Source organism: Actinorectispora metalli (assembly GCF_056323685.1).
Map to the genome: position 1 here is coordinate 2,721,550 of NZ_JBREYE010000001.1, position 115,343 is coordinate 2,836,892.

The 115,343-nt window shown below is 68.2% G+C and carries 101 protein-coding genes, 3 tRNA genes and 1 pseudogene (1 of these 105 running past the window's edge); 79 read left to right on the forward strand and 26 right to left on the reverse strand.

Features of this window, described 5'->3' with window-relative positions; translation table 11 throughout:
- The first annotated feature begins 461 nt into the window (after positions 1-461).
- From ACU6XJ_RS12845 to ACU6XJ_RS12875, 7 genes and pseudogenes are all read left to right on the forward strand, one after another.
- Positions 462-3,100, forward strand: a pseudogene (locus ACU6XJ_RS12845) (EAL domain-containing protein).
- Between the two features lie 95 nt (positions 3,101-3,195).
- Positions 3,196-3,268, forward strand: a tRNA-Thr gene (locus tag ACU6XJ_RS12850).
- A 178-nt stretch (positions 3,269-3,446) separates the two neighbouring features.
- Positions 3,447-3,520: transfer RNA gene (locus ACU6XJ_RS12855), tRNA-Met, on the forward strand.
- A gap of 80 nt (positions 3,521-3,600) precedes the next feature.
- Positions 3,601-3,765 carry a 50S ribosomal protein L33 gene (gene rpmG / locus ACU6XJ_RS12860; RefSeq protein WP_476310205.1) on the forward strand — a complete coding sequence of 55 codons (165 nt, stop codon included), beginning with the start codon at positions 3,601-3,603 and terminating at the stop codon, positions 3,763-3,765.
- 111 nt (positions 3,766-3,876) lie between these two features.
- Positions 3,877-4,341, forward strand: a complete 465-nt coding sequence (locus ACU6XJ_RS12865; RefSeq protein WP_476310208.1) for a MaoC family dehydratase N-terminal domain-containing protein — start codon at positions 3,877-3,879, stop codon at positions 4,339-4,341.
- Complete coding sequence (locus ACU6XJ_RS12870) at positions 4,338-4,775, forward strand: MaoC family dehydratase (RefSeq protein ID WP_476310211.1); 438 nt, start codon at positions 4,338-4,340, stop codon at positions 4,773-4,775. The genes ACU6XJ_RS12865 and ACU6XJ_RS12870 overlap by 4 nt, the downstream gene beginning before the upstream one ends.
- Before the next feature lie 106 nt (positions 4,776-4,881).
- Entirely contained in the window at positions 4,882-7,143 is a 2,262-nt protein-coding gene (locus tag ACU6XJ_RS12875; RefSeq protein WP_476310213.1) for a M64 family metallopeptidase, read from the forward strand.
- A gap of 51 nt (positions 7,144-7,194) precedes the next feature.
- Here ACU6XJ_RS12875 and ACU6XJ_RS12880 read toward each other — a convergent pair whose 3' ends face one another.
- The 4 genes from ACU6XJ_RS12880 to ACU6XJ_RS12895 all read right to left on the reverse strand — a co-directional run bounded on the left by ACU6XJ_RS12880 (position 7,195) and on the right by ACU6XJ_RS12895 (position 11,114).
- Positions 7,195-7,404, reverse strand: a complete 210-nt coding sequence (locus ACU6XJ_RS12880; protein ID WP_476310216.1) for a hypothetical protein — start codon at positions 7,402-7,404, stop codon at positions 7,195-7,197.
- 97 nt (positions 7,405-7,501) lie between these two features.
- Positions 7,502-8,803 (reverse strand): hypothetical protein, encoded by a 1,302-nt coding sequence (locus ACU6XJ_RS12885; RefSeq protein WP_476310219.1) that lies wholly within the window; start codon positions 8,801-8,803, stop codon positions 7,502-7,504.
- Positions 8,800-9,756 carry a carbon-nitrogen hydrolase family protein gene (locus tag ACU6XJ_RS12890; protein ID WP_476310222.1) on the reverse strand — a complete coding sequence of 319 codons (957 nt, stop codon included), beginning with the start codon at positions 9,754-9,756 and terminating at the stop codon, positions 8,800-8,802. The genes ACU6XJ_RS12885 and ACU6XJ_RS12890 overlap by 4 nt, the downstream gene beginning before the upstream one ends.
- Before the next feature lie 116 nt (positions 9,757-9,872).
- Positions 9,873-11,114 (reverse strand): pyridoxal phosphate-dependent aminotransferase, encoded by a 1,242-nt coding sequence (locus ACU6XJ_RS12895; RefSeq protein ID WP_476310224.1) that lies wholly within the window; start codon positions 11,112-11,114, stop codon positions 9,873-9,875.
- A 246-nt stretch (positions 11,115-11,360) separates the two neighbouring features.
- Between ACU6XJ_RS12895 and ACU6XJ_RS12900 the strand changes: the two genes are divergently transcribed.
- From ACU6XJ_RS12900 to rplA, 5 genes are all read left to right on the forward strand, one after another.
- Positions 11,361-11,433: transfer RNA gene (locus ACU6XJ_RS12900), tRNA-Trp, on the forward strand.
- A gap of 38 nt (positions 11,434-11,471) precedes the next feature.
- On the forward strand, positions 11,472-11,840 hold the full coding sequence (secE, locus tag ACU6XJ_RS12905; protein ID WP_476310227.1) for a preprotein translocase subunit SecE: 369 nt from the start codon (positions 11,472-11,474) through the stop codon (positions 11,838-11,840).
- Positions 11,841-11,897: 57 nt separating this feature from the next.
- Positions 11,898-12,716, forward strand: coding sequence for a transcription termination/antitermination protein NusG (gene nusG, locus ACU6XJ_RS12910; RefSeq protein ID WP_476310229.1), 819 nt, complete (start codon positions 11,898-11,900; stop codon positions 12,714-12,716).
- Positions 12,717-12,839: 123 nt separating this feature from the next.
- Entirely contained in the window at positions 12,840-13,271 is a 432-nt protein-coding gene (rplK, locus tag ACU6XJ_RS12915; RefSeq protein ID WP_476310232.1) for a 50S ribosomal protein L11, read from the forward strand.
- An 80-nt stretch (positions 13,272-13,351) separates the two neighbouring features.
- Positions 13,352-14,071, forward strand: a complete 720-nt coding sequence (gene rplA / locus ACU6XJ_RS12920) for a 50S ribosomal protein L1 (protein ID WP_476310235.1) — start codon at positions 13,352-13,354, stop codon at positions 14,069-14,071.
- Positions 14,072-14,127: 56 nt separating this feature from the next.
- Here the strand turns inward: rplA and ACU6XJ_RS12925 are convergent, their stop codons facing one another.
- Complete coding sequence (locus ACU6XJ_RS12925; protein WP_476310238.1) at positions 14,128-14,832, reverse strand: hypothetical protein; 705 nt, start codon at positions 14,830-14,832, stop codon at positions 14,128-14,130.
- A 292-nt stretch (positions 14,833-15,124) separates the two neighbouring features.
- Between ACU6XJ_RS12925 and rplJ the strand changes: the two genes are divergently transcribed.
- The 22 genes from rplJ (at position 15,125) to ACU6XJ_RS13035 (ending at position 43,571) form a co-directional block, all read left to right on the forward strand.
- Positions 15,125-15,676: a 50S ribosomal protein L10 gene (gene rplJ, locus ACU6XJ_RS12930; protein ID WP_476310241.1), complete on the forward strand. Its 552-nt coding sequence runs from the start codon at positions 15,125-15,127 to the stop codon at positions 15,674-15,676.
- Between the two features lie 62 nt (positions 15,677-15,738).
- Entirely contained in the window at positions 15,739-16,125 is a 387-nt protein-coding gene (gene rplL, locus ACU6XJ_RS12935) for a 50S ribosomal protein L7/L12 (protein WP_476310243.1), read from the forward strand.
- Between the two features lie 492 nt (positions 16,126-16,617).
- Positions 16,618-17,790, forward strand: a complete 1,173-nt coding sequence (locus tag ACU6XJ_RS12940) for an ABC transporter ATP-binding protein (protein ID WP_476310246.1) — start codon at positions 16,618-16,620, stop codon at positions 17,788-17,790.
- Complete coding sequence (locus ACU6XJ_RS12945; protein ID WP_476310248.1) at positions 17,787-18,578, forward strand: MlaE family ABC transporter permease; 792 nt, start codon at positions 17,787-17,789, stop codon at positions 18,576-18,578. The genes ACU6XJ_RS12940 and ACU6XJ_RS12945 overlap by 4 nt, the downstream gene beginning before the upstream one ends.
- A gap of 3 nt (positions 18,579-18,581) precedes the next feature.
- Complete coding sequence (locus ACU6XJ_RS12950; RefSeq protein ID WP_476310250.1) at positions 18,582-19,421, forward strand: MlaE family ABC transporter permease; 840 nt, start codon at positions 18,582-18,584, stop codon at positions 19,419-19,421.
- A complete protein-coding gene (locus tag ACU6XJ_RS12955) occupies positions 19,418-20,779 on the forward strand; it encodes an MCE family protein (RefSeq protein WP_476310253.1) in 1,362 nt (453 codons plus the stop codon). Before ACU6XJ_RS12950 ends, ACU6XJ_RS12955 begins: the two co-directional genes overlap by 4 nt.
- Positions 20,776-21,807, forward strand: a complete 1,032-nt coding sequence (locus tag ACU6XJ_RS12960; RefSeq protein ID WP_476310256.1) for an MCE family protein — start codon at positions 20,776-20,778, stop codon at positions 21,805-21,807. Before ACU6XJ_RS12955 ends, ACU6XJ_RS12960 begins: the two co-directional genes overlap by 4 nt.
- Complete coding sequence (locus tag ACU6XJ_RS12965) at positions 21,804-22,787, forward strand: MCE family protein (RefSeq protein WP_476310258.1); 984 nt, start codon at positions 21,804-21,806, stop codon at positions 22,785-22,787. The genes ACU6XJ_RS12960 and ACU6XJ_RS12965 overlap by 4 nt, the downstream gene beginning before the upstream one ends.
- Entirely contained in the window at positions 22,784-23,986 is a 1,203-nt protein-coding gene (locus tag ACU6XJ_RS12970; RefSeq protein WP_476310261.1) for an MCE family protein, read from the forward strand. The genes ACU6XJ_RS12965 and ACU6XJ_RS12970 overlap by 4 nt, the downstream gene beginning before the upstream one ends.
- On the forward strand, positions 23,983-25,197 hold the full coding sequence (locus ACU6XJ_RS12975) for an MCE family protein (RefSeq protein WP_476310264.1): 1,215 nt from the start codon (positions 23,983-23,985) through the stop codon (positions 25,195-25,197). Before ACU6XJ_RS12970 ends, ACU6XJ_RS12975 begins: the two co-directional genes overlap by 4 nt.
- Positions 25,197-26,453 (forward strand): MCE family protein, encoded by a 1,257-nt coding sequence (locus ACU6XJ_RS12980; protein WP_476310266.1) that lies wholly within the window; start codon positions 25,197-25,199, stop codon positions 26,451-26,453. Before ACU6XJ_RS12975 ends, ACU6XJ_RS12980 begins: the two co-directional genes overlap by 1 nt.
- Positions 26,454-26,598: 145 nt before the next feature.
- Positions 26,599-27,174 (forward strand): hypothetical protein, encoded by a 576-nt coding sequence (locus ACU6XJ_RS12985; protein ID WP_476310268.1) that lies wholly within the window; start codon positions 26,599-26,601, stop codon positions 27,172-27,174.
- Positions 27,174-28,088, forward strand: coding sequence for a hypothetical protein (locus ACU6XJ_RS12990; RefSeq protein ID WP_476310271.1), 915 nt, complete (start codon positions 27,174-27,176; stop codon positions 28,086-28,088). Before ACU6XJ_RS12985 ends, ACU6XJ_RS12990 begins: the two co-directional genes overlap by 1 nt.
- 135 nt (positions 28,089-28,223) lie before the next feature.
- On the forward strand, positions 28,224-28,475 hold the full coding sequence (locus ACU6XJ_RS12995) for a hypothetical protein (RefSeq protein ID WP_476310274.1): 252 nt from the start codon (positions 28,224-28,226) through the stop codon (positions 28,473-28,475).
- 604 nt (positions 28,476-29,079) lie between these two features.
- Positions 29,080-32,571, forward strand: coding sequence for a DNA-directed RNA polymerase subunit beta (rpoB, locus tag ACU6XJ_RS13000; RefSeq protein ID WP_476310277.1), 3,492 nt, complete (start codon positions 29,080-29,082; stop codon positions 32,569-32,571).
- A gap of 97 nt (positions 32,572-32,668) precedes the next feature.
- The gene (locus ACU6XJ_RS13005; protein ID WP_476310280.1) at positions 32,669-36,580 is read left to right on the forward strand and encodes a DNA-directed RNA polymerase subunit beta'; all 3,912 of its coding nucleotides are present in this window, start codon (positions 32,669-32,671) and stop codon (positions 36,578-36,580) included.
- Between the two features lie 251 nt (positions 36,581-36,831).
- Positions 36,832-37,551, forward strand: a complete 720-nt coding sequence (locus tag ACU6XJ_RS13010) for a Crp/Fnr family transcriptional regulator (protein ID WP_476310282.1) — start codon at positions 36,832-36,834, stop codon at positions 37,549-37,551.
- 88 nt (positions 37,552-37,639) lie between these two features.
- On the forward strand, positions 37,640-38,353 hold the full coding sequence (locus ACU6XJ_RS13015) for a hypothetical protein (protein WP_476310285.1): 714 nt from the start codon (positions 37,640-37,642) through the stop codon (positions 38,351-38,353).
- Positions 38,353-40,419, forward strand: coding sequence for a hypothetical protein (locus tag ACU6XJ_RS13020; protein ID WP_476310288.1), 2,067 nt, complete (start codon positions 38,353-38,355; stop codon positions 40,417-40,419). Before ACU6XJ_RS13015 ends, ACU6XJ_RS13020 begins: the two co-directional genes overlap by 1 nt.
- The gene (locus ACU6XJ_RS13025) at positions 40,416-41,681 is read left to right on the forward strand and encodes a hypothetical protein (RefSeq protein ID WP_476310290.1); all 1,266 of its coding nucleotides are present in this window, start codon (positions 40,416-40,418) and stop codon (positions 41,679-41,681) included. The genes ACU6XJ_RS13020 and ACU6XJ_RS13025 overlap by 4 nt, the downstream gene beginning before the upstream one ends.
- Positions 41,671-43,053, forward strand: coding sequence for a DUF4407 domain-containing protein (locus tag ACU6XJ_RS13030; protein WP_476310293.1), 1,383 nt, complete (start codon positions 41,671-41,673; stop codon positions 43,051-43,053). Before ACU6XJ_RS13025 ends, ACU6XJ_RS13030 begins: the two co-directional genes overlap by 11 nt.
- Positions 43,050-43,571 (forward strand): Pycsar system effector family protein, encoded by a 522-nt coding sequence (locus ACU6XJ_RS13035; RefSeq protein WP_476310295.1) that lies wholly within the window; start codon positions 43,050-43,052, stop codon positions 43,569-43,571. Before ACU6XJ_RS13030 ends, ACU6XJ_RS13035 begins: the two co-directional genes overlap by 4 nt.
- Positions 43,572-43,622: 51 nt before the next feature.
- On the opposite strand, the gene ACU6XJ_RS13040 is transcribed toward ACU6XJ_RS13035, so the two are convergent.
- From ACU6XJ_RS13040 to ACU6XJ_RS13075, 8 genes are all read right to left on the reverse strand, one after another.
- Positions 43,623-44,066, reverse strand: coding sequence for a hypothetical protein (locus ACU6XJ_RS13040; protein WP_476310297.1), 444 nt, complete (start codon positions 44,064-44,066; stop codon positions 43,623-43,625).
- Positions 44,067-44,233: 167 nt separating this feature from the next.
- Complete coding sequence (locus ACU6XJ_RS13045) at positions 44,234-44,905, reverse strand: dioxygenase family protein (protein WP_476310300.1); 672 nt, start codon at positions 44,903-44,905, stop codon at positions 44,234-44,236.
- A 343-nt stretch (positions 44,906-45,248) separates the two neighbouring features.
- A complete protein-coding gene (locus tag ACU6XJ_RS13050; protein ID WP_476310303.1) occupies positions 45,249-48,473 on the reverse strand; it encodes an ADP-ribosylglycohydrolase family protein in 3,225 nt (1,074 codons plus the stop codon).
- A gap of 96 nt (positions 48,474-48,569) precedes the next feature.
- Positions 48,570-50,309: a TNT domain-containing protein gene (locus ACU6XJ_RS13055; protein WP_476310306.1), complete on the reverse strand. Its 1,740-nt coding sequence runs from the start codon at positions 50,307-50,309 to the stop codon at positions 48,570-48,572.
- 36 nt (positions 50,310-50,345) lie between these two features.
- Positions 50,346-52,853: an ADP-ribosylglycohydrolase family protein gene (locus tag ACU6XJ_RS13060; RefSeq protein WP_476310308.1), complete on the reverse strand. Its 2,508-nt coding sequence runs from the start codon at positions 52,851-52,853 to the stop codon at positions 50,346-50,348.
- On the reverse strand, positions 52,853-57,829 hold the full coding sequence (locus tag ACU6XJ_RS13065; protein ID WP_476310310.1) for a putative T7SS-secreted protein: 4,977 nt from the start codon (positions 57,827-57,829) through the stop codon (positions 52,853-52,855). The genes ACU6XJ_RS13060 and ACU6XJ_RS13065 overlap by 1 nt, the downstream gene beginning before the upstream one ends.
- 3 nt (positions 57,830-57,832) lie before the next feature.
- Positions 57,833-58,399: a hypothetical protein gene (locus tag ACU6XJ_RS13070; protein ID WP_476310313.1), complete on the reverse strand. Its 567-nt coding sequence runs from the start codon at positions 58,397-58,399 to the stop codon at positions 57,833-57,835.
- The gene (locus ACU6XJ_RS13075) at positions 58,396-58,797 is read right to left on the reverse strand and encodes an SseB family protein (RefSeq protein WP_476313989.1); all 402 of its coding nucleotides are present in this window, start codon (positions 58,795-58,797) and stop codon (positions 58,396-58,398) included. Before ACU6XJ_RS13075 ends, ACU6XJ_RS13070 begins: the two co-directional genes overlap by 4 nt.
- A 366-nt stretch (positions 58,798-59,163) precedes the next feature.
- Between ACU6XJ_RS13075 and ACU6XJ_RS13080 the strand changes: the two genes are divergently transcribed.
- The gene (locus tag ACU6XJ_RS13080) at positions 59,164-59,523 is read left to right on the forward strand and encodes a DUF6247 family protein (RefSeq protein WP_476310316.1); all 360 of its coding nucleotides are present in this window, start codon (positions 59,164-59,166) and stop codon (positions 59,521-59,523) included.
- Positions 59,520-59,762 carry a hypothetical protein gene (locus ACU6XJ_RS13085; protein ID WP_476310319.1) on the forward strand — a complete coding sequence of 81 codons (243 nt, stop codon included), beginning with the start codon at positions 59,520-59,522 and terminating at the stop codon, positions 59,760-59,762. Before ACU6XJ_RS13080 ends, ACU6XJ_RS13085 begins: the two co-directional genes overlap by 4 nt.
- Positions 59,763-59,770: 8 nt before the next feature.
- Here the strand turns inward: ACU6XJ_RS13085 and ACU6XJ_RS13090 are convergent, their stop codons facing one another.
- Positions 59,771-60,649, reverse strand: coding sequence for an SDR family oxidoreductase (locus ACU6XJ_RS13090; protein ID WP_476310322.1), 879 nt, complete (start codon positions 60,647-60,649; stop codon positions 59,771-59,773).
- Positions 60,650-60,694: 45 nt separating this feature from the next.
- On the reverse strand, positions 60,695-61,402 hold the full coding sequence (locus tag ACU6XJ_RS13095; RefSeq protein ID WP_476310325.1) for a hypothetical protein: 708 nt from the start codon (positions 61,400-61,402) through the stop codon (positions 60,695-60,697).
- A 613-nt stretch (positions 61,403-62,015) separates the two neighbouring features.
- On the opposite strand from ACU6XJ_RS13095, the gene ACU6XJ_RS13100 reads away from it, so the two are divergent.
- From ACU6XJ_RS13100 to ACU6XJ_RS13145, 10 genes are all read left to right on the forward strand, one after another.
- A complete protein-coding gene (locus ACU6XJ_RS13100; RefSeq protein ID WP_476310327.1) occupies positions 62,016-63,296 on the forward strand; it encodes a 3-phosphoshikimate 1-carboxyvinyltransferase in 1,281 nt (426 codons plus the stop codon).
- 2 nt (positions 63,297-63,298) lie between these two features.
- Positions 63,299-64,567 (forward strand): aspartate aminotransferase family protein, encoded by a 1,269-nt coding sequence (locus tag ACU6XJ_RS13105; RefSeq protein ID WP_476310330.1) that lies wholly within the window; start codon positions 63,299-63,301, stop codon positions 64,565-64,567.
- The gene (locus ACU6XJ_RS13110; RefSeq protein WP_476310333.1) at positions 64,564-65,793 is read left to right on the forward strand and encodes a Coenzyme F420 hydrogenase/dehydrogenase, beta subunit C-terminal domain; all 1,230 of its coding nucleotides are present in this window, start codon (positions 64,564-64,566) and stop codon (positions 65,791-65,793) included. The genes ACU6XJ_RS13105 and ACU6XJ_RS13110 overlap by 4 nt, the downstream gene beginning before the upstream one ends.
- The gene (locus ACU6XJ_RS13115; protein WP_476310335.1) at positions 65,790-66,797 is read left to right on the forward strand and encodes an MDR/zinc-dependent alcohol dehydrogenase-like family protein; all 1,008 of its coding nucleotides are present in this window, start codon (positions 65,790-65,792) and stop codon (positions 66,795-66,797) included. The genes ACU6XJ_RS13110 and ACU6XJ_RS13115 overlap by 4 nt, the downstream gene beginning before the upstream one ends.
- On the forward strand, positions 66,794-68,635 hold the full coding sequence (locus ACU6XJ_RS13120) for a non-ribosomal peptide synthetase (protein WP_476310338.1): 1,842 nt from the start codon (positions 66,794-66,796) through the stop codon (positions 68,633-68,635). Before ACU6XJ_RS13115 ends, ACU6XJ_RS13120 begins: the two co-directional genes overlap by 4 nt.
- Positions 68,635-73,248, forward strand: coding sequence for a type I polyketide synthase (locus ACU6XJ_RS13125; RefSeq protein WP_476310340.1), 4,614 nt, complete (start codon positions 68,635-68,637; stop codon positions 73,246-73,248). The genes ACU6XJ_RS13120 and ACU6XJ_RS13125 overlap by 1 nt, the downstream gene beginning before the upstream one ends.
- Entirely contained in the window at positions 73,245-74,276 is a 1,032-nt protein-coding gene (locus ACU6XJ_RS13130; RefSeq protein ID WP_476310343.1) for a MupA/Atu3671 family FMN-dependent luciferase-like monooxygenase, read from the forward strand. Before ACU6XJ_RS13125 ends, ACU6XJ_RS13130 begins: the two co-directional genes overlap by 4 nt.
- Before the next feature lie 17 nt (positions 74,277-74,293).
- Positions 74,294-75,640: a condensation domain-containing protein gene (locus tag ACU6XJ_RS13135; RefSeq protein ID WP_476310345.1), complete on the forward strand. Its 1,347-nt coding sequence runs from the start codon at positions 74,294-74,296 to the stop codon at positions 75,638-75,640.
- A complete protein-coding gene (locus ACU6XJ_RS13140; protein WP_476310348.1) occupies positions 75,637-76,572 on the forward strand; it encodes a 3-oxoacyl-[acyl-carrier-protein] synthase III C-terminal domain-containing protein in 936 nt (311 codons plus the stop codon). The genes ACU6XJ_RS13135 and ACU6XJ_RS13140 overlap by 4 nt, the downstream gene beginning before the upstream one ends.
- A gap of 74 nt (positions 76,573-76,646) precedes the next feature.
- Complete coding sequence (locus ACU6XJ_RS13145) at positions 76,647-78,296, forward strand: carbamoyltransferase C-terminal domain-containing protein (protein WP_476310351.1); 1,650 nt, start codon at positions 76,647-76,649, stop codon at positions 78,294-78,296.
- Between the two features lie 67 nt (positions 78,297-78,363).
- On the opposite strand, the gene ACU6XJ_RS13150 is transcribed toward ACU6XJ_RS13145, so the two are convergent.
- From ACU6XJ_RS13150 to ACU6XJ_RS13195, 10 genes are all read right to left on the reverse strand, one after another.
- The gene (locus tag ACU6XJ_RS13150) at positions 78,364-79,011 is read right to left on the reverse strand and encodes a class I SAM-dependent methyltransferase (protein WP_476313991.1); all 648 of its coding nucleotides are present in this window, start codon (positions 79,009-79,011) and stop codon (positions 78,364-78,366) included.
- Complete coding sequence (locus ACU6XJ_RS13155) at positions 79,011-80,105, reverse strand: inositol-3-phosphate synthase (protein ID WP_476310354.1); 1,095 nt, start codon at positions 80,103-80,105, stop codon at positions 79,011-79,013. Before ACU6XJ_RS13155 ends, ACU6XJ_RS13150 begins: the two co-directional genes overlap by 1 nt.
- Positions 80,105-80,752 carry an HAD family hydrolase gene (locus ACU6XJ_RS13160; protein ID WP_476310357.1) on the reverse strand — a complete coding sequence of 216 codons (648 nt, stop codon included), beginning with the start codon at positions 80,750-80,752 and terminating at the stop codon, positions 80,105-80,107. The genes ACU6XJ_RS13155 and ACU6XJ_RS13160 overlap by 1 nt, the downstream gene beginning before the upstream one ends.
- Positions 80,753-80,768: 16 nt before the next feature.
- Positions 80,769-82,040, reverse strand: a complete 1,272-nt coding sequence (locus tag ACU6XJ_RS13165; protein WP_476310359.1) for a condensation domain-containing protein — start codon at positions 82,038-82,040, stop codon at positions 80,769-80,771.
- Positions 82,037-83,704, reverse strand: coding sequence for a carbamoyltransferase family protein (locus ACU6XJ_RS13170; RefSeq protein WP_476310362.1), 1,668 nt, complete (start codon positions 83,702-83,704; stop codon positions 82,037-82,039). Before ACU6XJ_RS13170 ends, ACU6XJ_RS13165 begins: the two co-directional genes overlap by 4 nt.
- Positions 83,705-83,721: 17 nt before the next feature.
- On the reverse strand, positions 83,722-84,501 hold the full coding sequence (gene surE, locus ACU6XJ_RS13175) for a 5'/3'-nucleotidase SurE (protein ID WP_476310365.1): 780 nt from the start codon (positions 84,499-84,501) through the stop codon (positions 83,722-83,724).
- Positions 84,502-85,692 (reverse strand): aminotransferase class III-fold pyridoxal phosphate-dependent enzyme, encoded by a 1,191-nt coding sequence (locus tag ACU6XJ_RS13180; protein ID WP_476310368.1) that lies wholly within the window; start codon positions 85,690-85,692, stop codon positions 84,502-84,504.
- Entirely contained in the window at positions 85,685-86,941 is a 1,257-nt protein-coding gene (locus ACU6XJ_RS13185) for a glycosyltransferase (RefSeq protein WP_476310370.1), read from the reverse strand. The genes ACU6XJ_RS13180 and ACU6XJ_RS13185 overlap by 8 nt, the downstream gene beginning before the upstream one ends.
- Positions 86,942-86,972: 31 nt before the next feature.
- Positions 86,973-87,782, reverse strand: coding sequence for a phytanoyl-CoA dioxygenase family protein (locus ACU6XJ_RS13190; RefSeq protein WP_476310373.1), 810 nt, complete (start codon positions 87,780-87,782; stop codon positions 86,973-86,975).
- Between the two features lie 74 nt (positions 87,783-87,856).
- A complete protein-coding gene (locus ACU6XJ_RS13195; RefSeq protein WP_476310376.1) occupies positions 87,857-89,830 on the reverse strand; it encodes a carbamoyltransferase family protein in 1,974 nt (657 codons plus the stop codon).
- Positions 89,831-90,365: 535 nt separating this feature from the next.
- Here ACU6XJ_RS13195 and ACU6XJ_RS13200 point away from each other — a divergent pair.
- Positions 90,366-91,241 carry an aminoglycoside phosphotransferase family protein gene (locus tag ACU6XJ_RS13200; protein WP_476310379.1) on the forward strand — a complete coding sequence of 292 codons (876 nt, stop codon included), beginning with the start codon at positions 90,366-90,368 and terminating at the stop codon, positions 91,239-91,241.
- On the opposite strand, the gene ACU6XJ_RS13205 is transcribed toward ACU6XJ_RS13200, so the two are convergent.
- Positions 91,238-91,516, reverse strand: coding sequence for a hypothetical protein (locus ACU6XJ_RS13205; protein ID WP_476310382.1), 279 nt, complete (start codon positions 91,514-91,516; stop codon positions 91,238-91,240). The two genes, ACU6XJ_RS13200 and ACU6XJ_RS13205, sit on opposite strands and share 4 nt — an antisense overlap.
- Before the next feature lie 370 nt (positions 91,517-91,886).
- Between ACU6XJ_RS13205 and ACU6XJ_RS13210 the strand changes: the two genes are divergently transcribed.
- The 32 genes from ACU6XJ_RS13210 to ACU6XJ_RS13365 all read left to right on the forward strand — a co-directional run.
- The gene (locus tag ACU6XJ_RS13210; protein WP_476310385.1) at positions 91,887-93,458 is read left to right on the forward strand and encodes an AMP-binding protein; all 1,572 of its coding nucleotides are present in this window, start codon (positions 91,887-91,889) and stop codon (positions 93,456-93,458) included.
- 3 nt (positions 93,459-93,461) lie between these two features.
- Positions 93,462-95,081, forward strand: a complete 1,620-nt coding sequence (locus ACU6XJ_RS13215) for an ABC transporter transmembrane domain-containing protein (protein WP_476310388.1) — start codon at positions 93,462-93,464, stop codon at positions 95,079-95,081.
- The gene (locus ACU6XJ_RS13220; RefSeq protein WP_476310391.1) at positions 95,078-96,859 is read left to right on the forward strand and encodes an ABC transporter ATP-binding protein; all 1,782 of its coding nucleotides are present in this window, start codon (positions 95,078-95,080) and stop codon (positions 96,857-96,859) included. The genes ACU6XJ_RS13215 and ACU6XJ_RS13220 overlap by 4 nt, the downstream gene beginning before the upstream one ends.
- Complete coding sequence (locus ACU6XJ_RS13225) at positions 96,859-97,176, forward strand: acyl carrier protein (RefSeq protein WP_476310394.1); 318 nt, start codon at positions 96,859-96,861, stop codon at positions 97,174-97,176. The genes ACU6XJ_RS13220 and ACU6XJ_RS13225 overlap by 1 nt, the downstream gene beginning before the upstream one ends.
- Positions 97,177-97,249: 73 nt before the next feature.
- Positions 97,250-98,695, forward strand: coding sequence for a KamA family radical SAM protein (locus ACU6XJ_RS13230; RefSeq protein WP_476310397.1), 1,446 nt, complete (start codon positions 97,250-97,252; stop codon positions 98,693-98,695).
- Between the two features lie 362 nt (positions 98,696-99,057).
- Complete coding sequence (rpsL, locus tag ACU6XJ_RS13235) at positions 99,058-99,432, forward strand: 30S ribosomal protein S12 (RefSeq protein ID WP_476310400.1); 375 nt, start codon at positions 99,058-99,060, stop codon at positions 99,430-99,432.
- Between the two features lies 1 nt (position 99,433).
- Positions 99,434-99,904 (forward strand): 30S ribosomal protein S7, encoded by a 471-nt coding sequence (rpsG, locus tag ACU6XJ_RS13240; protein WP_476310402.1) that lies wholly within the window; start codon positions 99,434-99,436, stop codon positions 99,902-99,904.
- A gap of 75 nt (positions 99,905-99,979) precedes the next feature.
- Positions 99,980-102,082, forward strand: coding sequence for an elongation factor G (gene fusA, locus ACU6XJ_RS13245; RefSeq protein ID WP_476310405.1), 2,103 nt, complete (start codon positions 99,980-99,982; stop codon positions 102,080-102,082).
- A 142-nt stretch (positions 102,083-102,224) separates the two neighbouring features.
- The gene (gene tuf, locus ACU6XJ_RS13250; protein ID WP_476310408.1) at positions 102,225-103,418 is read left to right on the forward strand and encodes an elongation factor Tu; all 1,194 of its coding nucleotides are present in this window, start codon (positions 102,225-102,227) and stop codon (positions 103,416-103,418) included.
- A gap of 340 nt (positions 103,419-103,758) precedes the next feature.
- Complete coding sequence (gene rpsJ, locus ACU6XJ_RS13255; protein WP_003938093.1) at positions 103,759-104,064, forward strand: 30S ribosomal protein S10; 306 nt, start codon at positions 103,759-103,761, stop codon at positions 104,062-104,064.
- A 24-nt stretch (positions 104,065-104,088) separates the two neighbouring features.
- The gene (gene rplC / locus ACU6XJ_RS13260; RefSeq protein WP_476310446.1) at positions 104,089-104,739 is read left to right on the forward strand and encodes a 50S ribosomal protein L3; all 651 of its coding nucleotides are present in this window, start codon (positions 104,089-104,091) and stop codon (positions 104,737-104,739) included.
- Positions 104,736-105,701 (forward strand): 50S ribosomal protein L4, sunset domain variant, encoded by a 966-nt coding sequence (rplD, locus tag ACU6XJ_RS13265; RefSeq protein ID WP_476310449.1) that lies wholly within the window; start codon positions 104,736-104,738, stop codon positions 105,699-105,701. The genes rplC and rplD overlap by 4 nt, the downstream gene beginning before the upstream one ends.
- Complete coding sequence (gene rplW, locus ACU6XJ_RS13270) at positions 105,698-105,997, forward strand: 50S ribosomal protein L23 (protein WP_476310453.1); 300 nt, start codon at positions 105,698-105,700, stop codon at positions 105,995-105,997. The genes rplD and rplW overlap by 4 nt, the downstream gene beginning before the upstream one ends.
- A 20-nt stretch (positions 105,998-106,017) precedes the next feature.
- Positions 106,018-106,851 carry a 50S ribosomal protein L2 gene (gene rplB, locus ACU6XJ_RS13275; RefSeq protein WP_476310456.1) on the forward strand — a complete coding sequence of 278 codons (834 nt, stop codon included), beginning with the start codon at positions 106,018-106,020 and terminating at the stop codon, positions 106,849-106,851.
- An 18-nt stretch (positions 106,852-106,869) separates the two neighbouring features.
- Positions 106,870-107,151, forward strand: a complete 282-nt coding sequence (rpsS, locus tag ACU6XJ_RS13280) for a 30S ribosomal protein S19 (RefSeq protein ID WP_476310459.1) — start codon at positions 106,870-106,872, stop codon at positions 107,149-107,151.
- A 36-nt stretch (positions 107,152-107,187) separates the two neighbouring features.
- Positions 107,188-107,610: a 50S ribosomal protein L22 gene (rplV, locus tag ACU6XJ_RS13285; RefSeq protein ID WP_476310461.1), complete on the forward strand. Its 423-nt coding sequence runs from the start codon at positions 107,188-107,190 to the stop codon at positions 107,608-107,610.
- 6 nt (positions 107,611-107,616) lie between these two features.
- Entirely contained in the window at positions 107,617-108,444 is an 828-nt protein-coding gene (gene rpsC / locus ACU6XJ_RS13290) for a 30S ribosomal protein S3 (protein WP_476310464.1), read from the forward strand.
- 3 nt (positions 108,445-108,447) lie between these two features.
- A complete protein-coding gene (gene rplP, locus ACU6XJ_RS13295) occupies positions 108,448-108,867 on the forward strand; it encodes a 50S ribosomal protein L16 (protein WP_476310467.1) in 420 nt (139 codons plus the stop codon).
- Positions 108,864-109,127 carry a 50S ribosomal protein L29 gene (gene rpmC / locus ACU6XJ_RS13300; protein ID WP_476313993.1) on the forward strand — a complete coding sequence of 88 codons (264 nt, stop codon included), beginning with the start codon at positions 108,864-108,866 and terminating at the stop codon, positions 109,125-109,127. The genes rplP and rpmC overlap by 4 nt, the downstream gene beginning before the upstream one ends.
- Complete coding sequence (rpsQ, locus tag ACU6XJ_RS13305; RefSeq protein WP_476310469.1) at positions 109,124-109,411, forward strand: 30S ribosomal protein S17; 288 nt, start codon at positions 109,124-109,126, stop codon at positions 109,409-109,411. Before rpmC ends, rpsQ begins: the two co-directional genes overlap by 4 nt.
- A gap of 79 nt (positions 109,412-109,490) precedes the next feature.
- On the forward strand, positions 109,491-109,859 hold the full coding sequence (gene rplN, locus ACU6XJ_RS13310; RefSeq protein WP_476310472.1) for a 50S ribosomal protein L14: 369 nt from the start codon (positions 109,491-109,493) through the stop codon (positions 109,857-109,859).
- A gap of 3 nt (positions 109,860-109,862) precedes the next feature.
- Entirely contained in the window at positions 109,863-110,177 is a 315-nt protein-coding gene (rplX, locus tag ACU6XJ_RS13315) for a 50S ribosomal protein L24 (protein WP_476310475.1), read from the forward strand.
- A gap of 2 nt (positions 110,178-110,179) precedes the next feature.
- On the forward strand, positions 110,180-110,743 hold the full coding sequence (gene rplE, locus ACU6XJ_RS13320; protein ID WP_476310478.1) for a 50S ribosomal protein L5: 564 nt from the start codon (positions 110,180-110,182) through the stop codon (positions 110,741-110,743).
- A 1-nt stretch (position 110,744) separates the two neighbouring features.
- The gene (locus tag ACU6XJ_RS13325; RefSeq protein WP_476310481.1) at positions 110,745-110,930 is read left to right on the forward strand and encodes a type Z 30S ribosomal protein S14; all 186 of its coding nucleotides are present in this window, start codon (positions 110,745-110,747) and stop codon (positions 110,928-110,930) included.
- A gap of 80 nt (positions 110,931-111,010) precedes the next feature.
- The gene (gene rpsH / locus ACU6XJ_RS13330; RefSeq protein ID WP_476310483.1) at positions 111,011-111,409 is read left to right on the forward strand and encodes a 30S ribosomal protein S8; all 399 of its coding nucleotides are present in this window, start codon (positions 111,011-111,013) and stop codon (positions 111,407-111,409) included.
- Positions 111,410-111,425: 16 nt separating this feature from the next.
- Positions 111,426-111,962 carry a 50S ribosomal protein L6 gene (rplF, locus tag ACU6XJ_RS13335; RefSeq protein WP_476310484.1) on the forward strand — a complete coding sequence of 179 codons (537 nt, stop codon included), beginning with the start codon at positions 111,426-111,428 and terminating at the stop codon, positions 111,960-111,962.
- Position 111,963: 1 nt separating this feature from the next.
- Positions 111,964-112,362 (forward strand): 50S ribosomal protein L18, encoded by a 399-nt coding sequence (rplR, locus tag ACU6XJ_RS13340; RefSeq protein ID WP_476310486.1) that lies wholly within the window; start codon positions 111,964-111,966, stop codon positions 112,360-112,362.
- 37 nt (positions 112,363-112,399) lie between these two features.
- The gene (gene rpsE / locus ACU6XJ_RS13345; protein WP_476310489.1) at positions 112,400-113,050 is read left to right on the forward strand and encodes a 30S ribosomal protein S5; all 651 of its coding nucleotides are present in this window, start codon (positions 112,400-112,402) and stop codon (positions 113,048-113,050) included.
- 2 nt (positions 113,051-113,052) lie between these two features.
- Positions 113,053-113,238, forward strand: coding sequence for a 50S ribosomal protein L30 (gene rpmD / locus ACU6XJ_RS13350; RefSeq protein WP_476310492.1), 186 nt, complete (start codon positions 113,053-113,055; stop codon positions 113,236-113,238).
- Positions 113,235-113,678, forward strand: a complete 444-nt coding sequence (rplO, locus tag ACU6XJ_RS13355; RefSeq protein ID WP_476310495.1) for a 50S ribosomal protein L15 — start codon at positions 113,235-113,237, stop codon at positions 113,676-113,678. Before rpmD ends, rplO begins: the two co-directional genes overlap by 4 nt.
- 319 nt (positions 113,679-113,997) lie before the next feature.
- Complete coding sequence (gene secY, locus ACU6XJ_RS13360; RefSeq protein WP_476310497.1) at positions 113,998-115,317, forward strand: preprotein translocase subunit SecY; 1,320 nt, start codon at positions 113,998-114,000, stop codon at positions 115,315-115,317.
- Positions 115,314-115,343 carry the beginning of an adenylate kinase gene (locus tag ACU6XJ_RS13365; protein WP_476313995.1) on the forward strand. It continues 525 nt past the right edge of the window, so the window shows 30 of its 555 coding nt (coding positions 1-30); it begins with the start codon at positions 115,314-115,316; the stop codon falls past the right edge of the window. The genes secY and ACU6XJ_RS13365 overlap by 4 nt, the downstream gene beginning before the upstream one ends.

The following is a 115,343-nucleotide window of genomic DNA, read 5'->3' on the forward strand; positions in this document are numbered from 1 at the left end:
ACTAACGCGTCGGTTTGATAAAGGAACTTAGTCACGTAGCGTCATGGTCACGGGCGTCTCGCAACCCCCTAACGGGTTGCACACGTTTCGCCAGCGGCTCAATGCGGTAAGCGACAACACGACGGTCATCCGGCCGAAATTTCCGTTTCGCCGGACCGGAATCCGAGGCGATATGAATGCTTCTCATATTTCTCTGGAATGTATTTGCTCCGTGAAACGCCTTCCACCTGCGGTGAACCCGAAGTGTTCACTTGCTGTTAGTGCTTTCGGGGTCCGTCCATAGCCCGTACCTCCCAGCGGAGCAACGAAGGCCTGCCGGTAGATGCTGGCCATAGCGCGGTCAAGTGTGCGACGCTCGAATGGGGGATCGGCACGGCCGGGCGGTGCTGCCTTTGTCAAGCGGCATCAGGCGCCCGTCGGAAATGACGCTGGGGCACGGCAGCATCAGACAGGAGGGGTGGATGTCCGCGCAGGGGCGGTCCGCCGATTCGAATCACAGCACCGATTCGCCACGCTCCTCGACCGTACCCGCGCTCGACGCCGCATCCAGCCGCACCTTCTCCCGCTTCTCCTGGCTCGTACTGCTCACCGGCCTCACCGCGGCGGCCATCGTCGGAACCTGGCTCGACGAGCCCGCGTTCGAGAGCCGACACCTGTGGATCGGGCCGCTGCTCGTACTCGGCTTCCTGCTCGCGGAGCGGCTCACGATCAACCTGGATGTCAGCCGAGTCGGCTGGGCGATCTCGTTCACCGAGATCCCGCTCGTGCTCGGCATCCTCACCACGCCATTCGAGATCGTGCTCGCCGCGCACCTCATCGCGGGCGTCGCGGCACCCTGCTCGGTCGCAAGGCGGAGAACCGGACCGTCTACAACGGCGGCGTGATCTGCTTCGAGATCACCGTGCCGTTCGTGGTCGCCAAGCTGATCAACGACATGATCCCCAACCCCGATCTGCACTGGGCCGGTGCGGTCATCGGTGTGGTGATCTCCCCGCTGGTCAGTACGATCCTCGCGCTGGCCGCGCTGCATGTGCTCGGCGGCGAGCGCAGGCTCTCCGGCGCCGCGCGGCTCGCGTTGCGCACCATGGTCGTCGGCCTGCTGAACACCTCCGTCGGCCTGGTCGGCTACAAGGTCTTCAACCAGCCCTACGGCTGGGTGCTCGTGGTGCTCGGCTCCGCCGAGTTGTTCGCGCTCTACCGCGCCTACTCCGGGCTGCTGCGGGAGCAGCACGACCTGGAGACGCTCAGCGAGGTCAGCCTGACCGTGGCCAGATCCGGCCAGCAGGCGGCGAGCCGTCCCAGCAGTGATCTGCCCGACGAGCAGGTACCGGACTTCGAGGAGTGGCAGACCATCGCGGACCGCATCCGCGACCAGCTCAACGCCAGCCGGGTCGTGCTGCACCTGCGGCCGGACCCGCCGTCCATGGTGCGCACGCTGATCGGCGGCGAGCCGCTGCCGCTGCACACCGAGCCCGCCTCGATCCAGGGCTTCCGGGACGACCCGCTGCTCCAGCTGCCCGGCAACAGCGTGCGGATCTTCCGCGCGGGCGACGGCCTTGAGGACGTCCGGGAGGCGCTGTACCGGCGCGGCGCGCACGAGGCGCTGGTGGTGCCGCTGCGCGGAGCCCACCAACTGCTCGGCGCGGTGGAGGTGCACGACCGGCTGTCCCGCTGGCGCGGTTTCGGCGCCGCCGACGTCCGGCTGCTGCGCACGCTGGCCAGCCACCTCGCAACCGCGCTGGACAACCGCAGACTGCTCGCGAGGCTGCGGCACGACGCCTATCACGATCCGCTGACCGGTCTGCTCAACCGCCCCGGCTTCCGGGAGGCCGCGGGCGAGTCGGTGCGTTCCGGCCGCGACTGCGTCGTGCTGCGGATGGACCTGGACATCCTGGCCACCGTCAGCGACGCACTCGGCCACGCCTGGGGCGACCGGATGGTCGTGGTCGCGGGCAGGCGGCTGCGGGAGGTCATGGGCGGCGACGTTCCGCTGGCCCACCTGGAGGGCGGCACCTTCGCCGCGCTGCTGACCGACTGCAACGCCGAACTCGCCCACCAGACCGCCGAGAAGCTGGGCGCCGAACTGGCCGCGCCGTATCCCGTGGACCGGCTGATCGTGGAGGCCAGCGCGGTCGTCGGCTACGTCCCGGTCGAGCCGGACGCGGGCGGCGACCTGCCCGATGTGGACACGCTGCTGCAACGTGCCGATGTCGCCGTGCGCGCGGCCCGCAGCGCGGGCGACGCGGTGCGCGGCTACAAGCCGAGCATGAGCCAGATCTTCCTCCGGCGCTTCCAGCTGGTCACCCAGTTCCGGCAGGCCATGGACGCGGGCCACATCCACGTGCACTACCAGCCGAAGGTGGCGCTGCCCAGCCGCGAGGTGCTCGGTGCCGAGGCGCTGGTCCGCTGGCGGCACCCGGAGTTCGGCCCGGTGGACCCGGACGAGTTCGTGCCCGCCGTGGAGGCCACCGGGCTGGTCAACGCGTTGACCGACTTCGTCATGGAGGACGCGCTGCGCAAGGTGCGGGGCTGGCTGGACCGCGGACTGCGGCTGTCCGCCGCGGTGAACCTGTCGGTGCGCAACCTCGACGACAAGACGTTCCCGGACCGCGTCGCGGAGGCGCTGCAACGGCACAACGTGCCGCCTCGGCTGCTGACGTTCGAACTCACCGAGTCCGGCGTGATGTCCGATCCGGAGAAGGCGCTGCCGGTGCTGCGCAGGCTGCACGCGCTGGGCGTGGTGCTGGCCGTCGACGACTTCGGCACCGGCTACTCCTCGCTGGCCTACCTGCGGCAGCTTCCGGTGGACGAGGTGAAGATCGACAAGAGTTTCGTGCTCGGCATGGGCACCGACCTCGGCGATCTCGCGGTGGTCCGGTCCATCGTGGAACTCGGCCACTCGCTGGGTCTGACGGTGGTCGCCGAGGGCGTCGAGGAGGACGCGGCGCGCGACCAGCTGGTGGAGATGGGCTGTGATGTGGCACAGGGCTACCTGATCTCCAGGCCGCTGTCGGAGGACCGCCTGGAGGCCTGGCTGCGGGCTCGCACGGTGCGCGCGCCGAGCCGTCAGGACGGCACGATCCTGACCTTGCTGCACTGAACCCGCAGGTCGCCAGGAGAAGGACCACCCGATTTCACTAACCGCTGGGCCGCCGTGTAAAGTTCTGCTCGCTCCGCACAAGAGCACAAGAGCACGCCCCAATAGCTCAGTCGGCAGAGCGTCTCCATGGTAAGGAGAAGGTCTACGGTTCGATTCCGTATTGGGGCTCCGCGGTGGGCGTGGTGTGCCCGGCAAAGCCGGGCCGTCCCGCTTCGCTGTGTTTTTCTGGGGGCCAAGCCCCCAGACCCCAGCCGGGGCTCCGCCCCGGACCCCGCGGGGGGCTCACGGAGATTCTTCCTTGGCCGATCGCGGGGTTATGTTTGTTGGGACAACTCGATACGTACATGGCGGTGTAGCTCAGCCAGGTAGAGCAAGCGGCTCATAATCGCTGTGTCGCCGGTTCAAGTCCGGCCACCGCTACGCAGTACTACCCCTACCGGGGGCAAACCCCCGGACCTCCGCCGACGCGGAGGTTCTGAGATGAGAGGAAGGTATCTCTCGTGGCTGCCTCCGACGTTCGCCCGAAGATCACCTTGGCTTGTGAAGAGTGCAAGCACCGCAACTACATCACCAAGAAGAACCGGCGCAACGACCCGGATCGTCTTGAGATGAAGAAGTTCTGCCCGAACTGCGGCTCGCACCGCAACCACAAGGAAACGCGCTAGATCGCGCGTTCCCCGAAAGATCCTCACAGCCGCCTCGGTCCAAACGAGGCGGCTTTTTTCTGTTCGCCGTCACATCACCACCTCGTTCGCCGGGCTGGGTAGCCTTCAGCAGTGGCGCTTGATCAGTCCTTCATCGGCAGGCAGATACCTGCACCCGAGATCTATGAGGTCAGTCGGGAGAAGATCCGCGAGTTCGCCGACTCCATCGGCGACGACAACCCCATCTACCGCGACCCGGAGGCGGCCAGGGCGGCAGGCCATGCGGACGTGATCGCACCGCCGACCTTCGCCATCCTGATCTCCAAGATGGCCAACGACCTGCTCGTGCACCACCCGGACCTCGGTCTGGACTACACCAAGGTCGTGCACGGCGACCAGACCTTCGTGCACCATCGGCCGCTGCGTGCGGGAGACCGCATCGTCGCCACCGGCCACGTCGACGACATCATGTCCAGGGCGGGCAACGACTTCCTCTCGGTGCGGGCCGAACTGGCCACCGAGGACGGCGAGCCGGTGTGCACGTCCAAGGCCACCCTGGTGGCCCGCGGCACGGCCGAGAACGGAGGTGCCGCATGACCACCTCGCTGACCCGGCTGCGAGCCGAGCAGGTGCACAAGGGCGACGAGCTGCCCGCCCTGGACGTCCGGCTCACCAGGGCGGACCTGGTCCGCTACGCGGGTGCCTCGCTGGACTTCAACCCGATCCACTGGAACGAGCGGTTCGCCGTCCAGGTCGGCCTGCCCAACGTGATCGCGCACGGCATGCTCACCATGGCGCTGGGCGGACGCCTGGTGACCGAATGGGTCGGCGACCCCGGCGCCGTCACCAGCTTCGGCGTGCGCTTCACCCGCCCCGTGGTGGTGCCCGATGACGACGATGGCGCTTTGGTCGAGTTGACCGGCAAGGTGGCCGAGAAGCGCGAGGACGGCACCGTGCGCGTCGACATCACCGCCAAGTTCAACGGCCAGACCGTGCTCGGCAAGGCGCAGGCTTTCGTCCGGCTCGGCTGAGGCGTTCATTGAGACGAACACCCGGTGATCTGGTAGGCGGTACCAGCTCATCGGGTGTTCGTGCACCGTTGGCTCATCCCTGCCGCCTCGCCCAGGAGCGCAACCGATGCGCCGACCCCTGCTCTTCACGCTGGCCGCCGCCCTGGTGGCCCTGTTCACGGCCATCCCGCCCGCGGGCTCGGAGCAGCCCGCCGAGGCGACCGTGGTGCCGATCCACGTCTCCGGACCGACCTCCGCCCGCTTCAACCTGGTGATCGTCGGTGACGGCTACACCAAGGCGGAGCTGCCGAAGTTCCGCGGGCACGTCAACAAGCACGTCAACGTGTTGTTCAGCATCGAACCGTTCAAGTCCTACCGCGACTACATGAACGTCTACGCGGTCGAGATCGCCTCCCCGGAAAGCGGCATCGACTGCGATCCGAACCTGAACTCGCCGCGCCGCGACACCCCGCTGGACATGGGCATGTGGGGCGGTTGCCAACCGGGCAGCGTGCAGCGCCTGCTCACCGTGAACGGCACCAAGGCCAACTCCTACGCCGATCTCGTCGCGGGCACCAGCCGAAGCAACCGCCAACTGCTGGCCATCGCCAACAGCGAGACCTACGGCGGGGCAGGCGGCGCCGACGCGACCGCGACCGGCGGCAACGCGTTGTCGGCCCTGATCACCCCGCATGAGCTCGGGCACTCCCTTGGCGGCCTCCAGGACGAGTACGACTACTACCAGCGCGGCGTCCGCGGCGGCGCCTACCAGGGCGGCGAGCCGAACTCGGCGCACCACACGCTGCTCACCGAGGAGCAGATGCGGCAGCGGCAGGCCAAGTGGTTCCGCTGGCTTGGCGAGCCAAGCGACTCGGGCGGCACCATCGGCCGCCACGAGGCAGGCCAGTACAGCAGCACCGGCATCTGGCGGCCGAGCAGGCATTCGATGATGAAGGTGCTCGGTTACTACTTCGACCAGGTGTCCCGCGAGCGCATGACCCAGCGGCTGTCGGCGAAGGCGCCGCTGATCCAGGACGCGACGCCGAACACCACCGCGGTCGGCGCGGACCGCACGCTGTGGCTGGACACCCAGCACCCCCGCAGCCACGAGCTCACCGTGAGCTGGTCGGTGGACGGCAAGATCGTGCCCGGCACCGACAACCGGCGCAGCCTCGACCTGCGCACGCTCGGGCTCACCCCCGGCAAGCACACGGTGCTGGCCACCGTGGTGGACCCGACGCCCTTCGTCCGCGACCCCGCGGTGCGGGCCGCGCTCACCGCGACCCGCTCCTGGTCGGTGGACACCGCGCTGAGCACCCCGGTCCGGCCGGTGGCGGCCGAGTTCACCAACCGCTCCGCGAACCCGGTCAGCGGTGACCAGGTTGTGCACGCCGACACCAGGCACCCGGACGACCGGGCGTTCACCGTGGTCTGGCGGCTGGACGACAAGATCGTCGACAACCCCGGCAACGACCGCGACCTCGACCTCGCGCCGCTGCGCCTCACCGGGCGGCACACGCTCACCGCCACCGTCACCGACCCCGCCGGGGGGCCAGGTCAGCAGATCGGCTGGCAGGTCGACGCCACCGACCCCGCGGTGCGGTTCGCCTTGTCCAAGGCGCTGCTCACCACGAAGAAGGCGACCGGAACGGAGTTCGTCTTCAACGGCCCGTTCACCATGAAGCTCGACCCGTCCGACGACACCGCGGGCCACGTGGTCGGCGAGTTCCAGGTCGACGGCGACGGCTGGTACCACTACTACGGCTGGCCAACGGACGCGGCCAAGCCGTTCCTGTTCACCGCGCACGGCACCGAGATCGACTCGCTGGTCTACGGCAAGCTGGGCGTGCCGCGGGTGGTGCCGTGGGACGACGTGCCGCCGGGCTACGGCAGGCACACCGTCGAGTACCGGGGCATCGACCCGACCGGCAACATCGGCCCCGCCGAGAGCTTCGTGGTGACCCTGCTCAAGGAACCGCCCGCCTGCACTCGCACGGTCGGCAGGCACACCGGACCGCTCACCGTGGACACCGGCGTCACCTGTGTGTCCGGCACCGTCGACGGACCCGTGCGGGTCACCGGTGGAGCGCTGGTGGTCACCGACGGCACCGTGAACGGACCCGTCACGGCCGAGGGCGCCGCGGCCGTGCACCTGCTGCGGTCCACGATCAACGGACCGGTGTCGATCAGCGGAGTCTCCGGCGAGACGACGCTGATCGGCAGCACCCTCCACGGCGGTGTCACACTGCGAGACTCCGGCGCCGCGGTGCTGGCGGGCAACACCGTCAACGGACCGCTGCGCTGTGCTGGCAACCGCACCGCCCCGGACCACCTCCAGGCACCCAACACCGTCACGGGCCCGCGCTCCGGACAGTGCTCGGCACTCTGAGCGTGTCAGCGGCCAAGGCTCTCGGGAGGGAGCCTTGGCCGCCGAACCCGCCTACTTCTCCAACTCGGCCAGCTCGACCAGTGCGCTCGCGCGGCGGACGAACTTCCAGTTCGCGAGGTCGCGGACGGTGCGGATCTTCAGTTCGGCAAGCAATTCGTCGTGCTTGCTGGTCAGGCCTTCCAGCGCCGACGGCGGAGCGTCCAGCAGCTCGGCCATGCTCTTGTCCTCGTACGCCTTGTCCACCAGCTTGTTCAGGTTCATGCCGGGTCCTTCCCTGTTGCTGGGCAGCGACACGAGCATTGAACTCCTCGGCGGCGACGGCAATGCACCGCCGCCAGAGTTCACCTGATCGACCGGTTCAGGGCCGGTACCGCCGTGGATCGGTGGCGAGCATCGTGGTGGACACGTTCTCCTGGTTGAAGCCCTTGAAGCCGCCTCGGCGGGCCAGGTTCTCCAGGTGCGAGCCGACCGCGCCGTCGGCGGCGAAGTGGGCAGCGGTCTCGGCGTCGATGGCGCCGTCGGCGACCAGCGCCGCCAGCCGCTCCGGGGGCACCGGCCAGCGTTCGGCCTCGGTGAAGGCCTGCCGCAGGTGCGGGAAGTCGGAGAACGGTGCCATGTGCTCGACGCCCACCCCGGCCAGGTGCTCGCGCAGCAGGTCGAAGTCGAACTGCCCCTCCAGGTGGTGCATGCCCGCGGCCAGCACCGACTCGCCATGCAGGGCGCACCACAGGCCCACCGTGCCCAGCCTGCCCGACGGCGGCAGCGGCTCGGCGGCGAAGTCGATCTCCAGCTCGTCCGGTTCCAGATCGACATCGGCGAAGATCACGCCGCCGTTCTCCGGATGCTCCAGCACCTGCGCGCCCCAGCCCGCCTGCGCGCCTGCGTAGAACCGCTCCCTCGGCTGGAAACCCAGCGTCAGCCACAGCCTGATCAACGGCTGGAACGCCGCCCTGCTGCTGCGGAAGGTGTGGTGGTCGTTGTTGCCCCAGCCCAGGCCAAGCGCGTCCTGTCGCTGGTGCTGGAGCCGCGCGGCCGAGTTCCGGCGCTGCCAGTACTGCCGCTCGATCTCCAACACGAAGCTGCCCGCGAGCCCGGCGCCCGCCAACTCCACCATCCGCGCGGCGATCCCGATCTGCGCCTCGACACCCTCGGCGCCGGTCAGCTCGCGTGGCCGCCGCTCCCACAGCCGCCAGGCCTCCAGCGCGGGTTCCGTCGCGGTGGGCTGGATACCGGCGGACCACAGCCGACGCTCCACGGCGTCCACGATGACCGGCCCCGCGAACGGTGAGCGGCAGCGGCGCAGTCCGGACAGCGCCGAGCCGTCCACCGAACCGCCATGCACCGCCGCGAAGTCCTCGACGCTGTCCACCCGAAGGGCGACCCGCCACTCGGGAGCGGGCACGATCGCGGGCAGTTGTGCCCGCGGATGCCGCCACACGCCAGGCGCGCTCCGCCAGCCCGGCTCGTACCCGACGGCGCCCAGCTTCTTGATCGGCACCGGTGCCGCGAGGTGGTCCAACCAGTCCTGCAGCCGGGTCGAGGTCTCCGCGCGCAGTCGGTCGGCAAGCTCCGCCAACGGCGGACTGAGCCCCAGCAGCCGATCCACCAGCCCGTCGACCAGGCCCTCCGCCTGCTCGTGCAGACCCCACTGGAAGTTCATCGACCCTCCTCAACGGACGTGACGAAGCTCACCGGCGGTCGGGGCCGCTCATCGACCTGGAGGCTGAACACGTCCGGGCGGGAGTAGTGCCCGACCGCGTCGAACTCGTACTTGGCCTCGACCAGCTCATCGAAGTCCAGTTCCGCGTGCAGGATCGTCTCGCCCTCGGTGTCCGGTCCGGCGAGGATCTCGCCGTAGGGCGAGACGATCACCGAATTGCCCCGCATCAGCACCTCCCGGCCCGCCAACGGCGAGTCGATCGGATAGTCGCCGGGAAAGGCGTCGGCACGGATGAACTGGTTGGCCGACAACACGAAGCAGCGGCCCTCGCGGGCGATGTGCCGCATGCTCGCCACCCAGGCGTCCTCATCGTCGGCGGTGGGCGCGCAGTAGATCTGCACGCCCTTGCCGTACATGGCCATCCGCATCAGGGGCATGTAGTTCTCCCAGCAGAGGACCGTGCCGATCCGCCCGATCGGGGTGTCGAACACCGGCAGCGTCGACCCGTCGCCCTGGCCCCAGACCAGCCGCTCGGCCACGGTGGGCATCAGCTTGCGGTGCTTGCCGAGCAGCGCCCCGTCCGGCGCGAAGGTCAGCACGGTGCAGTACAGCGTGGAGCCCGCGCGTTCGATCACACCGATCACCAGGTACAGCCCGAAATCCCGCGCCAGCCCGCCCAACCGCTGGGTCACGGGCCCCGGCACCTCGATCGCGGCGTTGAAGTACCGCCGAAACCAGGCCTTGCCCTCGGCGGTCCGCCCCCCGACCACCGCCCCGAACCGCGACCCCAGCGGGTAACAGGTCACGAACGCCTCGGGGAACAACACCAGCTTGGCGCCGTTGCCCGCGGCCCGCGCGGTCAGCTCCGCGACACGATCCACAGTGGACTCGACCTGGAACGGCACCGGCGCCGCCTGCACGACGGCGACCCGGACCGGAGTGTGTTGGCTCACAACGCCTAGCTTGCTGCGCGTCCGCCCCCACAGGCAACGGCTTACCGTCTAGTACGCGGACCAAACCGCAGGCGCCTGCCCGAGCGGGTGCGATCCCGCCAGGGCAAGCGCTGCTGTTACTTCGCTTCGCTGAGGAGTTCGCCCATGCGGCCGACGCCGGTGGCGAGGTCCTCGTCGCCAAGGGCGTAGGAGAGGCGGAAGTAGCCGGGGGTGCCGAAGGCCTCGCCGGGGACCACCGCGACCTCCGCGTGCTCCAGGACCAGGGCCGCCAGTTCGACGCTGGTCTGCGGGCGGACGCCGCGCAGCTCCTTGCCGAGCAGGTCACGCACCGCGGGGTAGACGTAGAAGGCGCCCTGCGGGGTCGGGCAGGTCACGCCCGGGATCTCCGAGAGCAGCTTCACGATCGTCTGACGCCTGCGGTCGAAGGCCTTGCGCATCTCGTCGACGGCGTCCAGCGGCCCGGAAACCGCGGCCAGCGCGGCGCGCTGCGCCACGTTGCAGACGTTGGAGCTCAGGTGCGACTGGAGGTTGGTGGCCGCCTTGATCACATCGGTTGGCCCGACCATCCAGCCCACCCGCCAGCCGGTCATGGCGTAGGTCTTGGCGACGCCGTTGAGCACGACGCAGGTGTCGGCCAGCTCGGGCACGGCCACCGGCAGCGAGGTCTGCCGCACGCCGTCGTAGGTCAGGTGCTCGTAGATCTCGTCGGTGATGACCCAGATGCCGTGCTCGACCGCCCAGCGGCCGATGGCCTCGATCTGCTCGCGGGAGTACACCGCGCCGGTCGGGTTGGACGGCGAGCAGAACAGCAGCACCTTGGTGCGGGCGGTGCGGGCGGCCTCCAGCTGCTCGACGCTGACCAGGTAGCCGGTGGTCTCATCCGCGGTCACCTGCACCGGAACGCCACCCGCCAGGGTGATGGCCTCGGGGTAGGTGGTCCAGAACGGGGCGGGCAGCAGCACCTCGTCGCCCGGGTCCACCAGGGTGGCGAAGGCCTGGTAGACGGCCTGCTTGCCACCGTTGGTGATGAGCACGTTGGCGGGCTTCACCTCGTAGGAGGAGTCCCGGAGGGTCTTGGCGGCGATCGCCTCCCGCAGTTCGGGCAGGCCCGCGGCCGGGGTGTAGCGGTGGTTGCGCGACTCCGAGCAGGCCGCGACGGCGGCCTCGACGATATGCGCGGGCGTCGGGAAGTCGGGCTCGCCCGCGCCGAAGCCGATCACCGGGCGACCTGCCGCCTTCAGCGCCTTGGCCTTGGCATCCACCGCGAGCGTTGCGGATTCGCTGATGCCGCCGATCCGTGCCGAGATGCGGGCGTTGGCGGGGCTGCTGACGACGGGTGATGACTCTGCAACGGCCATGGGTCACATGTTTGCAGAGCGGCCGCTACCGTCAACACCTGGCCCGAAAGGATGCCCGACAGGTGATCGTTTCGGGTGCCCCCGTTCGTGCGGACGTGCGCACGGGCTATGCAATTGGAGTCTGAGCGGCCCGGTGCCGTACACTCGCGGCCTGGGATGCCCGATCATCTGGTCCCGCTTGCTTGAGCGGGTGGTTGAATGGCGTCCGCATCGCAGGTCCGCTCCGAGGTCGGGACGGTCACGCGAAGGGGTGTAGCTCAATTGGCAGAGCAGCGGTCTCCAAAACCGCAGGTTGCAGGTTCAAGTCCTGTCACCCCTGCATCAAGCGACGGAGTTGTTGGTTGAGCGGAGGATGGCGTGAGCGACAACCGCGATCACGAGCGGTCGGGTGACGAGACGGCTCGTCCCGTCACCGCTGCCGCGCGGCGTGAGCGCCGTGGGTCCACCAGGCCCGCCGCCGCGGGCAGTGCCCCGGCGACCAAGAAGAGCAAGCCGACTCCGACGCGGGATCGCAAGGAGGGCAAGGGCTCGCCGTTCCGGCGGCTGGGCCGGTTCCTCCGCGAGGTGGTCGCCGAGCTGCGCAAGGTCATCTGGCCGACGCGCAAGCAGCTGGTGACCTACACGATGGTGGTGCTGGTCTTCGTTGTGTTCATGGTGGCGCTGGTGTCGGTTCTGGACCTCGCCTTCGCCAAGGGCGTGCTCTGGCTGTTCGGCGACAACAACTAGCCGAACGGACCGGGCGAGCCCGGCACGCGACGCACTACAGGAAGCGAGACGCAAGAAGTGACCTCCCAGGAAGGCGGTCAGGACGTGAACCGGCCGACCGAGGACGAGTTGGCCGCCGCGGCAGGCGAGAACGACTCGTTGCACCTCGAGTCGGACGCCGGTGACTCGGACGCGCCTGAGACCGCCGACGACACGCTGGGGGATGACGAGGAATCGGCCGATTCCGACGGTTCGGCCGAGCCGGACTCCGCCGACGAGGACGACGAGCCGGACCCGGTCGCCGAGCTGCGCGAGGCACTGCGCAACGCCCCTGGCGACTGGTACGTGGTGCACTCCTACGCCGGTTACGAGAACAAGGTCAAGGCGAACCTGGAGACCCGTACCCAGACGCTGGACGTCGAGGACTACATCTTCCAGATCGAGGTGCCCACCGAGGAGGTCACCGAGATCAAGAACGGCCAGCGCAAGCAGGTGCAGCGCAAGGTGCTGCCCGGCTACATCCTGGTCCGGATGGAGCTCAACGACGCCTCCTGGAGCGCGGTGCGCAACACGCCCGGCGTGACCGGTTTCGTCGGTGCCACCTCCAAGCCATCGCCGCTGTCGCTTGACGACGTGCTGAAGTTCCTCGCTCCGCAGGTGGAGAAGGAAGCCAAGCCCGCGGCGGGCAAGAAGGCCGCCGCCACGGTCACCAAGCCGACGGTCGAGGTCGACTACGAGGTCGGCGAGTCGGTCACCGTCATGGACGGCCCGTTCGCCACGCTGCCCGCCACGATCAACGAGGTCAACGCGGACGCGCAGAAGCTCAAGGTCCTGGTGTCCATCTTCGGCCGGGAGACCCCGGTGGAGCTGTCGTTCAGCCAGGTGTCCAAAATCTAACCGGTGGCCCGGCACCTGCCGGGCGTCCGGAGGAGCCGCGCCCCGGCGCGGCTCGGCAGTGGGAGGACCGCCGTCGTCGCACGGCGCGCGGCCCGAACAAACACCACATCGAGGAAGTACGAGATGCCACCCAAGAAGAAGAAGCTGGCAGCGATCATCAAGCTGCAGATCACCGCGGGCCAGGCCAACCCGGCCCCGCCGGTGGGCCCGGCGCTGGGTCAGCACGGCGTCAACATCATGGAGTTCTGCAAGGCCTACAACGCCGCGACCGAGTCGCAGCGCGGCAACGTGGTGCCGGTCGAGATCTCCGTGTACGAGGACCGGTCGTTCGACTTCAAGCTCAAGACCCCGCCCGCCGCGAAGCTGCTGCTCAAGGTCGCCGGTGTGGACAAGGGCAGCGGCGAGCCGCACCGCCTCAAGGTCGCCAAGGTGACCTGGGACCAGGTGCGCGAGATCGCCGAGACCAAGAAGGCCGACCTCAACGCCAACGACATCGACCAGGCCGCCAAGATCATCGCGGGCACCGCCCGCTCGATGGGCATCACGGTCGAGTAATCCGCCTCCGCGGTGTCCACGTGGGAGAGCTGAGCGCAGCTCGACACCACGACTGATCCAGTCTTGTAGAGGACAGAACCATGAAGCGCAGCAAGGCCTACAACAAGGCCGCCGAGCAGATCGACAAGAGCAAGCTGTACTCGCCGCTCGAGGCGGTCAAGCTCGCCAAGGAGACCAGCGGCAACAAGATGGACCCGACCGTCGAGGTCGCCATGCGCCTGGGTGTCGACCCGCGCAAGGCCGACCAGATGGTGCGTGGCACGGTCAGCCTGCCGCACGGCACCGGCAAGACCGTCCGCGTCATCGTGTTCGCCACCGGTGACAAGGCCGCCGAGGCCGAGGCCGCCGGTGCCGACGCGGTTGGCTCGGACGAGCTCATCCAGCGCATCCAGGGCGGCTGGCTGGAGTTCGACGCCGCCATCGCCACCCCGGACCAGATGGCCAAGGTCGGCCGGATCGCCAGGGTCCTCGGCCCGCGTGGTCTGATGCCGAACCCGAAGACCGGCACCGTGACCCCGGATGTCACCAAGGCCGTCACCGAGATCAAGGGCGGAAAGATCAACTTCCGCGTCGACAAGCAGGCCAACCTGCACCTGATCATCGGCAAGGCGTCCTTCGACACCGAGAAGCTGGTGGAGAACTACGCGGCGGCGCTGGACGAGATCCTGCGCGCCAAGCCGTCCGCGGCGAAGGGCCGGTACGTCAAGAAGGTCACCTTCACGACCACCATGGGCCCCGGCATCCCGGTGGACCCGAACCGGACCCGCAACCTCCTCGCCGACGAGGCCGCGACGGTCTGATCAAGCACGAGCGACACAGGGGCGGTCCCAGCGGGGCCGCCCCTTTCGCATGGGTGTCACCCGGTGACGCAGTCCGGGGCCTCGTTCTCGTGGCCGGAGATGATCCAACCGCCGGGCTGTTTGCGCAGGGTGAAGGCGCCGAGGCGTTGGCCTCCGGTCACGGTCATGGCGCAGGAGCGCACCTCGGCCGCATCGCCCGCGACGACCACGGCCTCCTCTGAGAACTTCGGGTTGGCGTAGCCGCCGGGGTCGGTGACCTTGCCCTTGAGGCCGGTCACCGCCTGCTCGCAGTCGGCAGCGCCCTGGTCGGCCGCGAACTTCGTGGCGGCGTCGGAGGTGAACAACACGCAGGCCAGCTTGGCGTTCCCGGCGCCGGTGTACTGGTAGACCGCGCGCACCGTGTCCTTCGGGGATTGGGGAAGCACCCGGTTGGCCTCGTTGGGTCCGCCGGGGATCGGCTTGCCGTCCGGTCCGAGCACGCGGCCCTCGGAGTCGACCTCCGGGGTGTCCTCGCCGAAGTAGTAGCTGACCGCGGCGTAGGCCAGCACGAGCACCAGCAGCAGCCACAGCAGCTTGCGCACGAACCTGTTGCGCAGCACCCGCTTCCACAGCGGACGCCGCGGCTTGGTGGCGGTGGCGCCGGTCTCGGCACCGCCCTCCCGCTGTGCCTGGAACCGTTGGAACTCCTGGAACTCCTGGAACTGGCGAAGCAGCTCCGGGTCGTAATCGGGCCCGCCCGGCTGCCGACTCTGCTGAGGCACGCCCCACATCATGCCGTACCGCCCGACCCGATTTGGGAGGCCGGGCGGGGCTCGCGTATCGTTGACGAGGTTCTACCGAAGACCGCTGGTCTCCTCACCCCCTCCGGGTGCGGGACGAAGGCTCCACGAGTACGTGGGCGGCCCGCGCAGGAAGGACGAGGCAGCTCATCATCTGCTCGTGCGTGTGAAACGCGAGAGCGGTGCTCTAGGTCCGCCCCGTTGCGCCCTGCGCCGGGGCGTTTTTCGTTTCTCCCCTTCACCAGCGGCATATGACGTGAAGAGAGGAGGCGACATGGCGAGGCCCGACAAGGTCGATGCGGTCGATGAGATCACGGAGCGCTTCCGTGGCAGCACCGCCGTTATCGCGACCGAATACCGTGGCCTGACCATGACGCAGCTGACCCAGCTGCGTCGTGCCCTCGGTAGCGGCACCACCTACCGTGTCGCGAAGAACACGCTGGTCAAGCGGGCCGCCGCGGATGCTTCCGTGGTCGGCATCGACGACCTGCTCTCCGGTCCCACCGCGATCGCCTTCATCCAGGGCGAGCCGGTCGAGGCGGCCAAGGCGCTGCGCAACTTCGCCAAGGACAACAAGGCCTTGGTGATCAAGGGCGGCTACATGGACGGCGTGCCGCTGTCCGAGTCCGAGGTCACCAAGATCGCCGACCTGGAGTCCCGCGAGGTCCTGCTGGCCAAGCTGGCAGGCGCCATGATGGGCAACCTGGCCAAGGCCGCGGGCCTGTTCCAGGCGCCCGCCTCGCAGGTCGCGCGCCTGGCGGCCGCCCTGCAGGAGAAGAAGGCCGCCGAGGGCGGCGAGAGTGCTCCCGCCGAGAGCGCCGAATAACACCCCAGACACCCGCGTTCGCCCGCGTGGCGGAACGGAACCAGTAAGAAAGGAACGCCACCATGGCGAAGCTGTCCACTGACGAGCTGCTCGACGCTTTCAAGGAGATGACCCTCCTGGAGCTGTCCGGTTTCGTGAAGCAGTTCGAGGAGACCTTCGAGGTCACCGCCGCCGCTCCGGTCGCCGTCGCGGCCGCAGGCCCGGCCGGTCCCGCCGCCGAGGCCCCGGAGGAGAAGGACGAGTTCGACGTCGTCCTGGAGTCCGCCGGGGACAAGAAGATCCAGGTCATCAAGGTGGTCCGTGAGGTCGTCTCCGGCCTGGGCCTGAAGGAGGCCAAGGAGCTGGTCGAGGCCGCTCCCAAGGCCGTCTTGGAGAAGGTCGCCAAGGACGCCGCCGAGGCCGCCAAGGAGAAGCTCGAGGCCGCGGGCGCCAAGATCAGCCTGAAGTGAGCCCACGCCCGGCCTGACCGGGCGGGCAAGCGCCAAGGGGTCGTGAGTGCTGCGTTGCGTTCAACGCAACTGCGCACTCACGACCCCTTTCGCATCCCCGGGGGACGGAAGGCCGAGATTCCACCGTGACGTGACTCAGCGTCACCCGATCGGGTTTAAGCAGGGGTTACGGGGCGGTTCCGGGCAGGAACTCGCTCCGTTGTCATTTAGGCGTAGGAATCACTGCTACCGACTGGTAACATCCTGCGCGACTGTGTGGCAGAACACTTCGCTCACATGTCACAGTGGTGTCGAACAGCGGAAGGCAATAGCCCTTCCGGGCGAGGAGAAATCCACTCGACAACGAGGTCGGGACGGTGAGTAACGCAGGCTAATGGGACTCGTTGCATTCGTGAGGCCCCGGCGTTGCGGCACCGTTCAAGAGTCGAAATCCCAGAACAGGCTCTTTCCTAATGCAGGAGAGCCGGTCGGCAGTGAAAGGCAGGAGGCTCCATGGGCGTCGAGGTGGTCGTCGAGGGCCTGTCCAAGTCCTTCGGAAAGCAGACCATCTGGCGTGACGTGACCCTCACGTTGCCGCCGGGGGAGATCTCCGTGCTGCTGGGGCCCTCGGGTACCGGCAAGTCGGTGTTCCTGAAGTCGCTCGTCGGGCTGCTCAAGCCCGAGGAGGGCCGGGTCATCATCGACGGCACCGACATCGTGAGCTGCTCTGAGCACAAGCTGTACGAGATCCGCAAGCTGTTCGGCGTGCTGTTCCAGGACGGCGCCCTGTTCGGCTCGATGGACCTGTTCGACAACATCGCCTTCCCGCTGCGTGAGCACACCCGCAAGGGCGAGGCGGAGATCCGGCGCATCGTGCTGGAGAAGATGGAGATGGTCGGCCTCATCGGGGCGGAGAAGAAGCTGCCCGGTGAGATCTCCGGCGGTATGCGCAAGCGCGCCGGTCTGGCCCGCGCGCTGGTGCTGGACCCCGAGATCATCCTGTTCGACGAGCCCGACTCCGGTCTGGACCCGGTGCGCACGGCGTATCTGAACCAGCTGATCGTGGACCTCAACGCCCAGATCGACGCCACCTTCCTGATCGTCACGCACGACATCGGCACCGCGCGGTCGATCCCGGACAACATCGGCATGCTGTTCCGCCGCGAACTGGTCATGTTCGGCCCCCGCGAGATGCTGCTGACCTCCACCGAGCCGGTGGTGGAGCAGTTCCTCAACGGCCGCCGTCAGGGCCCGATCGGCATGAGCGAGGAGAAGGACGCGACCCAGTTGGCCGCCGAGATGGCCGAACTGGACAACAACCGGGTCGGCGTGCCGCATATCGTGCCGCAGCTTCCGGTCACCCCCGGCCTGCCGGACCGGATGGCGGCGCACCGCCGCCGGGACCGCGTCATGCAGAGCCTGCACACCCTGCCCGCGCCCGCCCAGGACGAGATCATCAAGAGCCTGACGCCGGAGGAGCGCGCCCACTACGGCATCTACGCCGGTGCCTTCGCGGGCACCACCACCGTGCATCCCAACGAGGCAACACAGCAGTTCACAGCCCCCGCGGCGACCCAGCGGCCGAGCCCCCGGCCGCGTAGTCTGAACTCAGACGAGGTCGCCGACCGGCCAGAGTCCCACTGGCACGGCACGGGGCCGCTGGACAATCTCGGTGGTGGTCGATGACCGCGACCAAAGCGGCGACATTTCCCGGTGCGGGAGCTCTCCGGGAAAGCGGGAAGATGTTCGCCCTGGGACTGGATGTCACCAAGGCGATCTTCAAGCCCCCGTTCCAGTGGCGGGAGTTCATTCAGCAGTGCTGGTTCATCGCCAGCGTCGCGATCCTGCCCACGATTCTGGTCGCCATCCCGTTCGGCGCGGTCATCGCACTCCAGCTGGGGTCGCTGACCAAGCAGATCGGGGCCCAGTCCTTCACCGGCGCCGCCAGCGTGCTCGCGGTCATCCAGCAGGCATCGCCGCTGGTCACCGCGCTGCTCATCGCGGGAGCGGGCGGCTCGGCGATCTGCGCGGACCTCGGCTCGCGCAAGATCCGCGACGAGATCGACGCCATGGAGGTGCTGGGCGTCTCGCCGGTGCAGCGCCTGGTGGTGCCGAGGGTGCTCGCCGCGATGTTCATCGGCCTGCTGCTCAACGGCGTGGTGAGCGTCGTCGGCGTGTCGGGCGGCTACTTCTTCAACGTGATCATGCAGGACGGCACCCCCGGTGCCTACATGGCCAGCTTCGCCGCGCTCGCCCAACTTCCGGACCTGTGGGTCGGCGAGATCAAGGCGGTCATCTTCGGGTTCATCGCGGGCATCATCGCGGCGCACCGAGGACTGAACCCTGCGCCCGGTCCCAAGGGCGTCGGCGACGCGGTCAACCAGACCGTGGTCATCACCTTCCTGCTGCTGTTCTTCGTGAACTTCGTTGTCACGACGATCTACCTGCAGATCATTCCGCCGAAGGGGATGTAAGGCGTGGCCACGATTTCCGACACCGCCAAGCAGGTCGTGACCCGGCCGCTGAAGGCCTTGGACGCCCTCGGTGACCAGGCCTCCTTCTACCTGCGCGCACTGGCCTGGGTGCCGAGGGCGATCCACCGCTACTCCAAGGAGATCTTCCGCCTGCTGGCCGAGGTCAGCTTCGGCAGCGGCGCGTTGGCCGTCATCGGCGGCACCATCGGCGTGATGATCGGCCTGACGCTGTTCACCGGCACCGTGGTCGGTTTGCAGGGTTTCCAGGCCCTGAACCAGATCGGCACCTCCGCCTTCGCGGGCTTCGTCTCCGCCTACTTCAACACCAGGGAGATCGCGCCGCTGGTGGCGGGCCTCGCGCTCTCGGCGACGGTCGGCTCCGGCTTCACCGCCCAGCTTGGCGCGATGCGGATCTCCGAGGAGATCGACGCGCTGGAGGTCATGGGCGTGCCCAGCCTGCCGTTCCTGGTGACGACCCGGATCATCGCGGGCTTCATCGCGATCATCCCGCTGTACGTGATCGGCCTGCTCAGCTCCTATCTCGCGGCGAGAACGATCACCGTGGAGTTCTACGGGCAGTCGGCGGGCACCTACGACCACTACTTCAACCTGTTCCTACCGCCGGAGGACGTCATCTGGTCCTTCGGCAAGGTGCTGGTCTTCTCGGTCGTGGTGATCCTGACGCACTGCTACTTCGGCTACCGCGCCACCGGCGGACCCGCGGGCGTCGGCGTTGCGGTCGGCAAGGCCGTGCGCACCGCGATTGTCACCACCGCGGTGCTCAACATCGCGCTGAGCCTGGCCATCTGGGGCAGCACGACGACGGTGAGGGTCGCCGGATGAGCGCACACCAGACCCTGTCCACCGTGCGGCGCCGCACCCTCGGCATCGCGTTGATCGTGGTCGTCGCGTTGTTCTTCTGGCTGACCTTCGAGGCGTACCAGAAGAGCTTCACCAAGGTCGTGTCGGTCACGCTGCACACCGACCGCGCGGGCAACCAGATGTCCACCACCTCGGACGTGAAGATCCGCGGCATGATCGTGGGCGGCGTCCGCAAGATCAGCACCACCGGCGACGGCGTGGACATCGAACTCGCCCTCCAGCCGGAGGCGGCCAAGATGATCCCGGCCAATGTCAGCGCGCGGCTGCTGCCCAAGACGCTGTTCGGCGAGCGCTACGTCGACCTGGTGGTGCCCAAGAACCCCTCCGGTGTGCGGCTGGCCGCGGGCGACAGCATTCGGCAGGACCGCTCCTTCGAGGCCATCGAGCTCGAGAAGGTGCTGGACAACCTGATGCCGCTGCTGCAGGCGGTGGAGCCGCAGAAGCTGGCGATGACGCTGAACTCGGTGGCCACCGCGCTGGACGGACAAGGCGCGGAACTCGGCGACTCGATGGTGCTGCTTGACCGCTACGTCAAGGCGCTCAACACCGCCGTGCCGGACCTCAAGGCCGATATCAGCGGGTTCGCCGACCTCACCGGCCACTACGACAAGATCGCGCCGGACCTGCTCAAGGCGCTCACGGACCTCACCGTGACCAGCAAGACCATCGTCGAGCAGCGGGCTCCGCTGCTGGACGTCTACGGCAGCATGTCCACCACCTCCACCGACCTGACCCGGTTCCTGGAGGCCAACGGGGACAACCTGATCGGCGTGCTGGACACGACCCGGCCGACCTTCGAGATCCTCGCCAAGTACTCCCCGCAGTACCCCTGCATGTTCCAGGACATGGCGGGCATCATCCCCAAGCTGGACCGCTTCTACGGCAAGGGCACCGACAAGCCGGGCATGCACGTGTTCCTGCGCATCGGGCCCAACCGCGGCAAGTACGTCGCGCCGCAGGACCTGCCGGAGTACGCCGACAAGCGCGGACCGCGCTGCTACAACGGCAAGCAGTACAGCCCGGACAACCCGTTCCCGCAGACCCCGCCCAACGGCGGTCCGATCCAGGACGGGTCGACCCCGGTCGGCGGCGGCCCGCTGGCCCGCTCCGCCCCGGCACTCCAGGTGCCCGGCGCCCTGGTGGCGCCCGCCTCGGTGTCCGGGCAGAGCACCCCCTACATCGCCAACTCACCGATGGAGCAGGAGTTGATCGCGGCCTTGCTCGCCGAATCGATGGGCGTCCCGGTCGACCAGGTGCCGACGTGGAGCACGCTGCTGGTCGGACCGCTGCTGCGTGGTGCGGAGGTGAGCTTCCAATGAAGAGCATCGCACCACCGCTGATCAAGCTGATCGCGTTCATCGTGGTCACCGTGACGGCCACCGTGCTGCTCGCGCTGACCATCGCGAACAGCACCATCGGCACGGCCAACCAGTACAGCGCGCGCTTCACCGACGTGACCTCCCTGAACGTGGGTGACGACGTGCGGATCGCAGGTGTGAAGGTCGGCCAGATCGACAAGATCGAGGTCGTCGACCGGCGCTTCGCCAGGATCACCTTCGAGGTGGAGTCCCAACGCAAGCTGCCCGCGTCGACCACGGCCACGCTGAAGTACCGCAACCTGGTCGGGCAGCGCTACCTGGCGCTGGAGGCGGGCACCGGCACCCCGTCGGGCACGCTCGCCGACGGCGAGGAGATCCCGCTGGACCGCACCAAGCCCGCGCTGGACATGACGGTGCTGCTCAACGGCTTCAAGCCGCTGTTCCAGGCGCTCTCGCCCGCGGACGTGAACAAGCTGTCCTTCGAGATCATCCAGGTGCTCCAGGGCGAGGGTGGCACCATCGAAAGCCTGCTGTCCCACACGGCCTCGCTGACCAGCACGATCGCCGATAAGGACAAGGTCATCGGCGAGGTGATCGGCAACCTGAACACGGTGCTGGACACCATCAACTCCCGATCCGACCAGTTCAACTCCCTGATCGCCTCGGTGCAGCAGTTGGTGTCGGGACTGTCCCAGGACCGCGAGCCCATCGGCGAGGCGATCGTCGCGCTGGACAGCCTGGCGGGCACCACGGCGAGCCTGCTCGCCGAGGGCAGGCCCGACATCCAGAAGAACGTGATCGCGCTCAACGCGCTGACCAAGAACCTGGTGGACGGCGAGCAGATCGCCGAGCAGGCCATCCAGAATCTGCCCGGCAAGCTGACCGCGCTGACCCGCACCGCGAGTTACGGCTCCTGGCTGAACATGTACCTGTGCTCGGCGGGCGGCGAGATCAAGGCCAGCCCGATCGTGAACACCCCGGTGGCCCTGCCGCTGGTGCCGGTGACGCAGCCGAGGTGTAAGCCGTGACCCAATTCCGCGAGCGCAACCCCATCACGATCGGCGCGATCTGCCTGACGCTCGGCGCGCTGTTGTTCCTCGCCGCGTTCTACGTGGAGGACCTGCCGATCATCGGCGGCGGCACCACCTACGAGGCGGAGTTCACCGAGGCGGGCGGCATCAAGCCCAACGACGAGGTCCGGGTGGCGGGCGTCAAGGTCGGCACCGTGCGCACCGTCGAACTCGACGGCGACCATGTGGACATCTCCTTCCGGGTGGCCGACGTCTGGCTCGGTGACCGCACCAGCGCGGCGATCCGGATCAAGACGCTGCTTGGCCAGAAGTACCTGGCGCTGGACCCGGTGGGGGACAGCGAACTGGACCCCTCCACCACCATCCCCCGGCAGCGCACGCTGGCGCCGTTCGACGTGACCGACGCCTTCAACGGCCTGGCCGAGACGGTGGAGCAGGTCGACACCGAGCAGCTGGCCAAGAGCTTCCAGGTGATGTCGGAGACCTTCAAGAACACCCCCGACGACCTGAAGAACACGCTGTCCGGGCTGTCGGCGCTGTCCAAGTCGATCGCCTCCCGCGATGACGAACTGGCCAAGCTGTTCGCGGGCACCAACGAGGTGTCCAAGACGCTCGCCGACCGGGACAAGCAGTTCGAGAAGCTGCTCAATGACGGAAACCTCCTGCTGACGGAGATCTCCAAGCGCAAGCAGGCGATCAGCTCGCTGCTGCAAGGCACCCAGCAGCTGTCGGTCCAGCTGCGTGGGCTGATCAAGGACAACCAGGAGCAGATCGCACCCGCGCTGGCCCAGCTGGACAGGGTCGGCGCGATGTTGCTGCGCAACCAGGACTCGCTGTCCCGCGCCCTGCAGGCGGTCGCGCCGTTCGCGCGGATCGTGGGCAACCCGCTGGGCAGCGGCCGCTGGTTCGACATCTACATGTGCGGCCTGCTCCCGCCGTCGATCGGGCCGATCAACCCGGAGGGCTGCCGTCCATGACCCCCACTGGCAACCGTGTTGAGCTCGTCCGCCTCGTCGCGGTCGGAGCGGTGGTGGCGCTGCTGGCCGCCGCGGTGCTCTGGTGGGTCTTCGACCGCCCATCCGGCAAGCACGTCACCGCCTACTTCTCCCAGGCCGTCGGCCTCTACCCCGGTTCGGACGTGCGGGTGCTCGGCGTGGCCGTCGGCGTCATCGACAAGGTCGAGCCCGCGGGCGACTCGGTCAAGGTGGAGATGACCGTCGACAGCGACATCGACGTGCCCGCGCAGGCCAAGGCCGTGGTGTTCGCGCCGAGCGTGGTCGCCGACCGCTACGTCCAGCTCACCCCCGCCTACACCGGCGGCGACAAGCTGGCCTCCGGCACGGTGATCCCCCGCGAGCGCACCGCCACCCCGGTCGAGTTGGACCGGCTGGCGGAGAGCCTCAACAAGCTCACCACCGACCTCGGCCCCAACGGGGTGAACAAGGACGGCGCGCTCTCCGCGTTCCTGGACACCTTGGCGGCCAACAGCAAGGGCAACGGCCAGGCGGTGGCCGACACGATCCGCAATCTCTCCGGCGCCACCAAGACGCTGGCGGGGTCGAAGGAGGACGTGTTCGGCACGGTGGACAACCTGAACAAGTTCACCACCACCCTGGCCGACAACGACGCCCAGATCCGCCGGTTCAGCCAGCAGTCCGCCGAGGTGACGAAGTTCCTGGCGAGCGAGCGCGAGGAACTGGGCGCCGCGCTGAAGGAGCTGGCGGTCGCGCTGGTCGAGGTGGAGAAGTTCGTCCGGGAGAACCGGGCCTCGCTGTCGTCCAACGTGGACAAGCTCGCCGACATCAGCACCCTGCTGGTGAACCAGCGGTCCGCGCTGGCCGAGTTCCTCGACGTCGCCCCGCTCGCGCTGGGCAACCTCGGCAACTCCTACAACGCGGGCAACGCGGCCATCGACGCCCGCGCGAACCTCAACGAGCTGACCAACCCGCCGATCCTGCTGCTGTGCAACCTGGTCAAGCAGACCAGCCCGCAGATACCGCCGCAGCTCAGCAGCGCCTGCCAGTCGCTGTCCGGCGTGATCGACGGCTCCCTGAAGCTGCCGACGGTGGCCCAGACGCTGGAGGCGATCCAGAACGGCACCGCTCCGCCGCTGCCGCTGCCGCTGGCGGCGGTGCTCGGCAACTCGAAGCCGGTGACCCAGGGAGGTGCCAAGTGAGGGCACGCGGATCCCTGATCGTCGCGGCGTTGGCCGCGGTGCTGTCGGTGTTCACGACAAGCTGCGGAAGCGGCGGGTTCGGCGGCGTCTACGAGCTGGACCTGCCGGGCGGCGCCGACGTCGGCGAGAGCCCGTACCGGGTCAAGGTGCAGTTCGCCGACGCCCTGGACCTGGTCCCGCAGGCGGGCGTGAAGGTCAACGACGTGCCGGTGGGCCGGGTCGAGCGCATCGAACTGGCCGAGGACGGTTGGACAGCGCTGGTCACCTTGGTGGTCAACGACGATGTCCGGCTGCCTGCCAACGCGGGCGCCCGGCTGCGGCAGTCGGCGCTGCTTGGTGAGAAGTTCGTCGAGCTTGGCGACCCGGCGGCCGGTCAGCCGCACGGCACGCTGGAAGATGGCGCGTTCATCCCGCTGGCCGCCACCAACCGCAGCCCCGAGGTGGAAGAGGTGCTCGGCGCGCTGTCGCTGGTGCTCAACGGCGGCGGCATCGCGCAGCTTCAGACCATCACCAAGGAGCTCAACAACGCCCTGTCCGGCAACGAGGCCGAGATCCGCTCGCTGCTCACCAACGTGGACAAGCTGGCGGGCCAGCTTGACGGGCACCGCGGCGAGATCGTCCGCGCCATCGACGGCCTGAACAAGCTGTCCGCCACCCTCGCGGGGGAGAAGGACAAGATCGGCGGCGTGATCGAGAACCTCGGCCCCGGTCTGCAGGTGCTCGCTGACCAGCAGAACCAGCTGACCTCGATGCTCCAGTCGCTGGACAGGCTCTCCGGCGTGACCGTCAATGTGGTCAACAAGAGCCGCGACGACCTGCTGGCCGACGTGAAGGCGCTGGCTCCCGCGGTGCAAAAGCTGGCCGAAGCGGGCAGCGCGCTGCCCCGCTCGCTGCAGGTGCTGCTGACATTCCCGTTTACAGACGAGGCGCTCAAGGGCATCAAGGGCGACTACATGAACGCCTACCTGACGCTGGACCTCGACCTCGGCTTCCTGATCAAATCGCTGCCCGCGGCGCTGCCCGGACTGCTGCCCGGCCAGATCCAGCTTCCCGGCGGAGTGCCGCCGCTGCCGCTGCCGCTGCCCGGCGCCGAGAACGGCGGGCTGCTCCCGCTGCCCGGCCTTGGCAAGCCGAACACCTCGACACCGCGCACGACGGAACCGCGTAAACCGGGCGGCATCCTGCCTCCGCTGTTCGGAGGTGGCCGCTGATGCTGTCCAAGACGATCCGCTTCCAGCTCATCGCGTTCATGCTGATCGCGCTGGTGGGCGTGGCCTACACCGGTGCCAAGTACGCGGGCCTCGACCGGCTGGTCGGCTCCCGCGGCTATCTGGTCACCATGCAGGTGCCCGACACCGGCGGGGTATTCGCCAACGCCGAGGTCACCTACCGCGGTGTCGCCATCGGCCGCGTCGGCGACGTGAAGCTGACCGACTCCGGCGTGGACATCGTCCTGGACATCGAGGAGGGCACCCCGCGGGTCCCCGCCGACGCCAGGGCCGTGGTCACCAACCGCTCGGCGGTGGGTGAGCAGTACGTCGACCTGATCCCGGCCAAGGACCAGGGCCCGTTCCTGGAGAACGGTTCGGTGATCCCGAAGGAGCGGACCGCGACCCCGCTGTCCGTGCACGAGTTCCTCACCAACCTCAACGCGTTGACCGCGTCGGTGCCGGTGGAGTCGCTGCGCACCGTGGTGGACGAGCTGGGCACCGCGTTCAACGGCACCGGCCCCGACCTGCGGACGCTGCTGCAGAACACCAACTCCTTCACCGAGGACGCGGTGGCGCACCTGCCGCAGACGCTGGAGCTGATCAAGAACTCCCGCACCGTGATCGAGACGCAGAACGACCAGTCCAGCGCGCTGAAGTCGTTCTCGTCGGATCTGAAGCTGCTGGCGGAGCAGTTCAAGAACTCCGACCCCGACATCCGCAAGCTGATCGCCGCCACCCCGCCCGCCGCGGAGCAGCTTTCCGGCTTCCTCCGCGACTCCGGCCAGGACACCGGCGTGGTGCTGGCGAACCTGCACACGGTCGGCAACCTGACGGTCACCAGGACCGCGGGCCTCGAGCACACGCTGGTGCTCTACCCGGCGCTGGTCGCGGGCGCGTACTCGATCATGCGCCCGGACGGGTCGGCGCAGTTCGGGCTGGCGCTCAACCAGTTCAACCCGCCGCCGTGCACCCAGGGCTATGAGAGCACCAACCGGCGGCCCGGCAATGCCACCGCGCCCACCCCCGCCAACACCAAGGCCTACTGCGCGGAGCCGACCGGCAGCAACATCCTGGTCCGCGGCGCCCAGAACGCGCCGTTCGGCGGGGTGCCCAAAGTCGGCACCGGTGGCGGCGGCACCTCCGGGAAGCCCTCGGACCAAGACCAGACGCCCGCGATGTACCCGGGACTGTTCGGCATGCCGACCCTGCCGCCCGGCCCGATGACGATCGGACAGCTGCTTGGCCTGCGGAACTGACGCACTCCGCCGCGCCGCCGAGGTCGCACCGTGATCGACACAGGGATCACCGCGACCGAGGCGGCGAAACGGCGTGTTTACGCCGATCGGACCGCGAAGTGCGTACGTTCAGGCCCAGCCAGCGGTAAGCACTACCTGGAGCGCAATGAGCAATCGCAATAGGAATGGCCGGACCACGGCGCCCGCCCGAGACGCCAAACAGCTGGCGGTGATCATCACCGCGGTGCTGGCGGTCGTGCTGGGCGGCACCGCCGCCTTCTTCGGCTGGTCGTGGTGGAGCGCGGCCAACGACAGCTCGATCTCGCGGGCTATGCAGCGGGACGAGGCGCTCCAGGCGGGCAGACAGCACCTGACCAACCTGCTCACGCTGAACTACCAGAAGGTCGACGAGGGCCTCGACCGCTGGCAGTCCTCGGCCACCGGCTCCTTCCTTGACGTGCTCGAGCACGACCGCGAGGCCACGAAGAAGGCGATCGTGGACGCCAAGAGCGTGACCGAGGCCCAGGTGCTGGACGCCTCGATCGTCGAGTTGGAGGCGGAGGCGGGCAAGGCCAGGATGATCGCCATGGTGCAGACGACCGGCAAGGCGGGCGAGAACCAGCCGGTGAACAGCAGGCTGCGCCTGGAGACCGAACTGCTGCGCACCGACTCGGGCTGGAAGATCAGCGCCTCCCGCGGCGTCCCGGTGCTCTCCGGCCAGACCCCAGGGGGTGGGAAGTAATGCCGCCGTCCCGTCGCAAGAACGTCGCGGGCATCCGCCGCCCGAAGGTCGCGGGCAGGCTCCACGAGCCCGCCGAGCGCCAAGCAGGCGCGGACGAGCCCGCCGAGCACTCGACCGGTCCGGATCAATCCACCCAGCGCCCGGCCACGGACGAGGCCCCTCGGCACGCGGCCACCACGGACGAGGCCACGGCGCGCGTCACGACTCCCGCCACCAACGGCATCGCTCACGCGGAGGAGACGGCGACCGTCCCCGCCGACCTTCGCGAGGCCGCCGCGCTCTCCTCGGGGGCCACCACCACCGCCGACGCCCCGGCCGAGGACGCGCCGCCGAAGCGGCGACCCGCCCGTAAGGAGACCCGTGAGACCAAGCCCGCCCCCGCCGCCGACGGCACCGGCCGGTTCGGCACGCTGCGGGCGTGGGCGCTGCCGATCGCGCTCGGCCTGCTCGCCGCCGTCTTCGCAGGCCTCGCCACCTGGTTCTACCTGGAGTCCAGCGATCTCCGCGACGACCCCGCGGTGGCCAACGAGGCACTGACGGACGGTCCCGAGAGCAGCAGGGTCGTCGGCCAGCTGACCGCGGGCGTGGAGCAGATCTTCAGCTACAACTATGCCGACGTCGCCCCCACCGAGGCCGCCGCCAAGGACCTCCTCCGCGGTGACGCCGTCAACCAGTACAACCAGCAGTTCGACCTGGTGAAGCAGCAGGCCCCCGGCCAGAAGCTGGTCGTCAAGGTCACCGTCCGCGCCGCGGGCCTGAAGATGCTCCAGGGCGACCTCGCCGAACTGCTGATCTTCGTGGACCAGCAGGCCACCCGCAACGGCGCCGAGAACTTCGGCGGCCCCTCCCAGCTCGCCGTCAAGGCCAAGCGCGAGGGCGACAAGTGGAAGATCATCGAACTCAAGCAGTACTGATCGGCCTGAGCACACCGGCGTGAGTGCGGCACGCGGTCCCACCGGGCCGGGTGCCGCACTCACGCCGTTCAGGGCACTGTGCTCCCAGACACTGTTGTGGGATCTCGGGAGCCGGTCCGCAGTACGGTTTCGGCCGTGGCTGGTGTCGATCCCCTGTTGCTGGTCTCCGCCGAGGAGAAGGAGCGGCTGATCGAGCTCACGCGGCGGATGGACGAGTTGGCCGATTGGGTGGTCGGCACCGACCTTGGCATCGGTTCCGCCGATCGTGGCAGGCTGGTCGACTCGCTCGCCGACGCGGTGCTCGCCGGGGCACAGGTGCGCAGCAGGCTGGAGCGGACGCCCAGTGACGAGGAGCGGATCGCGCACCTCGACTTCCCACCCGGCTGAAACCACCGCCCGCGCAAGCCCTGGACCGGGGCGTTCGTCCATTCGGGAGTGTTCGTCACGGGTCGTGGTCGCGTGGACGCGCTGTGCTGTGGCCAAAAGTTATGTTGTGATAACCGCCACACTTTGCCCGCGCTCCTGGGCGGCTTCCGGTGTCGATTCGGGTCCGAAATGCCCCTACGGAAGGTCTCGGGAAGCGTTTCAAGATCACTACAAAGGGTAGTGTCATCCCCGCATCGGTGATTCCACGGTGATGGCTCCGCTGAATCGTCCGCTCGGGTCTTACCGCAGGTCAAATCCATGGCAGGCACCCGCCGAACGGTCACGGAAGGTGACTTCGGAGTGCGCCAGCGGGGTGATCGAGCGAGAAATTCTTGACTGCGGCGCCGGGTCGGGTCAGGCTGTCCGTGAGCAGTCGCCGGTGTCTTTGCCGGCCGACTCGACAGTCGCCGTTCGCGTGGCTAGACTGCCCCTTTGCGCTGCCCTTTTTCCGTCTGCCCTCCCCCGGGGGCCTTTTGGAACACGGGCACCCGTGCACCCTTGACAGCTGTGTTACCGCTGCCGGCGCAGTGGTTTTCCCAGCTACAAGTCCCTGGAAGGACGCATCTTGGCAGTCTCCCGCGCGACCAAGGCCACTGCTGCGACCAACTCCATGTCGGGGATCCCGGGGGCACCGAGGCGAGTGTCGTTCGCGAAGATTCGCGAACCGCTCGAGGTGCCTGACCTTCTGGACCTCCAGACTCAGTCGTTCGAATGGCTTACCGGATCCGAGGAGTGGTTCCAGCGTCGGATCGACGCTGGGGATGATCTTCCCGTTGGCGGCCTCGAAGAGGTACTCAACGAGATCTCCCCCATCGAGGACTTCTCCGGCTCGATGTCGCTGTCTTTCTCCGACCCACGCTTCGACGAGGTCAAGGCCTCCGTCGAGGAGTGCAAGGACAAGGACATGACCTACGCGGCCCCGCTGTTCGTCACCGCGGAGTTCACCAACCACACCACTGGCGAGATCAAGAGCCAGACGGTGTTCATGGGTGACTTCCCGATGATGACCAATAAGGGCACGTTCATCATCAACGGCACCGAGCGTGTCGTGGTGTCCCAGCTGGTGCGGTCCCCCGGCGTGTACTTCTCGCACGACGTGGACAAGACCACCGACAAGGACATCTTCAGCGTCAGGATCATCCCGAGCCGGGGTGCCTGGCTGGAGTTCGACGTCGACAAGCGCGACACCGTGGGTGTCCGCATCGACCGCAAGCGTCGCCAGCCGGTGACCGTGCTGCTCAAGGCCCTCGGTTGGACCACCGAGGCCATCCGCGAGCGGTTCGGCTTCTCCGAGACGCTGATGGCGACCCTGGAGAAGGACCACACGGCGGGCACCGACGAGGCGCTGCTCGACATCTACCGCAAGCTGCGGCCCGGCGAGCCGCCGACCCGCGAGTCCGCGCAGACCCTGCTGGAGAACCTGTTCTTCAAGGAGAAGCGCTACGACCTGGCCAAGGTCGGCCGGTACAAGGTGAACAAGAAGCTCGGCGTCTCGCTGCCCTACACCACGGGCGTGCTCACCGAGGACGACATCGTCACCACCATCGAGTACCTGGTCCGCCTGCACGCTGGCGAGACCTCGGCGACCTTCGGTGACCACCCGGTTCCGGTCGAGGTCGACGACATCGACCACTTCGGCAACCGGCGCCTGCGCACGGTCGGCGAGCTGATCCAGAACCAGATCCGGGTCGGCCTCTCCCGGATGGAGCGCGTGGTCCGCGAGCGGATGACCACCCAGGACGTCGAGGCGATCACGCCGCAGACCCTGATCAACATCCGCCCCGTTGTCGCGGCGATCAAGGAGTTCTTCGGCACCTCCCAGCTGTCGCAGTTCATGGACCAGACCAACCCCCTGGCGGGCCTGACGCACAAGCGTCGCCTCTCCGCACTGGGCCCCGGTGGTCTGTCCCGTGAGCGCGCGGGCTTCGAGGTCCGCGACGTGCACCCCTCGCACTACGGCCGGATGTGTCCGATCGAGACGCCGGAAGGCCCGAACATCGGCCTGATCGGCTCGCTGTCCTCCTTCGCCAGGGTCAACCCGTTCGGTTTCATCGAGTCCCCGTACCGCAAGGTCGTGGACGGCGTGGTCACCGAGCAGATCGACTACCTGACCGCCCACGAAGAGGACCAGTTCGTCAAGGCGCAGGCCAACACGCCCATCGACGACGACGGCAACTTCCTCGAAGAGCGTGTGCTCGTCCGCAGGAAGGGCGGTGAGCTCGACCTGGTCGGGCACACCGACGTCGACTACATGGACGTCTCGCCGCGTCAGATGGTCTCCGTCGCCACCGCGATGATCCCGTTCCTCGAGCACGACGACGCCAACCGCGCCCTGATGGGCGCGAACATGCAGCGTCAGGCGGTTCCGCTGCTGCGCAGCGAGTCGCCGCTGGTGGGCACCGGCATGGAGTTCCGTGCCGCGGTCGACGCCGGTGACGTCGTGACGGCGGAGAAGGCCGGTGTCGTCGAGGAGCTCTGCGCCGACTACGTGACGGTGATGGCCGACGACGGCACTCGCCGCACCTACCGGATGCACAAGTTCCGCCGCTCCAACCAGGGCACCTGCACCAACCAGCGGCCCATCGTCGCCGAGGGCGACCGGGTCGAGGCAGGCCAGGTCATCGCGGACGGGCCGTGCACCCAGAACGGCGAGATGGCGCTCGGCAAGAACCTGCTCGTGGCGATCATGCCGTGGGAAGGTCACAACTACGAGGACGCCATCATCCTGTCCCAGCGCCTGGTGCAGGACGACGTTCTCACCTCGATCCACATCGAGGAGCACGAGATCGACGCCCGCGACACCAAGCTGGGCGCCGAGGAGATCACCAGGGACATCCCGAACGTCTCCGAGGACGTGCTCGCCGACCTGGACGAGCGGGGCATCATCCGCATCGGTGCCGAGGTGCAGCCGGGCGACATCCTGGTCGGCAAGGTGACGCCGAAGGGCGAGACCGAGCTGACCCCGGAGGAGCGCCTGCTGCGCGCCATCTTCGGTGAGAAGGCCCGCGAGGTCCGCGACACCTCTCTGAAGGTGCCGCACGGTGAGACCGGCAAGGTCATCGGCATCCGGGTGTTCAGCCGGGATGACGACGACGAGCTTCCCCCCGGCGTCAACGAACTGGTCCGCGTCTACGTCGCGCAGAAGCGGAAGATCCAGGACGGCGACAAGCTGGCGGGTCGTCACGGCAACAAGGGCGTCATCGGCAAGATCCTCCCCGCGGAGGACATGCCGTTCCTGCCCGACGGCACCCCGGTCGACATCGTGCTCAACACCCACGGTGTGCCGCGTCGTATGAACATCGGCCAGATCCTGGAGACCCACCTCGGGTGGATCGCCAAGCAGGGCTGGTCGATCGAGGGCGAACCGGACTGGGCCAGCAAGCTCCCCGAGGAGCTGTACACGGCCGAGCCGGGCACGAACACCGCGACGCCGGTGTTCGACGGCGCCAAGGAGGAGGAGATCATCGGTCTCCTCGGCTCGACCAACCCCAACCGGGACGGCGAGCGCATGGTTGGTGAGACCGGCAAGGCCCAGTTGTTCGACGGCCGCAGCGGTGAGCCGTACCCGTACCCGATCGCGGTCGGCTACATGTACATCCTCAAGCTGCTGCACCTGGTCGACGACAAGATCCACGCCCGTTCCACCGGCCCGTACTCGATGATCACCCAGCAGCCGCTGGGTGGTAAGGCCCAGTTCGGTGGTCAGCGCTTCGGTGAGATGGAGTGCTGGGCGATGCAGGCCTACGGCGCGGCATACACGCTGCAGGAGCTGCTCACCATCAAGTCCGACGACGTGCTCGGCCGCGTGAAGGTCTACGAGGCCATCGTCAAGGGCGAAAACATCCCCGAGCCCGGTATCCCGGAGTCGTTCAAGGTGCTTCTCAAGGAGCTCCAGTCGCTGTGCCTCAACGTCGAGGTGCTCTCCAGCGACGGTGCCGCCATCGAGATGCGCGACGGCGACGACGAGGACCTGGAGCGGGCCGCCGCCAACCTTGGCATCAACCTGTCGAGCCGCCCCGGCGCCGACTCGGTCACGGTCGACGACGTCGTGAACTGACTCTCGCCTCCGGTGCCTGCGAGCGAACCTCCCGCTCGCTCGCAGGCACCGGGTACGCGACCACCCGCCTGCACCAACGAAGGGGAGAAGATCAGACGTGCTGGACGTCAACTTCTTCGATGAGCTCCGCATCGGCCTGGCCACGGCCGACGACATCCGCCAGTGGTCATACGGCGAGGTCAAGAAGCCCGAAACGATCAACTACCGCACCCTGAAGCCGGAGAAGGACGGGCTCTTCTGCGAGAAGATCTTCGGTCCTACCCGGGACTGGGAGTGCTACTGCGGCAAGTACAAGCGAGTCCGGTTCAAGGGCATCATCTGTGAGCGCTGCGGCGTCGAGGTCACTCGCGCCAAGGTCCGGCGTGAGCGGATGGGCCACATCGAGCTGGCCGCCGCGGTCACCCACATCTGGTACTTCAAGGGTGTGCCGAGCCGATTGGGCTACCTGCTCGACCTGGCCCCCAAGGACCTGGAAAAGATCATCTACTTCGCAGCATACGTGATCACCTCGGTGAACACCGAACTGCGACACAACGATCTGCCGACGCTCGAGAACGAGATCGGTGTCGAGCGCAAGCGCGTCGCCGACAAGCGTGACGCCGACATCGAGGCCCGCGCGCAGAAGCTGGAGGCCGACCTCGCCGAGCTGGAGGCCGAGGGCGCCAAGAGCGATGTGCGTCGCAAGGTCAAGGAGGGCGGCGAGCGTGAGATGCGCCAGCTCCGTGACCGGGCGCAGCGCGAGCTGGACCGGATCGACGAGATCTGGGACACCTTCACCAAGCTGGACGTCAAGCAGCTGATCGCGGACGAGCTGCTCTACCGCGAGCTCATCGACCGCTACGGCGAGTACTTCACCGGTGCCATGGGTGCCGAGGCGATTCAGCAGCTGCTGAGGACCTTCGACATCGACGCCGAGGCCGACAACCTGCGCGAGACCATCCGCAGCGGCAAGGGGCAGAAGAAGCTCCGCGCCCTCAAGCGGCTCAAGGTCGTCGCGGCGTTCCAGGCCACCCGCAACAACCCGCAGGGCATGGTGCTGGACTGCATTCCGGTGATCCCGCCGGACCTGCGTCCGATGGTGCAGCTCGATGGTGGCCGCTTCGCCACCTCCGACCTGAACGACCTGTACCGTCGGGTCATCAACCGGAACAACCGGTTGAAGCGGCTGATCGACCTCGGCGCGCCCGAGATCATCGTGAACAACGAGAAGCGGATGCTGCAGGAGGCCGTCGACGCGTTGTTCGACAACGGCCGCCGCGGCCGTCCGGTCACCGGGCCGGGCAACCGTCCGCTGAAGTCGCTGTCCGACCTGCTCAAGGGCAAGCAGGGCCGGTTCCGTCAGAACCTGCTCGGCAAGCGCGTCGACTACTCGGGTCGTTCGGTCATCGTGGTCGGCCCGCAGCTCAAGCTGCACCAGTGCGGTCTGCCCAAGCAGATGGCCCTGGAGCTGTTCAAGCCGTTCGTGATGAAGCGGCTGGTCGACCTCAACCACGCCCAGAACATCAAGTCCGCCAAGCGGATGGTCGAGCGTCAGCGCGGCCAGGTGTGGGACGTGCTGGAAGAGGTCATCACCGAGCACCCCGTGCTGCTCAACCGTGCGCCGACGCTGCACCGCCTCGGTATCCAGGCCTTCGAGCCGCAGCTGGTCGAAGGCAAGGCCATCCAGCTGCACCCGCTGGTCTGCGAGGCGTTCAACGCCGACTTCGACGGTGACCAGATGGCGGTGCACCTGCCGCTGTCGGCCGAGGCGCAGGCCGAGGCCCGCATCCTGATGCTGTCCAGCAACAACATCCTCTCGCCCGCCTCCGGGCGGCCGCTGGCGATGCCGCGTCTGGACATGGTCACCGGTCTGTTCCACCTGACCAAGCTGCGCGAGGGCGGTGTCGGCGAGGGCCACGCGTTCTCCTCGCCCGCCGAGGCGATCATGGCCTACGACCGCAAGGCGCTGGACCTTCAGGCCAAGGTCAAGATCCGGGTGCACGACCGCGTCCCGCCGCGGGGCGAGGAACCGGAGGGCTGGGAGCCCGGTCAGGCATGGCTGGCCGAGACCACCTTGGGCCGGGTGCTGTTCAACGACCTGCTCCCGGCGGACTACCCGTTCGTCAACGAGCTGCTGCCCAAGAAGCGCCAGGCCGTGATCGTCAACGATCTGGCCGAGCGGTACCCGATGGTCGCGGTGGCGCAGACGCTGGACAAGTTCAAGGACGCCGGTTTCTACTGGGCGACCCGTTCCGGCGTCACGATCTCCATCTCCGACGTGGTCGTGCCGGAGGCCAAGAAGGAGATTCTCGAGGAGTTCGAGAAGCTGGCCGACCAGGTGGAGAAGCGCTACCAGCGCGGTCTGCTCTCCTACCGGGAGCGCAACGAGGAACTGGTCAAGATCTGGGGCCGGGCGACCGACGAGGTCGCCAAGGCCATGGAGAAGAACTTCCCCGACGACAACCCGATCCCCACGATCGTGCAGTCCGGGGCGGCCGGAAACATGACCCAGGTCCGCCAGCTGGCCGGTATGCGTGGTCTGGTGTCGAACCCGAAGGGTGAGTACATCCCGCGGCCGATCAAGTCCAACTTCCGTGAGGGCCTGTCGGTGCTGGAGTACTTCATCTCCACGCACGGTGCCCGAAAGGGTCTGGCCGACACCGCGCTGCGTACCGCCGACTCGGGTTACCTGACCCGTCGTCTGGTGGACGTCTCGCAGGACGTGATCGTCCGGGAGACCGACTGCGGCACCGACCGCGGCATCCAGATGCCGGTCGTCGAGGAGACCCCCGACGGCAGGTTCGTCCGGCACCAGCACATCGAGACCAGCGTCTACTCCAGGACCGCCGCGGATGAGGTCACCGATGGCGAGGGCAACGTCCTCGTCACCCGTGGCTCCGACATCGGCGACCCGGCTCTGGACGCCATGCTGGCCGCGGGCATCCGCCGGGTGAAGGTCCGCAGCGTGCTGACCTGCGAGGCCGCCGTGGGTGTCTGTGCGACCTGTTACGGCCGCTCGATGGCCACCGGCAAGCTGGTGGACGTCGGCGAGGCCGTCGGCATCGTGGCCGCGCAGTCCATCGGTGAGCCCGGCACCCAGCTGACGATGCGTACCTTCCACACCGGTGGTGTGGCCGGGGACGACATCACCACTGGTCTGCCGCGTGTGCAGGAGCTGTTCGAGGCCCGCGTGCCCAAGGGCAAGGCGCCGATCGCCGACGTCGATGGCCGGATCCGCCTCGAGGAGGGCGACCGGTTCCGCACGATCACCATCGTGCCGGACGACGGTAGCGAAGAGGTCGTCTACGACAAGCTGTCCAAGCGGCAGTGGCTGGCCACGACCATCGTGGATGGCAACGAGCGGCCGCTGCAGGACGGTGACCGCGTCAAGGTGGGTCAGCAGCTGCTGGAAGGCGCTGCCGACCCGCACGAGGTGCTGCGGGTCATGGGTCCGCGTGAGGTGCAGCTCCACCTGGTCCGCGAGGTCCAGCGGGTGTACCGCACGCAGAGCGTGTCGATCCACGACAAGCACATCGAGGTGATCGTCCGGCAGATGCTGCGCCGGGTGACCATCATCGACTCGGGCACCACCGAGTTCCTGCCCGGCTCGCTGCCCGACCGCAGCGAGTTCGAGACCGAGAACCGGCGGATGGTGGCCGAGGGCGGCGAGCCCGCCGCGGGCCGTCCGGTGCTGATGGGTATCACCAAGGCATCGCTGGCCACCGAGTCGTGGCTGTCCGCCGCCTCCTTCCAGGAGACCACGCGTGTCCTCACCGACGCCGCCATCAACGGCAAGAGCGACAAGCTGGTCGGCCTGAAGGAGAACGTGATCATCGGCAAGCTGATCCCGGCAGGCACGGGCATCAACCGCTACCGCAACATTCAGGTGCAGCCGACCGAGGAGGCACGGGCCGCGGCCTACGCGATCCCGTCCTACGACGACGGCTACTACACCCCGGATGTGTTCGGTACCGGCACCGGTGCCGCCGTTCCGCTGGACGACTACGACTTCGGCCGCGACTTCCGCTGAAGTTGAACGCGACAGGGCCCGGTCCACTTCGGTGGGCCGGGCCCTTCGCTGTGCCCGATACTGTCGCGGCTTCGGCCAGGCATGCCGGGCAGTGCACGGTGTCTCCGTTGCGCTGGACGGCTGCGCTGGTTGGGTCATTTCCGCGCACCGGCTCGCTTCCGGCGGTAGGGTGACTGCTGTCACATAATGTGACCGGCGCGCGCTCTGGTCACCCTCGTGACAACCTCGGTCGTTACCTGGGAGGGGAGCCCATGTCGATCGACCCGCAGCTCAACGGAACCCACTGGCCGCCGCGCACCTTCATGGCCCGGCTCACTCCGGAGCACGGCGCCGAACTACTGGCATTGTCGCCCCCGCGCATGCTCACAGAGGGCGAGCAACTGACCTGTCAAGGCGATGAGGGCACCCACGTTTTCCTGCTGCGAGCGGCAAAACCCGACGCGGTCGCCTGCGTGAAGGTCGTCGCCACGTCGCGCAACGGCTGTGAGAGTCTGCTCGGTATCCGCCTCGCAGGAGACATCGTCGGCGAGCTCGCGGCGTTCCGAAACGGCAGGCGCAGCGCTACCGTCACCACCTGTACACCCACCGTGGTGCACAAGATCCCTCGCGAGGCATTCCTCGGTTTCCTCGGCGGCAGGCCGAGGGTGTGGGAGGCGCTGTGCAGGTTGTTGGCGGATCGGCTGGACTGGGCCAACCGTCGCAGGCTGGACTTCATCGGCTACGACGTACCGGTGCGGTTGGCCAGGGTGATGCTGGAGCTCGCCGAGCGGCATGGCAGGCGCAACGGCAACGGCATCGAGCTCGGTGTGCAGCTCTCGCAGATCGAGCTGGGCAAGTTGATCGGAGCGAAGCAGGACGCGGTCGCGGTTGCGATCCGGCAGTTGCGGGAGGGCGGACTGGTCAGGTCGTTCTACCGCGGGGTGGTCATCACGGACCTGCGGGCGCTGCGCGTTTTCGCCGACGTGGATTGATCACAAGGCCGGATTTTTACGGGGTCTGATCATGCACCCGCCGACAGACTCGGCGTCGCATGGTTCCGATACTCCGAAGGCAGATCACGTGACCGCAACCGACAGGGTCAGTCGCCGGATCGTGGTTGCCCTGGACGCCCAGGGCTACAGCACGCGAGACGAAGTACAGCAGGAGGAGATGCAGCGCGCGATCGCTGCTGTCACCGCGGTAGCGGCGTCCCGCGCTGGTCTCGACCGATCGAGGTGGGACGTCCAAGAAGCAGGTGACGGCCTGCTGGCCGTGCTTCCCACCGACGCCCCAGAGCCGCAGGTGATCGACGGCTTCACCCGTGAGCTGGCCAAAGCGCTGCGGGACTACAACCACGACCGCCGCGAGGCCGCCTGGCTGCGCTTGCGGTTGGCGATTCACCAAGGCCTGGTGAAGACCGGCGCGATCGGCTTCTCCGGCCGAGGGGTGGTCGCGGTGAGCAGGCTGGTGAATAGCGACGCGGCACGGGCCGCCTTGGCCGCGTCCGAGACCGTGCAACTCGTCGTTGTGCTGTCCGATTCGCTGTTCGCCGAGGTTGTTTGGCAGCGGCATACCTCGCTCTCGCCTGTCGATTTCCGGGAGGTGGAGGTCAATGTCAAGACCTTCTTTACCAAGGCCTGGCTGCATACCCCCGGCCACGACGTCCGAGCGTTCACCCTTCCCGAACCGACCGCATCGGCATCTCCCGCACAGCCCGGCGCGGCCATCAGCCCGACCATCGGATCGGTGACCGGTGAAAACGTGGTTTTCGGCGTGCAGAACAGGTACGCATGATGAACGCCGCGGAGGAGGCACGGGTCGAGAGCGACGCTGAGGCCCGGTCTGCCGTCGACCCGCCCGTCGAGCAGCAGGCGGGTCGACGGCAGGCCAAATCGAAGTTCGAGCAGGGCACTCTGAACAACGTCCGCAATTCGTTTCACGGCGGCTCTTTCACCATCGAGCACGCAGTGTTCGGGGCGGCAGATGGCTCGGGAGGCACACCGTCGCGCGCGACCGGGCCGGTGGCCGAGGCGGAACTGGCCAAGGTGGTGCGTTGCCACGTGGAAGCGGCCGAGTATCCCGCGGCTCTCGACGCGCTCGCCGAGCATCGCGTTGTGGTGCTTGCCGGGCGGCGTGGACTCGGCAAGCGTACGGCAGCGCTGCGCATGCTGTACGAAGTGTCCGATCGGGTGGTGTGCCTGTCTTCTCAGCTCAGCCTCGCCGAACTAGCCGGACGCGACTACGACACCGAGAGCGGCTACATCATCGAGGACCATCGCGTCGCGCACACTGGCGTGGACGCTGAGATCAACTGGCGGTCGGTCTGCACGCGATTGGTCAAGGCGGACGCCTACCTGGTGATCACTACGACGCTCGCGCAGTGCACGACGGTCGACACAGTGCCGCGTGTCGACTGGAGCCTGCCCGATCCGCTGCGGCTGCTGAGCAAGAGGTTGCGCGAGCAGCCCGAGGCGCGGTTGTGGGACGTGCTCGCCGAGGGCCTCGCGGAAGCCCGGTACACCTCCGACGTGGTGGAGGTCGCGGACAGCCTCAATCGCGGCAGATCGGTCGAGGACGCGTTGCGCCACCTTGACGCCGCCAAGCAGCGGGTTGTCGCCGAATGGTTTGAGCGAGACCCGAGCAGGCGCCAGATCTTGGAAATGACCACCCTGGCATTCGCGCTGGGGGCCGATGAACGCACCTACGAGTCGATGCTCGAGGCGCTCGCCATTCGGCTCGACGAGCAGATGCCCGCGCCCGCGGTGGAGGCCTCGGCGGAGGCGGAGCAAAGCCTGCCCCAGCGCCGACGGGCCTACACCGGCGAGAACAGCCTGATCACACGCGAACCAGTCACCTCCGGACCGGTCACCCGCACGGCGTTGTCCTTCCGGGATGTCGAGGACCGCCATGTCCTCGGCGAGCTGTGGAGCCGCATGGAGGTCGCGTTCTGGGACGCGGTCCGGGAGTGGCTGGACGATATGGTGCTGACCGGCGGCGGACGCATCGACGGCGGCTTGGCCGCGCTCGCCGAGGTTGCCTTCGACGAGGTGCACCACATTCTCGAATCCTGGTCGGCGGGCTCGCAGGGGTGGGCTGGCCAGGAGATGGCCGTGTTCGTGCTGTGGCGGATGTCGTTGTCGCCATTGGCGCCTCTCGCCCAAGAGATCGCGACCGCGTGGATCACCTCCTCCGATCACGCGCGCCAGTGGACAGGGGCGGTGGCGTTCATCGGCGACCTGGCCGCCCGCTATCCCCACGAAGCCACCAATCGGCTGTGGGAGCTCTGCGTCCGAATCAGCCGCGGCGACGACAGCGGTGAGGTCGTACTGGTGTTGGCGGAGCTGTTCGTCACGCTGGTCAGGGATACCCCGGACGCGGGCATCGTGCTGAGCGCGTTGGCCCGCAAGGTGACACGGTTCAGCCGTCCCGGCGGCAACCGAAGGCTGCTGGGACTGGCGATCGAGACCTCGCTCGCGGTGTTGTCCGCTCGTGACCCGGAGACCGGTCGCCGATCGTTCCTGCTTTACCTGGACACGTACCCCGGCAAGCTCAGGCGGGTCGCGCGCCTCTGGGCGGCGGTGTTGTGCAACCGCCCGACGCGGTTGCAAGGGCTCCGCTCGCTGCGGGACGCGTTGGCGGAGTTGAAAAAATACGGCGAGCAGCCCATCGAGCTCGCGCGCAGGCTCGGGGAGGCCTTGGCCGCCGAGCTGCCACCGAACGAGCGGGACCAGCTCCAGCTGGAACTGCGCACCATCGCCACTCACGGCGACCGGGTCAACAACTCGCTCATCGTCGCGATCATCACCGCTCTTGCCCGATACAGGTCCGTTGCTCAGGAAATGGTTGAGGAAATACAGTGAGCCAGGCGTATCCGATTGTTGACGAAAGGTCGTTGCGGCCCGTCAAGCCGCAGGGCTTGCTGCGGCGGCGCAAGCGCGAGGTCAGCGAGGTCCCCGAGGCCAGAGCCCACCACCGGCTCGTGTACCTGGTGCACGGGGAATATGTGCTGGACAACTCCGCGCTCGCGTTGGATGCCGCCGACGTCGTCGATGCCAGTCACGTCAGCTTGGTGGATGTCACCACCGATGCCGAAGTGACGGTGCGGTTGAACATTCCCTCTCGAGACGCGAGCACGTTCACCTTGCAGGTGACTTTCACCTGTACCGTGACCGACCCGGTCGCGGTGGTGCGGGAGGGTCTGCCGCACGCCGAGTCGACGCTGCGGGCCTACCTGCGGGGGCATCACCGGCTGTTCGAACTGGGCTTGGACTACCCGCTGTCGGCGATCAACGAGGCCCGCCGCAAGCTGAACAGTCAGGTCAAGGCATTCGTGACGGTGGTGCCCCCGGTCTTCATCGGGATGACGGCGGAGTTCGCGAGCGTCGAGGTGCTCACCCCGGAGGAACTCGCCAAGTTCGAGAAGTCGCGGCGGGACCAGTCGCAGCAGCTGGCGATCGATGCGGAGCGGCAGCGTGGTACTCAGTCGCTGCGGATGGACCAGACCCAGTACGAGCGGTTGGTGGAGTCCGGCGCGTTGCGCCACCGACTCGACCTGGACGCCGAGCAGCGCGAGTACCAGCGGTTCCAGCACGAGAAGACAGTCGCCGCGCTCACCGACGACCCCAAGAGCGTGCTGACCTACGCGCATGCCACTGGCGACATCACCGCGAAGGATCTCGCCGCCGAGTTGCAGCGGCAGCACCAGGACGCGCTCGAGGCCTCGCGGGAGGAAGCCAAGGAGCGCCGGGCCTGGGAGCGCGACGACAAGCGGATGCGCTGGCAGCAGGAGCAGCACAACCGGGACCAGGACCAGCAGAACCGCTGGCGCACTACGGAGTGGGAGCGGGCGGACCGCCTGCTCGACCGCGAGGAGCGGCAGAAGGAGCTTCAAGCGAAGCTCGATCTGATCAAGGAGCTGGCCGACCACGGCCACCTCAACATGCTCAACCTCCAGCTGGACAAGGTGGTCAGCGCCATGTTCGACACCGGCGCGCAGGCACTCGGCGGGCAGGATCCGGCGGCCTTGCCGAGGTCGGGCGACCGGCCACCTGCCGCAACACGCACATGTCGCGCCGATGATGTTGACGACGACGTGAGGGTGAGGGAAGAAGATGCCGACTGAGGTCGGTGCGGCGCCGCCACGGACAGAGGCCGACGATGGCAGGGCTGTCCGGTCCTCGCTACCCAACGACGCGCCAGTCGGCCTGTACCGGCCGGTGACGCCGGACCTCGGCATCGCGCGCAGGCTGCGGTCCGTCGCGGGCATCAAGGAGGACATCCTCGACTGGGCGCCGGAGGAGCGGCCACGCTATACCCGGCTGGGCGCGATTATCGTGAACACCGGGCTGATGGCGGGCCTGTCGATGGTGGTCGCACTGGCGGGCGTGGTGGACAACGCGTGGTGGCTGTTGGTCCCCTTCGGCGTCCTGTGGGGCTATGTGATCATGACCTTCGACGGGTGGCTGATCGCCAGCACCCACGGTGTGCTCACCAGGTCGAAGCTGGGCATGTTCCTGCCCCGTCTGGTGATCTCTGTCCTGTTGGGCGCCGCCATCGCCGAACCTTTGGTGCTGTGGGTGTTCAGTCCGTCGATCCGCAACGAGATCAGCGAATTTCGCAAGGAGCAGGTGGAGGCCTACGAAGGGCGGCTGAAGGCGTGCAATCCGGTGTCCGGTGAGCTCGTCGCCGGTCCGGACTGCGCGAGTTTCCGGCTCAACCTCGCCGACGGCCCGCAGGTTCTACAGAAGCAGGTATCCGAGGCGACTGCGCTGCGCGAGGAGTCCAAGACGACGCTGACCAGCCTGAACGGGCAGCTTCAGGTACTGGAGAAGCTTGCGCAGGATGAGTGCGCGGGTAGGCCGGGGCCCGGACTGACCGGTCAGCGGGGCGACGGCAACGAGTGCAGGCGCAACCGGCAGCAGGCGGACCAGTTCCGCGCCGACAGCCGGATCGACGCCCGGCAGGCCGAGCTGCTGGCCTTGGACCAGAAGCTCGTCGAGCTCAACCAGAGGCTCGCGCAGGCCAGGCAGCAGGGTGGAACGGAGATCACCGAGGCGATCGCGGGCAAGGTTGACGAGATGCGGAGGAACATGGCGGGCCGGGGCATCCTTGACGAGGTGGACGCGTTGGAGCGGCTGTCCGATGACAGCGCCGCGGTGACGGTGACGAGTTGGGTATTACGACTGTTGCTCATCGCGATCGACACGCTTCCACTGTTGAGCAAGATGATGAGCGGCACCACGACCTACGACGTGATGGTCTCCCGGCAGTTGGCGTCGGCGAGCAGACTGCATGACAAGCACTCCGCGCTGCACGAGCGGCGGGACAGCGTCGACCTGGACATTCTTATGCAGCGCGTGGAGCAGAAGCTACGCAACAAGACCGGGGAGCAGGACCATAAGGAGCGGTCGGAGCGGGCAAAGCAGAAGATGGAGCAGGACCGGCAGATCGACGAACTTGCCGCCGTGCTGGAGAGCCAGGAGGGTCGACCATGAACGAGGCCGTTCTGCCGTCTCAGCCTAATCAGGACGCCTGGGACACCCTTAGCATGGTGGTCGGTTTCGTGCGGCACGCGGAGAACAAAGCGGGCATCGCGCTGGCCTCGGGCGGCGTGATGGGCGGGATGCTCTACAACTTGGTCAAAGACCAGGCGTACCTGCCCGCGGCGATGCGCTGGGCGACCATCTTCTGCGGATTGTTCACGATTCTGACGATCGTCTGCGCGACGGCAGCGCTGTGGCCCCGGCTGAGCGTCGGCGGCGGGAGGCCCAGCCTGCTGCATTTCGAGCGGATCTTCCGCGAGTTCGGCCGGGACAAGGACGCCTACGTGACCAGCTTCGGCGTAATCGTGGCTGATCAGGACCGGATGCGCCGCGAACTCGTCGCCCAGATCTGGGCCAATGCGTTGGTGGCCAGGATCAAGTACTGCTGGAGCAAGTACGCGATGCTCTCGCTGCTGCTGGCTGTGTGCGCTCTTGGTGTCACTGGCACCCTGGCGTTTCGCACCTGGTGATAAGGGGAGGAAGGCCCGGGCTCCGGGGCCCGGGCCTTTCATTCGGCTCGGTCAGTCTTGGACGAGCTTGCCGTCGCGGACCACGTAGTTCGTCGGGCCGGAGCAGCCGATGGACGGGGTGAGGAGCAGGTCCACCGTGAAGCGCTCGGTGGTGCTCGCGGCGCTGAACTGGCAGACGGACTTGCCGCCGGTCAGTGGGAACCAGAACCAGCCCTCGGCGGCGCCGACCTGGATGCGGTCCTGCTCCTTCCAGCGGCCGCTCGCCTGACGGGACAGCACGAGGTGGGTGGTTGCCGCCAGGCTGTCCTTGGTGCCGCGGGTGACGTGCACGGCGACCCGCAGGTCCTTGCCCAGCGTGGTGGTGGCGATCTCCTGCTGCTCGACCTGCCTGGTGGTGGCGGTGGACTGGTCGGCCACGGCGGAGCCCGCGATGCCGGATGCGGCCACGGCAACGGCCAGCGCCGCGATGAAGGTACGAGAGATCGGTTTGCGCATGGTGTTCCCCCAACAGTGCGGCGGACCCGGGCGGACAACCGGGACACCAGTGAAGACGCTCGATCAGCCGCCGGGGTTGTAGTCCAACGGGGTGAGCCGGGGGAATCGGCATAACCAGGGCGGAAAGGGCGCGACGGCACCCTTTCCGCCCCATTTTCCTGCGGAGGTCAGCGGATCACGAAGTCGAAGGTGCCTTCGTAGGTGTTGTTGGTGAGCGGACCCAGCTTGATCGTGCATTTGCGGTTGATCAGCTGGTCACGCCGGTTGTATTCGGCGAATGGCTGGCCATAGGCCTGGGTGTCGTCCGGGAAGAACAACTGACTGGTCAGCACCGGACCATTGGGGCGCTGGACTTTCACGTGAATGTGCGGCGTGCGGAATCCGCCGACATCGTTGTAGTAGCGCGGGATGATGGTCCGCACCCGGAAGGTGCCCTGGGCTCCGGTGAAGAGGTGGCCGCGCAGCCGGTAGCCGGTGTTGTCGTAGCGGCCGTTGCGGTCGGCCTGCCAGAACTCGATCAGCGCCCGCTCGATCGGCTTGCACAGTTCGCTGTAGACCACGCCGGAGAGGTTCAGCAGCACACCGGTGACCCCGTCGGTGACCAGGTCGTTTCGCTCAGGTGTGTTGGGCTTGAAGTACGGGCCCTCCATGACCGGCGGCGTGTAGTCGCGTTCCTTGCACTCCGGGGTCAGCTCGAGGGCGCCCGCCTGCGGCGCGGTGAAGGTGGTGCCCGCGGCCACGCCGCCCGCCGTCACCGCCACCGCGGCGACAGCGCCTGCCTTCAACACATCGCGGCGGGAGCTGGTGTTGTCTTGGTGTTCGGGAAGTTGGTCGCTCATCGGTTGCTCTCTCTAAGGCATCTTTTCAGGGCAGGGAGTTGTCAGGGCCCTACAGATCACGTCTGCACCTAGGTAGCTCGAACACTATGCGGCGCCCGGGGTATTGGAAACCCGGTAATCGAAGGACATCTGTTTTCCAGCTCAACAAAATGGAATTGACGTCCTAATCAGGAAAGCGAGGTGTCGACATCGGTCCGATTCGAGAAAACTCGCTGATCAGTTTCTCGTCCCGCACCCGGAAGCGGACGCCCTCCGAGCAACCGATCGACGGCGTCACCAACAGGCTGACGGCGATCGTCTCACCTGTCGAGAACGTTCTTCGCGTGGGTCAACCGATCGGGCCTCAGCTCGCCGGGTAGCGGGCGTACCACTCCTCGTCCTCGGGCGGCTGTTCGCCGAACTCGCGCAGGGCGTCGGTGGCCAGCGTCTGGACGACCTCGCGCAGCTCCAGATCCCGCAGCCACTCCTGCGGGATCGCGGCGGTGCCGTACATCGCGCCGGTCAGGTTGCCCGCCACGATCGCGGTGGAGTCGCTGTCCCCCGAGTGGTTCGCCGCGACGATCAACGCGTCGCGCAGGTTGTCCGTGCAGAGCGTGGCGCACAGCCCGATCGCCAGCGCCTCCTCGCCGACCCAGCCGCCGCCAAGCTCGGCGGCGATCTCCTCCGGTTCGGGCACCCCCCGCTCCGCCAACGCCATCGCCGCGTTCAGCCGCGAGATCTGCTCCTCGTGCCCTGGCCTGCGCACCAGCAACTCGCGGGCGGTGTCCACCGCGCTGGGCAGCTCGACACCGTCGAGCAGCCGGTGCACGATCACGGCCAGCGCACCGGCGGAAAGGTAGCCGCTGGGGTGGCTGTGGGTCAGCGCCCCGGTGCGCGCGGCCAGCTCGAACACCTCGTTCACGTCATCGGACCACAGCGCGACCGGAGCCGCCCGCATGACCGCGCCGCAGCCCTTGGAGTCGTTGAGCGCGTTGGTCAACGTGCCCTGGTTGCCGGTCTTCCCGAAGGTGGTCAGCGCCGACATGCAGGTCTGCCCTGGCGCCCTGGTCGCGAACAGCCCCCGGTTGCCGATCAGCCACCCGTCAGGCTGCGGGCGGTCGGTGCCGAACACCCCCGCGATGTGCTGCCACTCGGGGCCCTGGGTGTGCAGCCAGCGCTGGTAGGCGTGCTGCACAGCGTTCAGCGGATCGGCCACCCCGTGCCGCCGCTTGGCGATGTGCCCGCGGATCAGGCCTTCCAGCGTGAACAGCATCATCTGCGTGTCGTCGGAGATCTCCCCAAGCCCGCTGTCCGCGCGGTGATAGTCGGTGAGCCCGTCCGCGCCGAAGCGCCGCCGGATGTCCTCGATGCCGCTGAACTCGATCGCGAACCCCAACGCGTCCCCGCACGCGCCCGCCAGCATGCTGCCAAGGAAACGGTCCTGTTTGGACGGCGTGGCCCTGGGCCGCGGCGCCCCGAAGGCCTTGCGCAGCGCGGCCCCGGCCTCCGCGGCCCCGTTCCTGGCCGCCGCGACGAGCTCATCGGCCTTCACCGGCACCCCGATCTCGGGCGGCAGGTGGAAGTACAGCTCGGCCGGGCCCATCGTCGCCAGGATGTCGACCAGCTGGCTGCCGGTCCACCGGAGGTGGACGAACCCATCCGGGGTCTCATCCTCCGAGGGGAAGGCATCCAGCCGGGCCCGACCCTCCTCGCCCTCCCGCACGACGAGCGAGAGCTCATCGCCCGGCCTGCCGAGCAGGATGAACTGCTCGTGCAGGATCGCGGCGAAGGCGGTCTCCGCCGAGGCGTACCCGGTCGCGTACAGATGCAGCACCTGCCCGAGGAACGTGTCCGGCCGCGGCCATCCCCGCCCCATCGGCGAGGGCCGGTAGTTCTCGTTCGCCCGGTATTCGTCGGTGATCTCGCCTGCCTCGTCGACCAGGTAGGCGCCCGCGATGGCATGCGGCGGCGCCTTCTCCGTCGATCCGAACAGCGGATCCACCACGTACACCCACGCCCCCGGCTGCTGCCTGGCCGCCGCCCGCAGCTGCTCGGTGATCGGCGGCCGCGGCACCTCGTCGTCGCCTTCCGGCGCCTCGGTCTCCGCGGGCGCCGCCGAGTTGTCGGGTTCGGCGTGGTGCTCGTCGTCCGCGGGCTGCCTGGGTTCCGGCGGACCCTGCGGTCCGGGCGCCTGGACAGGCTCCTCGGTCTGGTCGTCGCCCGGCCGCCGCGGCTCGGGCGCCGCCGGCTGGTTGACCGAGAAGTCGGCGTCGCCCGGCCGCCTGGGCGCGGGAGGGTCCGTCGGTCCGTCGGGCGCCTCGGGTTCGGGAGGGTAACCGCCAGGAGCGTGCTGCCCTGGCTCGGAAGGCGTCGCCGGTCCTGTCGACTGGGCGGGTACTTCGGGCTCGGGCAGGGGGGTGCGCTGCTCAGACTCGGGGGCCGGTGCCGGTTCTGTCGGCTGGGCCGGTGCTTCGGGCTCGGGTACGGGAGCGTGCCGCTCACAATCAGGAGGCGGCGCCGATTCCACCGGTCGTGCCACTGCCTCGGATTCGGCGAGGTACCCGCGAGCCTGCCGCTCGGGTTCGGCAGGCGTTGCCGGTTCTGCCGGTTGGGCGGGTGCCTCAGGTTCGTGAAAGTAACCGCCGCGGGTGTGCTGACCGGGCTCAGATGCCGGTTCGGCGGGTGCTTCAGGTTCGGGGAGATCTCCGCTGAGAGTGTGCTGCCCGGGCTCCGAAGGTGCTGGTTGCTCCGTTTCCGCAGGACCGGTCGACCAGCTGTTTTCGTCGAACGCCCACGACACGGCCGGTGTGGACACGCCATCAGCGGCCACCGGCTCGTTGATCGGGTCGGGCTCCGCCGGTCCAGCCAGTTCGCGGATCTCGGCGCGAACGTCGAGGTCCTCCGCCCACCCCGGCACAACCTGCCCTGGTCGCGCCGCGCACAGCGCGCCGGTCAGCGCCGCGGTGACCGCCGCGTTGCGCGGCAGTGCCCCGACGAGCGCCAGCAACCGCTCCACATCGGCGGGCCCGGCGAGCACGGCGCAGACCGTGACGGCCAACGCCTCCTCGGCCACCCGCCCGCTGCCCAGCGTGACCAGGTGAGCGGACTCCAATCCGCCGCGAGCGTCCTCGGCGATATACCGCGCCCGCCGCAGCGCCCGCACCACATCGTGATACCCGTCCCGACCCCGCACCTGCGCATCCGCCTCGGCGACCGCCCGCAACGGCTCGTCCCCCGCCAGCAGCCGATGCAGGATCACCGCGAACGCCCCACCCGCCAGCGCCGCCGTCGGATGCCGGTCGGTGGCCGCGACCACCTCGGAGGCGACCAGGAACACCTCGGCAGGCTCCTCGACCCACAGCGCCACCGGCACCGCGGCCACCAGGCTGCTGCCCGACCGACTGGCCCCGGAGGAGAACCCCGGCCGCCGCCCCAGCTCCGCGGCCGCCGCTCTCCCCCCGCGAGCCAGCACCTCCGCGGCCGTCAGCGCCTGCCGCACCTCGACCGTCGTCGCCGTACGTCCGCCGTTGCCCAGCGCGTTCCCTGCCGCCATACCGAGCAGAACCCGCTCGATGCGTTCCCGATCCATGGTTGTTCTGTTTGCCCCGTCCCGATTTCCTTTGACGTCGCAGCCAACTCTCTCGGCCCGCCCACGTCAATGAAACCGCCGACACACCGGACGGTTCTACTCAACCACCTCAACCAACCAGCCACCCTCCACCAACCGCGGGATGGGGGCAGACAGCACATATGCCGTCCCCCCGCCCGTCCGACCCTGATAAGGACTCGCGGTTCCGGTAACCGCGCGGACCTCGCGTTCGACGCGGTAGCGGTGGGTTTCCGACCGGTCCCAGTCGTCCGGCAGCGCCCGCTGCTCGAAGGGGGTGTCTGCCAGATAGACCGAGGCCGTGTCGCGGGGACCGTAGTGGTCGAGTTCGGTGCCGACACTGATCACACAGCTCAGCTTGTCCGTGTAGAGCGACAACGGTGGATCTTCCGGCAGCGGCTGGCACGGCCACTCGTAGTCGGCGAGTTCCTCATCCGGCTGCCGCTGCAGTTTCCGCCAGTCGAGGTAGAGCCGCCCGATGAGGTAGGCCGACGCGGCGTCGACCTCATCGAAGGTGACCGACTTTCCGGACCTCTCGCCATCGGACCAGAACACCCGATACCCGGTGGGCTCCGCGAGCAGGCACCACGCGTTGTCCGCTTGCTCCCAAAAGGCCAGATGGCGGCGGCTGATCGTGTAGTCCGAAGCGAACCACCGCACCCGCCACTCGGCCTTGGAAAGCTCATCCTGCGGCTCGACGTTGCCCACCGGCGTGCTCATCACCACGGCCTTGGCGGCGGTCATCCTCGGTTCGGCCACCGTCGCAGGCAGGCGGTACCCGCGGGCCCTGATGTGGTCGACCAGCCCCGGCGACGGTGCGAGCGCGTTGTGTCGCAGGTAGTGCAGCTCTGCCGCTGACCACACCCATTCGCCGTCGGTGTGGAAGGCCACCGGCACGTTCTCGCCCTTGTCGGGTTCCAGCCAGTTGTCGGTCATCCCGCGCCCGGCCAACACGATCGGCGCCTGTTCCAGGTATGCGGCGATCCGGCCCTGCTCCCAGGGCGTGAGCACCGGTCGGTAGGCGAGGTTGTCCACGTCGAACACCCCGCCTTTCAGCGGCGGACGATTCAACGGGGCACCCGCATCCAGCGTGATGTGGTGCGCCATCGCCTGATCCACCAGCCACGCCGGGCTGGCCTGGGCCGACCTGGGCAGCAGCCGCAGCTCCCAGTAGCACGCCTCGACAAGCTCCGCGGGGCTGGCCGAGGCGAAGCCCGGCGCGTTGCGGTGCTCGACCTCGATCACCGGCGGCGTGCTGCGGCCAAGCCGGAACCGGGCCGAGAACCACGCTCCGGTCAGCGGGCTGTACGTGACCAGCCGGTGCCGCCGAATCCACTGGCCGATCAGCGGCTCCGGCACCCACGGGTGGGTCCCGTCGTCCAACGTGACCGTGCAGACCAGTTCCATCCGAGTCCCCAGGGCGAGGCAGGAGACCTCCGCCGCCCGCCATCCGGCGGGTAACGACCGCCCGACGGCGTCCATCAGCCCGGACACCACGGCTTCCGGCGCGACCAGCGGCGGCGCAGGCCTGCCCGCGGCGGCGGGCGGGGGGAACGGCGGCGTGACCGGCTCCTCGACCGGTTTGTCGATCCTCAGCTGGAACACCCGGTCGCCACCCTGCCCCGGCGCGTACGCGACCGGCGCGCCCTGGGCCGGCGTATTCCAGGTGCTCAGCCCGAAGCGGCTCTCCAACGCCGCTTCGGAGAGGTCCCCGTGGGGTCCGACGCACACGAGGTGATCGGCGGATGCGGGCGTGACCGGGTGCACCCGGCCCTGCCAGGCGGCGAAGTCGCCGTCGACCGGCTGACCGATGATCATCGCTGTCCTTGTTCTCCTGGGTCGCTGCTGCCGGTGTCACCACGTCGGCAGGGGTTCCAGCCTGCTCAGCCAGTCCTCGGGGATGCCCGCGAGACCGGTCCTGGCGCCCACGATTCCTCCCGCGATGGCGCAGGTGGTGTCGACATCACCTTGGCCGGACGCGGTCACCCACAACGTCTCGCGCAGATCGTCGAGGTGGTGCGCCGCTGTCCACAGCGCGAAGGGCACGGTGTGCGCCGCGTGCTGGTCACTTCCGTTGCCCAGCCTGCTTACCGCCTGCTGTACCGGGGCGTCGACCAGCCCGATGGCCTGCTCGATGCGTTGCCGTACCTCACTGGCAGGCGTGCGCTCGGCGACGCCGCGCAGGAATGTGGCAGGCCGCGGTGCCGTGGACCCCCGAGTCAGCGCGGCGTACGCGCCCGCGATGGCGACCGCCACCGTCCCCGCGATCGCCTCCGGATGGCTGTGGGTCACTTCCGCCGACTTCGCCGCCTCGGCCACCACCCGGGTCAGGTCTCCACCGAACCAGGCACCCAGCGGCGCGACCCGCATGGCACCACCGTTGCCCCAACTGCCCGCGCCCGCGAACTGCCCGCGGCTCAACTCCTGCCAGGTCCCGCGGCCAACGGAGAGGCGGTGCAGCAGCGTTTCCATGGCCGCGCCGTAACCACGGTCGACCTGGCTGTTCCGGTAGGACTCGGCGAACTGCGCGGCCAGCGCGTTCTGGTCCACCGCACGGTGCTTCTTCAGCACCGTGAGGAGGTCGAGGGCCATCCGGGTGTCATCGGTCCACGTCAGCTGGGCAGGCCGAGCGGGCAGCGGCCCGTTCTTGGCGGCCTCGGGACCGCCGGGGCCCCACTGGAATTCGAATTGGAACCAGGCCTGTCCGAAGGCGTCGCCAAGCGCGAGCCCGTTCAGGCTGTCCAGCACTTCCGCGGGAACACCGCTGTCTTGGACGGCCGTCAGGGCCGCCATGGCCTGCCGCTGCTCGTCGAGGGTGCCGATGAGCTCGGGTTCGGCCGGGCTGAAGATGAAGAACGACTTGGGCGCCCGTGTCATTCGCGGCGTGATGATCTCGGTGACGGTGGCGCCATTGGACATGTTCCGGCTCCCGCCGATGCAGCAGACATCGGGCCGGGCGCCGTGGACCGCGAGCCGCCACCCGAGCGGATCGAGCTTTTCGCGCAGGTCCTCGAAGGCGGCGAACAGGTCGTAGGACGTCCCGCGGACCTCTCCCCACGGTCCCTGTGCACTGACCCAGCAGTCCTCTGTGTAGGACGACACGTACTCGAGCACGGCGGCAGCCTTGCCCTGCTGGTTGAACGTGGTCACCTCGACGCGTTCCGCCGGGCTCGCTTCCGCCCTGGGCTGCTCGGTCTGAGACACCTGTTCCTCTTCTGAAGTGCTCTGCTCAGGCGTGGCGAACGTGATCGGGTAGCGGTCCAGGTAGGAGCTGTCCCCTGGCGGATTCTGGCCGAACTCCGCGACGGCATCCAGGGCGAGCCGCTCGATGGCGTCGGCTAGTTGGAGATCCTCGAGCCAGTCCCGAGGAAGCGCGGACACCCCGCGCTCCGCGCCCATGATGTTGCCCGCGACGGCGGCGGTCGAGTCGCTGTCGCCGGAGTGGTTCACCGCGGTCCGCAACGCTTCCTCCACTGTGGATGAAGCCAGGCAGGCGCACAGAGCGATGGCCAGGTTGGACTCACCGGTACTGCCGCGGCCGAGTTCGGCGGTGAGCTGTTCCGGATCGGCTCTGCCCCGGTCGGCGAGTCGGAACGCCCGCTGGACCGCCAGCAGCGTCTCCTCGTGCTCCGCCCATTCCGAAAGGATGTCCGCGGCGGTGTCGACGGCGGCCGGGATCGAGCTTCCCACGAAGAGCCGCTGCACGATCACGGCGAGTACGCCCGCGGGCAGGTATCCGCTCGGATGACCGTGCGTGAGCGCCGCCGTCCGCGCGGCCAGCGTGAAGATCTCGCTGGGCGTGCCCGGCCAGAGTGCCACCGGCGCGGCCCGCATCATGCCGCCGCAGCCTTTGGAGTCGTTGACCCGGTCCTCGAAGGTGCCGATACCGCGCTTGCCCTTGCCGAACGCCTCCAGCGCCTTCCACACGGTCCGCCCCGGCGCCTTCACCGAGAACAATTCCTGGTGTCCCAGCAGCCAGCCGTCCGGGTCGGTGTGTTCGCCCAGGAACGGTCCCGCGACCTCCTGCCACGTGCGGCCCTGGGTATGCAGCCAGCGTTGGTAGGCCTGCTGCACGTGGAGGATGGGGTCGCGCTCGCCTGCGCGACGCAACGCGATGTGTCCCCTGATCAGGCCTTCCATGGTGAACAGCGTCATCTGGGTGTCATCGGTGATGACACTGGCCACGCCCGGTGGAGTGGGACGCGCGATGCCCGTCGCACCGTGCGCGGCCCGGATGTCGCTCATCGACAGGAATTCGATGTCGGCGCCAAGAGCATCACCGAGCGCCCCACCCAACAGCATTCCGAGGACGCGGTCCTGGAGAGTGATTGTCGGCGTTTCGCCCGTCTCGCCGGAAGACATCAATTTCCTTTCCCGTCCACGCCGGTGGCTCCCTTGTAGGTGAGGTTTTCCCAGGTGGTCCCGGTTGGCATGTATTCACCGAGATCGGCGTCGAACACTACCTCGAAGCCCCCGCGGATATGTTTGTCGCCGATTCCGCCAAGGAATGAGATCTCGGCCTCGCGGTCGGCTTGCCTCAGCAGATTGTCCCGGCCGCTGCCTTGCAGGGTCGGCAGGACGTCGATGCCGCCCGGCGCGTCGATGTCATAAACCCATTTCCGTTGTCCGTGCACCGGTGTCGCCCCGTTGTGGAAGGTCTTGTAGAAGTTCGGATCTCGGGTGGTCGAGACCTGGCGGCCGTTGTTCTTGACGACCTGATCGGTCATGTCGCCGCCGGTCTTGTCCGGACGGACATGGAATCCACCGGCGTCCGAGATTGCTTCCGGTACACGGTCGTCCATGCGGTAGAGCATCTCGTCGGTTCGGCGGATGACCGTGTTGGGGCCGATCTCGTCGAAAGCGAGGTCGACGCCATCCGGTGCGGCCTGGGTGAGGTAGTCCAGGGCTTCTTTGCTTGTGGGGTCGTCGAAGCGAGGAACTCCCATCGCATCGGCAACGTCTTGGAGCCGGTGGGCTTCCTCCCGCCACTCGTTCTGCTTCAACTTCTCGACGAGGTCGGCGAGATCCCCCAGGTCGTCGGCGTTGCCGTGCGTCTGGCTGTCGTTGGGACGCGGTTCCGGCGTGGGGACCTCGTCAGGTCGGTCGCCGTCCGGTGTCTGTTCTGCGGCCGTCTCGGACCGGTTGTCGTCCTTCGCTGCCTGTTCCGCGTCCTGTCGGCTGCCGACCTCTGGTGTTCGCTCCGCATCCTCATCCGGAGCCTTCTCCGAGCGGTCAGGGTGGGGCGCCGGAATTTCCTCAGGTCGACCTTGGTCGTCCGAGGCTTTCTCGGGGCCGCGTGTGGTACCCGCGTCGGCGTCGAGCCGGGGGTCGGCCTCTTCCGACTGCTCAGGCCGGTGTTGCGGGCCGTTGGTCGACGACGTCGCGGGTTCCCGGGTGTCCGTCGGAATGGGCTTATCGTGCTCCGGCCTGCCCGCGCCGGGCGGTTCCGCGTGGCTCGGCGGTGGGAGCGGCCGGTGCGTTTCGACCACGGGGCGCGGCTGAACCGCCGGCATTCCGTGGTGCGCAATCCGGTCCCGGATCGCGTTGACGTCACCCCACAGCGCGGGCGTGGTGTGCACCTCATGCCTGAAGCGCTGCCAGCCCTCGTGGTTGCGGTGGAAGAGATCGCCGATTTCCTGCCGCAGCCGCGGGTCGCGGTGCATCGCATTCCACTCGTTGCCGCCGCGCTGCACGGTGGGATTCGGCAGACCGCTTTGGGGTCGCTGTCCCTGCCCCTGATTGGGAGGAGCGGAGTGGCGTTGTTCCGGATGGTCGAGTGCGCGGCCTGGCTGGGGATGCGCGTCGACCGAATGACCACCCTGCGGTCCGAAGGGCTGGGGGTGGTGGCCGTGCTGGATCGGCTGCTGATGGTGTTGCCCGGCCTGGTCGAACCGGGGCTGGTACTGCGGCCGATTGTCGACCGGCCCCTGTGGTCCGAAGGGCGGCGGGGCGTGTTGTACCGGGGCCGGACTCAGCGGCCTGCCGTTCTCATCCCAGATCGAGTTCCGGTACGGGTCCTCCGAACCGCGGTCGAACAACCCTCGGGAGCGAGCGCCCTCCGGCGCGGTCTCGGGAGTCTGATCGCCCCAGTTCGGCTGGTGGCCGGGCGGGAAGGGACCGCTGTGTGGATCATGGGTGCCGTCGGGCTTGAACGTGGTCCACTCGCCGTCCGGGGGCCAACCCGGCACCGGTTGGCCGTCCGGGCCGGGGCGGGTGCCGGAGGCGAAGATGTTGCCGTTGTTGTCGACCCAGGAGCGGTCCTTCGGGGCCAGGACCTCGACGTCCAGTTCGCGGGCCAGTTCGGCGGCGAAGCCGTTGGGTTTGTTGCCTACGTCGCAGGAGATCAGGCGGATGGGGCGGCCGTCGTAGGTGGGGCAGCGGCGGATGATGTCGGCCAGCTGCTTCGGGGTGAGGTCGATCGATGGTGGTTTGCCGCCGGGGTTGTCGATGCTGACCTTGTCGGTGCTGCCGTGGATGTCCACGGTGAACCGGTCCGGGTCGGGCTCGATGTTGTAGCTGGAGTGCTTGGTCGGGTCGTTCTTGTGGAACATCGACAGGCCCGCGTCGGTGGGGTTGGTCCACCTGCGGATGTCGCCCATCTCCTTGGGCAGCCAGTAGAGGGGATCGCCTGCCTTGTAGTTCGGCCGCTTCTCTTCGCCTCGGTGCCCGTCGGGTCGGGTGTCGCGGTCAGCTGACTCGTCGGGCCGGGATGGTCTGTCCTCGGGGGTGTCGTTCCTGGGGTGATCGGTGTCCGAGCGGTTCCAGTCGGGTTCGGAGCGGTTCAGGTCCGCGACGGGTGGGTTCGGCGGGGAACCGTCGATGTGGCGCTGCGGCAGATCGGGCCGTGGCGGCTGGACCGGCCCGCGCGGGTCTGTGGCGGTATCGGGGTGCCGGCGATCGTTGTGTGGTGTCGGGGGATCGGTGGGTCTGCGCGGGAACTCCGGGCCGTTGGCGGGGTGGGGATGCCGTGGAGCGGTGGGGAAATCGGGCCGGGGTGTCTGTTCTCGGGGAGTTTCCGGGCGCCCGGACGGAGCGCCGTCGGGGCGGGGCGTTGGAGGCTTGCGGAAGGTATCGGGGCTTGGCGTGTCGAGGTGGCGGGGTGATCCAGGGTTCGGCGCGGTGGTCCCCGATGGGTCCGGGGAGCGGGGCGGGGTCGAGTCGCCCAGGCGACCGCCGCCCCACGGCGGCGCGGATGGGGCGTCGGCGAATTGGGAGCCGGTGGGGGCTGGGCTCTGGCCACCGCGGTACTTGCTGGAGTGGCTGGAGTCGCCGCCTTGGCCGCCCCCGCCGCCGGGAGTGCCGCCGCCAATCGGACTGCCTGCGGTGGGAGTCGCGGGAGGGGCATGCGGGTCCGGAGCTTGGTGTGTGGGCGGTGCGGCGCTGCGCGGACCCTCGGGAGTGGGAGCATGCGGTGCTTCCGGCGCGGTTCGGGGTGCTTCGGGTGCCGCTGTCGGTGAACCCGACGCCGCGGTGGCTTCCGGGGTGGACGGCCGGACCGGTGGTTGGTCCGCGTCGAGGCGGGGTGGTCCGGCCTGCGGCTCGGAGGAGAACCGCTGGGGCTCCGCCTGCGGTGTCGGTGCGGTGTCCGGCGATTGGTGGCTTGGTCCCAATCCGGAATCGGGCGTGGGAGGGCTGTGCTGCCCGGGCGGAGGTGCGTTCGGGTCCGGTTGGTGTGACTCCGGCAGCGGATCGACGCGGTGCTGCTCGGGTACCGCGTCGGGGCGGTCGGAGGTTCCGCTGTGTGGTTGCGGGGAGGACGGCGGTTCCGGTGCCGAAGGACTGTGGTTGGCGGGGCCGGTCTGTGGTTCGGCGGACGTTCCGCCGTGCGGTGGTGGGGGTGACGGTTCCGGTGCTAGGGGCCGGTGATCGGCAGGGGCACTTGGTGATTCGGTGTGTGGTTCCGGTGCCGAAGGGCCGTGGTGTGCGGCGGCGCTCTGTGGTTCGGGCGCAGGGGCGGTTGCGCCGTGAGGTTCCGGTGCGGGAGGGCTCTGTGGCTCAGGCCGAGGGCTGGCAGCGTCATGGGACTGTGCTTCCGGTGGGGCAGTCTGGGGAGCTGCGGTGTCGGTGGGTGCGGCTGATGGCTGCGGTGGGGAACCCGCTTCCGCGTGTCGGGCGGCGTCGCCCGCGCTGGATTTGGTGGTCTTCTCGCCCGCTTCCTCCAGGCCGTTCTTGGCTGCGTCGGCGACGCCCTTTCCGATGGTCTTGCCGGTCAAGGAGCCGCCACCGGTCATTGCGCCGCCCACCACGTCGACGGCGAGTGCGCCCAGGAAGCCGCCGGGGTTGTTGGCCATCTTCTTGAAGTCGAGCATGTTGGTGATCAGCTCGCCGGGATGGGTCACGGTGTGGACCAAGCCCGCGCCCATGGCGGCGACGTTCGCCGCGTACTGACCCGGGTGCATCAGGTTGTACGGGTCCATCGGGTTGAGAGTGCGGGCCATCTTGGCCAGTTCGAGGACCGACTTGCCCGCACCGAGCACGAATTCCTTGCTGACCTCGAAGTTCTGGACGAAGCCGTCCATCAACTCGAGCTTCAAGCGCTGGGTACTGCTGGGCATGGGCGGGGCTTGTTCGGCGGCCTGGGTGATGAGCTGGGCCGCCTGCTCGCCTGCCTGCCGCAGACTGCGGCGGGCCTCGTCGACGATCTGCTGGGCCTCGTCCCGTTTGGCCTGGCCGAGATCGGTGAATGGGCCGGGGGCCACGGGGCGGGATGCGTTGGCGGCGTGGCTGACGGTCTGGTTGTACTGGGTGGCTGCCGAGTTGTAGCGCTCTACCTGCTTGTTGTGTGCGTCGCGGGCTTGCTCGGTGTCGCGGACACCCTGCTCGTACAGGTCGACGGCGCGGTCGGCGCTGCGTTGGGCGCCGTCGAGTGCGGCGCGGTATGCGTCCAATGCTCTGGCGGCGTCGGAGAAGGAGTCGGCGGCCTTGAGCCACTTGGGGGTGTGGTCGGCGAAGTAGCGCTGGAAGTTCTCGGCGGCTTGGCCCTGCCAGTTGCCGGTGCTGATGCGCTTGAACGACTCGCCGGTGGCCTCCAGGGTCTTGGCGAACTTCGTCGCCTGCTCCACCGACTCGGCGATGGCACCGATCTCACCGGGGATGATCTCCTTGGGGTCCTTGGTCTCGCCGAGTTCGCGGGTTCTGGCGCCGAGACCCAGACCCGAGCGCAGGCCCTGCTCTGCGCGGTTGAGGAGTGAGTCCACAGTGGACTCGAAGCCCGCGGCTTTGAGGGTGTTGTCGATGACCTTGCTCGCGCCGGAGGAGTCCAGCTTGCGGTCGACGAAGTCGCGCGAGTCGCTGACCAGCTCGCCCGCCTGCTCCTCCAACTCGTCCAGGAAGTCCATGGGTCAGTACTTCTCCGGGTCCAAGGCGCCCGCGATTCCCGTGACGCGGCCCGCCGCTCCCTTGAGGTCCTCGCCTGCCTTGGCCTTCGCCTTGTTGAAGCCTTCGGTGGCGGCCTTCTGCTCGGCCTCAGGGGTGCTGCGGCCGATCTCCCGGTACAGCTCGGCCAATGACTTCTCGCGGGTGGAGCCGTCTTCGTTCGTGACCGTCGTGCCGGTGCCCATGGGATTCGCGTTGCCCGCGGCGAGGCCGTATTTGAACGCATCGCCCGCCGCCTGTTCCGCCTTCTCGTACATGCTGCGGGTGTCGAGCAGGCCGTCGCGGGTCTGTTGGCCTTCCTGGATGAGGGCGCGGATGCCCCATTCCCAACGGTCGCAGAACTTCTCGAAAGCGTCGGCGAGCTCCTCGTTGCCCATGTCGGCCTCGCTCACGGCGAGGTCGCTGATACCGCGGCCGCTGGACTTGGTGTGCTGGGAACCGATCTCGCCCAGTGCCGTGACCGCGTCGTCGATGCCCTTGGCCGCGGTCTTGAGCTCTTCCGGGTTGACGCCGTAGTCGGTCAGGTTCGTCACCGGCTTGCTCCCGGGCTGTCGACGGCGACCTCGTCGGGCACGATTCCCCGCAGCGGGGGCAACGCGATCGGTTGCGGGGACAGCGGATCGACGATGACGCCGTGATGTCCGGGCAGCGCGCGGATCAACACGTCGAGCAGGTGGGCGCCGGTGGTGCTGAAGTACTCCACGCGGTCGCCGTGGTCCTCGCGCTTGGACACGAAGTCCCGCAAGGCTTCCAACGCCGTGAACACCGGAATCCACCGGGCGCCGTCGCGGTCGTAGGTGGTGACGCACGGCGGCTCGCCGTCCGCGACCTGGAAGTGGATCTCGGAGATGCGGAACGCCTGCAGCATTCGGTCCGGATCACCTTGGCCCGCATGGAAAGCCGCCGCCTCCGCGGTGATCGGCTCCGGCATGGTTGTCACGGCGGCGTCCCCTCCCCTGGCTCCCGCGACGGCGGACGTTATCAGCGCGTGATCTCCGCCGTATCGGTTTTGGCATAACCTCCCTGCCGGGGAAGTTCTTAGTGCACACCTGTTGACCAGCGTCTTTGCACGTATTGCCGCTGCCGTCGGTGGATGCCTGCTGGTCGCCTCGGTCTGGCAGGTTGAGCCGATCGGCTTAACGGATACTTGCACCGTCGCCGCGCACCGATGGTCGCTCGGCAAGGGCTGGAGGCAGCGGCGAGTCCAAGTCCGTCGATCGGGCGGATACCAGCGAGTAGACCTCACAACCGGGTGGTGTTGTTCGAAGTGTCGCAGCCGAATCGAGACGATGGGCCCATGACCGCCAGCACTGACATCCCGGGTGTCAAAGACATTCCCGGGTTCAAGATCGACGATGACCCCGATCGGCCTTCGTATCGACCGCGGATCTGGTTTGATCGGACGCCTGTTGCTGTTCGTGAGGCGCTTCGAATTCTTGACCCCGATGGCTTGGCCGATTTCGAGCGTGAGTTTCACATCGCCATGGCCGAAGCGGATGACGATTTTGACCTCAGCCGGGTTGACAAGGTGGTGAGGTTCTGGCATGGCCGAGCGATGATGTTCTTGGATGATGAACAGCGTGAGTACGTCCAAGCTGTTATCGCTCGACTCAATGCTGGGGATCAATCCGATTTCGCGGAGGAAGACCGGAAATGAGATACGAAATTCGATATAGTGACCGGGCGCAGCAAAAGAAAGACAATCTCCCGCCCGAGGGCAGGCGGGAGTTGTCGAGACTGGAAGCCCGGCTTGAAGTCGATCCCCATGGTGCGGGAACCTACGACAAGGTCCACAACAGCTGGCGTGGAGCCTTCGGTATGTGGGGTGACACCGAGTACGTGATCGGTGAGAGTACCGTCACGGTGTCGATGCTTGTTATCACCTGGGCTGGCTGAGAAATCAGCTACTTCTTCTCTTGCAGTTGTTCTTCCGCGCGGGCGGATAGGGACCGGCCGAGGGCGGTTACCTCGCGCTCCATGTTCGGAATCTCGCCGCCCGCTCGCTTCTTGACCACCCATTCCACCAGCGGGCTTGTCGTGATCACCCGGACCAGGTGGGCCATGTGGATGACGCTGGGGACGAAGACGCGGCGGGCGCGCTTGTCGATTCCGCGGGCGATGAGCTGTACGCACTCATCAAGTGACGTCACCTTGTTCATGGGCCAGGGAAGCTGCTTGCGGAAGCGGCCGAAGGCCTTCAAGTCCTTTTCGGCGTCGCGGACCATGTCGGTGTCGATCCACGACGGATGGGCACTGCCCACCTCCACACCGAGGTGGGCGACCTCGAAGCGCAGCGCCGTGGCGAAGGCCTCCGCGCCTGCCTTGCTGGCGCCGTAGGCGGCGAAGCCGGGGGTGGGGGTCATCGCGGCCAGGGACGAGATCACCAGGACGTAGCCGCGGCGCTCGATGAGGTAGGGGAGCGCAGCCTGCACGGTGCGGAACACGCCCGTGAGGTTCACGTCGACCGTCCTGGCGAAGGCCTCGGGGTCGACTTGGCGGACCGTGCCGAAGGGGGCGACGCCCGCGTTGGCGACGATCACGTCGATACCGCCGAGTTCCTCGGCGATCTGATTGGTGGCCGCGACCACCGCGGCCTGGTCCGTCACGTCGGCCTCGGCCCAGGCGTGACCGGTGCCCAGCTCGGTGGCGAGGGCCTTCAGGTTCTCGGGCTCGAGGCCGAGCAGGCCAACCTTGGCGCCGCGCTTCACGAGCAGGCGGGCCAACTCAGCGCCGATGCCCCGGGCGGCGCCTGTGATCAGGACATTCTTGCCAGCAACCGTCATGGCAGGGATGTTACCTACTGGTAGTAAGTTACGGAACAGTCAGTTTCAGCTGTGTTCGAAATGCTCGGTCTGGTAGGCCCAGATTTGTACCGGGACCCTGGTCAGCAGGCCGATCAGGAAGTTGAACCTGGCGATGATGTCGACCTTCTCCAGCTCGCGGGCGCTGTCGATGGCGATCAACGAGTCGGTGAACTTGCAGCGCCAGAACTGACGCTGTTCGGACTGCCTGATCAGCCACTGCATCAGCTCGGGGCGCATCAGGAGCTGGGCGAACTGCGGGTCGTCGCACTTGACCACGAAGCGCTCGTCGAAGGTCTGGTCGCCGGTGGGAATGCCCTCCACCGAGGTGTGCAGCGGCAGGTCAAGGCCGGTTCGCTGGGCGCGGCCGGTCCAGCGCGCCTCGATCTCCAGGCAGGGCGTGTGGCCGGGGGTGACCACGGCGATCCTGGTCTCGGCGGTCCTGGCGGGCGCGTCGTCCTCGGCCACCCTGTCGTTCTGGATGGCCAGCACAGTGTGGTCGCGGTAGTTGCCGGTGATCACCCGGTTGGTGACGAGCTCGGGAGTCTGCTGGAAGTCGATGTAGGGCAGGCCGGGGTCGCGCTCGAAGTACCTCAGCCCGTGCAGCACCGCCCACCGGCGCTGCCGGTTGTGGGAGCGCACGCCGAGCAACCAGAGCGTGAAGAACGCCGAAAAAATCAGGATGGTGGCCATGGCCAACAGTGGTGCCCAGGCCTGGCCCGTCAGGTCGCCCATTTACCGCTTCGGTCTCGTCGCTCGCCCTACCGCGGCTGCGCCAGGGATGACTGTCTATAAGGTTCATACCAGACCGCGTTACCTTGCTGTGACCTTCATTGCGTGCAAAACCGACTTCAAGATCAACTATGGCCTGCTTCACCACTGAGTACAGCGTTGCGGTAACCCATTCGGGTGATTGAGGCCACGGGCGGGTGGGGATGGCGCCGTCCGGCCGCGTTGTTCGCCCGATTAAGAGTGCCTTTGTCCGATCGACAATCAGGACAAAGTGCTTTATTGGTGGTTAGGCTCTTTTGGTTGAACCAGATAATTGCATAACTGATGCGTGTTCTGAGTTACTTCGCAGGTCAACGCAAGGTTCTGGGGTCTGAAATGGCATGTGGTCTGGGTCACTGTCCCTTGAAGCGTTGTCTCCGGGCCCTGCTAGCATCAGCCCGTGCACATCTGGTGGGGTTATTAGGCATGAGGTCATTCGCTTATTCATCTCCTTGTTGAACTGGGTATACTCAATTTTTGCTGCGTTTAGGCTACTGGGGGCTTGCGCGCCATGTCTGTGGAATTGAATTCCTCTGTTTGGACCGATCTGTGGGTTTCCGGTAGTTCGTCGGTGAATATGGACGACACGCGCATCGTCGTCCCCGGTGACAAGTCGATCACGCACCGCGCATTGCTGGCGTCGCTGCTCATGGACGAATCGGTCGACATCCGCAACGCCAATATCGGTGCCGCGGTCCGCGATCTGCTGGAGCCGATGTCGCAGCTGGGGTCGGTGGTCCGGCAGTACGGCAGCACCCTGCGGGTGCACCGGGAGCGGCCGCGGCAGCCCGATGCCCGCCTCTACGTGGGCGGCTCCAGCGCCGCAGGTCGTCTATTGATGGGCATCCTCGCTGGTCAGGGCGTGTCCGCAACCATCGATGGCAACGAGGTGCTGCGTAATCGCCCGATGGAGTGGGTGGTCGATCCGCTGCGGGCGCTCGGCGCCGAAATGGAGTACCTGGGTGAGGAGGGCCGCCTCCCGGTCAAGATCCACAGCGGCGTGCACAAGAGCGCGGAAATCAAACTCGAAATCGGCAGCGCGCAGGCCAGGTCGGCGGTGCTGCTCGCCGCCTGCGTGGCCGGGGTGCCGGTGGTCATTCACCACCCGGTGCGCTCCCGGGACCATACCGAGCGGCTGCTTTCCTATCTCGGCGCGGATATTGTCGAATCCGAGCAAACGGTGGAATACCGCGGCGGACGGCTGCGTACAACCGGACGCTTCGATGTTCCCGGTGACCCGTCGCTGGCCGCATACCCCGCGGCGTCCTGGCTGTTGTCCTCGACCTCCGCGGTTCTGCGGATCGCGGGTGTTTGTCTCAATCCCACCCGATTGGGCTTCTTCGAGGTTCTTCGCAATGCGGGCGCCAATATTTCCTACACCGATCAGGTCGAGAAATTCGGCGAGCTGGTCGGCACCATAGTCGTGCAGGGCGGACTCGGCTCGGTGCGCGGTATCGAGGTGGCCGACGAGTTCACGCTGCACTCGCTCATCGACGAGGTGCCGCTGCTGTCCGCGGTCGCCTCCCGAATCGGCGGTCGTTCGCGCATTTCCTGCGCCGAGGAGCTCAACTTCAAGGAGACCGACCGGCTGGTCACCAGCACGGAGATGCTCCGCCCGTTCGGGGCGAACGTCACGCACGACAGCTCCAGCCTGGACATCACCGGCGCCGACCTGCGGGCCTGCCAGGCGCCGAGCTTCGGCGACCACCGCGTCGGCATGGCCGCGGCGACCCTGGCGGGAAGCCTGCCCGGCCGGTCGACGGTGGTCGACGGCTCCTGCTACGAGACCTCATTCCCGAAGTTCGTCGACGTCATGCGCTCCGTTGGCGTCGATCTGGGGCACGCGGAAAGGGACTGATCATGGGTGCTGACATCACTCGACGCGCGGAGGCGGTGTCAACGGGCAACAGCCTGGGCCCCGACTTCTCGCAGGCCAGCGGTGCGTGGTTGATCACGGCCGCGGGCGAGCACTACTTCGACGGCACCGCGGGCAGCGGAGCCGTGACGCTGGGCCACCAACATCCTCGGGTCATCGGCGCGGCCACCGCGCAGATCGGCGCGCTGGCGCACACCGGCTGCAAGCTCTCCTCCGACCCGAGGGTGCGGTTCACCTCTCGGCTGGCCGACCTGGTGCCCTACGCCGAGGCCGCGGTGCTGCCCACGGTGACCGGCGCGGAGGCCGTCGAGGCCGCGATGAAGATCGCTCGCGCGGCCACCGGCAGGCGGAAGGTCATCGCCTTCGACCACGCCTACCACGGCAAAACCGCGGGCGCGCTGGCTCTGACCTGGCGCGAAGAGCTCAAAACGCACGGCGCCCCCGCCGAGGCGGGCGTGCTGCGCTGCGTGCTGCCCAAGGCGGCCGACGGAATCGGCGACGAGCAGATCGAGCAGACCGTCGCCGGTCTGCGTGCCGCGCTGGAATCCGCGGCCGAGGACGGCGGCGCGGCCGCCGTGATCACCGAACCCGTGCAGGCCACCGAGGGCATGTGGCCGCTGCCGCCGCGACTGCTGGACCGGCTGGCCGAGGTGACCCGCGCCGCGGGCGCGTTGTTCGTGCTGGACGAGATCTACACCGGCATCGGCCGCACCGGGACGATGTTCTACGCCGACCGCATGGCGAGCCCTCCCGATCTGCTGATCCTCGGCAAGTCGCTGGGCAACGGTTTCCCGATCGGTGCCGTCACCGGACCGGCCGAGACCGTCAACGCGCTGCCGCCCGGCGAGCAGACCTCCACCTTCTCCGGCAGCCCCGTCTCCTCCGCCGCGGCGAGCGCGGTGCTGGACGTGGTCGAGGAGGAGCACGTGGTGCAGCGGGCGAACGCGCTGGCCGAGACCTTCCGCGACACGCTGGGCGCGCTGGCCGCGCAGTACGACTGGATCAGCGCCACCCGTGTCGTCGGGGGCCTCGCCGCGATCGACTTCGCCGTGAACGGCACGCCCGCACCGGAACTGATGACCGCGTTCCAGCGGCATGCGCTGGCCGAGCGGCTGGTGCTGTTCACCGGCGGGCCGCAGCGCAACACGATCAAGCTGGTGCCGCCGGTGCTGCTCACCGACGAGGAGACCGACTTCCTGGTCTCCACGCTCGGCACGGTGGCCGCGAAGGTCGACTCCGAGGTGCTGTCGTGACCTTCACCGCGCTTCAGGAAACCGTGCTGGACCAGGGGCTCTGCACAAGTTGCGGCGCCTGCCAGCTTGCCTGCCCACCCGCCGTGATCGGCTTCAACGGCCTCGCGCCGACGCTGCTGGTCGACAACTGGACCGACGCCGAGTGCGGGTCCTGCACCGATTGCGTCGACACCTGCCCCGGCCTCGACCCCGGCACACCGGAGTCCGAGGACGTGCTGTTCGGCCGCCGCCGCGAACCCGATGAGCGCTGGCTCGGCGTGTTCCGCACCGTGGTCGGCGGGCGGTCCGCCGAGGAGGACGTCTTCGCCGCCTCCGCCAGCGGCGGCAGCATGTCCGCGTTGCTGCGCTCGGCCATGCACGGCTTCGGCGCCGACTACGTGCTGTCCATGGGCCGGGCCCCGGACGCGCCGTGGCGGGCCGCGCCGCGCATCACCGAGGACTCCGCCGACGTGGTGAAGACCGCGCAGTCCACCTACCAGTTGGCGCCGTTCCTGGGTGCGCTGCGGGAGGTGATGGTGCAGCGGCCGGATGCCAGGGTCGCCATGACCGGCACCGCCTGCCACGTGCAGGCCATGCGCAAGCTCCAGCGGATGGACACCGCCATCGGGCGCTGGGCGCGCGACCACGTCGTGTTCATCGTGGAGACGGCCTGCTCGTCGAGCACCAAGCCCGCGGGCACCGTGTCGATCATCAACGAGCTCGTGGAGATCCCGGTCTCCAGCGTCACCCGGTTCATGTTCCGCGAGGGCCGCTACCCGGGGAACATCAGCGTCCGCACCGACACCGGCGGCGAGCACGAGGTGCCGTTCTTCAAAGCGGTCCGCCAGTTGGCGCGCAACAAGACGCACCGCTGCCTGAGCTGCGGCGACTGGATGTCGGGTTTGGCGGATGTGAGCGTCAGCGACGGCGACCCGAACATCTTCGACTCCAGCCTGCTCACCGAGGAACCGGCCAAGCACGGTCGGGTGTTCGTGCGCACCCAGCGCGGCGCGGATGTCCTGGACTTCGCGGTGGAGAACGGGCTGATGGACATCTGGCCCATCGAACTGGAGGGGCTGAACCTCGGGCTGGAGCGCAAGCGGCACCGCCGCGCCACCTATGAGGAGTCCGGCAAGCCGATCCCGCTGGGCCCCATCCCGGGCTTCCGCGAGGAACTCGAGGTCAAGTCCGACGAGGAGTGGCTCAAGGGCCCGGTCAAGGCCGCCAAATCACCGGGGGACCAATGATTGCGACAAGACTGATGGCCGACGGCCACGCGGGTGTTCGCGGTGTGCCGGTGGAACTGGCCGGGCCCGCGCCCGCGCAGGTGCGGATCGCCGCCGAGTACAGCCTGCTCAGCCCCGGCACCGAGATGCACTACGTGGACCGCGGTCTGCGCACCGGGGAGCGGTTCCCGCTGGGCTACTGCTCCGCGGGCACCGTGCTCGCGGTCGGCGACGGCGTCACCTCGGTGCGGCCGGGGCAGCGCGTGATCGCCATGGGCTGGGGCTACGCCACCCACGGCGATGTGGTGGACGTGCCGTTCAAGCTGGTGGTGCCGGTTCCCGATCACGTGGACCTGGCCGATGCCGTGCTGGCCAACCTCGCCGCGACCTCGATGCACGCCCTTGACCGCGCGGGAGAGACCGCCGAGGGTGAGGTGCTCGTGGTCGGCGCCGGGATCGTCGGACAGTTGGTCGCGCAGGTCGCCAGGACCAAGGCCAAGAGCGTCACCGTCAGCGACCTGAACCCCGCGCGGCTGGCGACCATGGCGGGCCTCGGCTTCGAGGTGTGCCAGCCGGGGCGCCTGCCGGACGGTGAGTCGGATGGGCCGCGGTGCGTGTTCCTGTGCCTGGCCGGTGACGGCACCGAAGCTGTCAAGGCCGCGGCTCAGTGGGCGGGTCGGGCCACGCGCCGGTCCTCGCTGGTGGCGGTGGGCCGCTTCAGCGCGAACGTCTACTTCAGCGTCGAGATGGGCAACCTGGACATCCGCTACTCGGCGCGCTGCGGCGCCGGGTACCGCGACGACGACCACGTGCATGGCCGCGTCGCGGTGGAGCCCGAGCCCGGTGAGCAGACCGTCGAGGCGAACCTCGAACGCGCGCTGCGGCTGATCACCGACGGCGTGATCCAGCCGGGCGGCATGGCCATCCCCACGCTGCCCTTCGCCGAGGCGCACCGCGCGTACGAACTCGCGCGGGCGGGCAGCGAGGTCGTGTCGGTGCGGCTGAGTTACGGGGCGGCCTCATGATGACCGCCGCCGACATCGAGCAGACCATCCCGCAGCGCTTCGCCGCACAGGTCGCCGCTGGTCCGGACCGGATCGCGGTGCGGTCGGCGACAGCGACTTGGACCTACCGGGAACTGGATGTCCGCGCCGAGGCCATCGCCGCGCTGCTGGTGCGGGCGGGCAGCCCCACGAGGCTGGGGTTGGTGTTCGGCCACGAGGCGAGCATGGTCGCGGCCGTGCTCGGTGCGCTCAAGACCGGCGGCATGTACGTGCCGCTGGACGCCGCCTATCCGGTCGAACGGCTGGAGTACCTGGTCGAGGACTCCGGCGCCGAGCTGATCCTCACCGACGAGTCCAATGTGGACCTCGCGCGGAAGCTCGCGGGTGACCGCCCGGTGCTGACCGTCGAAGAGGCGGTGCCGGGAGAGCGGGCCGAACTGCCGGTGTTCTCGCCGAACACCCCCGCCTACCAGCTCTACACCTCGGGCAGCACCGGCAAGCCCAAGGCGGTGTTGCAGACCCACCGCAACGTGCTGCACCACATCCGCGCCTGGGTGAACGGTCTGGGCATCGACCGCGACGACCGGCTGAGCCTGCAATCCGCCTACAGCTGGGACTCGGCGGTGCAGGACACCTACGCCGCTCTGCTGACCGGCGCCTCGCTGCACCCGGTCGACCTCAAACAGCTGGGCATCCAGGGCCTGGTGGACCGGCTCACCGACGAGCAGGTCACCGTCTACCACTCCACACTGCCGATCTTCCGCAGCGTGGTGCGGGTGCTGGACGCGACCGGCGGCTCGCTGCCCACCATGCGGGTGCTCGCGCTGGGCGGCGACCACATCCACCGCTCCGACGTGCACGCCTACCGGCGGCTGTTCTCCGAGGACTGCGTGCTGGCCAGCGCATACGGCTCCACCGAGTGCTCGTGTGCGCTGCTGTCGAGGATGGGCAAGGCCGATGAGCTGACCACCCCGGTGATGCCGCTGGGATCGCCGGTGGTGGAGACCTCGGTGGAGCTGATCGACGCCGACGGCAAGCCCTTCGACGGACCCGGCGAGGGCGAGATCGTGGTGCGCAGCGCCTACCTGGCGCCCAACCACGGCAGGTCAGGCCCCGACGGCGACCCGGACACCTACCGCAGCGGCGACCTGGCCCGCCGGGACGCCGACGGCAAGCTGGTGTTGTTGGGGCGCAAGGACTTCCAGGTCAAGATCAACGGCATCCGGGTGGACATTGCCGAGATCGAGGGCGCGCTCAAGCTGCTGCCCGAGGTCGCCGACGGCGTGGTCGCCACCTACGACGACGCCTCCGGCGAACGTCAACTCGCCGCGTACGTGGTGGTCAAGCAGACCGAATCGCTGACCTCGGACGCGGTGCGGACCAGGCTCGGCGCGAAACTGCCGGTGCACGCCGTGCCCACGTCGGTGGTGTTCCTGGATGCCCTGCCGCTCACCGTCAACCACAAGCTGGACCGCAAGGCGCTGCCCGCGCCGGACGGCGCGCGGCCGGAGCTGAGCACCGACTTCGTGGCGCCGACCTCGCAGTTGGAGCAGACGCTGGCCGCGGTGTGGGGCGAGGTGCTCGGGCTGGCGAGTGTCGGCGCCGACGACAACTTCTTCGACCTCGGCGGCTCATCGGTGCGGATGGCCACCGTGCACGGCCTGCTCGAGGGCCGCATCCCCCACGAGGTCAGCATGGTCGACCTCTACCGGGCGCCCACCGTGCGCTCGCTGGCCCGCCTTCTCCAGGGGGAGTCGAGCGCGGGTGCGCCGACGCTGGCGGGCAGCGACCGGGGCGCACTCCGCAGGGCCGCCCGCAGGCGCCGTTCAGTTCACGCTTCGCAGGAGGAGAGCAGCTGATGACCGACGAGAACTGGGACGATCGCATTGCCGTCGTCGGGCTGTCCTGCCAGTTCCCTGGTGCCCGCGACCTGAACGAGTACTGGCGGAACCTGCTCGCGGGCACCCAGTCGATCACCGACCTGGACGATTCGCGGCTCGCCGCCGCCGGGGTGGGCCAGGACGAGGCCGCCGACCCGCACTACGTCCGCCGCGCCAGCGTGATCGAGGGCGTCGACGGGTTCGACGCGTCGTTCTTCTACCTCTCCGCCCGCGAGGCCGAGCGGATGGACCCACAGCTTCGCCGGTTCCTCCAAACCTCGTGGTCGGCGCTGGAGCACAGCGGGTACAGCTCGGAGATCTACCGCGGCCGCATCGGCGTGTTCGCGGGCGCGCTGGGCAACACCTACGCGCTGAACAACCTGCTCACCAGCGACGCCTACGGCGGATCGGTGGCCAAGCTCCGCAAGGACCTGGCCACCCAGATGGGCAACGACAGCAACTACCTGGCGACCCGCACCTCCTACCACCTCAACCTGACCGGGCCGAGCGTGAGCGTGCAGACCGCCTGCTCCACCTCGCTGGTCGCGATCCACCTCGCCGCGCAGAGCCTGCTCAACAGCGAATGCGATATGGCGCTGGCCGGTGGCGTGTCGATCCGGTTCCCGCAGGAAGCGGGCTACATCCACGAGCCGGACAGCATCCTGTCCGCCGACGGCGTGTGCCGCCCCTTCGACGCCGAGGCCAACGGAACCGTGTTCGGCAACGGCGTCGGCGTCGTGGTGCTCAAGCGGCTGGCCGATGCCATCGCCGACGGCGACACCGTGTGGGCGGTGCTGCTGGGTTCGGCCGTCGGCAACGACGGCGCCGACCGCGCGGGCTACACCGCGCCCGGTGTCGCCGGTCAGGCCGCGGTGGCCGCGGAGGCGCTGGCGGTGTCCGGTGTGGACGCCGACTCGGTGGGCTTCATCGAGGCGCACGGCACCGGCACCAAGATGGGCGACCCGATCGAGTTCGCCGCGCTGAGCCAGGTGTACCGGGCGGACTCGCCCGCGTGGCTGGGCTCGGTGAAGGGCAACATCGGGCACCTCAGCATCGCCGCCGGGGTCGCGAGCTTCATCAAGTGCGTGTTGATGCTCAAGCACCGCACCCTGGTCGGCACCCCGACGTTCCAGAAGTGGAATCCCGGCTGCGAGGTCGACGGCACCCGCTTCGACGTGCTCACCTCGGCAGGACCCTGGGAAGGCGACACGCTGCGGTGCGCCATCAACTCCACCGGCATGGGCGGCACCACCGCCCACGTCGTGTTGGAACAGGCACCCGCCGTCGAGCAGCCCTCCGAGTACCGGCGGCCGTTCACGCTGCTGCCGGTGTCGGCGAAATCGCCTGCGGCGCTGGCGAAGCTGACCGGAGAGATGGTCGAGCACCTGCGCGGCGGCCAGGTGTCGCTGCCCGACGTCGGCCGCACCGCCGCGCTGGGGCGGCGGATGTTCAACTACCGCAACCTGGTGCTGGCCGCCGACGCCGAATCAGCTGCCGACGCCCTGGAGAAGGCGGACCCGGCGGTCTTCCTCACCGACTCCGGTCAGCCGGAGACCAAACCGGTGGTGTTCGTCCTCCCCGGCCAGGGCTCGCAGTACGTGGGCATGGGCCAGGAGTGCTACCAGCACGAGCCGGTGTACCGCGCGGCCATTGACGAGGTCAGCGACCTGTTGCTGCCGCTGCTCGGGCTGGACCTGCGGGACGCGCTCTACCCGAAGCTGCGCGGCTACGACGGTCCCGCGCATGACCTGAGCCGCACGCGGCTGACCCAGCCCGCGGTGTTCGCGGTGTCGTATGCGTTGGCGCAACTGTGGATGAGCTGGGGCGTGCGACCCGCGGCGATGATCGGCCACAGCATCGGCGAATACGTGGCGGCCACCATCGCGGGCACGTTCACGCTGCCCGAGGCCGTGAAGGTCGTCGCGGAGCGGGGCAAGCTGATCGATGAGCTGCCCCGGGGTTCGATGCTGGCGGTGATGGTCGGTCCGGAAGAGTTGGCCGCGTTGCTGCCTGCGGAGGTGTCGATCGCGGCGGTGAACGAGCCCGAGGTGTGCACCGTCGCCGGACCCGCCGAGGCCATCCGCGAGCTTGCCGAGAAGCTGGCCGACGAGGGCATCGCGGCGCGCAAGGTGCCGACCTCGCACGCGTTCCACTCGGCGATGATGGACCCGGCGATGGAGCCGCTGGCCGCGCTGCTCGGCGAGATCGACCTCAAGCCCGCGCGGATCCCGTTCATCTCCAACGTGACCGGCACCTGGATCGAGGACTCGCAGGTCACCGACCCGCGGTACTGGGCTCAGCATCTACGGTCCACAGTGGACTTCGCGGGCGGGCTGGCGACGCTGTTTGCCGCGGGCCGGTACGTGTTCTGCGAGGTCGGACCCGGTCAGACGCTGACCACCTATGCGCGGCGGCACCCCGACCGCGAGACCGGCGTGCTCACGCTGAGCTCGTTCGGCCGCAAGAAGGAACCGGTCGCCGACTATCAAAACCTGCTGCTGGCCTTCGGCAAAATGTGGGCCTCCGGCCAATACCTCGACTGGCCCGCCTTCTACGCCGACCGCGGGCGGCGGCTGGCGCTGCCGACCTACCCGTTCGAGGAGACCCGCTACTGGGTCGACGGCGGCCAGGCCGCGGTCGCGGGCAGCGGCGGCCGTGCGGTCGCAGGCAAGTTGGATATCGAGCAGTGGTTCACCACGCCGGTGTGGAAGCAGTCGCCCAACTCGCACACCCCCACCGAGGAGCACGACGGTCCGGTGCTGCTGCTGGCCGACCGCGGCGGCATCGCCGACGAGATCAGCCGCGAACTGTTCGCGGGCAGGCGCGTCGTGCGGGTGCTGGCGGGCAACGCCTTCGGCCGCGACGAGGACGGCACCTTCCGGGTCCGGCCCAGCGACGAGGCGGACTTCAGCCGACTGCTCGCCGCACTCGCCGAGGACGGCGTGGTTCCCACGCGGGTGCTGCACCTCTGGGGCGCCGACGCACTCGACGGCGAGTACGGCGTCCAGCGGTTCGAGCAGGCCCAGCACCTGGGCATGTACAGCATCATGGCGCTGGCCAAGGCGCTGACCGAACAGAACATCGGCAGCCCGCTGCGCGTCGACGTGGTCACCACCGGCGCCTACGCGGTAGCGGGCTTCGACGCCGACCCACGGCCAGAACTGGCCACGCTGACGTTGGCGGCCAAGGTGCTCGGCCAGGAGCACGGCAACATCTGGGCCACCCACGTCGACCTGCCCGCACAGCCCGACGCCCGCAGCAGGCGGACGCTGCTCAAGGAGCTGTCCACCTACGCCCGCGGTGAACTGGCCATCGCGGTACGCGGCGCCGACCGGTTCGTGCAGGATGTCGAACCGGTCCGGGCAAGCTGGGACGGGCCGGGGCGGGTGCGGCAGAACGGCACCTACCTGATCACCGGCGGCCTCGGCGAGATCGGCGCGCTGCTCGGCGAGCGACTGCACCGCGACCACGGCGCCAACCTGGCGTTGATGATCCGCGAAGCGCTGCCCGAGCGTGCCGAGTGGGACGACTGGCTGGCACGGCACGACGAGAAGGACCCCACCTCGGCCAAGATCCGGCGGCTGCAACGACTGGAGGCCGCGGGCGTCGAGCCGCTGGTGCTGGTCGCCGACGTCTCCGACGAGCAGGCGGTGGCCAAGGCGCTGGCGCAGATCGACGAGCGGTTCGGCGGCCTGAACGGCGTCGTGCACACCGCGGGCGTGCCGAGTGCCGAGATGGACAGCCCGATCACCTCGGCGAGCCTGGAGCAGTGCGGCTGGCACCTGGCGCCCAAGGCACACGGCACGATCGTGTTGCAACGCCTGCTCGCCGACCGCGACCTGGACTTCTGCCTGCTGATGTCCTCGCTGTCCGCCCGCTTCGGCGGCCTGCGGCTGCTCGGCTACGGCGCGGCGAACTACTTCATGGCCGCCGCCGCGGTCGCCGCCAACCGCAAGCTGGACCGCGCGGTGTGGATCAGCGTCGACTGGGATGTCTGGCAGCACAACCAGGAGGACAAGCGCAGCCGCTCCGCGCTGGGCTGGGTGATGGACGACAAGACCGTCCTGCCCGAGCAGGGCCTGGAGGCCATCCGCCGAATCCTCACCCTGGACTGCTCCGAGGTGGTGGTGTCCACCTGGGACATCGGCAGGCGCATCGAGCAGTGGGTGTGGAAGGACTACCAGGCGCCCACCGCCGCGCTGGAAGCCGCGGCCGAGGTCAGCGGCGACGACCTCGCCGACCAGGTGCTGCGCATGGTCCGCGACGCGCTCGGTGTTGACGACCTGCCCGCCGACGCGGACATCTTCGAGAAGGGCGGCGACTCGCTGCTCATCGTGCGGATGCTGTCGGACGTGCGGTCGCTGTTCAACGTCGAGGTGCCGCTCGCGGAGGTGCTCAACGAGCCCACCGCCGCGTCCATGGCGCGGTCGATCACCAAGCGGCGGGAGCCCGCGGAGTCCTTCGCCGCCGAGGACGTGCTGGCGGCCCTGGCGCGGCTCGCACCCGACCACGCCGAGGAACTGCTGTCCGCCGTGGAGGCGCTCAGCGCAGAAGACATCAGCCGCGAACTCAAGGCAGAGGTAGCACGATGAAGTTCAGTTTGATCTTCTTCTCCGGCGACGAGAAGAACAAGTACCGGTTCGTGCTCGACGCGGCCCGCTTCGCCGACGAGAACGGCTTCCACGCCATCTGGACGCCCGAGCGGCACTACCACCGCTTCGGCGGCCTCTACCCGAACCCCTCGGTGCTGGGTGCGGCGCTCGCGATGCACACCAAGCGGCTCCAGATCCGGGCGGGCAGCGTGATCGCCCCACTGCACAGCCCCATCCGCATCGCCGAGGAATGGTCGGTGGTGGACAACCTCTCCCGCGGCCGCGCCGGACTGGCACTCGCCACCGGGTTCAGCCCGGTGGACTTCGCGATCCGCCCGGAGAACTGGGAGGACCGCCGCAAGATCACCTTCGACGCGGTGGACACCATCCGCCAGCTCTGGGAAGGCGCCCCGGTCACCGTGCGGGACGGGCTGGGCAACAACGTCGAGGTGGAACTGCACCCTCGCCCCGTGCAGCCCGAGCTGCCGCTGTGGCTGACCTGCACCAAGAGCATCGACACCTTCATCACCGCGGGCAAGCTGGGCTGCAATGTGCTCACCGCGTTGATCGACATGAACAACGAGGAGCTCGAGGAGAAGCTGGAGGTCTACCGCAAGACCCTGGCCGAGCACGGGCATGACCCCGAGGCGCACACGGTCACCCTGATGCTGCACAGCTTCATCGGCACCGACCTCGACCAGGTGCGCGAAACGGTGTACCCGCCGTTCACCAACTACCTGAAGTCCTTCCTCACCGTCATCGACTCGCAGAAGCGCAATCTGGCGCCCGGCGCGGGCGTGCGCGATATGTCCGGCGGTGACCAGGAGGCGCTGATCGAGTTCGCCTTCGACAAGTACTTCAACAAGGGCGCGCTGCTGGGCACGCCCGACTCCTGTGCCTCCGTGGTGGAGCGGTTCGCCGGGATGGGCGTCAACGAGATCGCCTGCCTCATCGACTTCGGCGTCGACGAGCAGCAGGTCGTGGACAGCCTGACCCACCTCGGTGAACTCCGGCGCCGCTTCAGCTGATCTTTGAGGAGAGGGATATGTCCGAGCTTTCCACCCGCGTCGCGGCGCTGTCCCCGGACGCCCGCAAGCTGCTGGTCCGCCGGGTCGACGCCGCGAGCACCCCACCCGCGCTGCGCGCCGTCGGCGATCGGCTGAGCCCGCTGTCCCCGGGACAGCGCAGGCTCTACAACGTGCAGACCGCGCACCCCGATCTGCCGGTGGACGTGGTCTGCCAGGTCGTGGAGCTCTCCGGCCGCGTCGAGGCCGACCGGGTACGTGCCGCGTTCGAGACGCTTGCCCGGCGCCACCCGGCGCTGCGCACCACGATCGACCTGCGCGACAACGAACCCGTCAACGTGCTGCACGACAAGCTCCAACTGGAACTGTCCACGCACACCCTGGCGGGCGAGCCCGCCGTGCTGGAGTTGGCGCACACGCTGACCTGGCTGCCGTTCAACCTGGCCGCGGGCCCGCTGCTGCGGGTCGCGGTGATCGCCGACGGCGAGCGGACCTGGCTGGTGCTGGTCATCCACAACCTGGTCTTCGACGCCTGGTCCTTCGAAGTACTGCTGAACGAACTCGGCGAGGTCCTCGGCGGCGCGACCGCGCTGCCCGAAGTGCCGGTGACGTTCCCCGACTTCGCAACCTGGCAGCGGGAATGGGTGCGCAGCGGCCCCGGCCGCGCCGCCGCCGCGCACTGGGCGGAGCAGGTCGCGGGCGATCCCGTTGCCGCGCTGGGTGACCACGACAGGAAGCGGACCTACCGCGGCGAGCGGCACGCGTTCGAGTTCCCGGCCGAGGTCGGCGCAGCCCTCCAGGCACTGGCCAAGCGGGAGGCGGTCACGCCGTTCATGGTGTGGTGCGCGATCTTCGGCGATGTGCTCGCCGAGCGCGCGGGCAGCCAGGACGTGCTGTTCGGCACCTTCAACGCCAACCGGACCCAGCAGGAGACCGCCAAGCTGATCGGCTACCTGCTCAACGTGCTCCCGGTGCGGCTGCGCAACGCGGGCACCGGTGCGTTGCAGGAGCGGCTGCGTGATGCGCGGGCCGCGGTCCTGGGCAGCCAACAGCACGGCTCCTACCCGGTGGAGCTGATCCCGCCGACGGCCGCGAGCGAGCGTTCGATCGGCAGGCTGCCGTTCGACTCGGTGTTCGTGTTCGAGAACCTCATCGGCGACCGCGCGCAGCGCTTCGGCGACCTGGAGTACCGCACCTTCGACGTGGACCGCGGCACGGCCCGCTTCGGGCTGACCGTCTCGGTCTACGACGAGCCGGGCCGCCTGCACGGCTGGGTCGAGTACGACACCGGCCTCTACACCGCCGAGGACGCCCGACAGCTGGCCGACCGGTTCACGGCACTGGCCGCGGAGGTGGCGTCCCGATGAGCGCTCTCGCGGTGCTGCATTCGATCGCCTACGAGCTCGGCGAGGACCGACTGGCCGCCGCCGACCTGGAGGAGGTCGCCGACAGCGCGAAACTCCAGGAGGCGCTGCTGTCCGAGGAGGCGGGCTTCGCCGACTACTTCACCTCCGAGGAATCGGCCCTGCGGCTGGCGCTGCCCGCCGCCCAGCGCACCCTGGCCGCATCGGGCCTGGCCCCCGAGGACGTCGACTGCGTCCTGATCGCCAGCGACTCCCTGGACCGCGGCCGCCGCGGCCACCGCGACGTCGCCGAGTTCACCGCCGAACTCGGCCTGTCCCGGGCGGTGCCGCTGAACGTGGGCGTCCAGGAGTGCGCCACCGCCATGGCCGCGCTGTCGCTGGCCGCCTCCATGGTCCGCGACGGCTCCCGCCGGCACGTGCTGCTGCTGGCCTCCGATCTGACCGACCGCGTCAGCCCCGGCAGCCGCGTGGTCGCGGGCGGCGCCGCCATCGGCAGCGACGGCGCCGCGTCGGCCCTGGTATCGGCGGACGCCTCCGGCTGGGCGGTCCTCAACGGCGCCCAGCACGCCGCGTTCGACCTGCTGCGCACCGACGTGGAACCGCGCAAGCAGCTGTTCAACCGCATGGAAGCCAACCATGTCCTGTTCGACGCGCTGTGGAAAGCCAGCGGTCTCACTCCCGACGCGGTGAACGCCGTCTACCCCAGCAACTTCGCCAAGAACGTGCTCCACCTCTACCTGAGCGACCTGGACTTCGACATGGACCGGGTCTTCGTGGGCAACGTCGGCCGCACCGCCCACTGCCTGGGCGCCGATCCTCTGATCGCCCTGTCCGACGCGGGCGGCGACGCGGCGGAAGGCGACACCGCCGTCCTTCTAGGCATGGGCATCGCCCACTTCGGCGCAGTCCTGCTGCGCTGCCACAACACCAACTAGCCGCGGGCCATCGCCCGTGGCCAGTGAGCTGGGTGCCAAGTAAGCGCTTTCGCGCGATTCGAAGGGGGATACCAGTGTGGGTTCTTGGGCTGAACGCGCCGCCGCTGGGCTGGCATGATCCGGCGGCATGCCTGATCGACGGCCACGGCGTGGTGCACGCGTTTGTCGAGGAGGAGCGGGTCACCCGCGTCAAACACGGCCTGCACTCCTACCCGCGGGAGGCGGCCAAAGCATGCCTGGAGATCGCGGGCATCACCCCGTCCGATGTGGACGTCGTGGCGATCGGGTGGGACATGCCGCGGCATTCGGCGCGAACGGACCTGGACAAGCTGGACCCGCCGGTGCTGGGACGGGCTTGGGAGCCCGGGGACACCCGGGACCTCCTGTCGGCGGCGCTGGGATGGCAACTCGACCCGGTGCGGCACCCGGACCTGGTGTACATCCCGCACCACTACGCACACGCGGCCGCCTCGTTCTACGCCTCCGGGCACGCCGAGGCGGCCGTCCTCGTCGTGGATGGCAACGGCGATGACGAGAGCGTGTCCATCTACGACGCCGCCTACGGCCGGGCGTTGATCCGCCGCGACCGATGGCCCATCCCCAGTTCGCTGGGCTACATGTACAACGCGGTATCGGAGTACATCGGCCTGTCGTTCCTGGAAGCGGGCAAGACCATGGGCCTTGCCGCCCACGGCAGGGCACGCGGCCTGGAGCCGCGCCCGGTCTACGAGGTGGCGAGCGACGACTTCGCGCCCCCGTTCACGCTGCCACCCAACGCGACCTACCAGGAGATCATCGACGCTTGGTGGGCGCACTTCGCCGCACTGGGCTACCCGCGAGGGGAAACCGGTACTTACGACTTGGATCGCGACGAGAACGCGGTCGGCGTGGCGTGGAGCGCGCAGCACAGCCTCCAGCAGGTGTTCGCCGTGCTCGCCGCCCGAGCCCGCGACGTCACCGGCCACGACGCGCTGTGCCTCTCCGGCGGCGTGGCGCTGAACTGCACCTCCAACGGCCTGCTGCCCCAGCCGGTGTATGTGCCGCCGGTGCCGCACGATGCGGGCGTCGCGCTCGGCGCGGCCTGGAGCGTCGCGCCTCCCGGCTACACCGGCAAGCCCCTCACGCCCTACCTCGGGCGAGCTGTGTCCACTTCGGACATCGATTCGGCGGTGGCGGGTCTGCCGCAGCGGCCGTTCGCGCCGGATGAGGTGGCCAGGCGCCTGCTGGGCGGCGAGATCGGGGCGATCGTCACCGGCCGCGCCGAGATCGGTCCGCGAGCGTTGTGCCACCGCTCGATCATCGCCGCGCCGAACCAGGAGAAGATGCGGGATCGCCTGAACCTGGCCAAGGGCCGCGAACTGTGGCGGCCGTTCGGGCCGGTGGGTTTGGCGGAATGTGAGGATCGGTACTGGAACGGCAATCCGGCGCTGCACCGGTACATGATCGGCGCCGCAGAGGTCACCGACCGCGGCCTGCGGGATACACCCGCGATCGCCCACGTCGACGGTAGCGCTCGTCCGCAGATCATCACCGACCGTCGTGAACCCATGTGGGCGGTCCTGGATGCCCTGCGCAGCGCGGGCGCCCCGCCGGTCAGCATCAACACCTCGTTCAACCGGCGTGGTGAGCCCGTGGTGGACGACGCTTCCGGGGCGTTGGCGAGCGCGCGGGCGATCGGGCTGGATTTCCTGGTCTTGGGAGACCGCCTGGTGGACCTGGCCTGAAAAGCACACAACCGTGAGGGGTAAGGCGAGTTGGTACTCGCCTTACCCCTCACGTCTCTTGCCAGGTTCAGGGCTTGCGGATGACGAACTTGCCGCCGTGGTCCTCGATGGGCAGGCCCAGTTCCGCGGCGAACTTGTTGGCGGCGGATACCACCGCGGGGTGGATGGTGGTGTCGTAGTCGTCGCCGAGGATGATGCCGCCCTCCCGGAGGCGCGGCCAGTAGTGGGTCAGGTCCTCCAGCACGGCGGGCTCGTCGTGGCCCGCGTCGACGTAGATCAGGTCTGCTCGCACGTCGAGGGCGGCCAGGGAGTTGGCGGCGTCTCGGGTCGTGGAGGGCAGCGGGTAGATCACGTCTTGTAGGCCGAAGTGCGCGACGTTGGTCAGGAACTGCTCGAACATCCGCACTCGGCCGCCGCGCGGCAGGATGTCGTCCAAGAACTCGCAGGGATAGGTGTTCGGGCCGCCCAGCCAGGTGTCGACACACAGGATCTTCGCGTCCAGCGCGAAGGATCGCACCAGCTGTCCCATATGGATCGCCGAGGCGCCCTTCCACGAGCCGAGCTCGATGATCGAGCTCGGTCGCAGTTCCCCGATGAGCTGCTTGAACACCACGTGGTCGCTGCCCCAGCCCTGGGTGTCGACCTTCTCCAGTGGCTGGAAGCCCTGGTGGATCTCCGGCAACCGGCAGGTCCGGATGTACTCGTCCAGTCGCATCACGAGTCGATTTCGCCGCGGATGAACTGCTCGACCTTGTCCCGCGCCTCGCTGTCGGAGTACTGCTCGGGTGGGGACTTCATGAAGTAGCTGGAGGCGGAGAGGATGGGTCCGCCGATGCCTCGGTCTTTGGCGATCTTGGCGGCGCGGATGGCGTCGATGATCACGCCTGCGCTGTTGGGGGAGTCCCAGACTTCGAGTTTGTATTCCATGCTCAACGGCACGTCGCCGAAGGCGCGGCCTTCGAGGCGGACGTAGGCCCATTTGCGGTCGTCCAGCCACGGCACGTGATCCGAGGGCCCGATGTGGACGGCGGCCTTTTCCATCTCGTGCGGCACCTGGGAGGTCACCGACTGGGTCTTGGAGATTTTCTTGGACTGCAACCTGCTCCGTTCGAGCATGTTCATGAAGTCCATGTTGCCGCCGAAGTTCAGCTGATACGTGCGCAGCAGCTCCACTCCGCGGTCTTCGAACAGCTTGGCCAGCACGCGGTGGGTGATGGTGGCGCCGACCTGGGACTTGATGTCGTCGCCGATGATCGGGACCCTGGCGTCGGTGAACTTCTGCGCCCATTCCGGGTCGGAGGCGATGAACACCGGCAGGGCGTTGACGAACGCCACCCCGGCGTCGATCGCGCACTGCGCGTAGAAGCGGTCCGCTTCTTCCGAGCCGACGGGAAGGTAGGAGACCAGCACGTCGGCTTGGGTTTCGCGGAGGGTGGCGACGACGTCCACCGGCTTGTCGTCGGATTCGGTGATGATCTCGCGGTAGAACTCGCCGAGGCCGTCGAAGGTGTGGCCCCGTTGGACCGTCACGCCGGTCGGCGGGACGTCGCAGATCTTGATGGTGTTGTTCTCCGAGGCCACGATCGCCTCGGAGAGGTCGCGGCCGACCTTTTTGGCGTCTACGTCAAAGGCGGCGACGAATTCGACGTCGCGCACGTGGTAGTCCCCGAACTGGACGTGCATCAGACCCGGAACCCGGGCGTCGGCATCGGCGTCGCGGTAGTAGTGCACGCCCTGCACCAGCGACGCAGCGCAGTTGCCAACCCCAACAATGGCCACCCGTACGGATTTCTGGTGGGAGCTTTGCATCAGACTGACCCTTCATAGTTCTTGCTCAGCAGCTCGAATTCGTCCCCAAGCACCGTCCGGATGGCGTCCGGATGCGGCAGGTGCGCCGTCCCCAGGCCGAATCCGGTTGCGGCGGTGATGATGTCCTGCCGGTCGTCGACCAGCAGGCTCGTTTTCGGTGTGGCCTCGCAGGCGGCCAGTACCCGCTGGAAGTACTCGGCGGCGGGTTTGACGGCGCGGACCGACCACGAGGAACAGATCACGTCGAACAGGCCCAGGTGCCCGTATCGCTGGTCCTTGAGGCGGTCGAAGTGGGCTGCCTCGTTGTTGGCGAGCACCAAGCGCAGGGCGGGGTGTTCGCCGCGCAGTTCGGCCAGCACGTCGAACACCGGCTGGTAGGCGGTGACGTTGTCCAGGTAGAGGCCGTCCACCCAGTCGGTGTCCAGCACGATGTCGCCGCGACCCGCCGCGGTGCGCAGGCACTCGGTGAGTACCTGGTGGGCGTGCTTCTCGTCGGACTCGTAGCAGGCCTTGTTGACGTCGATCTCCCTGCGCAGCGCCACCGGATCGGCGCCGTACTTCACGGCCAACTCGGGCAGGAAGTCCGTTTCCTCGTTGATGTTGCTGAACAACACGCCGCCCGCGTCCACCAGCAATGTCTCGATCACGAGATCCCCCAAGGCCTCACAGCCGCGCCAGGCTGTCGACGAAGCCGTCGAAGGCGGCCAGGTACTGCCGGGCGGTCGCCCTCGGCAGGTCGGTCCACCGCATCACCACGGTCACGGCGTCCTGCTCGCCGTCGTCCTCGGCGTCGGAGTCGACGATCACCGCGCAGCCAGGGGTGTCCGTGGCGGGCGCGTACAGCTCGGTGCCGACCTCCCCGCACAGCTCCCACCGGTCGGCGCCGGGCAGCACCGAGACGAACGGGATCCAGCAGTACATCGAGTCGATCGCCCACTGCGGCAGCAGCTTCGGCGCCGCAGCGGTGAACGGCATCGGCAGGCACTGCATCGCGTCGAGCATCTGGCCGTACACCGGGGTGGAGACATCCGGCAGCCCGCGCAGGTCCGGCAGCGGCACCAGCAGTTGGGTGCTGAGGTTGCCGATCACCTCGCGGGAGCTCGGGGTGTCCCGGTTGACGTAGGGCACCCGCATGGCCTGCGGGCCGCCGAGCACCGCGCCGCGGGCCTCGGCGTACAGGCTGAGCAGGAAGGCCACGATGGTGGTCTTCTCCTTGGCCGCCGCCCGCCGCACCCGCTCCCACAGGCCGTCCGACGCGGTCCACTCCACGGAGCCGCTGTCGTCGCCGACCTGCTCGGGGTCCTCGGGCGCGGCCAGCCCCGCCGAGTCGAGCAGCCTCGCCCAGTTGCCGACGTGACCATCCCAATCCGACTCCAGCAGCCTGCGCTGCTGCTCGCACCAGGTACGCATCTGCGGGCGCGGCTCCACCGCCACCCGCTCGCCCGCGGTAAGCCACCGGTAGGTGGCGTCGAACTCCTCGATCAGCCGCGCCCACGCCCAGCCGTCCACCGCGGAGTGGCTGGCCTGCAGGTGCAGCCTCGTCCCGTCGGAGTCCAGCTCGGCGACCGCGCGCACCAGCGGACCGGTGAACGGATCGGGGTGGTCCACCACGTTCGACTCGAACCATGGCTGGTTGACGCCGTCCATCGTGAGCAGCTGCGGCTCGCAGGAACCCGGTCGGTAGTGGATCTCCTCGCCACGCTTCTCGAACCGCGACGACAGCGTGTCGTGGCTCGCCACCACCAGCCGCAGCGCCTCGAACAGCACGTCGGGGTCGTGCTCCGCGGGCAGGTCCCAGTAGCAGGCCGAACCGGTCAGCGCGAAGCCCTTGTCCAGGCTGTCCAGCAGCCACAGCTCCTCGTCGACGCCCGCGAGGAACGTCGAGTCCGTTCGCACCAGCTCAGGTGCGACCTCGCCGAAATCGCTCATGCTCATCCTCGAAGCGCGAGATGGTTGCCGATCACCACGGCGTCGGCGCCGCTGAGCCGGAAGGTGTTGAGAATGTCGCGCGGCGAGGACGCCATCGGCTCCTCCGCCACGTTCAGCGAGGTGTTCACCAGCACCGGGACGCCATGGCGGCGGTGGAAGGTGGTGAGCAGGTCGTGGTAGACGGGGTTGGCCTCGCGGCTGACCGCCTGTGGCCGCGCCGAGCCGTCCACGTGCACCACGGCGGGGATCTTGTGCCGCACCTCGGGCCGCAGCTGGGCGGCCACGATCATGAACGCGTTAGGGGCCCCGACGAAGTACTCGTCGAAGTGCTCCTCGGCCACGCTGGGCGCCAGCGGCCGCCACATCTCGCGGTTCTTGGCGTTGTTCAGCCGGGTCAGCGACTCCCGGTCGCGGGCGTCGCCGAGCAGGCTGCGCGCACCCAGCGCCCGTGGCCCGACCTCGGCGCGGCCCTGACCCCACGCCACGATCGCACCGGAGGCGATGAGGTCGGCGACCTTGGGCAGCAGCTGCTCGTACGGCAGCTCCTCGGCGGCCAGCCCAGCCTCGGCGAAGGCGGTGACGGTGTCCTCGCGGGTGATCGGCGGACCCCAGTAGGCGTGCGTCATGCGCGAGCCGTCCAGGGAACTGCCCAGGTCGCGGGCGGCGACCAGCGCCGAACCGAGACCGACGCCCGCGTCGTGCGCCATGGGCTGCACGTACACCTCGTCGAAGATGCCGCTGCGGGACAGCTTGCCGTTGGCGGTGCAGTTCAACGCGACCCCGCCGGCCAGCGCGACGTTCGACAGCCCGGTCAGCTCGCGGGCCCGGCGGGCCAGCGCCAGCACCGTGGTCTCCAGCGCGGACTGCGCCGAGGCAGCGAAGTCCGCATAGGCCAGGATCGACTCGCCCTGCCGCCGCGCGTACGGATAGCAGTGGCGGGCGAAGTGGTCCAGCAGGTTCTCCGACCGCTCGTTGATCAGGTCACGGCCGTACGTCGTGGCGTCCGCGACGCCCTTCCACACGATGTCGTTGTCCTCATACGCCAGCGCCGCGTCGTAGAGGGGGCGGCCATAGCAGGCCAGGCCCATCAGCTTGCCGCCGTCGTTGCGGCCAAGGCCGGTGTACTCCGAGGCAGCCTCGTAGAAGAAGCCCAGCGAGGTGTCGACCGGGTAGGCCTCCAGGATCTCGATCTTGTCGCCGTTGCCGACCGCGATCGAGGTGGCGGTGTTCTCGCCCATCGCGTCGATCACCAGCAACGCGCACTCGTCCATGCCGCTGGGCCAGAACGCGCTCGCCGCGTGCGCGAGGTGGTGTTCGACCGGCTGCACCGCCTTTGGGCGGGCGCCGTCGAACACCGAGTCGGGGAACAGCCAGGAAGGCTGGTCGAAGGGCAGCACCTCATGCCGGTTCTCCGGCGTCAGCCGCAGCCAGTTCGCCAGCTCGTCGTGGTCGGAGCCCAGCGCCACCACGTCCACATCGGACAGTTCGATGCCCGCGTAGTCCAGGCAGTATTTCAGGGCGTCCGCGGGCGACTGGTCCACCGCGCGCTTGCGCCGGGACAGCCGCTCCTGCTCGACGGTGACCACCAACTCGCCGTCGCGCAGCAACGCGCAGGAGGCGTCGTGTGCGCCGTGGTTGAGGCCCGCGACCCATGTTGTCTGAGAACCCATTGCACCTTTACCCGTGCTCATCTCGAATCGCTCTCCCCAGTCATGACCTTCTGCACCCGGCGCTGGACCTCGGCCAACTCCGCCTTCAACATCGCGGGCCGCACCCGGCCCGCCAACGGCGTCACCGTGACGTAACCGGCCTTGAGCAGCGCGACATCGCTGTCCGGCGCCGCGGCTGTGGTCTCCGCCGACAGTTCGAGCACGCCGCCGTCCGCGATGGACACGTACGGCGCGGTGTCGGCCAGGGCGGCGGCCCGGATGCCCCGCACCCGGTCGAACTCCAGGTTGGGCACGTTGACGTTCCACACGTTGCCGCCACCCAGCCGCATCACCACGTCCAGCAGCAGCACGCCCAGTTCCGCGGCCGCCTCGTAGAACGGTGGGCCGTCCTCCTCGCCGCCGGTGGAGTACACGTCGTCGCTGCTGATCGCGATGGCGGACAACCCGAACGTGGCCGCCGTCAACGCGGCGCCGACCGTGCCGGAGTGCGGCGTCATCCGCCCGACGTTGGGACCGTGGTTCAACCCGACGATCACCCCCGCGGGCCTGCGCTCGGCGGGGCCGGTGCAGGCGGCGGCGACCATCAGCGCAGGCGGCGCGTTGCGGAACCGACAGCCGGTGCCGTCGATATGCGTCAGCGAGGCGGGACCGCCGGGTACCTGGAGGCAGGTTCCCGCCGAGGTCCAGCCGGTGTCGTTGGCGTACACCAAGTGCTCGCGACCCGCCGCGGCCAGCGCCCCCGCGACCGTGCGCAGGCCCAGCGCGTCGGCGCCGTCGTCGTTGGTGGCCAGGATCATTCAGATCACCCGCGCAACCGCGTCGTAGCCCGCGCGGATCGCGTCCACCGCGAGCCGCACATCCGCTTCGGTGGTGGCCGCGCAGGTGAACCAGTGGTGTGAGGCGTGCAGCAGCGCGCCGTGCCGCCACACGGTGTCGTAGAAGACCCGCTCGGCACGGGCCAGTGCTTCGCCGTCCAGGTCGAAGGTGTGAAACGGCATTGGCGCCAGCCCGATGGGACGTGCGGGCACACCTGCCGCGGCGGCTGCCTCGGCGATGCCCGCCTGCAACTGCCTGCCGCGCTGCCACAGCACGTCGATCGCGTCGGTGCCGCGCAGCCGCTTGATGGTGGCCAGCGCGGCGGCCATGCCGTCGGTGCCGCGGAAGAACACCGAGGACATCGACACCGAGCCGATGGTGCGCATGATCTCCCGGCGACCGGTCAGCGCGGAGATGCTGTGCCCGTTGGCCATCGCCTTGCTCAGCGTCACCAGGTCGGCGTCCACCCCGAAGTACTCCTGGGCGCCGCCGAGCGCGAGCCGGAAGCCGGTGCGGATCTCGTCGAAGACCAGCACGCTGCCGTGGTGGTCGGCCAGCCGCCTGCATTCCAGCAGGTACTCGCGGTCCAGCGGCTCGCTGTCCGCGGGCATCACCACCAGCGCCGCGACGTCGTCGCCGTGCTTGGCGAACTCCTTGCGCAGCGCATCGGGGTCGTTGAACGGCAGTGTCACCGTGAGCGCGTGGTAGTCGGCCGGGACGCCGTTGCCGCGCGGCGCGCACCAGTCGTGCCAGCCCTGGTAGCCCCACCGCAGCACGGTCTGCCGACCGGTGAAGGCGCGGGCCACCCGCACCGCGGCACTGGTCGCGTCCGAACCGGTGCGCATCAGCATCGCCATCTCGGCGTTCGGCACCACCTGCGTGAGCAGGTCGGCCAGTTCCAACTCCTTGACCTTGCGCAGCGTCGGCGCCACCCCGTCGCGCAGGTCGTCGATCACCGCCGCGGTCACCTCGGGGTCGACGTGCCCCAGCACCACCGAGCCGAAGCCCAGCAGCAGGTCGACATAGCGGCGGTCCTCGACGTCCCACACATAGGCGCCTCTGGCGCGGGCCACCCACTGCGGTTCGGCCTCGCCGCAGTCCCCGCCGAGCAGGCTGGGCTTGTTCAGCACCGAGCCGTCCAACTCCGCGGCCCTGGCGATCAGCTCACGCATGCGCCGACTCCGACCGGACCAGGCCCAGCGCCCGCACCTGCGACCACGCGGCGTCCATCCGCTGCGCGGCCTCCACCCAGGTGGGCAGGAACTCCGAGGCCTTCTTGGCCTCCGCCGCCAGCCAGTCCCGCTTCCGCTGATCGGTGAGCAGCGAGACGATGCCCTCGGCGATCTCCTCGACGGTGTCGGCTTCCAGCACCGCCTTGCGCACCTCGGGCGCCAGGCCCTGCATGCCGACCTGGGTGCTCACCACCGCGCAGCCCGCGTGCAGGCTTTCCAGGATCTTCGACTTCACCCCGCCGCCGAAGCGCACCGGGCAGACGAAGACATCGGCCGAGTCCAGCAGCGGACCGAAGCTGGGCAGCACCCCGCACAGGTGCACCCACTCCGGCGGCTTGACCCCAAGAGTCTCGGCGTCCAAGCCGTTGCCCGCGATGACCAGCAGCGCATCCGGGACCCTGGCCAGCACGCGCGGCCACACCTCGTCCATCAGCAGCAGCGCCGCGTCCCGGCTGGGGCTCCATCCCGCGCTGCCGGTGAACACGACCCGCTGCCCGGTGGCGGGCAGCGCGTCGAAGGCCTCGCCGCCGGGGTCGTCGGGGCTGAAGTGGTCGCAGCCGTTGGGCAGCCAATGCGCTGGCAGCGTCGGCATGATCTCCGAGATCACCGCCACGTCATCCACCGACACCCCGCCGACGGCCGCGGAACGGCCCCAGGCCGCGATCTCCAGGTCCCGCGCCAACTCCCAGCGGCTGCCGCCCTCGCCCGTGACCGACTCGCGGTCCTTGTCGAGTTGGAACTCGATGTTCTCCTCCACCAGGAAGATCGGCACCGGCGGCTCGTCGGGGATGTGGTCGGTCAGGAAGTAGCCTTCGACGTGGATGAAGTCCATCGGCTTGTCGCGGAGGAACTCCCGCAGGTAGGGCCGCAGCGAAGGACACCGGTACTGCCGGATGCGTTCCGGCGCGGGGTCCTCGTCGGCGGTGGTGGGCTCCGCCTCGAAGAAGGTCACCGTGCGGCAGCAGGTCAGCAGCGCGTCGATGGTCGCGGTGTCCCTGGCGAAGTGCGGGGTCACGCCGACGAAGTGGATCTCGTACTCGCGGCCCAGCATGGACAGGAACTGCCATTCACGAATCTGCCCCCCGCTGTGCGGCGGGTACGGCGACTGGTTCGTGAGGTACAACAGCCTGCCCTTCACCGTGTCCGGGAACGGGCCCGGCGACGGACGGCTGACGGAGTTGCGCGGCACGGCTTTCCCCCAGTGGTGGTGTCGGTCGGGATCAGTCGGCGAAGATGCCGTCCGTGTTGGTCGGGCCGCTGCGGTTCGGGCGGCCCACCCAGTCCCGCGGCAGCCCGTCCACCACGCCGAGGCCGGACCAGATGTCGTAGCCGAGCAGCTTGCGCTGCGATGCGGTGAGGTTGCGGCGGAGTTCGGGGTCCAGTGAGCGGAACACGTTCTCCTGCTGGCGGATGTAGGGCGCGCAGTAGTGCGACAGGATCGCCGCCCGGGTCTCCGACTCGGTGGTGTTCGCACCGGCGCCGTGCCACACCCGGCCGTCCAGCACGACCGCGCAGCCCGCCTTGCCCAGGATCTGCACCAGCGGCACGGTGTCGGTGACCGGCGCCTTGCCGATCAGGTGGCTGCCGGGGGAGATCACGGTGGCACCGTTGGTCTCGGTGAAGTCGTCCAGCGCCCACAGGATGTTCAGCGCGTGCGAATGCGCCCACGGCTCCTTGACGTACTGCTGGTCCGCGTGCAGCTTCTGCTGGACGTTGCCGGGGTGGGTGATGTTGGCGACGATGCTGGCCAGCAGCGGGTCCGGGCCGAGCAACTCGTGCACGAACTCCATGCCGACCGGGTTCTCGGCCAGCTCCATGAACTCCGGGCCCTTGTTGAGCAGCATGAACACCTTTTGGTTCCCGTTGGAGAACCACCGGGTGCCCTGCTCGGTCTCCAACGCCGCGACCTCTTCGACCCGCTTCTTCAGCGCGGTCACCTGCTCGCCGGTCAGCGCGTCGGCGATCACGCAGTAACCGAACTCGGCGAGGTCCTTCTTGGCCCGCTCGCGGTCGGCAGTCGGCTGTGGCAATTCAGCTGGCAATCCAGCACTCACGATCTTCCCCATGTCTTCTCGTCGGTGAACCTGCGCCGTGGTGGGTCGGGTCAGCTCGGGATGACTCGGATCAGCCTGCGGTCCCAGAGCAGCCGGATCTCGGCCACCAGTTCCGCCTCCTGTTCGAGGTCAAGCGCCAGGTCGCGCACCCGGCCCCCGCCGCCGCGCAGCACCTCGGCGGCCTGCTCGCTGATCTCGGTGCGGCGGTTGGGCTGCGCGGTACGCACCACCGCCTGCCGCTCGGCCAGCCGACCCGTGTCGCGCACGATGTGGCAGAACGGCAGCAACTCGCAGCGCACCTCCGCCAGCCGCTCCAGCAGGTTCGGCTTGGCGGTCACCAGGTACGGGCCGACCACCAGCAGCGACAGGCCGGTGGTGAGGAAACAGGCCACCGTGTCGTCCACGCTCTGCACGATCGGCTCGGCGTAGTTGTTGAACGAGGTGTTCAGCAGCACCGGAACGTCGGTGATCGCCTTGAACTCCTCCAACAGCGCCGCGAACCGCGGGTTCTGCTCGGGCCGCAGCACCTGCACCCTGGCGGTGCCGTCCACATGCGTGACCGCGCCCAACCGCTCCCGCTGCTCGGGACGCACCGGCACCACGAAGCCCATGTAGCTGTAGTCGGCGCTGACCGCCTCGGGCAGGTCGAAGAACCGCTCGGCATCGGCCGCGGCGACCACCGGGGCGAACGGGCGGTAGTCCTCGCGCTGCTTGATCAGGCGGTTCACCCGGTCCCGGTTCTCCGCGGGCCGCGGGTCGGCGATGATGCTGCGGTTGCCCAGCGCCCGCGGACCGAACTCGGCCCTGCCCTGCGCCCAGCCGACCACCGCGCCATCGGCGAGGGCCTTGGCCACCTGCTTCTCCAGGTCGGCAGGCTCGGTGTAGTCGACGAAGTCGCCCCACCCGTCCAGCCGTCTGCGGATTTCGTCGGGCTCGCCGAGCGAGACACCCAGGTAGGCGGTGCCGCTGTAGCGGCCGGTGCGGGGCTTGTCGGTGACATCGCGGTCCACCAGCATCGCGGCGCCCAGTGCGGCGCCCGCGTCATGCGGGGAGGACGGGATGAAGACGTTGTCCAGCAGCGGCGAAGCCAGCAGCTTGCCGTTCAGGGTGGTGTTCTGGCCGACGCCGCCCGCGATGCACAGGTTGCGGCAGCCCGTCTCCTTCAGCCAGTACTCGGTGATGTGCAGCGCGACCCGCTCCAGCAGCTCCTGGGCGGAGGCGGCGAGGTCGCGATGGGTCTGGGTGATCGGCTCGGAGGCCCGGCGCGGGCGCAGACCCGCCTCGAACAGCCGCGGCACTACTTCCATATGCGGCAGTTCATAGCCGCCGTTGTCGAGGAGCGTGGCCAGCGGGGCGAGGGTGTCGCGCCACGGCGCGGGGTCGCCGAAGCAGGCCAGCCCCATCACCTTGTACTCGTCGAACTGGCGGTAGCCGATCAGCTTGGTGACCGCCGTGTAGAAGTGCCCGAGCGAGTCCTGCCGCGAATAGGAGCGCAGCGGGCGCAGGCCCGTCTCGTCGCCGAGGTACACGCTCACGCCGTGCCGTTCGCCGTTGCCGTCGGTGACCAGCACCAGCGACTGGGCGAAGCCGGAGTCGAAGAAGGCCGAGGCGGCGTGCGTCTCGTGGTGGGTGCGGAACACCAGCGGCCGGTCCCGCAGGTCCAGGCCGAGCGCCTCTTCCAGGCGTTCGTGGATCACCTCGCGCGAGGGTTTCACCGGCAGCAGCGGGTCCTTGGCCGCGGCGAAGGCCAGCTCGAGGTCGGTGAACTCCTCCTCGAAGAAGTACGCGACGTGCGAAATGTCCGTCGAACGCAGGTCGGCGACATCCAGGCAGGCGCGGATCGCGTGCACCGGGAACCGGTTGGTCTGCTTGTCCCTGGTCAGCCGTTCCTCTTCGACCGCGGCCAGCGTCCGCCCGCCGTCGACCAGCGCGGCCGCGGCATCGTGGTAGAAGCCGAAGAACGTCGCGGGGTCATAGTCCTCTGCTTCGGTACTGAAAAGTCCGGAGAGACCCAGAATCGCCATTATTGATCCTTTGGCAGTCACGCATGGCAGGCCAATGCACAGTGAAACGCCCGCGTCGAAAACGTATGGAATAGGTGAACGAAGCGTACGGACTCGCGTTACCGGTTATGCATAAACAGAGAGTCGGCCGTCCAATAGCGTTATGGACGGCGACGGCATGGGACCTCGCCCATCACTTCCACTCTACCCCCAGAGTGACACGGTGTTCACAAACAGAGTTCAGATAACAGGCACGCAATGATGGGGAGTATAGGGCACCGTCTCGTGGGCGGTAAAGAGAACGCAACAGCGCTCCGCGATCGGGTGAGTGGGTAATCACAGTGTCGAGTGCGAGTTGGGCCGGAAGAACCAGCCCAATTCGGACGGCCGGGCAGGAAGCGCTGCTCGTTTTGTTCGGTTGCGCAGGCAAGTTATGCCGATTGAGCAGCGGTAATGCATGACTGCATTGCGAGGTTGCGACCTGCCCGTTTGGCCTGCGTAGTGTTAGCCGCCGGTCCCTCACCTGAACGGCAGGATTCTCTACGGCAAAGGGTTCATGGTGATTAGCGTTCCTCCCGCGTTCGCCGCGGATACCACCGTCCGGTACGGCGAAAACGGACAAAGATGGCTCACCCGACTTCCCGGGACAGTCGACCGGTTATGCACAAGCTGGGGACTGACCATTGCAGGCGAGGTGATGTACGGCAATTGCGCGATCGTCGTGCCTGTTCAGCGGGGTGCCGCGCCCTGCGTGCTGAAGGTGTCCTGGATCGATGACAAGACCAGGCACGAAGGCCCCGCGCTGGCCTTCTGGAACGGCAAAGGCGCAGCTCAGCTGCTGGCGACCGAGCCCGATCACGGCGCCCTGCTGCTGGAGCGGCTGGACGAGACCCACCCGCTCAGCGCGGTGCACATCGACAAGGCCGTGGTGATCGCGGGTGAGTTGCTGAACCGGCTCTCGCAACCGGCACCTGAGGGGTTTCCGCTGCTCGGCGACCTGGCAGGGCAGTGGCTGGAGGACATCGAGCGGCTCTGGGCGCAGGTGGGCGGGCCGATTCCCCGCAGGTTGGTGGACGCCGCACTGGGGACCTGCCGGGAACTGGTGCCGACGTTGGGAAACCTGCTGGTCAACCAGGATCTGCACTACGACAACGTGCTGCGCGGGGACCGGGAGCCGTGGCTGGTGATCGACCCCAAGGTAGTGGTCGGCGATGCCGAGTTCGCGGTCTGCCCGCTGCTGTGGAACCGCGTCGAACCCGGTTCCGACCTGCGTTATCGCTTCGAGCGGCTGGTGGAGGTCGCCGAGTTGGACACCCAACGCGCGGCGGCTTGGTCGCTGGTGCGGGCCGTGGAGTATTGGCTTTGGCTGCTGTCGGCCGGGCGGCGGAACGACCATTCCGCCGCCCGAGTCGCCGAGCTGTTCACCGTTTAGCTTTCAACCGGTGAGGTTATTGCATAAGAGATGCAGGTCACAGCCGCCCGGGCGGCGGACAAAGCCTGCTGAAGTTCCGTATTCAGCGATGCGTCGAACTCCTTCGATCGAGCGAATGCGCCTGCGGCATGCGTGGTGCATTCGAGCAGGCAGATCAGTGCCTCATCGCGTGGATCCGACCGGTTCGCCGAGCTTCGGAGGAGTTGCGTCATCTGTTCCAACTGTGCCGCAAGCCGCCCATCAGTTATGCCGGATTCGAGATCGGAAAATGCCATGCCGTGGGTTGTAGACACGTTCTCCCCCAGGAAGGTCTTATGCCTAAACTGGCAAACACTTCGCTCGTTCACTCGCATCAGTGCTGCGCAATCCGACCCTAGCCTGTTACGCCGTCGCCATGCTAGCGTCTAGTCGCCAACAACATGTGCGAGATAGATCCCCATGTGCTCTGTGTCCAGTTCGCTCGGCACATTCGTTGGGGATTCGGTTGCGGCGGATTAACCTGGGGGTCGCTGTTGTCTATTTCACTCTGCCCGCCCGCATGATCACCATGCGGGCGACCGTCAGGTATTAATCGTCGCGAATGACGAACGGTAAGCCCGGGCCTACGACCCCCGGGTGTGCGCCAGAGAGTGGAGATAAGCCGAGATGGGATTTGCTGGGGGCCAGAACTTCACCGGCGGGAACGTCGTCAACGCCTTCTTCGAGGTCGCCAGAGCCGACCCCGACCGGCTGGCGATCACCGAGAACGGTGTCGAGACCAGCTACGCGACGCTGGCGGGCTGGGTCCGCTCCGTCGCCGCCGAGGTGGCGACCGACCGCGAGGACGCCGGACCGGTCGGCATCATCGAGGGCTTCTCCGCCTACAGCGTGGCCGCCGCACTCGGCGTGCTCGCGGCGGGCCGCTACTACCTGCCGATCGACCTCGGCGACCCCGCGCCCCGCCGTCAGGTCAAGGTGGACGGTGCGGGCTGCACCGAGGTGATCTCCACCGCGGCCAACGACCCCGCCATCGACAACGTGCGGATCATCCGGCCGAACTGGGACAACGACCCCGGCGCGGGCGAGCAGGACGCCGCCACCGTCGGTCCGGACACCCCGGCCTACCTGCTCTTCACCTCCGGCAGTACCGGCACCCCCAAGGGCGTGCTCACCCCGCACAGCGCGCTCAACGCGGTGGTGCCCGAACTCCAGCGGATCTACGCCATCGGCCCGGACTCCCGCGTGCTGCACTTCGTCCCGCTGGTCTGGGACTCCAGCCTCGAGGAGATCCTGCCGACGCTGACCACCGGCGGCGCGCTGGTCATCGACGACGACGCGGAGATCTCGCTCGACCGCAGCGCCGCCGACCGCGGCATCACGGTGCTGAACCTGGTCACCACGTACTGGAACGACTTCGTCGGCTTCCTGCTGGAAGAGGAGGAGCCGTTCCCGCCGAGCATCCGCACCGTCATCGTGGGCGGCGAATCGGTCCGGCTGGACATGCTCGACCGCTGGCACCAGCTTGCAGGCACCGAGAACGTCCGGCTGGTCAACACCTACGGCGCCACCGAGACCGGCCTGGTCACCCACGCCGTGCAGCTGGCGGGCCCGGAGGCGACCAAGGACTACCGAGACCCGGTCACCGGCGGCAAGGTGCCCATCGGCGGCCCGCTGCCGCACGTGCACCAGAAGGTCATCGCCGAGAACGGCACCGAGGTCACCGAGGTCGGCGCGGTCGGCGAGTTGTACCTGGCCGGACCCAACCTGGCGCTGGAGTACTACCGCTCGCCCGACCTCACCGCCGACCGCTTCCCGACCCTGGACCTGGGCAGCGGACCGCGGCGCTACTACAAGAGCCGCGACCACGTGGAGATCGCCGACGAGCACGGCTCGCTGATCTTCCGCAGCCGCATCGACCACATGGTCACCATCCGCGGCCACCGCGTGGAGCCCGGCGAGGTCGAGTACTGGGTCGGCGTGCACCCCGACGTGCAGACCGTGGTCGTCGCCGAGGCCAAGAAGGCCGACCACAACACGCTGCTGGCCTTCGTGGTCCCGCGCGGCGCGTCGGTGGACGAGGCGGCCCTGGTGGAGCAGCTCACCAAGCACCTCAAGGCCAACTGCCCCGCCTACATGGTGCCGTCGCGGATCTTCGTGGTGCCCGAACTCGTCTATACGAGCACCACGAAGGTCGACCGGCACGGCACCCGCGATCGGTACTTCGACGGCAAGTGGTGAGGCGTGACCAAGCTCGATTCGCTTGATCCGAACGGCCCGGTCCGGTTCCTGTGGTCGCTGCTGCGGAACCGGCCCGGTCCGATCGCGCTCAGCGCCGTGCTCGGCGCGCTGTGGATGGCGCCCGGCGCGACGCTGCCCTTCGTCATCGGCGAGGCCATCGACAACATCATCGGCGCCGGTGACGCGTTGCTCGGCTGGGTCGCGCTGGCCGTCGGACTGGCATTGCTCCAGGCCGCGGGCGGTGCCGCGCTGAACTGGGCGGCCGCGATCAGCGCGCTCACCACCGCCGAGGCCACCCAGCAGGCCGTCATGCGCCGGGTCGCCGAACTGGGCGGTGCCACCACCCACGGCACCCGCTCCGGAGACATCCTGGCCGTCGGCACCTCGGACGTGGAGACGGTCAGCAACGCCTTTGAGGCGATCGGCCGCACCATCGGATCGATCCTGGCGTTCCTGGTCGTCGCGGTCGCGCTGACCCTGACCACCCCGCTGCTCGGACTCATCGTCGCCATCGGCGTGCCGCTCGCGGTGCTCGCGATCGGGCCGCTGCTCAAACCGCTGCGCGAACGCAACGAGGAGCAGCGCGACCAGGTCGACGAGGCCACCTCGCACGCCGCCGACATCGTCGCGGGCCTGCGCATCCTGCGCGGCATCGGCGGCGAGCGCCGGTTCACCGAACGCTTCGCCGAGGTCAGCCAACGCGTCCGCCGGGCGGGCGAGGCCGCGGGCCGCAGCGAGGCGCTGCTCACCGCGGCGGGCCTGTTCCTGCCCGGACTGGTGGTCGCCGCGGTCACCTGGTTCGGCGCGCGGCTGGTGCTCGCGGGCACCATCAGCGCGGGCGAACTGGTGACCTTCTACGCGGGGTCGGTGTTCCTGATGATGGCCGTGGAGAACGTCACCGACACCGCGAACACCTTCAGCCTCGCCCACGTCGCCGCGGGCCGGGTCTGCAAGGTGCTGCGCATCGAACCGGTGCTTACCTCGGCCGCCGAGCCGACCCCGCTGCCGCCGACGCTGACCCTGCGCGACGAGGAGACCGACACCACCGTGCGGGCAGGCGCGCTCACCGTGATCAGCGGCCCCGCCGAGCCGATCCGGCGCCTCGCCGCCCGGCTGGCCCGCCACGCCGATCCCGCCGACGGCCGGGAGGTCACCGCGAGCGGCGTCCCGCTGCGGCAGGCCGCACCGGCCGAGGTGCGCAGGCGGGTCCTGCTATCCGGCCACTCCGACGTGGTGTTCTCCGGACCGCTTGCCGAGGAGCTCACCGCGGTCCGCTCCGGTGTGGACGGTCCCGACCTGGCGCAGGTGCTGCGGGCCGCACACGTCGAGGACATCGTGGAAACGCTGCCCGACGGGCTCGCCGAGGTGCTGCCCGAGGAAGCCAAGTCGCTCTCCGGTGGGCAGCGGCAACGCGTGATCCTGGCCAGGGCGCTCTACGCCGACCCCGAGGTGCTGGTCCTGGAGGACCCGACCTCCGCGGTCGACACTCCAACCGAGGCGCTCATCGCCCAGCGGGTCGCCGCGCTGCGCGCGGGCCGCACCACCGTGGTGCTCACCCAAAGTCCACTGTGGATAGACGTTGCCGACGAGGTGCGGAGCCTGGACCTGGAGGCCGCCCGATGATCACCCGGCTGCCGCTGGCCGAGCCCGCGGACCTGCGTCGCTGGGTCCGCGACTTCACCCGGACCAACGCCCGCTCCCTCGTCCTCACCCTGGGCGCCTTCGGGCTCGCACTCGCCGCGAGCCTGCTCGGCCCCTGGCTGCTGGGCGACCTCGTCGAATCCGTGCAACGCGGCACCACGACCACCCGCGTCGACCTCATCGCGCTGGCCTTCGTCGGCGCGCTGCTGGCCCACGCCCTGCTGGTGCGCACGGCGCGCGTGCTCGCCACCCTGCTCGGCGAGAAGGTGCTGGCCCGCACCCGCGAGGACTTCGTCAACCGGGTGGTCTCGCTGCCGCTGGGCACCGTGGAGAAGACGGCCTCCGGCGACCTGCTCTCCCGCGCCACCTCCGATGTGGAGAAGCTGGACGAGAGCATCCGCTACGCGCTGCCGCACATCGTGATGGCCGTGGTCTCGCTGCTGCTCACCCTCGGCGCCATGCTGCTGACCTCACCCCTGCTGACGCTGGTCATGCTGATCGCGGTGCCGATCCTGGTGCCCGCCGCGCTCTGGTACCGCCGCCGCGCCACCCAGGCCTACGAACAGCTTCTGGTCGACTGGGCCGATGTGCAGGCCAGCATGCACGAAACGGTCCGCGGCGGTGTCTCGGTGGAGTCGCTGCGGCTGGCCCGCAGGCGGGTCGAGCACAACGACCGCGCCCTGGCTCGCGCCATCGGCACCCAGCGCTACACCGTGAAACTCCAGACCCGGTTCTTCCCCGCCTTGGACCTGGCCACCTTCCTGCCGATGGCCGCGATGCTGCTCGTCGGCGGCTGGGCCTACCAGCACGGCTGGGTGGCCCTCGGCGCGCTCACCGCGATGGTGCTCTACGTGGAGCGGCTGTCCGAGCCGGTGTCCGAGCTGATCATGTGGCTGGACGAGCTTCAGATGGGCAACGCCGCGCTGCGCCGCATCCTCGGCGTCGGCAAGGTGCCGCTCGACCAGGTCGAGGACGCCGCCGAACCGCAGGGCAGCACCGTGCGCTTCGAGGGCGTGCGGTTCGCCTACGACGGCGGCCGCGAGGTGTTGCGGGGCATCGACCTCGAGGTGCCACCCGGCCAGACGCTGGCCGTCGTCGGCACCTCCGGCGCGGGCAAGACCACGCTGGGCAAACTGCTGGCGGGCGTCCACCGGCCCACCGAGGGCGCGGTGCGGGTCGGCGGCGCCGACGTGAGCGCCCTGCCGCTGGAGCGGCTGCGGCGCGAGGTCGCCATGGTCACCCAGGAACAGCACCTGTTCGTCGGCACCGTCCGCGACAACCTCACCCTCGCCGACCCGCCGGAGCCGGGCCGCGACTGGACCGACGCCGAACTCCGGCACGCGCTCGCGGTGGTCGGCGCCGACGAGTGGGTCGACTCGCTCGAGGACGGCCTGGACACCGAGATCGACACCGGCGAGGCCGACGTGCCGCCCGCCGTCGCCCAGCAGATCGCGCTGGCGCGCATCGTGCTGGCCGATCCGCGCATCCTCGTGCTGGACGAGGCCACCGCGCTGCTCGACCCGGCCGCGGCGGGCCGCATCGAACGATCACTGGCCGGGCTGCTGGCCGACCGCACCGTCATCGCGATCACCCACCGCCTGGACGCGGCTCGCAACGCCGACCGCATCGTCCTGATCGACGCGGGCGTGATCGTGGAGGCGGGCAGCCACGACGAACTTCTCGCCAAGTCCGGCCGCTACGCCCAGCTGTGGCGTTCCTGGCAGGCAACCGCGCAGTCACAACTAGTAGGAGGTCACTGATGTCGGAAGGCGGCACGGCGGTCCAGACGGTCTCGCAGGCGCGGCACGAGCAGCCGAGTCCGGAGGCGGTGCTGGCGGGTGTCATCGAACTGATCGCCAAGCAGAAGGAACTCGCCGTCGAGGAGATCGACGCCGAGGCCGACTTCTACGACCTGGACATGGACTCACTCGACCTGATCACCCTCTCCCGCCGCTGCGAGAAGCGCTTCACCGTGCGCTTCAAGATCCGCGAGCTCCTGGAGCGCGGCAACTCCCCGCTCAAGCTCAGCGAACTGATCATGGAGTGGCTCGCCGACCAGGCCACCTCCCAGGTTTAGCGCCCTAAACCTGATCATCACGCCGTCACACAACAGGTTTAGGGCGCTAAACCGACGAATCCTGGGGGTCAGGATGAGCGTCACTCACACCACCGTCCCGCTCACCGAGGAAGTTCCCGGCCTCGTCGCCGGTGACCACGGACAGCCCTACGAGTACGAGCGCCGGGAGCTCGTGGAACCGGATTGGCGTCGCTTTCCCGGCTGGCGCTCGGTCACCAGGGAGCAGTGGCACGACTCCCAGTGGCAGCGGGTGAACTGCGTCCGCAACATCAAACAGCTGCGCAACGTGGTCGGCGACCTGCTCCTGGAGCGGTTCTACGAGGACCTGCACGCCGACCAGCAGCAGCTGGCCACCATGTCGATGCTGCTGCCGCCGCAGATGCTCAACACGATGGCCGTGCACCAAGCCGGGCTGCCCGGCACCGAGGCGCCCACCGAGCCCGAGTCGTTCACCGCCGCCTTCTACGCCGACCCGATCCGCCGCTACATGCTGCCCGTCCACTCGGACCGGCACCCGGAGTGGCCCAGCCACCCGCACGCCGAGCGCGATTCGCTGCACGAGGCCGAGATGTGGGTGGTGGAGGGCCTCACCCACCGCTATCCGACCAAGGTGCTCGCCGAGTTGCTGTCCACCTGCCCGCAGTACTGCGGCCACTGCACGCGCATGGACCTGGTCGGCAACTCCACGCCGCAGATCGTCAAGCACAAGCTGGAGCTCAAGCCGGTGGACCGGCAGGAGCAGATGCTGGACTACCTCAAGCGCACGCCGGGTGTGCGCGATGTGGTGGTCTCCGGCGGTGACGTGGCCAACGTGCCGTGGCACCAACTGGAGGCGTTCCTGATGCGCCTGCTCGACATCGAGACCGTGCGCGACATCCGGCTGGCGACCAAGGCGCTGGCGGGCCTGCCGCAGCACTGGCTCCAGCCCAAGGTCGTGGAGGGCTTGGAGCGAGTGGCCCGCACGGCGGGGCGGCGCGGGGTGAACCTGGCGATCCACACCCACGTCAACCACGTGCAGTCGGTCACACCGCTGGTCGCGGCGGCGGCGCGGGCCGTGCTGGACGTCGGCGTGCGGGACGTGCGCAACCAGGGCGTGCTCATGCGCGGGGTGAACGCCACCGCGGAGGACCTGCTCGACCTGTGCTTCGCGCTCCAGGGCGAGGCGAACATCCTCCCGTACTACTTCTACATGTGCGACATGATCCCCAACTCCGAGCACTGGCGGGTCGCCGCCTGGGAGGCCCAGGCCCTCCAGCACGCGATCATGGGCTACCTGCCCGGCTACGCCACGCCGCGGATCATCTGTGACGTGCCCTACGTCGGGAAGCGCTGGATGCACCAGATCGCCTCCTACGACCGCGTCAACGGCGTCTCGTACTGGACGAAGAACTACCGGACCAGCATCGAGGCCGACGACGCCGAGGCGCTGACCAGGCAGTACCCGTACTTCGACCCGATCTACACCCTCCCCGAGGAGGGGCAGCGGCGCTGGCGCGAACAGCAGGTATCCGACCAGTAAAGCACCAGGTCAGACGGCCCTCGGCGGACTCGCCGGGGGCCGTTTTGACCTCACCTGGATGGACCAGGTACCTTTGACTACCGGACCCGACTTGTGTCGGGTGGCTTCGCTTGCCTGCGGGCTAGCGCTGTGCGCAAGGACTGCTGCCTTCAATGGCAGGCAGTCGGGCAACAGCCGCTGCCGCGGGACCACGGCGGAGTTCCTCCATCCCGTTGGGGTTTGTTGACGCCTCCCCGCGGCCTGGGAAGGGCGACACGCCCGACCTCGGGGTACGGAGGCCCCCATGACAGACAACTCAAGTCCAGAGAGCTGATGGGTGCTTCACCGAGCGCCTCAGAAGTAGACGCGAAGAAAGACGGTCCATGCCTACGATCCAGCAGCTGGTCCGCAAGGGCCGCCAGGACAAGGTCTCTAAGCAGAAGACTTTGGCGCTGAAGGGAAGCCCCCAGCGGCGAGGAGTGTGCACGCGTGTGTACACCACCACACCCCGTAAGCCGAACTCCGCGCTCCGCAAGGTCGCGCGTGTCCGGCTGACCAGCGGCATCGAAGTCACCGCCTACATCCCGGGCGAGGGCCACAACCTGCAGGAGCACTCCATCGTGCTGGTTCGTGGCGGCCGGGTGCGCGACCTGCCGGGTGTCCGCTACAAGATCATCCGTGGTGCTCTGGACACCCAGGGCGTGAAGAACCGCAAGCAGGCTCGCAGCCAGTACGGCGCGAAGAGGGAGAAGAGCTGAGATGCCACGTAAGGGCCCGGCCCCGAAGCGGCCGCTGATCTCCGACCCGGTGTACACCTCTCCGCTGGTCACCCAGCTGATCAACAAGGTGCTCAAGGACGGCAAGCGCTCCATCGCGCAGCGCATCGTCTACGGCGCCCTGGAGGGTTGCCGCGAGAAGACCAGCACCGACCCCGTGGTCACGCTGAAGCGCGCGCTGGACAACATCAAGCCGACCCTGGAGGTCAAGAGCCGCCGCGTCGGTGGTGCGACCTACCAGGTGCCGATCGAGGTCAAGCCCGGTCGGGCGACCACCTTGGCGCTGCGCTGGCTCGTCAGCTTCTCCCAGGCTCGCCGGGAGAAGACCATGATCGAGCGCCTGATGAACGAGCTGCTCGATGCGAGCAACGGCCTCGGGGCCAGCGTGAAGCGCCGCGAGGACACCCACAAGATGGCCGAGTCGAACAAGGCCTTCGCACACTACCGCTGGTGAAGCGGGGCGGCGGTGCGGCTCGGCTGAGCTGACACCGTCGCGACCAAGAGCTTTACGGAGAACGGGGAAGACACCGTGGCACTCGACGTGCTGACCGACCTGACCAAGGTCCGCAACATCGGGATCATGGCGCACATCGACGCGGGCAAGACCACCACGACCGAGCGGATCCTGTTCTACACCGGGATCAGCTACAAGATCGGCGAGGTGCACGACGGCGCCGCGGTCATGGACTGGATGGAGCAGGAGCAGGAGCGGGGTATCACCATCACCTCCGCGGCCACCACCTGTTTCTGGAAGAACCACCAGATCAACATCATCGACACGCCCGGCCACGTCGACTTCACCGTCGAGGTGGAGCGCAACCTGCGCGTGCTGGACGGTGCCGTCGCCGTCTTCGACGGCAAGGAAGGTGTCGAGCCGCAGTCCGAGCAGGTCTGGCGGCAGGCCACCAAGTACGACGTGCCGCGGATCTGCTTCGTCAACAAGATGGACAAGCTGGGCGCGGACTTCTACTTCACCGTGCGCACCATCTCGGAGCGCCTCGGTGCCAAGCCGCTGCCCATCCAGCTGCCCATCGGCAGCGAGAGCGAGTTCATCGGTGTCGTCGACCTGGTGGAGATGCGGGCGCTGACCTGGCGCGGCGAGGTCAAGAAGGGTGAGGACTACACGGTCGAGGAGATCCCGGCCGACCTCGCCGAGAGGGCAGCCGAGTACCGCGAGCAGTTGCTCGAGGCTGTCGCCGAGACCGACGACGCGCTGATGGAGTCCTACCTCGGTGGCGAGGAGCTCACGGTCGAGCAGATCAAGCTCGGTATCCGCAGGATCGTGACCAACCGCTCCGCCTACCCGGTGCTGTGTGGTTCCGCGTTCAAGAACAAGGGCGTGCAGCCCATGCTCGACGCGGTCATCGACTACCTGCCCGCGCCGATGGACCTGCCGCCCGTCGAGGGCACCTTGCAGGACGGCGAGACCGTGGTGCGTCGCGCCCCCAGCAAGGAAGAGCCGTTCGCCGCGCTGGCGTTCAAGATCGCCACCCACCCGTTCTTCGGCAAGCTCACCTACGTCCGGGTCTACTCGGGCCGGGTCGCCGCGGGCAGCCAGGTCATCAACTCGACCAAGGACCGCAAGGAGCGCATCGGGAAGATCTTCCAGATGCACGCCAACAAGGAGAACCCGGTCGAGGAGGCCATCGCCGGTCACATCTACGCCGTGATCGGTCTGAAGGACACCACCACCGGTGAGACCCTGTGCGACCCGCAGCACCCGATCGTGCTCGAGTCCATGACCTTCCCGGACCCGGTCATCCAGGTCGCCATCGAGCCCAAGACGAAGGCCGACCAGGAGAAGCTGGGCACCGCGATCCAGAAACTCGCCGAGGAGGACCCGACCTTCCGGGTGAACCTCGACGAGGAGACCGGTCAGACCATCATCGCAGGCATGGGCGAGCTCCACCTGGACATCCTGGTGGACCGCATGCGCCGCGAGTTCAAGGTCGAGGCCAACATCGGCAAGCCGCAGGTGGCGTACCGGGAGACCATCCGCAAGAAGGTGGAGAAGTACTCCTACACGCACAAGAAGCAGACCGGTGGCTCGGGTCAGTTCGCCAAGATCATCATCGACCTCGAGCCGCTCGAGACGTCCTCGGACAACGCGACGTACGAGTTCGAGAACAAGGTCACCGGTGGCCGCGTTCCGCGCGAGTACATCCCGTCGGTGGACGCCGGTGCCCAGGACGCCATGCAGTACGGCGTGCTGGCGGGCTTCCCGCTGGTCGGCCTGAAGGTCACCCTGACCGATGGCGCCTACCACGAGGTCGACTCCTCGGAAATGGCGTTCAAGATCGCGGGCTCGATCGCGCTGAAGGAGGCCGCCCGCAAGGCGAGCCCCGTGCTGCTCGAGCCGATGATGGCCGTCGAGGTGACCACGCCCGAGGACTACATGGGTGAGGTCATCGGCGACCTGAACTCCCGCCGCGGCCAGATCCAGGCCATGGAGGAGCGTGCCGGGACCCGCGTCGTCAAGGCGCTGGTGCCGCTGTCAGAGATGTTCGGGTATGTGGGCGATCTGCGGTCGAAGACCCAGGGTCGGGCCAACTACTCGATGGTGTTCAATTCTTACGCCGAGGTTCCCGCGAACGTGGCGAAGGAAATTATCGCCAAGGCAACGGGAGAGTAAGTCCCACGCTTTGGTGAGCTTGCGGGGCGGGTGACACCGCCCGCCCCGCAAATCCGGCCCTGATGAAGTCCCGTTGGGACGGACTGGGCAAAATCTAGCCAGATTCCCAGCGGAAAAGAATCAAGTCCAGGAGGACAGTTCAGTGGCTAAGGCCAAGTTCGAGCGGACCAAGCCGCACGTCAACATCGGCACCATCGGTCACATCGACCACGGTAAGACGACGCTGACCGCTGCGATCTCCAAGGTCCTGCACGACAAGTACCCCGACCTGAACCCCTTCACGCCGTTCGACGAGATCGACAAGGCGCCGGAGGAGAAGCAGCGCGGTATCACCATCTCGATCGCCCACATCGAGTACCAGACCGAGAAGCGCCACTACGCGCACGTCGACTGCCCCGGTCACGCGGACTACATCAAGAACATGATCACCGGTGCCGCCCAGATGGACGGCGCGATCCTCGTGGTCGCCGCGACCGATGGTCCGATGCCGCAGACCAAGGAGCACGTGCTGCTGGCCCGCCAGGTCGGTGTGCCCTACATCGTGGTCGCCCTCAACAAGTCCGACATGGTGGACGACGAGGAGATCCTGGAGCTCGTCGAGCTCGAGGTGCGTGAGCTGCTCAGCGAGTACGAGTTCCCGGGCGACGACCTGCCGGTGATCCGCGTCTCCGCGCTGAAGGCGCTGGAGGGCGACGCCGAGTGGGGCGCGAAGCTCATCGAGCTCATGGACGCGGTGGATGAGAACATCCCCGAGCCCGAGCGCGAGACCGACAAGCCGTTCCTGATGCCGGTTGAGGACGTGTTCACGATCACCGGTCGTGGCACCGTCGTCACCGGTCGTATCGAGCGCGGCGTCGTGAACGTCAACGAGGAGGTCGAGATCGTCGGCATCCGCGAGAAGTCGTTCAAGACCACCGTCACCGGCGTCGAGATGTTCCGCAAGCTGCTCGACCAGGGTATGGCCGGTGACAACGTCGGCCTGCTGCTGCGTGGCATCAAGCGCGAGGACGTCGAGCGCGGCATGGTCATCGTGAAGCCGGGCACCACCACCCCGCACACCGAGTTCGAGGCGCAGGTCTACATCCTGTCCAAGGACGAGGGTGGCCGTCACACGCCGTTCTTCAACAACTACCGGCCGCAGTTCTACTTCCGTACCACGGACGTGACCGGTGTTGTGACCCTTCCCGAGGGCACCGAGATGGTCATGCCGGGCGACAACACCAAGATGTCGGTCCAGCTGATCCAGCCCATCGCCATGGACGAGGGTCTGCGGTTCGCCATCCGCGAGGGTGGCCGGACGGTCGGCGCGGGCCGCGTCGCCAAGATCACCAAGTAGTACCGTCGGGGGTCGCTGCCTCGGCAGTGACCCCCGATTTGGGATGCCCATGCTCCATATGGCATCCTGTATGGGTTGCTCCGCGGGGCGGCCGACTGAGCTTGTTTCAGACGGCCGCCCACGCGTGAGACGGGGTCGAGAGACTCCTTCCCACCGACGATGTCAGTGGGACCGGTCTGTGCCGGATGGGCGACACGCCCGACCGCGTGGACCGGGCACCGTGACACCTGAACAGGGGCGCCAGCGCCGGCTCACTAGCTGACGAGCGCGACCGCGGGAACATGCACCGCTTGCGTAGTAATGCCGAGCGGCACCGAGACAAGAGGAACGGCAAGCCACCATGGCGGGACAAAAGATCCGCATCCGGCTCAAGGCCTACGACCACGAGGCGATCGACGCGTCCGCGCGCAAGATCGTTGAGACCGTGACGCGCACCGGCGCTCGGGTCGTCGGGCCAGTGCCGCTGCCCACCGAGAAGAACGTCTACTGCGTGATTCGCTCGCCGCACAAGTACAAGGACTCGCGCGAGCACTTCGAGATGCGCACGCACAAGCGTCTGATCGACATCCTCGACCCGACGCCGAAGACGGTGGATGCCCTTATGCGCATCGACCTGCCGGCCAGTGTCGACGTGAACATCCAGTAGCGCGGCGGAAGAGAAGACTGACCAATGTCTGACAGGCAGATGAAGGGGATTCTGGGCACCAAGCTCGGTATGACCCAGGTCTTCGACGAATCCAACCGGATTGTTCCGGTGACCGTCGTCAAGGCCGGGCCGTGCGTGGTGACCCAGGTCCGCACTCAGGAGAAGGACGGCTACACCGCCGTCCAGCTGGCGTTCGGCGGTGTTGACCCTCGTAAGGTCAACAAGCCCGAGACCGGCCACTTCACCAAGGCAGGCGTGACGCCGCGCAAGCACGTTGTCGAGCTGCGCACCACCGACGCCGGTGAGTACGAGGTCGGCCAGGAGCTGACCGTCGAGGTGTTCGCCGACGGCGCCGTCGTCGACGTCACCGGCACCAGTAAGGGCAAGGGCACCGCGGGTGTCATGAAGCGCCACGGGTTCGGCGGCCTCGGAGCCAGCCACGGTACCCAGCGCAAGCACCGCTCGCCCGGCTCCATCGGCGGCTGTGCCACCCCGGGCCGGGTGTTCAAGGGCCTGCGGATGGCGGGCCGGATGGGCAACGAGCGGGTGACCGTGCAGAGCCTGACCGTGCACAAGGTGGACGCCGAGTCCGGCCTGCTGCTGATCAAGGGCGCCATCCCCGGCCCCAGGGGCGGGCTGGTGCTGGTGAAGACCGCTGCGAAGGGTGATGCGTGATGACCACCGTTGACGTCCGCACTCCGGACGGCAAGACCGACGGCAAGGTCGAGCTGCCCGCGGAGATCTTCGACGCTCAGGCGAACATCCCGTTGATGCACCAGGTCGTGGTCAGCCAGCTGGCCGCCGCCCGCCAGGGCACGCACTCGACCAAGACCCGCGGCGAGGTCTCGGGTGGTGGCAAGAAGCCGTACCGCCAGAAGGGCACCGGCCGTGCCCGCCAGGGTTCGACCCGTGCTCCGCAGTTCACCGGCGGTGGCGTCGTCCACGGCCCGCAGCCGCGCGACTACTCCCAGCGGACTCCCAAGAAGATGAAGGCCGCCGCTCTGCGTGGCGCCCTCTCCGACCGGGCCCGCGCCGGACAGGTGCACGTGGTGACCGGCTTGGGCGACGGCGGCACGCCGTCCACCAAGACCGCCAAGAAGGTGCTGGAGTCGGTTTCCGGCGCGAAGCGGGTGCTCGTTGTGCTCGGTCGCGATGAGGAGAGCAGCTGGCTCTCCGTTCGCAACCTGCCGAACGTGCACGTGCTCGTCGCCGACCAGCTCAACACCTACGACGTGCTGGTCAACGACGACGTGGTGTTCACCAAGGCAGCGTTCGATGCGTTCGTCGCCGGTCCCGCCAAGGGCCGTTCGGTGAAGGCGGCGGCGACCGAGTCCGAGGCCGCCCCGGCCAAGCCCGCCAAGAAGGCAGCCGCCAAGGCCGAGCCGAAGGCGGAGCAGGCCGCGGGTGACGAGCCGTTCGGCGCGGGCAGCCACGCCCCGCTGGAGGACGGGTCGCAGCCGGAGGGCTTCCCCGTCAAGGGCAACGCCACCTCCAAGCTGTACCACCTGCCGGGGACGTCGTTCTACAACCGCACCACCGCCGAGGTCTGGTTCGTCAGCGGCGAGGCCGCGGAGGCTGCCGGCTTCCAGCTGCCGCCGTCGCAGCGCAAGGCCAAGAATGAGGAGGACGCGAAATGATTCCCGACCCGCGTGACATTCTCCTCGCGCCGGTGATCTCCGAGAAGAGCTACGGGCTGCTCGAGGAGAGCAAGTACACCTTCCTGGTGCGCACGGACGCCAACAAGACCGAGATCAAGATCGCGGTGGAGAAGGTTTTCGGCGTCAAGGTCGTCAGCGTCAACACGATCAACCGCCAGGGCAAGCGCAAGCGGACCAAGTTCGGCTTCGGCAAGCGCAAGGACACCAAGCGCGCGATCGTCACGCTGTCTCCGGAGAGCAAGCCGATCGAGATCTTCGGCGGCCCGGCCGCCTGATGAAGAGGACTGCGTAAGAGATGGGCATTCGCAAGTACAAGCCGACGACGCCAGGGCGTCGTGGATCGAGCGTGTCCGACTTCGCTGAGATCACCAGGTCGGAGCCGGAGAAGTCGCTGCTGCGCCCGCTGCACGGTAGTGGCGGTCGGAACGCACACGGCAGGATCACCACCCGGCACAAGGGTGGTGGCCACAAGCGCGCCTACCGTCTGATCGACTTCCGTCGCAACGACAAGGACGGCGTGCCTGCCAAGGTCGCTCACATCGAGTACGACCCCAACCGCACCGCACGCATCGCGCTGCTGCACTACGCCGACGGCGAGAAGCGCTACATCATCGCGCCGAACAAGCTGTCGCAGGGCGACCGGATCGAGAACGGCCCTCGCGCCGACATCAAGCCGGGCAACAACCTGCCGCTGCGCAACATCCCGGTCGGCACCGTGATCCACGCCATCGAGCTGCGGCCCGGTGGCGGCGCCAAGATCGCGCGTTCCGCCGGTGCCAGCGTGCAGCTGGTGGCCAAGGACGGCCCGTACGCCCAGCTGCGGATGCCCTCGGGCGAGATCCGCAACGTGGACGTGCGATGCCGCGCCACGGTCGGCGAGGTCGGCAACTCGGAGCACGCCAACATCAACTGGGGCAAGGCGGGCCGCATGCGGTGGAAGGGCAAGCGCCCGACCGTCCGCGGTGTCGCCATGAACCCGGTCGACCACCCGCACGGTGGTGGCGAGGGCAAGACCTCGGGTGGTCGCCACCCGGTCAACCCCAACGGCAAGCCGGAAGGCCGCACCCGCCGCCGCAAGGCGAGTGACAGCCTGATCGTCCGCCGTCGCCGCACCGGCAAGAAGCGCTGAGCAGGGAGGTAGAAAAATATGCCACGCAGCCTGAAGAAGGGCCCGTTCGTGGACGGCCACCTGCTCAAGAAGGTGGACGTGCTCAACGAGTCGGGCAAGAAGACGGTGATCAAGACCTGGTCTCGCCGGTCAACGATCATCCCCGACATGCTGGGCCACACCATCGCGGTGCACGACGGTCGCAAGCACGTCCCGGTGTTCGTCACCGAGGCCATGGTCGGGCACAAGCTGGGCGAATTCGCCCCGACCCGGACCTTCAAGGGTCACATCAAGGATGACCGCAAGTCGCGTCGCCGCTAAGCGAGCGCGGAGAACTAGGAAACCAAGGGGTAGCAGATGACCGCCCGTGAAGAGGTTGCAGCCGCGGAGGAGAACCCGCGCGCTGTGGCTCGGGCTCGCTACGTCCGCGTGACGCCGATGAAGGCGCGCCGCGTGGTCGAGCTCATCAAGGGCCGCAAGGCCCAGGAAGCCCTGGCAGTGCTCCAGTTCGCACCGCAGGCCGCTAGCGGTCCGGTGTCGAAGGTGCTTGCCAGTGCCGTAGCCAACGCCGAGAACAACCTCGACCTTGACCCGGAGACCCTGTGGGTGTCCGTGGCCTATGTGGACGAGGGGCCGACGCTGAAGCGGTTCCGTCCGCGCGCCCAGGGGCGTGCGTACCGGATCCGCAAGCGGACCAGCCACATCACCGTCGAGGTCGAGTCCCGCGAGGTTGCCAAGCCTGTCGCGAAGACTCGCAAGACCAGCGCGAAAGGGAAGTGACCGGTAGTGGGTCAGAAGATCAACCCGCACGGCTTCCGGCTGGGGATCACCACCGACTGGAAGTCCCGCTGGTACGCCGACAAGCAGTACGCGGACTACGTCGCCGAGGACGTCAAGATCCGGCGCATGCTCTCCAAGGGCATGGAGCGTGCCGGTATCGCGAAGGTGGAGATCGAGCGCACCCGTGACCGGGTCCGCGTCGACATCCACACCGCCCGGCCGGGCATCGTCATCGGCCGCCGCGGCGCCGAGGCCGACCGCATCCGCGGTGAGCTGGAGAAGCTCACCAGCAAGCAGGTCCAGCTGAACATCCTCGAGGTCAAGAACCCCGAGTCGGATGCCCAGCTGGTCGCGCAGAGCGTCGCGGAGCAGCTCTCCAACCGAGTTGCCTTCCGTCGCGCGATGCGCAAGTCGATCCAGGCGTCCATGCGCTCGCCGATCGTCAAGGGCATCCGCGTTCAGGTGTCCGGACGACTGGGCGGCGCCGAGATGTCCCGCTCGGAGTTCTACCGTGAGGGTCGCGTTCCGCTGCACACGCTGCGTGCGGACATCGACTACGGCTTCTTCGAGGCCAAGACCACCTTCGGCCGCATCGGCGTGAAGGTCTGGATCTACAAGGGTGACCTGATCGGTGGCCTGAAGGCACGCGAGACCGCGTCCGCCGAGCCGCGTGCGCCGCGCCGCGAGCGCAGCGACCGGCCGCGTCGGGCCCGCTCCGGAGCTTCGGGCACCACGCCGACCAGCACCGAAGCAGGTCGCGCCGCCGAGGCCGCGAACGAGAAGCCCGCTGCCGCTCCCGAGGCGGCACCCGTGGCTGAGAAGACGGAGGGCTGAGACGTGCTCATCCCACGTAAGGTCAAGCACCGCAAGCAGCACCACCCGGGTCGCTCGGGCGCTGCCAAGGGTGGCACCAGGGTGACCTTCGGCGAGTACGGCATCCAGGCGCTCGAGCCCGCGTACGTGACCAACCGGCAGATCGAGTCCGCCCGTATCGCCATCACCCGGCACATCCGCCGTGGTGGCAAGGTGTGGATCAACATCTTCCCGGACCGTCCGCTGACCAAGAAGCCCGCCGAGACCCGCATGGGTTCCGGTAAGGGTTCGCCCGAGTACTGGGTGGCCAACGTCAAGCCGGGCCGGGTCATGTTCGAGATGAGCTTCCCGAACGAGCAGGTCGCTCGCGAGGCGCTGCGTCGCGCGATGCACAAGCTCCCGCTGAAGTGCCGCATCGTCACGCGTGAAGGTGGTGACTTCTGATGGCAGGTAGTGCTGCGTCGGAGCTGCGCGAGCTCACCGACGAGGAGCTGGTGCTGCGTCTGAAGGAGAGCAAGGAGGAGCTGTTCAACCTCCGCTTCCAGATGGCCACCGGTCAGCTCGACAACAACCGTCGGCTGCGGACCATCCGGCACGAGATCGCCCGCATCTACACCGTGATGCGGGAGCGCGAGCTCGGCCTGTCGGTGTCCCCCGACGAGGTGGCCGTCGCGGCTGCCGCGAAGGGTGAGGGTGCCGCATGAGCGAGAAGAGCGAAGAGACGTTGGGCAGCGAAACGCGTAATACCCGCAAGGTCCGGGAGGGCTACGTCGTCTCCGACAAGATGGAGAAGACGGTCGTCGTCCTGCTCGAGGACCGCAAGAAGCACGCCAAGTACGGCAAGGTGCTCCGCAGCACCAAGCGCGTGAAGGCGCACGACGAGGCGGGTACCGCCGGTGTCGGCGACCGCGTGCTGCTGATGGAGACCCGTCCGCTGTCGGCCACGAAGCGCTGGCGGCTGGTGGAGATCCTGGAGAAGGCCAAGTAATCCAGCGATCGGTAACACGATCGCCGACCGAGCCTGTCAGGTCGGAAATCTGCAGGCCGTGAATGGTCAGGAGAAGGAAGTGATTCAGCAGGAGTCGCGACTGCGCGTCGCCGACAACACCGGTGCCAAGGAGATCTTGTGCATCCGCGTGCTCGGCGGTTCCGCGCGTCGCTACGCCGGTATCGGGGACATCATCGTGGCGACCGTCAAGGACGCCATCCCCGGCGCCGGTGTGAAGAAGGGCGACGTGGTCAAGGCCGTCATCGTCCGCACCGTCAAGGAGAAGCGTCGCCCAGACGGCTCCTACATCCGGTTCGACGAGAACGCCGCCGTGCTCATCAAGAACGACAACGAGCCGCGTGGCACTCGTATCTTCGGCCCGGTCGGCCGCGAGCTGCGGGACAAGAAGTTCATGAAGATCATCTCGCTCGCGCCGGAGGTGTTGTAAGCGATGAAGGTCAAGAAGGGCGACACGGTCGTCGTCATCGCGGGCAAGGACAAGGGCGCCAAGGGCAAGGTCATCCAGGCCTACCCGCAGGACAACCGCGTTCTGGTCGAGGGCGTCAACCGGATCAAGAAGCACACCCGGATCAGCCGCACCCAGCGTGGTGCGCAGTCCGGCGGCATCGTGACCCAGGAAGCCCCCATCCACGTGTCCAACGTGATGGTGGTCGACTCCGACGGCAAGCCGACCCGCGTCGGCTACCGAGAGACCGACGAGGGCAAGCGCGTTCGCATCTCGCGCAGGAACGGCAAGGACATCTGATCATGACTACTGCTGAGAAGATCATCCCTCGCCTGAAGACGCGTTACCGCGAAGAGATCATCGCCGCTCTCCAGGAGCAGTTCAACTACGCCAACCCCATGCAGGTGCCCGGCGTGGTGAAGGTCGTCGTGAACATGGGCGTCGGTGACGCCGCCCGCGACGGCAAGCTGATCGAGGGTGCGGTCCGCGACCTGTCCACGATCACCGGCCAGCGGCCGGAGGTCCGGCGGGCCCGGAAGTCCATCGCGCAGTTCAAGCTGCGCGAGGGGATGCCCATCGGTGCCCGCGCCACGCTGCGCGGCGACCGGATGTGGGAGTTCCTGGACCGTCTGCTGACCATCGCGCTGCCCCGTATCCGCGACTTCCGCGGACTGTCGGGCAAGCAGTTCGACGGCAACGGCAACTACACCTTCGGTCTCAACGAGCAGTCGATGTTCCACGAGATCGATCCGGACGCGATCGACCGCCAGCGCGGTATGGACATCACCGTGGTCACCACGGCCACCACCGACGATGAGGGCCGGGCGCTGCTGAAGCAGCTTGGCTTCCCCTTCAAGGAGAACTGAGATGGCCAAGAAGGCGCTGACGATCAAGGCCGCCGCCAAGCCGAAGTTCAAGGTGCGGGGTTACACCCGCTGCCAGCGCTGCGGGCGTGCGCACTCGGTGTTCCGCAAGTTCGGCCTGTGCCGGATCTGCCTGCGCGAGATGGCCCACCGCGGCGAGCTGCCCGGCGTGAACAAGTCCAGCTGGTAGTTCACGCTCACCAGACCCCCACTTCGCCACAGGCCCATAAAGCAAGAGGGAACCGGGGCGAGAAAGGTTGACAGGTCACCATGACGATGACCGACCCCATCGCAGACATGCTCACTCGTCTGCGCAACGCCAACCAGGCATACCACGACAAGGTGGTCATGCCGCACTCCAAGCTCAAGCTCCACATCGCCGAGATCCTCAAGCGCGAGGGTTACATCGCTGACTTCACCAGCGAAGACGGCGAAAAGGGCAAGAACCTGGTCGTCGAGCTGAAGTACGGGCCGAACCGCGAGCGGAGCATCGCGGGTCTGCGGCGCGTCTCCAAGCCCGGCCTGCGGGTGTACGCGAAGTCCACCAGCCTGCCCAAGGTGCTCGGCGGTCTCGGCGTTGCCATCATCTCCTCGTCGTCCGGTCTGCTGACCGATCGGCAGGCCAACAAGCAGGGCGTGGGCGGGGAAGTCCTCGCCTACGTCTGGTGAGAGAGGGGGATCGACAATGTCACGAATTGGCAAGCTGCCGGTCAGCCTCCCCTCCGGCGTCGATGTCGCCATCGAGGGCCAGACCGTCAAGGTGAAGGGCCCCAAGGGCGCCCTGGAGACCACGATCGCGGAGCCGATCAGCATCGAGCGTGAGGACGGCGCTCTGCTGGTCAAGCGGCCCGATGACGAGCGCAAGAGCCGCTCGCTGCACGGTCTCACCCGCACGCTGGTGAACAACATGGTCGTCGGCGTGACCAGCGGGTACGAGAAGAAGCTGGAGATCTACGGCGTCGGTTACCGTGTCGCGCTCAAGGGCTCCGCCCTGGAGTTCGCGCTCGGTTTCAGCCACCCCGTGCGGGTCGAGGCCCCCGAGGGCATCACCTTCGCGGTGGAGAGCCCGACCAAGTTCTCCGTCAGCGGCATCGACAAGCAGCAGGTGGGCGAGGTCGCCGCCAACATCCGCAAGCTGCGCAAGCCCGACCCGTACAAGGGCAAGGGCGTGCGCTACGCGGGCGAGGTCATCCGCCGCAAGGTCGGAAAGACGGGTAAGTGACATGAGCGAAGCAAGTGTGAAGCGCAAGCCGGTCGGCACGGACATCTCGACGGCCCGCCGGATCGCCAAGACCCGTCGCCACTTCCGCCTGCGCAAGAAGGTCCAGGGCAGCGCCGAGCGTCCGCGCCTGGTCGTGCACCGCTCCAGCAGGCACATCACCGTGCAGGTCATCGACGACCTCGCGGGCCACACGCTGGCCGCGGCCTCCAGCTTGGAAGCCGACGTCCGCGCGCTGGATGGCGACAAGAAGGCCCGCGCCGCCAAGGTCGGCGAGTTGGTCGCGGCCCGTGCCAAGAGCGCCGGTGTCGACAAGGTCGTGTTCGACCGTGGTGGCAACAAGTACCACGGCCGGATCGCCGCCCTTGCCGACGCGGCCCGCGAGGCGGGGCTGGAGTTCTGATCATGCAGAACAGCAAGAAGAGTGGAAGGAACGCCTGATGCCGGGACGTACACGGCAATTCGGCGGCGGTCAGGGTGGTCCTGGTGGCGACAACCGCGGTGAGCGCGGCGACCGCCGGGACCGTCGGGACCGTCGCGACGGTGGCCGCGGCGGAGCGGCACAGGACAAGACGGCATACCTCGAGCGCGTGGTGACCATCAACCGCGTCGCCAAGGTGGTCAAGGGTGGTCGTCGGTTCAGCTTCACCGCACTGGTCATCGTTGGTGACGGCGACGGAATGGTCGGCGTCGGCTATGGCAAGGCCAAGGAAGTTCCGGCCGCCATCGCCAAGGGTGTCGAAGAGGCCAAGAAGAGCTTCTTCAAGGTGCCCAGGATCGGCGGCACCATCACGCACCCGGTGCAGGGCGAGGACGCCGCGGGCGTCGTGCTGCTGCGTCCGGCCAGCCCCGGTACCGGTGTCATCGCCGGTGGTCCGGTGCGTGCCGTGCTGGAGTGCGCCGGGATCCACGACGTCCTCTCCAAGTCGCTCGGCAGCGACAACGCGATCAACATCGTGCACGCCACGGTCGCCGCGTTGCGGATGCTGCAGCGTCCCGAGGAGGTCGCGGCCCGCCGTGGTCTGCCGCTGGAGGATGTCGCGCCTGCCTCGATGCTGCGCGCGCGTGCCAACGCTGCGAAGGGTGCGTGACCATGGCCCAGCTCAAGGTCACCCAGCTGAAGAGCACGATCGGCGCCAAGCACGCCCAGCGTGAGTCGCTGCGGACCCTCGGACTGCGCAAGATCCGGCAGTCCGTTGTCCGGGACGACACCCCCGAGGTGCGCGGCCTGATCAACGCGGTCCGCCACATGGTGGCGGTCGAGGAGGTCACGTCATGACCATCAAGATCCACCACCTGCGGCCCGCCCCGGGCTCCAAGACCGAGAAGACCCGTGTGGGTCGCGGTGAGGGCTCCAAGGGCAAGACCGCGGGTAGGGGCACGAAGGGCACCAAGGCCCGCAAGAACGTGCCCGCGTCGTTCGAGGGTGGGCAGATGCCCATCCACATGCGGCTGCCCAAGCTGAAGGGCTTCAAGAACCCCTTCCGCAAGGAGTACCAGGTCGTCAACCTCGGCGACCTCGCCAAGCTGTTCCCTCAGGGCGGCACGGTGGGCGTCGACGAGCTGGTGGCGGCCGGTGCGGTCCGCAAGAACCAGCTGGTGAAGGTGCTCGGGGACGGAGACCTTGAGGGTCTCAAGTTCGAGCTCACCGCCAACGCCTTCTCGGCCAGCGCGCAGGAGAAGATCACCGCGGCCGGTGGCAGCGTCACCAAGCTGTAAGAACGTGACGGTCGAGCTGGAGCGGGAGGCGCGCGGCGCCTCCCGCTCCAGCCGCATCAGCACAGTCAAGGCGACGGCCTGGGGAGTCCGGTTAGTCCGATCGGCCGCAGGCCGCGGGGGCCGGTTCTCCACAGGTGAATAAGTGCCGGTGGGCGACGGTTCCGCACCGGCTGTCCCCTGTTAGAGTCGACAACACGCTTGCGGACCCTGCGCCGCGAAGCGTTCCTGGCTTGCCTGGCCAGGGGCCCATCTGCCGGTTACCCACCGGCCACAAGCCGACTGCCGGCCACCAGAGCCGGTCGCGCCGAGGAGGTTACGCGTGCTAGGCGCCTTCCGCTCGGCGTTCGCGACGCCGGACCTACGTAAGAAGATCCTGTTCACGCTCGGGATCGTCGTGGTGTACCGGATCGGCGCGACGCTGCCTTCACCGGGTGTGGACTATGCCAATATCCAGGAGTGCATCCGGCGGGTGGAGGGGACCGATCAGCAGGGCGTATACAACCTGCTGAACCTCTTCAGCGGTGGAGCGCTCCTCCAGCTCTCGGTCTTCGCGCTGGGCATCATGCCCTACATCACGGCGAGCATCATCATTCAGTTGCTCACCGTGGTCATCCCGCGCTTCGAGCAGCTGAAGAAGGAGGGGCAGTCGGGTCAGAACAAGATGACCCAGTACACCCGCTACCTGACGATCGCGCTCGCCATCCTTCAGTCCACCGGTATCGTCGCGCTCGCCGTCCGCGGGCAGCTGTTCCAGAACTGTCCTCCGGACCAGTTCCCGATCATCGCCGACACCGACATCTTCAGCATCAGCGTCATCGTGATCGTGATGACCGCGGGCACCGCGGTGATCATGTGGCTCGGCGAGCTCATCACCGAGCGCGGTATCGGCAACGGCATGTCGCTGCTGATCTTCCTGAACATCGCCGCCCGCATCCCGATCGAGGGCAAGGCGATCTGGGACCGCGGCGGGGTGACGTTCACCGTGGTCTGCGTGTTCGCGCTGGTCATCATCGCCAGCGTGGTGTTCGTGGAACAGGGTCAGCGCCGAATCCCGGTGCAGTACGCCAAGCGCATGATCGGCCGCCGGATGTACGGCGGCACCTCGACGTACCTGCCGCTGAAGGTCAACCAGGCGGGCGTCATCCCGGTCATCTTCGCGTCCTCGCTGCTGTACCTGCCGGACCTGATCTCCCGGCTGGCGGCGTCCACGAGCAACCAGTGGTGGCAGCGCTTCATCGCCGACCACCTGGTCCGCCAGGACAGCCCGGTGCACATCTCGCTGTACATCGCCCTGATCATCTTCTTCACCTACTTCTACGTCGCGATCACCTTCAACCCGGATGAGCGCGCCGACGAGATGAAGAAGTACGGCGGCTTCATCCCGGGCATCAGGCCGGGACGCCCCACGGCGGAGTACCTGCACCACGTGTTGTCCCGAATCACGTTGCCCGGCTCCATTTACTTGGGCATCGTCGCTGTACTGCCGAACTTCTTCCTCGGCATCACCCAACAGGGCCAGAACCAGAACTTCCCGTTCGGTGGTACCGCGGTACTGATCATGGTCGGCGTTGGCCTCGACACGATGAAGCAGATCGAGAGCCAGCTCATGCAGCGTAACTACGAAGGGTTCCTCCGATAGTGCGTCTCGTCCTCGTCGGCCCGCCT

What these genes read in the sequence shown, in the direction of transcription:
- rplV (WP_476310461.1), top strand. Translation starts at nt 107,188, where the DNA reads ATGACCGCCCGTGAAGAGGTTGCAGCCGCGGAGGAGAACCCGCGCGCT.
- rplX (WP_476310475.1), top strand. Translation starts at nt 109,863, where the DNA reads ATGAAGGTCAAGAAGGGCGACACGGTCGTCGTCATCGCGGGCAAGGAC.
- ACU6XJ_RS13040 (WP_476310297.1), bottom strand. Translation starts at nt 44,066, where the DNA reads ATGCGCAAACCGATCTCTCGTACCTTCATCGCGGCGCTGGCCGTTGCC.
- ACU6XJ_RS13210 (WP_476310385.1), top strand. Translation starts at nt 91,887, where the DNA reads ATGGGATTTGCTGGGGGCCAGAACTTCACCGGCGGGAACGTCGTCAAC.
- ACU6XJ_RS13095 (WP_476310325.1), bottom strand. Translation starts at nt 61,402, where the DNA reads ATGGGCGACCTGACGGGCCAGGCCTGGGCACCACTGTTGGCCATGGCC.
- ACU6XJ_RS12955 (WP_476310253.1), top strand. Translation starts at nt 19,418, where the DNA reads ATGAGCGCACACCAGACCCTGTCCACCGTGCGGCGCCGCACCCTCGGC.
- rplL (WP_476310243.1), top strand. Translation starts at nt 15,739, where the DNA reads ATGGCGAAGCTGTCCACTGACGAGCTGCTCGACGCTTTCAAGGAGATG.
- rpsL (WP_476310400.1), top strand. Translation starts at nt 99,058, where the DNA reads ATGCCTACGATCCAGCAGCTGGTCCGCAAGGGCCGCCAGGACAAGGTC.
- ACU6XJ_RS13060 (WP_476310308.1), bottom strand. Translation starts at nt 52,853, where the DNA reads ATGTCTTCCGGCGAGACGGGCGAAACGCCGACAATCACTCTCCAGGAC.
- ACU6XJ_RS12895 (WP_476310224.1), bottom strand. Translation starts at nt 11,114, where the DNA reads ATGGCCGTTGCAGAGTCATCACCCGTCGTCAGCAGCCCCGCCAACGCC.
- ACU6XJ_RS13200 (WP_476310379.1), top strand. Translation starts at nt 90,366, where the DNA reads ATGGTGATTAGCGTTCCTCCCGCGTTCGCCGCGGATACCACCGTCCGG.
- rplC (WP_476310446.1), top strand. Translation starts at nt 104,089, where the DNA reads ATGTCTGACAGGCAGATGAAGGGGATTCTGGGCACCAAGCTCGGTATG.
- ACU6XJ_RS12870 (WP_476310211.1), top strand. Translation starts at nt 4,338, where the DNA reads ATGACCACCTCGCTGACCCGGCTGCGAGCCGAGCAGGTGCACAAGGGC.
- ACU6XJ_RS13230 (WP_476310397.1), top strand. Translation starts at nt 97,250, where the DNA reads ATGAGCGTCACTCACACCACCGTCCCGCTCACCGAGGAAGTTCCCGGC.
- ACU6XJ_RS12960 (WP_476310256.1), top strand. Translation starts at nt 20,776, where the DNA reads ATGAAGAGCATCGCACCACCGCTGATCAAGCTGATCGCGTTCATCGTG.
- ACU6XJ_RS12980 (WP_476310266.1), top strand. Translation starts at nt 25,197, where the DNA reads ATGCTGTCCAAGACGATCCGCTTCCAGCTCATCGCGTTCATGCTGATC.
- rpsS (WP_476310459.1), top strand. Translation starts at nt 106,870, where the DNA reads ATGCCACGCAGCCTGAAGAAGGGCCCGTTCGTGGACGGCCACCTGCTC.
- rpsG (WP_476310402.1), top strand. Translation starts at nt 99,434, where the DNA reads ATGCCACGTAAGGGCCCGGCCCCGAAGCGGCCGCTGATCTCCGACCCG.
- ACU6XJ_RS12945 (WP_476310248.1), top strand. Translation starts at nt 17,787, where the DNA reads ATGACCGCGACCAAAGCGGCGACATTTCCCGGTGCGGGAGCTCTCCGG.
- ACU6XJ_RS13130 (WP_476310343.1), top strand. Translation starts at nt 73,245, where the DNA reads ATGAAGTTCAGTTTGATCTTCTTCTCCGGCGACGAGAAGAACAAGTAC.
- ACU6XJ_RS13090 (WP_476310322.1), bottom strand. Translation starts at nt 60,649, where the DNA reads ATGACGGTTGCTGGCAAGAATGTCCTGATCACAGGCGCCGCCCGGGGC.
- ACU6XJ_RS13225 (WP_476310394.1), top strand. Translation starts at nt 96,859, where the DNA reads ATGTCGGAAGGCGGCACGGCGGTCCAGACGGTCTCGCAGGCGCGGCAC.
- ACU6XJ_RS13155 (WP_476310354.1), bottom strand. Translation starts at nt 80,105, where the DNA reads ATGCAAAGCTCCCACCAGAAATCCGTACGGGTGGCCATTGTTGGGGTT.
- ACU6XJ_RS13205 (WP_476310382.1), bottom strand. Translation starts at nt 91,516, where the DNA reads ATGGCATTTTCCGATCTCGAATCCGGCATAACTGATGGGCGGCTTGCG.
- ACU6XJ_RS13120 (WP_476310338.1), top strand. Translation starts at nt 66,794, where the DNA reads ATGATGACCGCCGCCGACATCGAGCAGACCATCCCGCAGCGCTTCGCC.
- ACU6XJ_RS13165 (WP_476310359.1), bottom strand. Translation starts at nt 82,040, where the DNA reads ATGAGCATGAGCGATTTCGGCGAGGTCGCACCTGAGCTGGTGCGAACG.
- ACU6XJ_RS13170 (WP_476310362.1), bottom strand. Translation starts at nt 83,704, where the DNA reads ATGGGTTCTCAGACAACATGGGTCGCGGGCCTCAACCACGGCGCACAC.
- ACU6XJ_RS13010 (WP_476310282.1), top strand. Translation starts at nt 36,832, where the DNA reads ATGTCGATCGACCCGCAGCTCAACGGAACCCACTGGCCGCCGCGCACC.
- rplK (WP_476310232.1), top strand. Translation starts at nt 12,840, where the DNA reads ATGCCACCCAAGAAGAAGAAGCTGGCAGCGATCATCAAGCTGCAGATC.
- rpsE (WP_476310489.1), top strand. Translation starts at nt 112,400, where the DNA reads ATGCCGGGACGTACACGGCAATTCGGCGGCGGTCAGGGTGGTCCTGGT.
- rplA (WP_476310235.1), top strand. Translation starts at nt 13,352, where the DNA reads ATGAAGCGCAGCAAGGCCTACAACAAGGCCGCCGAGCAGATCGACAAG.
- ACU6XJ_RS13035 (WP_476310295.1), top strand. Translation starts at nt 43,050, where the DNA reads ATGAACGAGGCCGTTCTGCCGTCTCAGCCTAATCAGGACGCCTGGGAC.
- rpsH (WP_476310483.1), top strand. Translation starts at nt 111,011, where the DNA reads ATGACGATGACCGACCCCATCGCAGACATGCTCACTCGTCTGCGCAAC.
- ACU6XJ_RS13085 (WP_476310319.1), top strand. Translation starts at nt 59,520, where the DNA reads ATGAGATACGAAATTCGATATAGTGACCGGGCGCAGCAAAAGAAAGAC.
- ACU6XJ_RS13030 (WP_476310293.1), top strand. Translation starts at nt 41,671, where the DNA reads ATGCCGACTGAGGTCGGTGCGGCGCCGCCACGGACAGAGGCCGACGAT.
- ACU6XJ_RS13045 (WP_476310300.1), bottom strand. Translation starts at nt 44,905, where the DNA reads ATGAGCGACCAACTTCCCGAACACCAAGACAACACCAGCTCCCGCCGC.
- ACU6XJ_RS13125 (WP_476310340.1), top strand. Translation starts at nt 68,635, where the DNA reads ATGACCGACGAGAACTGGGACGATCGCATTGCCGTCGTCGGGCTGTCC.
- ACU6XJ_RS12940 (WP_476310246.1), top strand. Translation starts at nt 16,618, where the DNA reads ATGGGCGTCGAGGTGGTCGTCGAGGGCCTGTCCAAGTCCTTCGGAAAG.
- ACU6XJ_RS13115 (WP_476310335.1), top strand. Translation starts at nt 65,790, where the DNA reads ATGATTGCGACAAGACTGATGGCCGACGGCCACGCGGGTGTTCGCGGT.
- ACU6XJ_RS13140 (WP_476310348.1), top strand. Translation starts at nt 75,637, where the DNA reads ATGAGCGCTCTCGCGGTGCTGCATTCGATCGCCTACGAGCTCGGCGAG.
- ACU6XJ_RS13055 (WP_476310306.1), bottom strand. Translation starts at nt 50,309, where the DNA reads ATGATCATCGGTCAGCCGGTCGACGGCGACTTCGCCGCCTGGCAGGGC.
- rplR (WP_476310486.1), top strand. Translation starts at nt 111,964, where the DNA reads ATGAGCGAAGCAAGTGTGAAGCGCAAGCCGGTCGGCACGGACATCTCG.
- ACU6XJ_RS12970 (WP_476310261.1), top strand. Translation starts at nt 22,784, where the DNA reads ATGACCCCCACTGGCAACCGTGTTGAGCTCGTCCGCCTCGTCGCGGTC.
- ACU6XJ_RS13105 (WP_476310330.1), top strand. Translation starts at nt 63,299, where the DNA reads ATGGGTGCTGACATCACTCGACGCGCGGAGGCGGTGTCAACGGGCAAC.
- rplW (WP_476310453.1), top strand. Translation starts at nt 105,698, where the DNA reads ATGATTCCCGACCCGCGTGACATTCTCCTCGCGCCGGTGATCTCCGAG.
- ACU6XJ_RS13065 (WP_476310310.1), bottom strand. Translation starts at nt 57,829, where the DNA reads ATGGACTTCCTGGACGAGTTGGAGGAGCAGGCGGGCGAGCTGGTCAGC.
- rplE (WP_476310478.1), top strand. Translation starts at nt 110,180, where the DNA reads ATGACTACTGCTGAGAAGATCATCCCTCGCCTGAAGACGCGTTACCGC.
- ACU6XJ_RS13195 (WP_476310376.1), bottom strand. Translation starts at nt 89,830, where the DNA reads ATGGCGATTCTGGGTCTCTCCGGACTTTTCAGTACCGAAGCAGAGGAC.
- ACU6XJ_RS13150 (WP_476313991.1), bottom strand. Translation starts at nt 79,011, where the DNA reads ATGCGACTGGACGAGTACATCCGGACCTGCCGGTTGCCGGAGATCCAC.
- ACU6XJ_RS13050 (WP_476310303.1), bottom strand. Translation starts at nt 48,473, where the DNA reads ATGGATCGGGAACGCATCGAGCGGGTTCTGCTCGGTATGGCGGCAGGG.
- ACU6XJ_RS13135 (WP_476310345.1), top strand. Translation starts at nt 74,294, where the DNA reads ATGTCCGAGCTTTCCACCCGCGTCGCGGCGCTGTCCCCGGACGCCCGC.
- rplO (WP_476310495.1), top strand. Translation starts at nt 113,235, where the DNA reads ATGACCATCAAGATCCACCACCTGCGGCCCGCCCCGGGCTCCAAGACC.
- ACU6XJ_RS12875 (WP_476310213.1), top strand. Translation starts at nt 4,882, where the DNA reads ATGCGCCGACCCCTGCTCTTCACGCTGGCCGCCGCCCTGGTGGCCCTG.
- surE (WP_476310365.1), bottom strand. Translation starts at nt 84,501, where the DNA reads ATGATCCTGGCCACCAACGACGACGGCGCCGACGCGCTGGGCCTGCGC.
- rpsJ (WP_003938093.1), top strand. Translation starts at nt 103,759, where the DNA reads ATGGCGGGACAAAAGATCCGCATCCGGCTCAAGGCCTACGACCACGAG.
- ACU6XJ_RS12885 (WP_476310219.1), bottom strand. Translation starts at nt 8,803, where the DNA reads ATGAACTTCCAGTGGGGTCTGCACGAGCAGGCGGAGGGCCTGGTCGAC.
- ACU6XJ_RS13080 (WP_476310316.1), top strand. Translation starts at nt 59,164, where the DNA reads ATGACCGCCAGCACTGACATCCCGGGTGTCAAAGACATTCCCGGGTTC.
- rplF (WP_476310484.1), top strand. Translation starts at nt 111,426, where the DNA reads ATGTCACGAATTGGCAAGCTGCCGGTCAGCCTCCCCTCCGGCGTCGAT.
- ACU6XJ_RS13075 (WP_476313989.1), bottom strand. Translation starts at nt 58,797, where the DNA reads ATGCCGGAGCCGATCACCGCGGAGGCGGCGGCTTTCCATGCGGGCCAA.
- ACU6XJ_RS12990 (WP_476310271.1), top strand. Translation starts at nt 27,174, where the DNA reads ATGCCGCCGTCCCGTCGCAAGAACGTCGCGGGCATCCGCCGCCCGAAG.
- ACU6XJ_RS13100 (WP_476310327.1), top strand. Translation starts at nt 62,016, where the DNA reads ATGGACGACACGCGCATCGTCGTCCCCGGTGACAAGTCGATCACGCAC.
- ACU6XJ_RS12985 (WP_476310268.1), top strand. Translation starts at nt 26,599, where the DNA reads ATGAGCAATCGCAATAGGAATGGCCGGACCACGGCGCCCGCCCGAGAC.
- rpmD (WP_476310492.1), top strand. Translation starts at nt 113,053, where the DNA reads ATGGCCCAGCTCAAGGTCACCCAGCTGAAGAGCACGATCGGCGCCAAG.
- ACU6XJ_RS13220 (WP_476310391.1), top strand. Translation starts at nt 95,078, where the DNA reads ATGATCACCCGGCTGCCGCTGGCCGAGCCCGCGGACCTGCGTCGCTGG.
- rplB (WP_476310456.1), top strand. Translation starts at nt 106,018, where the DNA reads ATGGGCATTCGCAAGTACAAGCCGACGACGCCAGGGCGTCGTGGATCG.
- ACU6XJ_RS13180 (WP_476310368.1), bottom strand. Translation starts at nt 85,692, where the DNA reads ATGCGTGAGCTGATCGCCAGGGCCGCGGAGTTGGACGGCTCGGTGCTG.
- ACU6XJ_RS13325 (WP_476310481.1), top strand. Translation starts at nt 110,745, where the DNA reads ATGGCCAAGAAGGCGCTGACGATCAAGGCCGCCGCCAAGCCGAAGTTC.
- ACU6XJ_RS13020 (WP_476310288.1), top strand. Translation starts at nt 38,353, where the DNA reads ATGAACGCCGCGGAGGAGGCACGGGTCGAGAGCGACGCTGAGGCCCGG.
- rplJ (WP_476310241.1), top strand. Translation starts at nt 15,125, where the DNA reads ATGGCGAGGCCCGACAAGGTCGATGCGGTCGATGAGATCACGGAGCGC.
- ACU6XJ_RS12880 (WP_476310216.1), bottom strand. Translation starts at nt 7,404, where the DNA reads ATGAACCTGAACAAGCTGGTGGACAAGGCGTACGAGGACAAGAGCATG.
- rpsQ (WP_476310469.1), top strand. Translation starts at nt 109,124, where the DNA reads ATGAGCGAGAAGAGCGAAGAGACGTTGGGCAGCGAAACGCGTAATACC.